Below are 84,614 nucleotides of genomic sequence, written 5' to 3'. Positions count from 1 at the left end.
AGATTTTGGCGCGAATATCTCAATGACGTCATTGAGATTGACAGATTGTTTAATCCAATCATCGTTGTATAAAGATTCCCGCTCTTTTGCCTTGCGTACACGCTCTTGTTCCATCGGTGACTGAGGTACGACATCTTCAAGGTAACGTTTTGATGCGGCGGAGTATTCGGATTTTGTATCCGACATGGTAAGACCTCCCTAGGGTTACATACGAAAATGAAAACTTCCGCATAGTGGAATCCAATGGAAATTCCTCCGAAGATACCGCATAATCAAATTGTCGTAGGAAGATGCCTGCATCTTCGAAAGAGGGTGTTACTGGTTCGTTTCGACGTTCTAGGAACGCCCTCTTGTTTATCTCATAATGACATCCTTTCCCGTATGAAGCGGCTCTGTAGCGTTCACAGCAGCTTCTAAACCCTGCGTCCCCTCGCGGTTTTCTAACAGCAGACCTCTCCTATATAAATCAAGGATCGCGTCATCAATCGGCTTATTCTCTGCGCGATGATGCAACCACCCCAGATACGCTTTGAATGCGTAGCCGCCGCATTCGGCGGAAAGCCCGAACCGTTCGGCGACCTCGTCTCCGGAACTCAAACCCAGACAATTGATGATAGCCGGCGGCGCAATGGAATACCTTCCCCAATAGTTGGCCTGCTTCTCCGCCAAAGGGCTGTCCCCTTTATGTCCAAGGAAGCAATGGGCAGCTTCGTGCGCATTGGTGAACCGGTTTCTGCCATCCGATTCATAATTGTTGTAGAACACCAATCTGATATCCCCATCAGCTTCCTGGAGCGTAAAGGATATTCCGCTGGGACAGCCGCTCAACATGAGAAGATCATCCAGATTCGAGACATCGAGTCCCACCGAATATGGCATAACCTGAATGCCTGCCGAAGCCATTAGCTCCACTGGATCAACGGGAATTCGAATGAATCCCAGTTGACCAAACGCTTTCACCACGCTCCATTTCAGCATGGTGTACATCGAATCATCAATCCCGACCATTGCGCTCCTTCCTCGCCTTGAGCAACGTCGTAATAAGTTCGGCCACTTCAGCCTCGCTTAGATCCCCTCCATGACGTGCGCAATATTCCTTAACGAAACCAAATGGCGTTTCAATTGTCGGCTCCGGTTTGCCCAGTAATGCCGCGGAAGTCGTATGCAGCGCCGTCGCAATATTCGCAAGAGCCTCGGCTCCCGGTTCCTGAACACCTGACAGATATTTCGATATGCTCGACTGAGATACGCCGGCATAATCAGCAAGTTGAGCCTGCGTTATGCCATATTGCCGCATCAGCCTTCTCACCTTTTCTCCAAGTTGTTCGGTCATATCTTTCCTTCCACGTATTTTCGTTTCCGAAAGACAGTATACTACATATATTCGTATCCGAATACCACAAGCAAAAATCCAAGAGTTCCGCAGCGGCGTCCGCGGTCAAAACAACATCAAGATTCTAGAGAGAAACGGAATCGAGTACCATATAGTCAAGACCTATCCCAATGGTGTCAGGGTCGGATACGTACCTGAGCATCGCGCTAAAGCGAAACGCTCCGGAATTTGACAGGCTCGGTTCCCGAAAAAATGGACGACCCGTGACATCGTGAAAGCGGGAGAGCACGTTAGCCGACTCAAGCATAACCGTGGAACCCATGACGGAGTTACGATGTGGGGAACATGGAAAGGCGTACGTGTCGGCGTAAAAGAAAACCAATGGTCATATTGCCACGATTTTCCCCGACATCAAACAATCAGAACAACCTCGACAGAGGAAAAGGAGCAGATGATGTTTGATATCAATAATGTTCGAGCGATTATTGCCGAGCGTAATGCTACCGACAACGAATGGGATGACCGCATTGAACAGTGCTGGAATCAGCTGGTCGAAGAATTAAGCCAAGACCCCCATCAGACAACCCAACTCATACTGCATTGTTCCGACGAGGAGCTGTCAACCATTGGCGAAGTTCTCGATGAACTCGTCTGGCGAACCCAAAGCTTCGATATTATCAAAGCATATCGGATTGCCATCAGGCTCCATCCAGAGGAGAGCAAAAAGTTTCATCTCGGCGAAACGCTTGACGATGCAATCAAGTCCATGCTGAAAGACCGATCTGAGGTCTACCGGCTCATCGTATGGCGTCCCTCACCTGCGGAACTTGAGCAAGTGCAGCGATGAGGACCCACGACAAGCAATTCCAAACGGTGAGGACAGCTATAGCATGGCCATCGGCATTGTCTGTTCCTTCGCTTGAGGATTTTATTGTGGGGGTTCTTTTGAGCCCCACATCAATCAAGCACGCAATCATTCGTACGAGCGCATCCCGCCCGGGCACTTTCCAGCGCCTTGCCATACCAATTAAGCCCGCCCGACAGCGCGACTTCGAAATGGGCGACCGCATGACGGTAATACCAGTGGGCGAGTTTCCTGTTCTCGTGATCTCCTTCGCCCCGCTCGCAGCATTCGGCAAGACGCAATTCGATGCTGGCCAGCACGGCGGCGCCCTGTGGATTGTCGGGATCGCATTCGTTGCCCGCGAAATACCCCGCCCTGCAATACAGTTCGACGGCCTTTTGGGGGTCGCGAGCGCATCCGCGTCCGGAACGATAGAGATCGCCGAGCTTGTAGCAGCTTTCCGGATTATCCATCTCAGCACCGAGAGTAAACCAGTGGAAAGCCTGTGCGTCATCCACTGAGCCGATACGGCCGTACAAATACACGTAACCGAGGTTCGTGGCCGCCTGCGCATTGCCTATGTTCGCGCTGCGCTCATACCATCGCGCCGCCTGTTGGAACAAACGGGCCCGCTCGCCGGGATCATTCTCGCGCATGGCGGCGTCATAGTTCGCCGCGCCGATGTCCAGCGAAATGTCACCACCGAATACGATATCTGCGGTCTCGTCGTAATTATCGCTCGTCATTGTATCGGTCATATATTCTCCTCGTTGAGCAGCCAATCCAATGCATACACTTGTTCGATGCCCTCGTGCGAGGTCGGGCGTTCGTCATCAAGCGTGATCAAGATCTTCGGATAATTGTCCCTGACCGCACGCAATGACGACAATTCACGTTCCAACGTGTTCGGATCGCGAACAGATTCACTCACTTGGTAATATCGGCGTCCGCTGGCACCATTGGTGATGAAGTCGATCTCACCGCCCGAGCCTTGTCCGACGTATACGTCGCCTTCTCGGCGCATAAGCTCCAAAAACACAACGTTCTCCAAGAGACGCCCCGTGTCGCGTACGTTGTTGGAGCATAGGATGCGGCGGATGCCGAGGTCCACGGTGTAGTACTTGCGCTCCTGACGTAGCGCACGCTTGCCTTTGATGTCGAATCGCTGCACCGGGTAGAAGATGAACGCAGCCGCAAGACCTTCCACATAATTGGATACTGTGGGCGGCGATATCTTCGTACCCATTGAGGTCATGGCATCCGCGATGGACTTGGGGTTGACGAGGTTACCGATGTTGTCGAACAGGTATCGGGTCACCGTCTCCAGCGTGGCGATGTTGGATACGCCAAGACGCGCCGCCACGTCCTTGAACAGAACCGTGCTGAGAATGCCGTCAAGGTAATCGTGCAACATGGTCTCATCGCCGGGAAATCCCACCGTTGCAGGAAGCGCGCCGTCGTGCAGATACTCCGACCATGCGCGCTGCAAGGTCAATCCCTCATTGGAACGAGCGCTCCAATACTCCGCGAAGGAGAGCGGCGTCATGGAGATCTCCACATACCGACCGGATATCAGGGTCGCCAGCGTGCCAGAAAGCAACATGGCATTCGAGCCGGTGATATACAGGTCAAGATCGCCCCTGGCCTGCAAACTATCGAGAGCCTTCTGAAAGTCTGGCACGTTCTGGATCTCATCGATCAGCACATAGCGGCGACCATCTGTTGCCGTGTGCGCGAGCGCGCATCGTCGAAGAATTTCCTCGTGAAGCTTGTGATATTCGAGGAATTGCTCGTTCTCCAGTAGCTCAAGGTTGATGTGGATGACGGCTTCGGGGGCAATGCCATACCGTGCGATCAGCCGCTGCTTCCAGAGCGTCATCAGCGTGGATTTGCCACATCGACGTACGCCGGTGATCACCTTGACCACGTCACGGTCTTTCCACGCGTCAAGTTTGCGCAGATACTGCGGCCTGTCGATCATCGGCGCGCCCTTTCAGAAGAATAAAATCGAGTTGCAATACCGCAAGTATATCACTGGATTTAAAATGCATTTTAAATCTGTACGAAAACCGGCTCAAAGTAAAATGCGTTTTCCTTCTTGGATGGCGGCGATGAGCTCACGGCGGTAGGCGTCGAGGAATTCGTCCACGTCGTCCTCCGTGCGCAGCATCGGCTTGGGATGGGGCGGCCTGACGCGAATCGTGCGAGCGGCAGGCTCAGCGGATGCCGGAACGGGCTTCGGCATGTGTTTGGGGGCCGGCGTGACGGGCGCATCGTCCGTATCGTCCGACTCCGTCCCATGAGAGCCGCCCGGCGTCGGCGTAATCGTCACGCTCGGTTCGGTCTCTTCCGGCCGAACCGGCTGCTCGGGTCGGGCCTTCGCGGCATCCAGCTGGTTGACCAGCGTCAGATACAGGCTGCCGCGCACGGTGTCGGCGGTCTGGCGGATGTCGGCGATGTACTTCGCTCCGCCGATTCTGGCCTCCGCATCCTGAAGCGAGTGCAGGGCGCTCCGCTGGGCATCCTCCCGGGCGTTGCGGTAGGAGTCGATGCCTGTGATGGATTCACGCACGTCGGAGACTACGCCACGGGCACGTTCGCGCTCCTCGCCCACCAGTTCGCCAAGATGCCGCTGCAACTCGGCCAGACGGGTCTTGAACAGATTGACCTTGTTGCCGCGGAACAGGAGCGGATCGTCCGCGATGGCGCGTACCCCGTCGCGTTCCCGCTGCAGGTCGGGGGCGGCAAGCGAGAAGTTGGAGTCGTTGGTCTTGATCCACTCCAGCCCGTCGGCGAGCACGTCGCGCTGCGCGCCGTTGAGCACCTTGCGAATCGGATCGATCACCTCCTCCTTGTCGTCGAGCAGCTGATCGGTGTTGTTGCCTTCATCCCCGCTCGGGAAGAATCCCAGAATCCACTCATCGCCCATCGCAGCCACGGCCTTCATCCGCTCCAACGGCTTGTCAAGCTGGCCGACGAACACGAACCGCCCGTTGGCGGCCTTGAGATTCTCGAGGCTTTGCGCCTGGGTCGCGAGCCCATCCCTGATGGCCCGGGCCATGTCCTCGGAGTCGCCGGGCAGCTTGTCGGCGGTCAGCCCCAGATACTCGTTGGCGAAATCGCGCAGCTCACGGAGCTTGGAGGCGTCGTAGCGCTTCGGAATCACCACGCGCACGTTTTCGGTCTTCTTCTGGTTGGTCAGATACTTGACCACATCGGTGTGCGATACCCGATTGCTGTCGATCATGAGCCGGATGCGCTCGGTGCCATACAGGTAGCACAGGCATGCCAGCGTATCAGGCAGCGGCCAACCGTACGGTACATCCTCGTAATGCTGGATCACGTCACGCACGGTCGGTATGAGACTGCGCCTGATCTGGCCGGCCACATAGTCGTAGATATCCTGCGCCGGCAGGTCCAGAAGCGTCCTCGTCGCATTGGTGCCGTCCAGCGAAGGCGTGGGATCAGATGCGTCAGCGAGAACCACGGGCAGGTCTTTCTCGGTGTACGTGAGCCCTTCCACCATGCTGAAGTTGGTGTACAGGCGGCCGATCAGCGTCTGTATCGCCTCCGTGATGATGACGACCGCATCCTGACTGGCCTTCGTTGCCAGCTGCGAGCCGTTATAGGCGATGACCGCGGAACACACCGATTTGGCGACCGCCGCGCGCAACTCGCGCTGCATGATGTCGAGGTCGCCGCGTTTGTCGTCGATGATGCGCTTGCGCGGCCCCGGCTCATTGGAATGGAGACGCAGATACTTCTCGGTGCGTTCGACCATGGCCAGATCGCGCAGCAGAGTCTTGCCATCGTCGCCGAGAATCACCCGCACCTGCTCGCGCTCGCCGGACGAACGCAGTATCTTGGCGTCCAAGGACGCGTCGTCCAGCGGGGTGACAACATGCAGTGTAATCGGATAGGAGTGCCCCTGCGCAATGCCATCAATCATCAGACCATAGCGGAAATAAGCTTTCTGCCTGCCTTGGCCATACTCCACACGCAATGGCTGGCCAAGGATCTCGCCGAGAATCCTGCCGAGCCGATCGCGAATGCGTCCATCCTCGATATCGAGGTTCTTGATCTCGCTTTCGACAGCCTGCTCGTCGTTGGTCAGATACTCGTACTCGTCACCTGTACGGTGCACGTAGTTCTGTCGTTCCAGAACATCAAGCGTCTCCTGGATACGGTGTTCCAGCTCGGGCAGATTCTCGCCGAACCCGGCGAGCACGAGAATGCGCAGATTGCGCACGTTGGCCTTGAACCCCTTGACGTGCTTGACCAGCAGCAGCGCCTTGAGCAAAGGCAGCGCCAGCTCGCGGATCTGCGGGTCGAGTTCGCGTTCGGCCTCGTTGATGCGATGGTTCACCGAACTCTGGATGGTACCGGCGATGCCGTCATACAGGGCGCTGAACGGCACCAGAGCGCCAAGAGCGTCGTTCTTGTGCTCCACCAGCGCGATGCTTATGGTGGACAACAGTGAACGTTCGCCAACCGATCGATGCTGGCCCTCGAAGAAACCGGCGTCGCTCATGCCGCGCATCGCATCCTGGAACAGGGCGAACTCATAGTTGATGAACGGATAGGTGGCGGCGAAATCCTCCTGAGTGCCGAACCGGAGATTCTTGAACTGGCGCGCGCCGCCTTCGCCTTGGAAGGTGAACAGGGCGTCGAGCTCGTCACGATGCATGCGCCACAGTTCGTCGACCGACGCCTCACCCCGTTCGTTCTTGGTGAGCAGTCGTTTCTGGATGACCTCGATGGCATCGGCGCTGGAGAGTTTCAGGTTTACTGCGAACCGGCCTTTGATCTTCGTGAAATCAAGCCCCTGCCTTACCGTGCGGTCGCCTATGACGGCGTCGATGTCCTCCTGGGAGGTGACGATCACCCACACGCGACCGTTGGTGCGGGAGAACAGCTCTTCGGTCACGGTCTGCAGGTTGAGCATGAGATTGGCGTCGTCGCCGATGAACTGGCCGACCTCGTCCACAAGGAAGATCAGACGCTGTTTGGCGGGCTGAAGCTGCAGCCAGGCGTTCACATCATCGGCGAAATCGGCGATGGTCGGGTTGTACTGTTTCTGGTAGTCCTTGAGGATGTCGCGCACCTCGTCGCCGGTCGCGGCGGAAAACGCCCTGTCGATCTTGGGGCCGGAGAACGCGGCCTGAGCGCGTCCCTTGGACCATGGCTTGCCGGCGATCAGTTCGAACTGGTGTATGAACTCGTCAAGGCAGCCGTTGGAGTCGAGGTCGCGTTCCATCTTCGCCACGTACTTGTTGGCGCCGTAGTAGCCGCGCGCCTCGTCGAACACACGGATGAAGGCGTCCATGAGCACGGTCTTGCTGCCCTTCTGCGCCTTGCTGTCGATGTTGAACAGCAGGGACGTGGCGGGGATGCGCAGATTGGCGTCCAACAGACCTTCGAGCTCGTGGTTCTCGGCATCCCGCGCCTTGGACTTCATGATGTCGATGACCTGCGCGCGGTCCAGCGGCTCGGTGACCCCAGCGCGCACGCCGGCCGGGATATCGCCCAGAATATGGGAGAGGATCTTCAAGAGGTGGGATTTACCGGAGCCGAAGAAGCCCGAGATCCAGACACCGTTCGTATAGTCGGCGGACGGGTCGTTGTATGTGTCGAGGAATAGTTCGAGATTGGTCTGGATCTCGTTGGTCAGCACGTATTCGCGCACCTCGTCGGCAAGGTTGCTGTCGTCGCTGGCCTTGATCACACCGTCGATCTTGTCGTCGATGTTCTTGACGAAGATGTCCCTGAGCTGCACTGCGCCCACGCGTGCGTGTGCCGTGCCGTCGCTTCCGTCGACTCCACCATCACCCATGATGACGTCCATGCTCTCGCTCATGTCCTCGCTCATGCGCCGGCTCCTTCCATAATCGCGGTGTTGAGGCTGAATGCCCGGTAGTAGTTGTCTGCGTCAAGCCGATCGAACAGGCGCATGACCGACACGGTCGTGGCCGTCTTCTCGTAGGTTCCCGGGAAGAACACCACCACGGGGGTATTGGAGGGAACAACGTCCTGGATGCAGTTGAGCAACGCATGGGTGCGGATGTACGGATATACCTGTCCCATGCCGGTGAGGAACACCATATCGGCCTCACTGCTCGCCGCGGCCTGCTGGTAGCACTTCCTCAATGCCTCTTTCAAGTCGTCGTTGTCAGGGCCGAGCATACCTGCGAGCGCCTGATAGAAGTCGTCCTCCTGCAGCGGTGGCCACTTGTCGATTGTTCCATCGGCACCATTAATGTCGGCATCGATGCCATCGGTGTCGTGGCCGTCACCGTCGCCGTGCATCTCGGGCTCCTGTTCGATGGCCGAGTCGAAAACGTCATTGTCCTTCATGATTCCTATGGCCATCTCGTACAGGTCGATGACCAGTACGGCGGGCGCGACATCATCGGAGTCCATGGGGTCCATGCCCTGCAGGCGATTGACCAGCATCGGAATGCGGCGCCTCACCTCCAGCTCCTTTTCCGGAGGATAAGCATAGATGAAGTTCGCCGGCTCACCGCCGGTGTCCTCGCCGTTGCGGAACCGCTTGGAGCTCATGTACCGGAACAGTCTGTCGAAATCCTGTTCGATGCTGCGGGGCTGGCGGACCGAACCTACCGCACTGTGCGAGCCAGATGTGCTGTGCAAGCCAGACGCGCCCTGCACATCATGCACAATCCGCGTACCATGCACATCATTGAAGTCCATCACGCCTCTGCCTCCTCTCACGACCTTTACGACCGTCCCGGCGCGCACGGCCCTCGTGGCAGTTGCGCTCCTCGCGGCCATATCCGCCCGATTCACCTGACGGTTTCAACCCTACTTGCCCTCAGCCCTCGCTCATGGGGAAGAACCGGAACGATTCCGGCCTGTCCTCAAGGATACCGGCCACCGACCCGCCAAGCAGTGAGGGCAGCAGCGTGTCACTTCGTCTTTCCACCAAACCGGCCTCCGACATCGCCTTGAACACGTTCGAGCGCAACTTGTTCGACGTGGCTGGGCTGAGCTCCTCAAGCTCCTCATGCCACATGGCCTTGCCTTGGATGAACCGGTCGTAGTCCTCACGGGTCACTGTCGGCAGGCCCATGAGGTAATGATCGCGGACCACTTCGGTGGCGAACTCCCCGATAAGTGCGTAGTAGCGGCACATCGCCACCCACATCAGCGCCTGGCAGTCATTGGCCGAGGTATCGACATCCGCCAGGAAACGTGTTTCCTCCTCGGTGAGCGTACTGAGACGTTTGAGCACCTCACTGACTACGCGGGCGTTCGCCGACTGCGTTCGGATGGACAGCACATTGTCATCAATGGCCTGTCGGCGGACCTGCAGTATACGCTCCCCCAGTTCACCTTCACCGACAACTTCGCCGGCCAAGGGTGACGAATCCGCTCCCGACACCGCGTCTTCCGCTGGACAGCCGTTCTTCACAAACAACGAGGCGATGATCCGGCCCTGCGGGGCCAGAAGCCCGCCGACCGTGAACGACAGACGGTAGCGTCCATTGTGCAGAGTTTCGGAACCATATGAACCCGCCATCGCATCTCCTTGTGGTCCTTGAGGACTATGGACTACGGTTGCAAGAATATTTCAGACTACCCCCGGGCAGCGATATACACGCGATATACACGCGTTCCAATCACGAGCTTGCACCGCGCAGGATTACAGCATCGACCAACTTCGCCCATCGACGTCAGTACACCGCGGCATACAGTCATTGATTGCATTCTGACTCCCCTTGTCAGAACGTTGCCGTGAAGCAAACAGCGGAGCTGTTGGTAGGTGCTGTGCGAGCCGACAGGCGAGCTGGCAAACCGCGCGCGAAGCGAGTCCCTGATTGCAGGACGAGCTGGCCCGCGAAGCGGGACTGAGGGGTAGTTAATCAATCAACGAACTTCTGACGTGGAAGACTAGACTGAAAACGCAATTGTGGCGCACAAAGCTGGTGAACCGGCACATCCGACTCGCCAGCTTTACCCCTACGACCGTAATACGTCCATGACACGAGGTGAGACAATGCGTCTTCGGTTCACTAGCAATCTCGCGGCTTCCCCGGCGGAGGACAACCGGCTGTTCGCGATGTTCCACGGATACGGGAACAACGAAAGTGAAATGGTCCGCATCATCGATGCGGTGTATGCACATGATGCACACGGTGCGCAAAGCGCACAAGGCGCGCGTTCCTGTGCGGAAGCGCATGGAACCGTATCCATGGCTCCACAGCCGCTCATAGCTGGATCAGCACCAGAATCGGTCTCTATGCCGCTTGGCACCGAGCCGAGTTATCTCTCGTTCCGGGGCACCTTCTCCAGACCCTATATGGGCGGGCATTACTGGTATCCGGATGGTTGCGGTGTCGAGGAGCGTCAGCGCGAATGCGCGTCAGTAGGCGAGACGGTGACAAAACTGCTCAGCGCTCCCCTGTTCCAGCACCGGCGCATCATTCTTGTGGGATTCTCGCAGGGCGGGTACCTCTCATACCGACTGGTCAAGGCGTATCCGCGACTGTTCAACACGGCCATTCTGCTCAGCCCGTCGTTCAAAGGCGAAGAGGGGTCGACACTTGAATCGTCAACGCGATTCTTCCTTGCATACGGGGCCAACGATCATACGATTCCCTCGGACGATCAGCGCAATGCGCGTGCCGTGCTGGAGAATGCCGGTCATCTGACCTCTCGGACATATCCCGGCATGGGGCATGCCATCTGCGATGAGGAAATCAGCGACATCCGCGGGTTTTTGAACGTCCTCTGACCGTATTGATGTTCTCTGAACGCCTATCTCGCTTGAGTGAGGTACATTTCCGGTTTTGCCGTAAGTACCTCATTCAAGCGAGATAGCCCCCAAGATAATCCATTTTCAGCACTTCGATCACGGCCGGCACTCAACTCTGGCTCGGTGGTTTTACTCACACGCCCGTCACCTCTTTCGGAGAGACGAAACCCTATAGCGAGAGGGTACAGTAAGCATGGAAAGAAATAAGAGCCCAATGGCCTCATGGCATAGGGCAGAACAGCAAAGGAGCGATGATGACGCTGATGGAACCGCCGGCAATCCCCACGCGCAAGGCGCATGACGGGCTGGAGCTGCCGTCCATAGGATTCGGCACATACAAGGTGAACGGCTTCGCGGGCGTCGAGGCCATCAAGTCGGCGCTGGAAGTGGGCTACAGGCTCATTGATTCCGCATTCAACTACGAGAACGAAGGCGTGGTCGGCAAGGCGATCCGCGAGTCGGAGGTGCCTCGCGAGGACATCATCGTGGCCTCGAAACTGCCGGGCCGCCATCACCAATACGATCAGGCACGCGCCACCATCGAAGAGTCGGTGGCCCGCATGGGTCTCGACTACATCGACCTGTATCTGATTCATTGGCCGAACCCCTCGCAAGGTCAGTTCGTGGAGGCGTGGCAGGCGCTGGTCGACGCGCAACAGCAGGGCATCGTGAAGCATATCGGCGTGAGCAACTTCCTGCCCGGCCACATCGACCTGCTCATCCGCGCCACCGGAGTGACGCCGGCCGTGAACCAAGTGGAGCTGCATCCGTTCTTCCAGCAGAACGAGCAACGTGCCTATGATGACGCGCACGGCATCATCACCGAGGCGTGGAGCCCGCTCGGACGCGCCAACCAGATGCTCAAGGACCCGACCATCGTGCGCATCGCCGAGAAGCACGGCGTCTCCCCCGTGGCCGCCATCCTGCGCTGGCATCTGCAACTGGGCGACGTGGCGATTCCGAAGTCCATGCACCGCGAGCGCCAGCGCGCCAACCTCGACCTGACCGGTTTCGCGCTCGATGAGCAAGATATGCGGGACATCGCCGCCATGGATAACCCGGAGGGCTACACCTTCGGCCAGGACCCTCACTGGCACGAGGAGGACTAAGGCAGCGGTTCGGTGTGGTCGGCTCGCAATGGAATCAGACGCCAGTATCCCGCGTCATTAATTCGCTGTTTATAATTCTGGCTCCCCTTGTCAGGGGAGCTGGCCCGCGAAGCGGGACTGAGGGGTAGTGAATTAATCAACGAACTTCTGGCGCAAGATACTGTCCCGTCACTGACTGCCCCGTCACTGACCGGCCGGCGTCCGACGAATATGGGTCACATCGTCGGAAGTACCAGTACCTAAGAAACATGCTATGTTCCATGCCGGAGCCGTCAAGCCCCCTGTCGGCTGATGCCGCCCTTGTGCCCCGTGGCCTTGAATGGCTGTGCGTGGCGCTTTGATGGTTGCGAAGCGCCACGCACAGTTGCTTTGCCCACTGTTGTCTGCTCGCCCAAAATATGGCTCTCCCCGCTATGCACGCCTTTGACCGAAATGTTCTTGGCCCGCAGAGCCTTCAGCCACCGCTCATCCATAGCGTGTCTTCTATTGTCATTCATGAGCATCCTCATCTCAGCTTCGGGTCGGCGAACCGCCGATTCTTCAGTACCGGCAATATCTCGCGTACTCGTTCAAGTCGATTCCGGTCCAAAACAGCGTTGATCAGGCCAGATTGTGTATCGTCCGCTTCAGCCATGGTCTCGCCCATGGGATCGATGATGCGACTGCATCCGATGTTGCGCTTGCTGACCTCACTGCACGCCAGCACATAACAGGTGTTTTCCACGGCTCGGGCCGCCGTCAGCAGTCGCCAGTGCCGTTCTTTGGAATCGCCCCGTACCCACGCCGCGCTCACCACTATCGCATCGGCACCACGCACTGCCAATGATCGAGCAACCTCCGGGAACCGCACATCGTAGCAGGTCATCACACCGATCTTCCACCCATCAATATCCACGATGGGAGGCAATTGTGTACCGGGACTAACCACGTCGGATTCCTTCGCGGCAAACGCATCATACAAGTGGAGTTTCCGGTAGTCCGCGATAATGTCGCCTTCGCGAACCACCAGAAAGGCGTTGGAAACGCGATTGTCCGGCTGACTATCCCGATGATCGTCGGGGCGATCCTCATCTCCTCGCATATTTCGCGCATCCGGCACGACGTGGACCGTCCCCATCAACGTGATGTGGCGATTGGCGCTGATCCGCCGCAACCCCGTGACGAACGGGCCGGCGATGGACTGCGCATGGGCGGCGGCGAACGCATCATCATCACCGTCACGCGCGATAAGGCCCTCGGGCAGCACCAGCAGTTTCGCGGCGTCCTGCGCCGCATCCCGCGCGAACGCATCGATCAATTTCAGATTGCGTTCCGGCTCCCGCGCAACAGTAAACTGTGCGACTGCCACCTTCAACCGGTCATCGTACGATGCGTAAATCATGCCCATACTCGCGTCCCGCCAGTCTCACGACGACTCCACTCCCGACAATCGTTCTCAAACCAATCCAAGCACCCGAAACGCGTTGGCGATGCCGTTGTCGTGGATGTCGGTGGTCTGGATGGTGCAGGATTTCTCGATGCCGTGGATGGCGTTGCCCATGGCCACGGACGTGCCGGCGGCCTTGAGCATGGCCGTGTCGTTGTCCGAGTCGCCAACGGCAATCGTGTCTGCGATCGCGTAGCCGAGCGCCTCCGCCACGTCGCGCAGAGCGGTACCTTTGTCGATGCCGTTGATCAGCAACTCGCCGTTGTTGGGCGAGATCTTGTCGTACGAGCCGTGCACGGTCTCGAACCATGGGGACAGGTCACGCTTGGTCTGTTCAAACGTCACGTCCGGATTCGGGCCGGTGAAGTAGGAGCCTTTGCTGACTTTGATGGTCTCGCCCAGCGTCGAGCCGAACGGCACCTCCACTTCGTCGATGAGATGCCAGAACCGGGCGAACTCGCCCCGGTTGAACGCCTTGCCTTTCGACTCCAAGTGACGGCGATAGCCTTCGGAGATGTACATGCCGTCCGCGCCCTGCCACTGGTAGCTTTCGATGTGATGCAGTCTGAAGTATTCCATGGCGGCGTCCACAGCGGCTGCCGGCACGAGATGCTGGAACAGCAGCCGGTCCCCCACGTTCGCCTGCGCGCCGGCCACGGAGACCACGCCGTCGAAACCGAGGTCGAGGATGCTGCGTTCGATTTTCGGCATGGACCGCCCGGTGCAGATGAACAGCTTATGCCCGTTTCGCTGGGCTTCGGCACACGCCTCACGCGCCGAGTCGGGCACCACATGGTTCTCATCCGCCAATGTGCCGTCGATATCGAGAAAAACCAGTTTGCCTGTCTTCATCAGTTACTTCCTTCACACTGCATACGCGGACCAGCGGCCGTGGCTGTGCTCGACCTCGATCGGCATGCCGAACAGGTCCGAAAGGCGCTCGTCGGTCAGGCCATCCTCGAGCACGCCGGAGTAGACGATGGTGCCGGCACCGGGGTTGCCCATCGCGTCGATGCCATCGGCGGTGGCGTCCTCGGCGGAGACCGGTTTGCGCCCCATGATGGCGATGTGGTCGAATCCGGCCGGAATCTCCTCGAGCCGATGGGTCACGAGCACCACCGCGCGGTCGGAACTCTCCTCGCCGATGCGGCTCAGGGTGCGCATCACCTGCTCACGGCCACCCAGATCGAGTCCGGTGGTCGGTTCGTCCATGATGAGCAGTTCCGGGTCGCCCATCAGCGCTCGGGCGATAAGCACGCGGGTGCGCTCGCCTTCCGAAAGGCGCCACATCTGCTTGCCTTCGAGATAGCTCACGCGGAAATCACGCAGCAGTTGACGCGCACGTTCGTATTCCGAATCCGTGTATGTGTCCTGCCAGCGTCCGGTCACTGCGGTGAGCCCGGTAACCACGGCGTCCAATGGATCCTCGAAATCAGGGAACTGACGCCCCAAGTCGGCGGATGCGAGGCCGATGCGCGTGCGCAACTTGAACACGTCGTATTTGCCGAGCTGGTGGCCAAGGATGAACACGCGGCCTTCGGATGGGAACGTGCGGGTGGCGAGCATGCCGACCGCCGTGGATTTGCCGATGCCATTCGGGCCGAACAGCACCCATCGCTCCCCCGCATGGATGGTGAGGTTCACGTCGGTGATGATGACACGGCGGTTGCGACGGAATTCGACATTCTCCAGTCTGAGGACTTCGGCTGAGCTCACGGTGATGCCTTTGCTGTTCGATGGTGGCTATTGATGATGGGCGATTATAGTAGCGCATGACTGGCTGCGCATGGCCTGGTTCGCATGCGAAAGGGAGAGACCATGAGAGGATTCGTCTTGTTGGTCTCTCCCTCCGTCACGCTTCGCGTGACACCTCCCTCATCAGAGGGAGGCTGGCGCGGGGTGCGGGAAACTACTTGCGTTCGTCGAGCACGGACTGGTAGACCTTGACGGTCTCGTCGGCGACGGACTCCCAGCTGAACACGTCACGGGCGCGCTCGTAGCCGGCCTTGCCCATCTTCTCGCGCAGTTCGGGGTCGGCCATGATTCTGTTGATAGCGTCGGCCATGTCGTGCACGAACTTGTCCGGGTCGGTGGGGGTGCCGGTGCCGTCGTGCAGCTGGTCGATCGGCACCAGGAAGCCGGTCTCGCCGTCCACGACGACCTCGGGGATGCCGCCGGTGGCGGAGGCGACCACAGGCAGGCCGCAGGCCATGGCCTCGAGGTTCACGATGCCGAGCGGCTCATAGATGGACGGGCAGATGAAGGCGTCGCAGCCGTGCTCCAGGGCGCTCAGCTCCTTCTTCGGCAGCATCTCCTCGATCCAGATGATGTTGCCGCGCTCCTTGTCGAGCTGGGCGAAGGAGTTCTTGACCTCCTCCATGATCTCCGGGGTGTCGGGCGCACCGGCGCACAGCACCACCTGTACATCCTTGTTGACGAAGTGCAGCGCCTTCAGCAGGTACGGCAGGCCCTTCTGGCGGGTGATGCGGCCCACGAACAGGAGCGTCGGCTTGCTGCGGTCGATGTGGTAGCGGTCGAACACGCCCCATGCCGGGTCATCCTCGGCCGGAGTGGCGAATTCGGACATCGTGATGCCGTTGTACACCACGACCACCTTGTCGGGGTCGAGGTTCGGGTAAGCGGCGAGGATGTCCTTGCGCATGCCGCCGGAGACGGCGATCACGCGGTCGGCATGCTCGTAGGCGTCCTTCTCGGCCCAGGAGCTCAGGTTGTAGCCGCCACCGAGCTGCTCGCGTTTCCACGGGCGGAACGGCTCAAGCGAATGCGCGGTGATGACCAGCGGCGTGCCGTGCAGCATCTTGGCAAGGTATCCGGCGAGGCATGCGTACCAGGTGTGGGCGTGGATGATGTCCGCGTCCACATCGTTGGCGATCTGCAGATCCACACCGAAGGTCTTCAGAGCGGGATTGGCTTCGGACAGTTGTTCAGGCACGTCGTATCCGACGACCTTAAGGCTGCCCTTGGCTGCGTCGGCGTTGGGGATCGCAGGAACATCAGCCTCAGTGCGCTTGCCATCGAACGCACGTACGGTCACATCGATGCGCTCGGCCAGCGCCTTCGAAAGCTCCTCAGCGTGTACGCCTGCGCCGCCATAGACGTGCGGCGGGTACTCACGGGTAAGAATGTCGACCTTCATTGGATGCCTCTCCTTCTTGTCATCAGAACACTGGAAGCAAGTTCTACTTTAAGGCACCTTGACGCTGAAAATGCGCAGGCCGCCACGCATGTTTACCAACGCGATACTGGACGTTGCACACTAACGCTGTCTAGACTGGAGTTGTGCATGGCAATGCTCAATGAGGAGGGGAGAATCGATGACCGGACAACAGCCTCAGGAACCGTACAACCAAACCAACCGCAATCCACAATCGAATCGGCCGCGCAGTATCCCATACGGTCAGGCGCCTCAGGCGCATATACCCACGCAAGGCAGCCAATATCTGCCGAATCAACCATATAAGCCTCAGCCTCAGCCTCAGCCTCAGCCGGGCCAGCCGACTCAGCCCAGCCAGCTCGACAATCAGGCATATCTTGGGAGCAACAATCCGCAACAACCCCGACCTGCAGTACCCGGGCAGGCTCCTTTTGCACCGCAGCAGCCCTATGCCCAACGGCCCAATCCATACGCCCAACCCGCCTCGCCGGCTCAGGCAAAGCCATACGCCTCCCCCGGTGCAGGTCAGCAAATCCCGTATTATTCCATGCAGCCGAAGGCGAAGAAGCGCGGTCTGAGCGGCGGAGGCGTCGCGGCCATTGTGATTGCGGTGATCCTGGTGCCGATCCTGCTATTCGCCTCCATTATGGCTGGTTTTGCAGCGATGGCGAACAAGGCCGTCAATGATGCGATGCAGCAGGCGCAAAGCGAGGTGGAAACGCCTGAAAAGGACGAATCCCAGTCCCAGACTCAGTCTCAGCCTGAAATCGAGTACATCACGATGAAGGACCGTCCCTCCTATAAGGGAACGTACGATTATGTGAACGGCAAATACGAGCAATACAGTCAGGAAGCGTTGGCCGACACTCAGGGGTTCATGGACAAATACCGCATCCCCGTCACCGATGACGGCAACAAATACGTCACCGATTTCATCGCGGTATTGGGCAAGTACGCAACCGATCTGAAGAAGATGGGAGACACCGTCGGCGTCAACGCCAGCGAGATGGACGATGTCATCGCATCCTATCGTACCAATACGGATACCGTGGAGGGGCACTTCCTCAAAGGCGAGCCTCTTGATGTACAGGTGACCTTGCAGGGAAGTAACGGGGAGACCTACACCGTGGACGGCCAGAATTCGGTGGATCTCAAGCCGCTGTGGGCCGATCTGGAGCCGAAGGTCGCTGCCGCCTCGAACGATATGGGATCGAATTACGCGGAAAGCGCCCAGAAAATCGTGGAGCTCGCCGGATTGCAGATCAACTGGAATCTTGAATCGGCCTACCAGTACTGCACCAAATCAGCGGAGAATAGCCCCGACATGAAGACGCTCAACGACAATGAGACATTTGGCTTCTATTGCCCGGTGACGCCGAACGTGATCTACGCGAATCAGCAGGTCAACGGCTGGGATTCCATATACGCCCCCTCCGCCGGAATACGTCACGAGATAGCCCACCATGCCATCCACATGTACTGCGGCACCATCCAGCCTCCGGTCGTCATACAGAACGGCGTGAACCGCTTCGAGGGCGTGACCAACAGCTACGCAGTCAAGTATCTGGGAGCGGATGCCAATCTGCTCAGCCAAAGCGCCCAGCAGGCGGCCGCCAACAATCACCGGCAGTACCTGATGGACGATTTCACGGATAAGGCCGCCGAGGCGATTCATCGGGGCGAATGCGAGGCGATTCAGTAAGGCGGACGGCAGAGAATCAGCTGAAACAGCACTGGAACCATCGTAAACACCAGCGAACGGGCTGTATGTTTGCGTACCAACCAAGGTACCGCGTACATACAGCCCGTTCTGGCGTCTGAATCGGCTGTATGTACGCGGCATGGTCGTTCACACGCGAACATACAGCCGTCACCGGCAACGAATCGGCACCAACCGACTGCGTCTGGCTGTACTTCGACCGGATCCGAACGACTTCAACCGAATCCGACCGTCAGCACACGGTTCAGACTGCGGTGCCGTTCTGATCGAGGTTCGGATTGTCCTTGGAATTCCCCGCAGTGAAGAACAGGCTCACCACGCCCACGATGAACACGCCGGATACGGTGGCGATCAACCAGAACGGATGGCTAGGCAGCCACATCACCACGAAGAAACCGATGATGGCAAGCGCAATCAGCGTCCAGCTGCCGACGCGGAACCATTGGCGTACCGAATGCGGCGCCTTGAACATCTTCGGATCGGAATAGTTCGGATTGGTGTTCAGCACGGTTTCAGGTTCTTCCACCTTGCCGCCGCTGGGCTTCCATTCCTTGCCGTCGGTACCGTCCTGCAGACGAATGGACTTCTGCTGCAGCTGGTATTCGTCGATCATCCCCGAACGGCCGCGACCGCGCGTGGAATCATATTGCTGCGGTATTCCCTTGCGATTGGCTTTGGCCTGGGCTCGACGTTCTGCACGGTTCGGCATATCAATACTCCTGTCTCAGCGATGACACTGTTGGCTATATTACTCGCTTGGCCGCGCCGCGCGTACACAATCCCGACGGACGGGTAGTCCGGACCCCAGCTTGTTCTGCTTCATTGCTTGTTCGACGAGCCTATAACAGTCCACTTCCCTTTCAGCAAACATACACGATAAAGAAACGTATTGGGATGCCGCTAGGCCCGCCAATGTCTAGGACGACTAATTGTTTGTTATGGCGACCGGGCGACGAAGTACCTAGTCTGCCTCGCCGTAAGTTCGTTGATTAATCACTACCCCTCAGTCCCGCTTCGCGGGCCAGCTCCCCTGACAAGGGGAGCCTCCAATATATTCAACGAATTAATGACGCGGGATACTGGTGAAAGGTCATTATAATATATGTAGCTATTAATAGCTACCGTCAAAGGAGACACCAATGAGCAAAAGCACCAATAATCATGTTGTACGCAAAGGAAAAATCTACCATATTCTCCCATGCATACTCACAATTGTTGCACTCTGCTCTACGTGTATCAACAGCAAGTCTGGAAACTTAATTTCTATACTAGCCAACATCGCCAATATTCACGAAAATATTATATGGCTAATAATCTTGTTAATATCTATGATATCAGCCTGTTTATGCATTTATTCCATTCACAAAAAAGATTGTAAGATATATATAAATATTTGCTTTATTATTAATATATATTATATACTAGTCAGTCTTTTGACCATAACATAAATGTGCAATCAAGAATAAAAGAGTATTGATAATAAAATAAAAATAGCCGGTTCTTGCATACCTACTTAACGTAGCTATGCAAGAACCGGCTATACGGGCAGAATGTCAGCGAGGCAGCATCATCGGGCGGTCACTGGCCTTGATCGGTGCTGGCAGCTCACTGGTCTTCTCACTGGAGAGGTACTCATCCACGGCGGCAGCGCAGGATCGTCCCTCCGCAATGGCCCAGACCACGAGGCTCTGGCCACGGCCGGCATCGCCGCACACGAACACGCCATCCTGGCTGGTGGCGAACTTGTCGTTGCGGGCGATGTTGCCGCGCTTATCCAACTCCACTGGCAGCTGGTCGAGTAGCGTGGTGGTGTCCGGGTGAAGGAAGCCCACGGAGATGAGCACCAAATCGGCGGGCAGCACGCGCTCAGTGCCGGGCTGGCGGGTGAACGGGCCGTTCTCCCCCGGTGCCACGGAGACCACTTTGAGGCCGGTCACATGGCCATGCTCGTCTGCCACGAAGCCTTCGGCGGTGGTGGAGTTCTCGATCTTCACCTTGGCCTGCTCCTCCTCGGAACCGATGAAGTTCACGGAGTCGGTGCTGTACAGGTAGGTGCCGCCCTCGGCCATGGACGTGGTCTTCTGGTAGGTGCGGGCGAAGGTCGGCCACGGCTGGTTGGCGGGACGACTTTCCGGTTCCTTCGGCATGATCTGCAGCACGGTCACGTCCTTGGCGCCCTGACGGATCGAGGTGCCGAGGCAGTCGGAACCGGTGTCGCCGCCGCCGATGACGATGACGTGCTTGTCCTTGGCGGTGATGTCGTTGACGGGCTTGACGCCGAAGACGCGGCGGGTGGCGTCCGGCAGGAAGTCGAGGGCGAAGTGGATGCCGTCGAGCTCGCGGCCGGGAATCTTCATGTCACGCGGCACGCGAGAGCCAATGGCCACAACAACGGCGTCATACCGGTCGCGCAACTCATCCCAGGAGATGTCCTTGCCGATCTCCACGTTGGTGCGGAATCGAGTGCCTTCGGCCTCCATCTGCTCCACACGACGGTCGAGCAGACCCTTCTCGAGCTTGAAGTTCGGGATGCCGTATCGCATGAGACCGCCGATGGCGTCGTCCTTCTCATAGACGACCACGGTGTGGCCGGCTCGGGTGAGCTGCTGGGCGGCTGCAAGTCCTGCGGGGCCGGAGCCGACGATGGCGACGGTCTGGTCGGTCAGGCGCTGCGGCGGCAGCGGCTTGACGTAATCCAGATCCCAAGCCTGGTCGATGATCGTGCACTCGTCGTTCTTGATCATCGTCGGTGGCTGGTGGATGCCGAGAACGCAGGCCTGCTCGCACAGGGCCGGGCAGATGCGGCCGGTGACCTCGGGGAAGTTGTTGGTCTGGGACAGGCGGTTGTAGGCGTCCTCCCACTTGGCCTGACGTACCAAGTCGTTGAACTCCGGGATGATGTTGCCCAGCGGGCAGCCGGTCATGCAGAACGGGGTGCCGCAGTCCATGCAGCGTGCGGCCTGCTCGCGTGTCCACGGCTGCAATCCGGATTCGGCGTGGACGTCGAACCAGTCCTTGATACGCTCCTCGATGGGGCGTTCGGCCAGTTCACGGCGTGTACGGACCTTCAGGAATCCTCTCGGGTCGCCCATGTCAGCGCACTCCTTCCATGACGTGCTCGTATACCTGATCCCAGGCACCGGGCGAATTGAAATCGACGTTGTTGGCCTTGGCCTCTTCCATGGCTCGGGTCATGGCCAGATACTGCTTGGGCACTACATGGGTGAACCGCTTGACGGTTTCGTCCCAGTCTTCCAAAAGTGCGGCGGCGAATTGGGAACCGGTCTCTTCAGCATGCTGCTTGACCAGGTCGTGCACCAGCTTGCCGGACTCCTCGTTCAGTGGCTCGAAAAGCAGAGCTCCGGACTTGATGGCGCCCGGGTTGACCTGCTTCATGTCGAGGTCGAGCACGTAAGTGTTGCCGCCGGAGAAGCCGGCACCGAAGTTGCGGCCGGTGGGGCCGAGCACCACCACGGTGCCGCCGGTCATGTACTCGCAGCCGTGGTCGCCCAAGCCTTCGACGACGAACGTGGCGCCAGAGTTGCGCACGGCGAATCGCTCGCCTGCGCGGCCGGCCACGAACATCTGGCCGGAGGTGGCGCCGAAGCCGGTCACGTTGCCGGCGATGACGTTCTCATGGCAATCGAAGGTGACGTTGGTCTCCGGACGCACGATCATACGGCCGCCGGACAAGCCCTTGCCGGCATAGTCGTTGACTTCGCCGTAGATGCGCAGGGTCTCGCCGCGTGGGATGAACGCGCCGATGGACTGGCCGCCGGAGCCGTGCAGGGTCATGTCGATGGTGTCGTCAGGCAGGCCCGGCTCGCCGTAGCGGCGGGTGATCTCGTAGCCGACCATCGTGCCAACCGTACGGTTGACGTTGCGGATCGGCATCTCGATACGCACCGGCTCCTTGCGCTCCAGCGCCGGCTCGGCGAGCTTGATGAGCTCGTTGTCGAGCGACTTCTCGAGCTCGTGGTTCTGCTCGATGGTCTGGTGCAGGATCGTACCCGGCACCGGGCCGGCCTGCTTGAGCACGTTCGACAGGTCGATGCCGTTGGACTTCCAGCGCTTGATGGCCTCGTTCTGATCCAGGCATTCGACGTGGCCGACGGCCTCCTCGAGCGTCCTGAAGCCAAGCTGGGCAAGAATCTCGCGGACTTCCTCGGCGATGAACATGAAGAAGTTGACCACGCTTTCAGGCTTGCCGCGGAAGCGGGCGCGAAGCTCCGGGTCCTGCGTGGCGATGCCCTGCGGGCAGGTGTTCTTCTGGCAGGCGCGCATCATGACGCAGCCCTCGACGATCAGCGCGGCGGTGGCGAAGCCGAATTCCTCGGCACCCAGCAGGGCGGCGATGACCACGTCGCGGCCGGTCTTGAGCTCGCCGTCGCACTGGACGACGATGCGGGAGCGCAGACCGTTCAGGATCAGCGTCTGCTGGGTCTCGGACAGGCCGATCTCCCATGGCGTGCCGGCGTGGCGGATGGCGTTGAGCGGGGCCGCGCCCGTGCCGCCGTCGTAGCCGGAGATTAGCACCACGTCGGCATGGCACTTGGCCACGCCGGCCGCAATGGTGCCCACACCGAACTCGGAGACGAGCTTGACGTGGATACGGGCCTTCGGGTTGGCGAGCTTCGCATCATAGATCAGCTGCTTCAGATCCTCGATGGAGTAGATGTCGTGGTGCGGCGGCGGGGAGATGAGCTCCACGCCCGGGGTGGCGTGACGCACCGTGGCGATCCACGGCGGAACCTTGGCGCCCGGCAGGTGGCCGCCCTCGCCGGGCTTGGCGCCCTGGGCGAGCTTGATCTGCAGGTCGGTGGCGTGCACGAGGTAGTCCGAGGTGACGCCGAAGCGCGCGGAGGCGATCTGCTTGATACGGCTGTAGCGCAGCGGATCCTCGATGCGGTCGTCGGATTCGCCGCCCTCACCGGAGTTGGAGCGCGCGCCGATCGAGTTCATCGCGATGGCGAGCGTCTCATGGGCCTCCTGGCTGATGGAGCCGTAGCTCATGGCGCCGGTGGAGAAGCGCTTGACGATCTCGCTGGCCGGCTCGACCTCGGAGATGTCGATGGGCTTGCGGGTCTCGTTGAACTTCATCAGGCCACGCAGGGTCATGATGCGGTTCGACGTGTCGTTGATGTGGTGCGAGTACTTCTTGAACATCTGATAGTCGCCGCGCTGGGTCGACTGCTGGAGCAGGAAGATGGCCTCCGGGTCGTTCAGGTGGTCCTCGCCGGTACGGCGCCACTTGTACAGGCCGCCGGTGCGCAGGTTGCGGTGCGGGGCCGCGGTCCACTGGTTCGGGTAGGCCACGCGGTGGCGGACGGCCACCTCCTCGGCGAGCTCGTCGAGGCCCACGCCGCCCACGCGGGAGGTGGTGCCGGTGAAGTACTCGTCCACGACCTCCTGGTTGAGACCCACGGCTTCGAACAGCTGGGCACCGCGGTAGCTCATGATGGTGGAGACACCCATCTTGGACATGATCTTGAGTACGCCAGTGGAGAGAGCCTTGGTGAGGTTCTTCACGGCGGTTTCCGCATCCACCTTGAGGTAGCCAGCGCGCGCCAGATTCTCCACGGATTCAAACGCCAGATACGGGTTCACGCAGGCGGCACCGTAGGCGATGAGCAGGGCCACATGGTGCACCTCGCGCACGTCTCCGGCCTCCACGGCCATGGAGATCTGCGTGCGTGTGTGGCGGCGCAGCAGGTGATGCTGCACGGCGGAGGTGAGCAGCAGCGACGGGATCGGACCCCACGTATGGTTGGATTCACGGTCGGAGAGCACAATGAAGTTCTTACCGTTCTCGATGGCCTCGTCGATTTCGGAGAAAATCTCTTCAAGACGCTCTTCAAGCGCCTTGCCGCCGCCGGCCACCTGATACAGGCCCTTGACCACGTACGGGCGGTAATAGCCGCCGAGCACGCGGGCCTTGTCGAGGCGCTTCAGCTGGGCCATCTCGTCGGAGTTGACCACGGGCAGCGGGATGAGGATCTTCTTGGCGTGCAGCTCGGAATCGGCCAGCAGGTTCGGCTCGGGGCCGATGGCGGATTCAAGGGAAGTGACGATCTCCTCGCGCTCCCAGTCGAGCGGCGGGTTGGTCACCTGCGCGAACTTCTGGTGGAAGTAGTCGAAGAGCATGCGGCTGCGGTTCGACAGGGCCGGCAGCGGGGTGTCGTTGCCCATGGAGCCCAGCGGCTCCTTGCCGGTGTTGGCCATCGGGGTGAGCAGGAGCTTCAGGTCCTCCTCGGTGTAGCCGAAGGCGCGCTGACGGCGCTGGACGGACTGGCCGGAGTGGTTCACATGCTCGCGCTTGGGCAGGTCGGAGAGCTCCACGGAGTTGCCCTCGACCCACTTGCGGTACGGGTGCTGGGAAGCGAGGTTCTTCTTGATCTCCTCGTCCGGGATGATGCGACCCTCGGCGGTGTCCACGAGGAACATCTTGCCGGGCTCGAGGCGTCCGTTGGCCACCACGTGCTTCGAATCGTTCTCCGGAATCACGCCGGCTTCGGAGGCGAGCACCAGATAGCCGTCATCGGTGAGTTGCCAGCGGCCTGGGCGGAAACCGTTACGGTCAAGTAGTGCACCGACCTGAGTGCCGTCGGTGAAGACGATGTCGGCCGGGCCGTCCCACGGCTCGATGAGCGTGTTGTTGTACTCGTAGAAGGCGCGCACGTCCGGGTCGAGATCCGGGTTCTTTTCCCATGCCGGCGGCAGCATCATGCAGATGGCGTGCGGCAGGGAGCGGCCGGCGAGGTGCAGCAGCTCGAGGCATTCGTCGAAGGTGCCGGAATCGGAGTAGCCGGGTGTGGTGATCGGCAGCAGCGGCTTGAACTCGCCGAGCAGTTCGGAGCTCAGACGGCCCTCGCGGGCGGACAGCCAGTTGCGGTTGCCCTGAATGGTGTTGATCTCGCCGTTGTGGGCCAGCAGGCGGAACGGCTGGGCCAGCGGCCAGCTCGGGAACGTGTTGGTGGAGAAACGGGAGTGGACGATGGCGACGACGGCCTTCATGCGCTCGTCGTTCAGGTCCGGGAAGAACTTGGTGAGCTGCATGGTGGTGAGCATGCCCTTGTACGTGATGGTACGGGCCGAGAGGGAGGCGAAGTACACGCCCACCTCGTGCTCCACACGCTTGCGAATGCGGAAGGTCTTGCGGTCAAGGTCGATGCCGGCGAGGGAACCATCCGGGGATGCGACCACAAGGGTCTTGAAGCCCGGCATTGCGGCGAGCGCCTGCAGGCCTAGGCCGTCCGGGTTGGTGGGCACCACGCGCCAGGCGAGCACTTCGAGGCCCTCCTCGCGCACGATCCTAGCGATGGCCTGCTCCTGCTGGCCGGAGGTCTCGATGTCGCGGTCAAGGAACGCGATGCCGGCCGCGTAATGGCCCTCCTCGGGCAGGTCGGCGGGGATGACGGCACGCATGAACTCATCCGGCATGCTCATCAGGATGCCGGCGCCGTCACCCGTGTTCTCCTCGGCACCCACGGCACCGCGGTGATCCAGATTGACCAGCACCTCGATGGCGTCGGTGACGATCTTGCGTTCCGGACGCTTGTTCAAGGTGGTGACCATACCCACACCACAGGCGTCATGCTCGCTGGAGGGGTCGTACATGCCGTCCGGAGCATGGACCGTGAGATCAAGCGGGGCTTTGAATGTCACCGAAATCACCTCAATTGCTTATGGGCGCGCTCACAAACGTGCCACTTCCTAAGTTGCTGTTGACAGAGTAGCGTTGCGGTATGTCGATTGCGTTTCGCTGTCCATATACCGAATTACGAGAAAAGTCAAGAGTTGATTTTAGCGACTTTTCCTGATAAGCCGCGCCGGTACTGGAAATCTTTATGCAAACATGATTATCCGCTATTGAATGATGGCGGCAACATTGAATGCGGGCATAGTGGATTTGGACGAGATGACCGGCGCCGCCGACAGATCATTCGTCGGCAACAACAGTCAGGACAGCGGACAGATAGGACTGACGGCATCCCTCACAGATATCATCAGCTATTTCCCGCCCAGCATGAGCAGTCGCGTGACCTGCTCCGCGGTACGTTCCACATTCGCCGGAGCATCCTCAAGAAGATCCTGCAAGGTGGCCGCACCGGGAGCGATGCCGAAGATGGCGTCGATGCCGACGGCATGCAGCTCGTCTATGCCCTCGCCCACATGCCCGGCGATAGCAACGACCGGCTTGCCATAGCGCTTGGCGGTCTCGGCCACCCCGGCGGGGGTCTTGCCGTATCGTGTCTGGGCGTCGATTGAACCCTCCCCGGTGAACACCACATCCGCCCACCGGACCGCATCGGGCAATCCCACGGTCTCGATGACGACGTCCACGCCATGACGGAACCCGGCATCGAGGATACCTTTCAACGCCGCACCGATGCCGCCAGCGGCACCGGCACCGGGAACACCGGCCACGTCCACGGACAGCCGCCGTTCGACGATCTCGGCGAAGTGGCCGAGCGCGCGGTCCAGCAGCGCGACATCGTCGGCGGTTGCGCCCTTCTGCGGACTGAACACGGCACTGGCACCCTGCGGGCCGACCAGAGGATTGGTGACGTCGCATGCGGCGATCACCTCGACGTCATGCAGCCGCGCATCGAGCCCCGAGACATCGATGTCGGCCAGTCGGGCGAGCGCCGCTCCCCCGGCCGGCAGCTCGCGGCCTTCATCATCGAGCAGCCGCACGCCGAGCGCCTGAAGCATGCCGGCGCCTGCGTCGTTGGTCGCGCTGCCGCCGAGTCCGACGATGATTCTGGTCGCGCCGTCATCCAATGCCGCGCGGATGAGCTCGCCGGTGCCATATGACGAGGTGACCAGCGGATTGCGTTCGGACGGCGCCAGCAATGCCAAACCGCTCGCCGCGGCGACCTCCACGACTGCGGTCGCACCGTCGCCGAGCAGGCCGTATTCCGCCGTGATGCCCCGACCCAACGGATCGTGAGCCGCTGTCGTCCGCATCGAACCGCCCGTGGCATCGACCAGCGCGCGGGTCGTGCCCTCGCCGCCATCGGCCATGGGCAGCAGGCGGATTTCGGCATCGGGGTCGGCCTTTCGGATGCCTGCCGCCATGGCCTGCGCCGCTTCAGATGCAGTGAGGCTTTCCTTGAACGAGTCGGGGGCGCATACGTATCGGGTGTTTCGGGTCATGGCACCAGCTTATCTATCACATCGCCATATCCCCACCCCGGCAATCCAAAGTTAGCTGATTCACCGCTGATTCACCGCTACCGAGGTCGCAAAAACAATGCAGCTCGCGTGCAAAGACCCGGCAAAGGCGGCGGGATGAGACGTCCAGCACCTTTCATCGAGCCGACATATCCTCTGGCGCGCAGGCTCGTTCGAGGTGATCACAGGCCCGGTCGCCTCGTTCGCGCCGAACCCTGGCAGGCGGTATATGCGGCAAGTAAGGCGCATACGCGCTTCCTCGCACGGGCGTTGCACGAGGAGGAACGCAAGCGCGGCGTGAACGTGCTGCTGATGAGCCCCGGAAACATGAACACCGAAATGAACATGCAGGGCACCTCGACCGGAAAGCTCGGGCGGCATCCCTATCTGAATCTCAAACGAGAGACCGCACGCACATTCATGATGGCCGAACGCGGGCATGCCACCTACACGCCGATGCTGTTCTACAAGCTCTACCGCATATTCACGAAACTCATGCCGAGCGCGCTCGCCGTCAAAGTCACCAGCTTCGAGGACTGATCCGGCCGGCGACTGCCTACAGCCTACAGCCTACAACCGCCGGCCGGTGAAGGCCATGGGCCTGCGATGGGGCGCGACGGCCGTGCCCGTGACCGAGCCGTCGGGTTCGGACACGTCAGCATTGAGGTGGACGGTGAGCGGGCCGAATGGCAGGCGCACGCGAATGTCGAACGAATGCCGCGTCCCGTCGCGCACGCCATCCCGGTAGGATGCCACGATTCCCATGACCTTCGCCTTGCCGTGGAACGAGGTTCGGGTCGCGTCGTCGTAGGAGACGATCACGGGAATCGCGATTACGCCCACCGGCGAGTTGAGCCGCGCGTCGTAACGGGCGGTGAGTGCCGGGTCGTCGCCGGGGTCGGGCGCAAGACGCGCGGCGGCGGCATCACGAACGGCTCCGGCTATCTTTGGGGCGGCCTCGTGCGGCGGAACAGGCACGCGCACGGCCACATGCCTGCGCGGGAAGAGATCGTGCAAGAGCCGCACATGCCACCGTCCGTCCCGCTTCACCGCGACATTCCCCGCGGGTTCGGAAGCCGCCCTGACCAAGGCCGGGATCCCCGCGAGCTTCGGGTTGATGGCGAGCGCGTTGCCGGTGAACGCCATGCGCTTCTGCTCCTCGGTGAGCTTGTCGGTTCCCTCCAGCGCCCGGGCCTGGCCGAGCACGGCCTCGATGGGCGTGTAGGGGGTGTCCGACCCGTACAGCAGGTGGGTGTCTGGCACATTGCGTAAAAGGTCGGCTAGCTGCTTGGGCTCACTGAATCCGGCGAGGTCGTAATACACGTGGGACATGGCGTCCATATAGTCGACACGGCGGTCCGGGTCAGCGAAGCGCAGCATGAACGCAAAGCTTTCGAACCGGTCGGCGAGAATGGAAACGAACGCGCCGGCGTGCGGTATCACCCAACGGATGCTCGGGAACTTGACGAACGTGTCCTCCAGCACCATGTTGGTGAAGGCCCGCGTGGTTTCCACGAAGTACTCGAAAGCAGGAAGGGACAGGCCCTCGCATGCGCCAGGCACGGACACGGGCGGCGCGGTGGGGTGGATGATCACCATAGCGCCACGATCGTCCAGTTCGCTCATCACCGGGTCGAGCCGGGGGTCGCCGAGGTACACGCCGTGATGGTTGGTCGTCAGTCCCACGCCGTCAGCCTTGAGCTCGTCGAGCGCGCGCCGGGCTTCCGCCGCGGATGCCTCGGCCCACGGCAGTGGTAACGTGGCAATCAGACCGAACCGGGTTGGGTCCTCGGCGGCGATCGCCGCTCCCTGGTCGTTGATCTTCCGGGCCAGCCGCAGACAGTCGTCCACCTGCGGCAGGAAGACGTTCGGCGAGGAAAGCTCCAAATGCGCGTAGGCAATACCGAGCAGGTCCATCTTGTCGCGCTGCCAGTCGGGAGTCCAGTAGTCGGGCGTGGGATAGCCGTCCGGGTTGCCGGGATAATGCGCACGCAGGAATTCCAGGTACGCAGGCGGCAGGTAGTGCGACTGGAAGTCGACCTTGCCGCAGAAGCGCAGCGGAGCGGCATCATTCGATTCGACCGGATGGTTCATAGGTTTTCCTTTCTTCCTCTATTTCCGGCTCATTCCACGCTCTTCAACGCACCGAGCATATCCACGTCCTTGAGGCGGCGCCAGACCACCCAGCCGAGCATGGCGAGCACCACGACCACCACGGCAAGCGGCACGGCGAACGCAGACCAGGCGAGGGCCGGGTCGAACATGACCTCGTCGGGCGGCACCTCGGTGATGATGTAACGGTGCAGGACGGCCCCGAACCCGTATCCCGCCAACACGCCGAGCACGGACAGGATGATCGTTTCACGATAGATATACATGGTCGTTTCCCCGGTATGGAAGCCGAGCACCTTGATGGTGGACAGTTCGCGAATGCGTTCGGACACGTTGAGGTTGGTGAGGTTGTAGAGAATCACCACCGCAAGCAGCGCGGCCACCAAGATGAGCACCTCCATGATCTGGTCTAGCGAGTCGACGATCGTGGCCACCTGGTTCCTCATGGTGATGTTCTGCACCACGCCCTTGACCCCGTCCACAGTCATAAGGTCAGCTCCCTGCCTGTTGGCGTTGTCCACGGACGAATCCTTGAGACGGACCATGTAGGCGTTGGACTGGTAGTCGGCGTGGAACGCGCGACCGTAGCCGCCGGAGGACATGAACATGAAGTGGCCGATGTACATTTCGGTCACGCCGTCCACGCGCACCTTGCGCTCCGTGCCGTCGGGATCCGTCACGGATATGGTGTCCCCGGCCTTGGCACCGAGCATGTCCGCCATGCGTTCAGAGATGATCGCGCCTCGGTCGGTCAGGACCTGCGGGTCGTGCGAGACACGGTCGCGCAGGGTGATGTAGTCTCCGAAGTTGTAGGCGTCGTCGGTGACGATGAGCGTGATCGTCTGCTTGTCGCCCTGTTTGCCGGCGGTGGTGGTGAGCTCCTCGTAGCGGATTGGCGCGGATTGGTCGATCGCCCTGTTGCCGTCATCCCCGTCCGCCGGGGCGACGGCCTTGGATACGGCGTCGCGCTGGTCCGCGTTGTTGTCTGATTTCTCCGCCACGATCAGGTCATAATGAATTATGCCGCCGAACTGGTGCTCGCCGATCTGGCCGATCGACGCCTGTACGCCCAGTCCCGCGGTGAGCAGCGACACTGCGCCGGCCACGCCGAAGATGGTCATGAAGCCGCGAGACTTGTAACGGAATAGGTTGCGGGCCGTGACCTTACGGGTGAAGTTCAGGCGGTCCCACACGGGCGTGATCCGCTCGAGGAAGATCTTCGAGCCCTTGGCGGGCGGTTTGGGCAGGAGCAGCGCGGCGGGCCTCTCCTTGAGCTCGCGGGACGCGGCGATCCACGCGGGTGCCACGGCGCTCGCCCATGCGAGTAGGAACGCGGCGGCGGTCACGCCCAGGTGGAAGTGCAGCTCGATGCGCGGCATGGTGAATCCGGAATCGTAGGCGTGGTAGACGATGAGCGGCAGGATGGTGTGCCCGGCCGCCACGCCCAGAATCGTGCCGGCCGTGGAGGCGGAGAAGCCGTAGAAGAGGAATTTCTTCATGATGTCCGCGTTCCCATATCCCAACGCCTTAAGGGTCCCGGAATTGGTGCGTTCCTCGTCCACCATGCGGCCCATGGTGGTGAAGGTGACCAGCGCGGCCACGAAGTACAGGAAGATCGGGAAGATGCGCGCGAGCTTCATGACGATGTCCGCGATGATCTCGTACACGCGGTATCCCTCGGAGGTGAGTCCCTCGCGCCGGCCGTCGATCGAGTATGCGGGCACTTCGAGGGTGTCAACCTTTTCGCTCGCCAGTTTGATCTGACGTTCCGCGTCAGCGATCTGCTTCTCGGCCTCGGGCTTGGCGTCATTGAATTCCTTGAGCTTCTGGTCGTATTCGTCCTCGGCTTTCTCGAGGTCGCGCTGGCCTTGAATCATCTGTGCGGCGCCGTCGGACGCCGATCCGGATGCGGCCGTGGAGACGGCGTGCCCGAGTTCGGTCTGCTTGGATGCAAGCAGTTTTTGGGCTTCCGCGATCGCGGCCGCGTTCTTTTGGTACTCCTCGGATCCCTGATCGAGCTTGGCGGCCCCTTCGTTGAACTGTTCAAGGCCGCTGTTGTATTGGTTCAGCATGGCGTTGTATGTGTCCGCAGCCGTGTTCCAGTCGGCGAGCGCCTGATCGTACCGCCCCTTGAGACTTTGGTATGCATTGCCGGTTATTCCGGTTTTCTCCCATGAAGCGAGGAGACGGCCAGTGGCGTCGAGCGCTGTCTTGGATGCGTCGAGCGCCACGCGGGCCACGGTGAGCTGCTTGCCGGCCTGATTGAGCTGCAGCCAGGCGAGTTCGAGACTGCCCTGGCCCTGATTGAGTTGCTGGGCGCCGGCGGCGAGCTGGGTTTGGGCGGCGGAGAGCGTGGAGTTGGCGGAAGCGATCTGCGCGGTGGCACCGGCGAGTTCGGCGGCCGCGGAGGATGCCTGGTCGACGGCGTCGAGCTGGCCCTGGGTAAGCTGGTCCTTGCCGGATTCAATCTGCGCCTTGGCGTCATCGAGCTGAGTTTGGGCGTCCGTGAGCTGCTGTTTGGCGTCGTCCACCTGCTCCTGCGCCTTGGCGATCTGCTCGCGGCGTTCGGAACGGATGGAGTCACGGCGGGCGGCGGGCTGGTTGGCGAGACGCCGGGAGAGCATGGTCTTGTGATCTTGCACGCGGTCGCGGTAGGCGTCATCCCAGTAGTTCAGTCCGGCTGTGTCCTCGAAGGTGACGCGGCCGATCATCGCCACGGATGAGTCGAACGTGCCCGCGGTGACCACGGCGTATCCGTCGAGTTCGCCGGATCCAGCGGTGGACTGCCCCATGTTGAGGTTGGAGACGATGTCGCTGGCCTCTACGAAGCCGACCACGGTGAAGTCGGTACGTCTGAGCACGGTATCGCCGGCGATGTCCGGCAGTTCGGTCACGCGGATGGAGCTGCCCACGGCGAACCGATCACGCTCCCCCGAGTCAAGCGCGATCTCCCCGGCCGCTTGCGGCAGCCGGCCCTCCACGACCGCATAGGTGGAGACGGTCTCGGGCAGCGAGTGGATACGAAGACTGTAATCGCTGTCCGCGATCGTCACATCCTTGAAGTAACCGAATTCGGCGTCCTTCACACCGGCTGTTCCACGAATGATCGCCTCGTCGTCGGCGGTTAGGCCGTAGTCGCTGATCACGGTCACATCCGCAAGATTGTGCTCGTCGTAGAACGCGCGGCCTGTGGCCCGCATGTCGGGCGCGGTGGCGAACAGACCCACGAGGGCGAACGATCCTAGGGCCATGAGGCTCACGATGGAGGCGAACCTCCCCTTGGATTTGGCGAGGGTGGCACGGATGTCGCGCCACAGCATGCGTTTGCGAGGTCTGCGAAGCCTGCGAGACGTCATAGCGCTCACCATTCCAAGTCCTCGATGTCCATGGGGTGCTCGTTGACCTCGATGGATTTAACTCGCGCGTCATGCATGTGGATCACGCGATCGGCGATGGGCGCGATGGCGGAGTTGTGGGTGACGATCACCACGGTGGCGCCCTTGACGCGGCTCTGGTCCTGCAGGATGCGCAGCACCTGCTTGCCGGTGTTGTAGTCGAGCGCACCGGTCGGCTCGTCGCACAGGAGAATCTTGGGGTTCTTGGCCACAGCGCGGGCGATGGCGACGCGCTGCTGCTCACCGCCGGAGAGCTGCGCCGGGAAGTTGTCGATGCGGTCCTTCAGCCCCACATCCACGAGCGCCTGAACCGGATCCTGCGCATCGCGCACGATTTCGGAAGCGAGTTCGACGTTCTCCTTCGCGGTGAGATTCGAGACGAGGTTGTAGAACTGGAATACGAACCCGATATCGGTGCGGCGGTAGTCTGTCAACTGCCGTGCAGTGTAGTTCGAGATGTCTTTGCCGTCGATGATCACCTGCCCCTCGCTGTTGGTGTCCATGCCGCCGAGAATGTTGAGCACAGTCGATTTGCCGGCGCCGGATGCACCGAGGATGATCGCCAGCTCGCCTTTCTCGATGCTGAAGTTCACGTCGTTGTTGGCGACGATAGTGGCGTCGCCCATATGGTAACGCTTGAAACTATGCATCATTTCAATGTAGGCCATCGATACCACCTTCCTTTGAATAAACAACATGTTGATTTACTGCCATGATGATAAGGACGGCACAAAAGCCATGTCAACGAACGATTTCTGCCATTCTGTTCAAATTGAACAGTCTTATAAAATCCGTTCATTATGGCATTAAATGAACAACATGTTGATAGAATCTGTTGTAGATTGCTATGATTCAGCAATAGCCGATCACACAACTCAACTCATACTTGAGGAGAAGCCCATGGCATCCGCAACAGGCAAACGCAATACGAAAACCGAGGCCAAAATCAAGTCCGCATTCACCACGCTGGTTAAGTCGAAAGGCTTCGAAGCGATGACCGTCAGCGATATCGCTCGAACCGCAGACATCAATCGCGGCACGTTCTATATGCATTATGTCGACAAGTTCAACCTGCGCCAACAACTCATCAACGACACCATTGACGATTTGACGCGCATTCTCGTCGAACGCGTCAATCCAACCGAACCAACTATCAGTCAAGCCGGCAAATCAGTCGTTGACGTATTTCAATCTCAATCCATCGCCAAAGCACTGCAATATGTGAAAAACGACTATACATTCTTCGACGCGATATCACAATCCGGCAACGACATGTCTCTCTACGAGCGTTTCAAGGACGTGCTCAAGCGACTCATCATCACGCAGGCGAAACACCGGGATGCCGAACCACAAACCATCTACAACGGCATTCCGGCCGACTATGCGATGGAAATTCTCGTCTCCGCCGTCGCCTCTATCGTCTGGCTGTGGATTCGACGGGGATGCAAAGAATCCCCTGAGGAAATATGTCTCATCATCGAACGCAACAAAACCACTGCGCCGGCGGACATTCTGTGGTGACTGCACTCGCGCCCAGGTCTGGCACATCGCGCTGTCATGGTGGTGCCATGTGGGACCCCCGCTCACCGTGACCCATGGCTCGTATTCTTCGACGGATTCAACGGCGTGCGCTCGGAGGCACGCAGGCACGGACGGCCCTGCACCACCTCGATCTGAGCGGGCGGCGGCTCCTGGCCGTTGCGCTGCGCCTCGATCTGCCCATACAGCATGCGGAAGGCCCGCTCCCCCATCTCATGGAAATTCTGGGTGTAGCTGGTGAGCGCCGGTTCCCACATGGCATCGAAACGCATATCATCGAACCCGACCACGCTCACATCATCGGGGACCTTCCGTCCCGCCTCGCGCAGTCCCTTCATCACTGCGATGGCGATTTCATCGGTTGCGGCGAAGACGGCAGTCACGCTTCCCCGGGAACCCAATGTCTTGCCGGCCGTAAAGGCGGCGTCAAGATCGGCGAATGGCACCAGTACCGGATCAGGCACCTCGACACCACGTTCGGCGAGCGCGTCGCGCCAGCCGTTCGAGCGTGAATTGTCACCGGCATCCTGATCCCAGGCCACATGGAATACGGTCTTATGCCCCAAGTCGAGCAAATGCATGGTCATCCATCGCCCACCATCACGCTCGGCGTTAATCACCTGATAGTCGCCATCGCCGAAGCCTCCGCCGACGACCACCGCGGGAATGTCCTTCGGCAGCCGCTTCAGCGCCTCAACACCGGCCCAGCCATACTCGTAGACGATGACGCCCGCCGGCCGCACTGACAAGCCCATACGCACTCGAGCCTCGACCGACCCCATGTCCGACTCGTCCAGGGACACGATGTTGAGCAGGAACCGTTGCATGCGGGCGGCAGACTCCACACCATGATTGGTGGCCGAAGTCGATACCTCGTCAGGCTTTGACGCGAACACCGTCACGATATCCATCTCGCGGTTCGACAAAGCTCTGGCGGCGACACTCGGCTCATAGCCAAGCTCTTCGATGGCTCGGGCGATGCGCCTGCGCTTCTCCTCCGTGATGCCCGCCGTGCCGTTGAGGAAACGAGACACCGTCGGGGCGGAGACCCCGGCAAGCTTGGCGACATCCTTGATCACCGGCCGTTTGCGCCCAGCACTTCTCGCCATCTCCTACTGCACCTCTCTCTAGCACTGTTGCATATGGCCAACTGGTTCAACAGTACAATGTCATCGACACAATGACAGCCCAGCTTTTGTTCGCATTCTTAGCAGCACAATTGAAATCAATATCGAACCGGTTAGATTGAGGCGGCAGTAGGAACAGCGGGATTCTGCGCGAAACGCCGTAGCGTCATGCATCACTTGCCTTGCGCCCGCTATTACGCTATTCTGAAACCGGTTTCAAAAGAAGCCAACAATCATCAAAGCCCTGTGGCTTTGACCGACGAAAGGAAACGATTATGTCTTTCAAGGATTCCGTGATGCGTGGTCTCGCTCTGTACGGCATCAGCTCCATGGCCCAGTCCGGCATGGCCAATGGCAAGATCATGGCCGACGTGCTCAAGGACGTCGAGAAGAACGCCCGCTGAACGTCAACCCCCATGCTGGCGAATAAGCTACAAACCTATTCTTCAGCTGGGCACAAGACAATACGAATAGAAGACTCGATAATTCAACATCCGGCTATGAACCGGAATAATTGAAATATCGGACAAAGGCGTCCGCTTTTTCTTTTTTGCATGCTGATCGATCACATACCCGCCAGATCGAAGAACCGCTCTATGAGCATATCGTTGAGCAATCGTCCTTTGCGTGTGGGTATCACCCTATGCCCCTCACAGACAATCAGCCCTTCGTCAATCAACGGATGCAACTGGTCCACGACTATGGATCGCAGTATCGACGACGTCTTCCCCACCGGTTTCGTGGCGTTGAATTCCTCGATTTCGTGGTTGATACGGCCGAGGTCGAGGCCGTCACGGATGCGCAGTCCCAACATGATGAGCTCTTCGAGGTTTTCCTCGGGAGTGATTGCCTCACTGCCGCCCCATGGTATGTGACCCTCGTTGAGCGCGGTGCCCCACAGTCGTGGATGGGCAATGTCCCAGGCCCGCAGGGCGTTCATGACCACGGTCTGTTCCCTCGGTTGGGCGGTCGGGAACTCCATCTCTCTCCCAGTCAGCTTCGCTGACAGCCCCCTTGTCAGAGGAGGCCGACCGGACACATCGGCGCGCGCATTGTAGTGCGAATGCGCGCCGGGCCCGAGGCCCGCCCAGTCGACGTTGCGCCAGTAACCAAGATTATGGCGGCTTTCGTAGCCGGGGCGTGCCCAGTTCGAGACCTCGTACCATCCGAGACCGGCTGCGGAGAACAGGTCGTCAGCGATCTCGTATTTGGCGGCCTCGTCGTCGTCATCCGGTTTCGACAGCGCGCCGGCGGCGATGCGACGCCCCATCTTGGTGGTGGGTTCTACAGTAAGCGCGTATGCGGAGATGTGGTTCACGCCAAGGTCGATGGCGGTGTTGACCGACGTGCGCCAATCGTCGAGGCTCTCCCCCGGCGCGCCGTAGATGAGGTCCACGCTGGAGCGCAGACCGAACCTGTTCGCGGCGCGCACGCCGGCCTCCACGCTGGCGGGCGTGTGCGTGCGGTCAAGAGTCTTGAGCACATGCGGCACCGCCGACTGCATGCCGAAGGAGATGCGGGTGAAGCCGCCCTCGGCGAGCTTGCCGATGTAGTACTCGTTGACGGTGTCCGGATTGGCTTCGGTGGTGATTTCGGCATCGGGCTCAAGACCCCAGATGCGCCGAATCGCCTCGAGCATGGCCACCAGATCATCTGCGGAGAGGATGGTGGGCGTGCCGCCTCCGAAGAACACGGTCGACGCCGACGGTTCGTCAATGCCGTGCTCGAGCTGCCATGCGCGCGTCAGCTCCATCTCGCGGATGACCATGTTGGCATAGTTGCCGCGCGAGGCACCTGCGCCGAGATCCACAGCCGTGTACGTGTTGAAATCGCAATACCCACAACGACGCAGACAGAACGGCACGTGGATGTATATTTCGTAGGTCATATACGTGTTACTCCCCTCAGTCAGCTCCGCTGACAGCTCCCCTCAGAGAGGAGAGCCAGGAAATAATGCTCGGCTACCACCTCACTCAGGCTTCGCCGGGAGTCCCCTCGTCAGAGGGGGCTCCTCACAATCAGCCTTCCGTCTTCTGGGCGGCGCGGATCTTGTCTTTGGTGTCGCGGTCGTTGGCGTCCTCATCGGTGGACAGCGCGGCGATGAACGCCTCCTGTGGCACCTCCACATGGCCGAGCATCTTCATACGCTTCTTGCCGGCCTTCTGCTTCTCGAGCAGCTTGCGCTTACGGGTGATGTCGCCGCCGTAGCACTTGGCGAGCACGTCCTTGCGCAGAGCGCGGATGTTCTCACGGGCGATGATGCGCGAACCGATGGCCGCCTGAATCGGAATCTCGAACTGCTGGCGGGGAATCAGGCCACGCAGCTTCTTGGTCATCATCACGCCATAGCTGTATGCCTTGTCGCGATGCACGATGGCGCTGAACGCGTCCACCTTCTCACCCTGGATAAGGATGTCCACCTTGACCAGATCGGCGGACTGCTCGCCGTCCTCGTGGTAGTCAAGCGAAGCGTATCCCTTGGTGCGGGACTTGAGCTGGTCGAAGAAATCGAACACGATCTCGGCCAACGGGATGCGGTAGTGCATCTCCACGCGGTCGGTGGAGAGGTATTCCATGGTGCCCATGATGCCGCGGTGGTCCTGACACAGGTCCATCACCGAGCCGATGAACTCCTTGGGCGTGATGATGTCGGCGGCCACCATCGGCTCGACGATCTTCTTGATCTTGCCGTCCGGGAACTCGCTCGGATTGGTCACATGGTGTTCGCTGCCGTCTTCGGCGGTCACATCATAGGTGACGTTGGGAGCGGTCTGAATCAGATCCAAACCGAACTCGCGCGACAGGCGTTCGTTGACGATCTCCATGTGCAGCAGTCCCAGGAATCCGCAGCGGAAGCCGAAGCCCAGCGCCACCGAGGTTTCCGGGGTGTACACCAAGGCGGCATCGTTGAGCTTGAGCTTGTCAAGCGCGTCGCGCAGCTCCGGGAACTGGGCATTATCTATAGGGAACAGACCGGCATACACCATCGGCTTGGGGTCGCGGTAGCCGGGCAGTGGTTCTGTCGCCGGGCGGACTGCGGAGGTCAGGGTATCGCCGACTTTGGATTGGCTCACATCCTTCGCTCCGGTGATGATGTAGCCGACCTCGCCCGCACCCAGCGCCTTGGTGCGCGTCATGTCGGGGCTGATCACACCGATTTCGATGGGATCGTGGGTCATGCCGATACCCATCATGTGCACCTTCTCGCGGTCGTGCAGTTCGCCATCCTCCATGCGGATGTAGGTGACGATGCCACGGTAGGAGTCGTACACGGAATCGAAGATCAGCGCACGGGCGGGCGCACCCGGGTCACCGTGCGGGGCGGGGATCTCCATGACGATATGGTCGAGCAGATCGGCCACGCCTTCACCGGTCTTGCCGGAGACGCGAAGCACATCGCTCGGCTCACAACCGATCAGACCGGCGATCTCCTCTGCGTGTTTGTCCGGTTCGGCGGACGGCAGATCGATCTTGTTCAGCACCGGAATGATGGCCAGGTCATGGTCGAGTGCCATATACAGGTTGGATAGGGTCTGTGCCTCGATGCCCTGGGTGGCATCCACGAGCAGCACGGCGCCTTCGCAGGCGGCCAGCGCTCGGGAAACCTCGTAGGTGAAGTCCACATGCCCTGGGGTGTCGATCATGCCGAGCGTGTATTCAGTACCGTCGAACGTCCAAGGGACACGCACAGCCTGGGACTTGATGGTGATGCCACGCTCCTGCTCGATGTCCATGCGGTCGAGGAATCGGTCGCGCATCTCACGTTCGGGCACGATGCCGCTCAACTGCAGGATACGATCGGCCACAGTGGATTTGCCGTGATCGATGTGCGCAATGATGCAGAAGTTACGAATTAAGGACTGATCGGTGGAACCCGGCTGATTGTGTTGGACGACCAACGCATTCCTCCTCTTGGCATATACTCAAACTTCACCTAGTGTAGCCGAAGGACTGTATTCGGCGTGGCATTGTGCAAGTTTTTCCGGGGCCTATGCTATCCTCATACTTTTGTATGTCCTTGTAAAACACATCGTTTGGAGTAAACGTGGCAAACATTAAGTCGCAGAAGAAGCGCGTGCTCACCAATGAGAAGCGTCACCTTCGCAACGTGGCTGTGAAGTCCGGCCTGAAGACCGCTATCCGCGCCACTCGCGAAGCCATCGCCGCCGGTGACAAGGCTGCCGCCGAGGCCGCCTACAAGGTCGCTGCCCAGAAGCTCGACAAGGCTGCTGGCGCTGGCGTGATCCACAAGAACCAGGCCGCCAACCGCAAGTCCGGCCTCGCCGTCGCGATTAACGCCCTGTGAGCATAAACCTGTATTAAGGTTCATCGACAGCCCTGTAGTCCATCGGATTGCAGGGCTGTTGCATATCCATTGCCCTGTCCTTGCCTGTCCCGCTTCGCCGAGCGAAAGGCACAACCAAGCCTGCTGATAAAACCTCATCATGCGTGCGCTGACTGGCTGTCAGCGCACGCATGATGAGATAAGGGGCCATCAACCCTCAGAAAACGTACGCCACAACCTGCGCCGGCACCTACACTGCACCGCACAAGGATAGTGATTACTTGACTGATTCGCCGTGCTCATCGTCGCCGCTGGCATGCGGGTGAATCACCGGGCGCTTCAGATACTTGTCCTCCCCCGGCAGATAGACGTGCTGCCGAGGCATCGCACCCGGCATAGTGACATTGAATGCCACGGAGAGCAGACGTATCGTGACCACGATGATGACGATGAGCACATCGAGAATCATCTCCGAACGCATGTCGAACCAGCCATACCGCACTCCCCTCCACACCAGCACGGTGAGGAGGCAGCCGATGAAGGACGGCACCGCATACAGATGCTTGTCACGGATGATCATGGGCACGTCGCCGATGAAAATGTCACGAATAAGGCCGCCGGCAAGCGCGGTGAACATGCCGAGAAACACGGCGGTCATGCCGGACATGCCGTATGCGAGGGCTTTCGCAGTGCCATTGACCGCGAAAAGCCCAAGTCCCAACGCGTCGATGACGGTCATGGTCCATTTGAATTTCTTGACTTCCGGATGGGCGAACACCACTATGACGCCGGAGAACAGCGTAGTCAGCACATAGCCTTTATCGGTGATGCCCACAGGCGGCAACGCGCCGAGCATCACATCACGGAACAGACCGCCGCCGAGCGCGGTAAGCCAGCCGCACAGCATGATGGAGAAGATGTCATAGCCCTTCTGGATAGCGGACAAGCCTCCGGATAGCCCCCAACACATGATGGCGAGGTACTCGATGCCGACGAACACCATGTTGGATTCCAATGCCACGTGCATGCCTCACTCCTTCTCATCCGCTTCGAGCCGGGCGAATAGCCCGAATACCCCACCGCTCGCATCGGCCTAGGGCCGTAACGAGCGTACACCCAGCAGTGCGCGAGGCCGCACAGGCAACACCCCGGAGGCAACACCGCGTCGCGAATGCCACAGTGTCAACGCCACGTCGCGAGCATCACGGTGGGCGCGCGCCGATGATTATTGGCCCGTCGCGCACCTGCCGGGCCATGGGCAATGATTCCGCCCCGTCAGCCTCGTCCGAGCAGGCGCAGGATGTCGCCGACCTTGGTCATGTCGACGTCACGTTCGCCGAATATCTGGCGCCGATAGGTCAGATCCATGTCGTGGTCATGCGCATAGTCGATTACGGCTCGCACCAGATCAGCGGTCTCACCGCTCTTGTTGATCGGCCGGCCCCGCAGCACGACGCGCTGCAGCAGCGGACGCAGCGACTTGACCAACCGGTAACGTTCGGACTTCACCTTGACCATCCAACCATCGGCGAAATACAGTACGACTCCCTCACGGTCGGTTCGTCGCGCATCATCGATCGCCTGCGCCACCTCCTGCGAAGTATTGCATACCGCCACCACTTCAGGCTTCGCAAAGCCGCCAGCAGAGGCGAACTCCGGTTCATGGCCGTAATCGATGGAGAACGTTTCCTGATTGCGAATCAGATGCAGCATCCGCAGTCCCGAACGCTCATATCCGACGATATGACGATCCGATTCCACATCGATCACCTCGAAAGCGGCGGTGACGTTCCACTCATGAAGCAGTTGCCACAGCCGTTCGCGCACAGTCGGATCGGACGGGAACAGGCGTTCGATCAGCGCCGAATAATCGGTCTGACCGGACTTCGACCAGAACCGGAACCGTCCCCGCTCCCCTGCGGCGCCCACCAGACCAAGGAAACCGTTCTCCTTACGCTCCACCCGAACCGGGAAAGCGCCGGGATGCTCGTCACCATAGGCGACCACCTTGTCGAACGCGGTCTGCTCGGTCTCGTCCACGGCGAAGAACTTCTCGAAACCGCGCTGCACCACGCGGCCCTCATCGTCGACGAACAGGCCGCGCGCATTGATCGTGCGCTCGTTCCACCGCCCCTTGCGGAAGGCTTCCGACGTGAAGTTGCAGGCGAACACGTCCCTCTCGCCACGCACATGCATGACCCGAACATACGGGTCGGCATGCATGCGCTCCAACAGGTTGCCATTCGGGTCACCAGGCGTAAGAGGACGGAACATAACCACATGGAATCGCTTCCATGACTCGCGAATATAATCCTCCGGCACGCGGTTCTCTTCGTCCCTTTCGGCATTGCGCCGTAACAGCTCCTCCAGCGGCACGTCGAAGTCCCGGGTCTCCCACAAAGCGCCGTGCAGCACCGCGAGGCGCGCCAGCTCGTTCGCGTATGCGGGATTCGCATGCTGGGCGTCAGCCACCACATCCCAGCCGGCATCCAATGCATCGGCGATCATGTGCCGGCCCATCGACACCACCAGATCCTCGAAACGCCTGCCATACTTGCTGCGCATGCGTTCACGGTTCTGGGCCGCCCCGGCGATCATCAGTCGAATCGCATCGAGCGAAACCACACAATGCGGCCACGTATTGGCCGGGTCTTCCGCCCATTGCCGCGCCCACGTCGACTTGCCGGAGGCCGGAAGCCCGCGCAGAATAATCAACTTCGTCATAAGCCCTCCCTATCTACCGATGCTGACGCTGATACTGTGTTCTGCGGCACAGTGTCCTCTGGCACTGTGTTCCGCAGCGGTTCGCGGAACCAGTCGACGACCTTCGTCTGCGAAACCGGAAACAGATCCCATGCGTCAAGCCCGACGTTCACAGATTCCGGGCGGGCTCCCGTAGGCGAAAGCTGATGCGTGTGCCCATACAACAGCTTCCGACCATCGAACGGCAGAGCCTGATCATGGAATCGCGCCTCATCGTCGGGCCAGCCGTATGCGAGGTCCTCCCTGTACGGGAAATGCGACAAGTTGACCGTCTCCATGTTGTCCGGATGCGACTCGTCGAATCCCTCCAGCTTCACCACACCGTTCGGATCAATGCTTTCGAACAGGTTGAGCGCGGGCTTGTCCCCCATCCACCAGTCGTCGTGATTACCGATGATTGCATGCAGGTGACGGCATCGCAGTTCGCGGAGGCATTCCTTGAGATGATTGAGGGATGTGCGGTAGCCGATGTCGCCGAGGATCCACAGTTCGTCATCCTCGCCGACAAGCGCGTTGATGTTGGCGATGACCGCAGCATCATGCGCATCCGTATCAGCGGCCTTGCGGAAATTGAGCCGCGAATCCTCCAGGACGATCTGCTTTGCCCAGCCCTCTGCGGCCTTGCGTCCCTGCTCACGAAGGATTCGCGCGTACTGTTCGCGCCCCGGATCGAACGTGGTGAATCCGCGCAATACGGTGACAAGCGGGTGTCCGAAATGCGTGTCCGTGGTGAAATACTTCATGTTGTGCTCCCTTGTGTTGTGCTCTGTCGTGTTGGCTCTCTGTTATGTTTCCTTGATGGCGTTGGTTCCTATGCCGGACGCACGTAACGCTGTGTGCCGATTCGCTGATCCTGATCGGTGTCGCTATGTGTATCGCGGGGTAGGCTGAGACATCGGGCTGCGGATTCTCATCGGCTGTTACGTGACTATAGTGCGACTGCAGTGTGTGACTATGCTGCGTCATCCTTTTGCGCATTCGATGATGCGCTGGATTCCCAGCCGCTGCCTGCAATCACCTACGCCGGAAGCCTATGATGCATAGCTCATGCCACGATTTGGCAGATTGGCTACGGTCAGCAGGCGAAAGCGCTTGAAGATCGCAATGCTGCAGTATGCAAGGCAGTCGATTGGCGCAGCCGCAGATTCTGCTGAACCGGATACAGCTGTTTTTCGATATGCCTGAGCGGCGTCGCCAGCACATTCTGTCGGCGCCACATGCGACCAAGCCCAGTCGCGAATGCAAACATATCAGTGTGATTCATAACGATGCCCACCATAGGGCACAAGCACCGCAGCAGTCAAATCCGCGACGACGACATCACATGACGGACCAGCGTAATGTGACAAGTAGCATGTGCACATGGCCATAACAGCCACGCCATGATGGACGTCGATCCAAACCGGCAATGTGAGCCCGATTCTACTAGTCGCAACGTGGGGCTTAATCCCAGTCCCTCCGCTTTCCTCGAGGGAGGGTCTGGCGGTTTTCTCGTATCCGATTCCGATGTCGGTTAGCAAGTTTGTTGCTAACAATTGCTAATATCGCTCGGACACAATGTTATTTGACGCCCCGACATGGCCGAACAGGAGGTGCGGAGGCGTCAGTTTGTTGCCCCTTGTTGACACTTCGCCGCAAAAACAGGTTCTGAACACTTGTCCGCATATGCGAGACCCCTTGGAACCATTGGGATTCCAAGGGGTCTTAGAACGGATGTTCTACGCTATGCTAGCATACCTTCCACATCCAATTGTGCGGGTCTTCGACCTCGCCGAGCTGGATGCCGAGCAGTTCGTTGCGCAGGGCGACAGTCAGCTCTCCGGAGCCGCCGTCGGCGACGGTCACGTCGAACTTCTCGGACTTGAAGCGGCCGATCGGGGTGATGATGGCGGCGGTGCCGCAGGCGAACACTTCGGTGACCTCGCCGGACTTGATGTCCTCAAGCAGCTGTTCGAGCGGGATCATGGTCTCGACCACGTCACGACCCTTGTCCTGCAGCAACTGAATCAGGGAACGACGGGTGACGCCCGGCAGGATATTGCCGGTCAGGGACGGCGTCTCGACGTGGCCATCCTTGTGGACGACCATCATGTTCATGCCGCCGAGCTCCTCAAGATAGGTCTTGGTAGCGGCATCGACGAAGCAGACCTGCTGGCAACCGTTGGCGATACCGGTGTATTCGCCGAGCAAGGAAGCTGCGTAGTTGCCGCCGCACTTGGCGAAACCAGTGCCGCCAGGGCCGGTGCGGAACCACTTGTCCTCGACCCAGATGCTCACCGGCTTGACGCCGCCCGGGAAGTACGGACCGGACGGGGAGGCGATCACGCAGTAATCGACCTCCTGCGGTGCGCGCACACCGAGGAACGGCTCGGAAGCGAACATGAACGGACGCATGTACAGCGTATACTCGCGGCGGGACGGCACCCAAGCGGCATCGCGCTTGACCAGTGCGGCCACGGAGCCAAGGAAGTCGTCGACCGGGAGCTCAGGCAGGTACAGACGCTTGGCGGAGTTCTGGAAACGCTCGGCATTGGCATCCGGGCGGAACAGCCACGTGGATCCGTCGGCGTGACGGTAGGCCTTCAGACCCTCGAAGCATTCCTGTGCGTAGTGCAGCACGGATGCGCCCGGGTCCATCTTGAGCGGGGCGTATGGCTCGACGCGGCGATCGGACCAGCCTTCTCCCTTGGTCCAGGTCATATGGGTCATATTGTCGGAAAAGACCTGACCGAAAGCCGGCTTGTCGATGAGGGATTGACGCTTCTCATCGGAGGCAGGATTATCGTTCGGCAGTACGGTGAACGGTTCGGTGAGCTTATCGAGCGCAGCCGGATCGTGGTGCGTGTTTTCAGTCATTACTCGTTACTTCTTCTTGATTGGCGGGCGACCCCGCCGGATGGGGTTAGTCTTGCGCTTGTGGCGCATGCTCTTGTGGATACTTTCGCACACCTGAGTACCGCGCGCGCAAGGGCGTTCACATGGTGAAAAACGAAGAGCCCACGCTCTGAGAAGCTCTCATGCATGGGCTCGTCGATTATGCACTATGCGCGGTATTCAGCGCTAGCGTAACGCGGTAACGTATCCCGCTCGAATCACTTGGCGGCAGCGGCGTCAGCAGCCGGAGCAGCGGCGGCGTCAGCAGCCGGAGCAGCGGCGGTCTCCGTAGTGGCGGTGGACTCGGTGGCGTCCTCAGGCACCTCAACGGTGACGACGGACTCTTCCGGATCGTCGATGTCGAGCTCGACGCCTTCGGGCAGCACGACGTCCTTGGCGAAGACCTTGGTGCCGTCGGTCAGGCCGTCCACGTTCACGACGATCTTCTCAGGCAGGTTGGCGACATCAGCGCGCACCTTGAGCTCCTGGATGTCGACGAACGCCACGGCAGCGCCCTTCGGGGTGCCTTCGACGAACACCGGCACCTCGACGTCGATCTTCTCGCCGGCCTTGACCTCGAGGAAATCGATGTGCTCGATGATGCGCTTGACAGGGTTGCGCTGGATGTCCTTGACGACGGCCATCTTGGACTCGTCACCGAAAGCGATGGTGAACAGGGCGTTGGTGTGGCGCATGGCCAGAGTGGTCTCGCGCATCGGCAGGGTCACGAAGACAGGCTCGGTGCCACCGGCGTAGATGGTGGCCGGAATCTTCTTGGCAACGCGCAGACGACGGGCAACGCCCTTGCCGAACTCGGTACGGGCTTCGCCTTCAAGCTTGATAGTGGTAGCCATAATGGATACTCCTTGTTTTCGGTGTTACTTATCGTATTGTCCTGTTTGACGCCACGACGCGTCGCAGAACGCACCCAAGGAGGTGAATCTTACGCCGAGTCGATTACGGAAGACGCGGACCCTTGCGGGACTTTATCTTCCCTCGCCAAAGCAACACGCTTTGGCTCGGTACAAGGTCACGCGGTAAACCGCGCTCCCCTCGCCTACAGACAATCCACCGGATTGTCCGTTTCACGGCTCGGCCTGCCAAAGCAACACGCTTTGGCTCGGTACAAGGTCACGCGGTAAACCGCGCTCCCCTCGCCTACAGACAATCCACCGGATTGTCTGCTTCACGGCTCGGCCTGCCAAAGCAACAGCAATCTAGTATACACGGGCCGCAGACATCGACGACTACGTATTAGGCATAACCACAATGGAAAACCCGCCCATACGATACGGATTGCGCAGAAAGAGGGGAAATACGCATTCCACATCGCATGGGCGGGCAAGAATCATGACTATATCCGGACCGAGTGGGCTCGGTTGATTCAGTCGCCTGACCGCTGGGAGGCAACCGCGATGGACATCGACGGGTCGCCCAGCGGGATCATCATCGACTGGGTGGCGTGGTACAGGTCAGACTTGCCCGGCCAAACAGTGCCGATTGGCTGGTTGGTGCGGTCGAGCTGGTGGAACCAGGAACCATTGACATGGTCGATGACGTACTCGTCGGCATACTTGAGGAAGGTCGAGTACAGGTCGGCGTATTCCGCCTTGCCGGTCACATGGGCCAGCACGGACGAGGTGTTGATCGCTTCGGCGAGCGTCCAGTGCATGCGGTCATGCACGACGGGCACGCCGTTCCAGTCGGTGGTGTAGACAATGCCGGGCGCGCCATCGGCGTTCCAACCATCGGACACAGCACGGTGGAACAGATTTTCGGCCACGTCGACCAGCTGCGCCTTACGGCTTTCGGCAAGGCCGGGGGCGCTCAGCGCGTACTGGGTGATGAGTCTGGCCCATTCGATGCCGTGGCCAGGGGTGGCGCCGTACGGCTTGAACTGGTCGTCCTTCTTGTCGGCGTTGCATTCGAGGTCCACCGACCAGTCCTCGTGGAAGTGCTCGGGGATGCGCCAGTTGTTGGCTTCCGCCCAGCCGACGACGTGGTCGATGATGCGACCGGCGCGTGTACGCCATGTTTCATCGCCGGTGACGTCGGCCACGGCGAGGAACGCCTCGACCGAGTGCATGTTGGCGTTGAGGCCGCGGTATGCGTCGAGCTCGGTGAAATCCTCGTTCCACGTATCGACGGACAGGCCGATCTCGTCATCCCAGAATCGCTTGAGGAAGACCTGCTGGGCATCGGCGAGCAGTTCGGCGGCGCCGGGGCGGCCGAGCAGCGTGGCGGAGGATGCGGCGAGCAACACAAAGGCGTGCGCATAGCACTGTTTTATACCGATGTGGTCGCCGTCCGGGGTGACGGCCGCATACCAGCCGCCGTTGGCGTCGTCATGGAGCTCACCGGTCAGGCCCTTCAGTCCGGCATCGACAAGCGCCTCGGCGCCGGCATGGCCGGTGAACGCGGCGAGCGAATAGACGTGGGTCATACGGCAGGTGATCCAAGTCTCGCGATTGCGGTCCTTCCACGGGGTGCCATCGTCGCCCAGCCAGTACGAGCCTCCGTCCGGCGAAGGGAAGGCATGGCCGAAGGCCATCAGGGAGTCACGCTGCTCATTGAGCCACGTCTTGTTTTCCGGAGTACCGAGCTCATATCGGGCTTCATTTTCCATTGTTGATACCTTTCTTGTATTTATATGGCACAGTATTTGGGGTATTTGGGCATAACCGCGAAGATACGCGCGGAAGGGCGAGCGATATCACTGGCATGGATGCGCACGACATGGGCGTCGAGACGTTCGACGGTCCATGGAGCCGCATCCGGCGCATGCTCCGGACGCTCCGGATTGGGGAAGATCTGCCGAACCACTCTCCCTTGCGGTAATGCGATGTCCACAAAGGGCTCGCCTCCGCGCCTCCATACCGTCAGATATGAAGCGATATCATCAGCCGCATCCCTGCGCTCATTCGGCGCAGCCAGCAATCCGGAAACCAGCCAGTCGCCGTCGAAGGCGGGCAGCCCCGCAGGCCACCATGGCACCAGTCGCTGCTGCTCGTCAAGCACGCGGCGATGCAACGCGACCGCATCACGCACCAAGCCGAGCCTCGACTCGTCCATGCGATTGATGAAACCGGACAGGTACAGTCTGCCCAGCACGCCGGCCGCCAGGGTGAGCACGGCGGTCTCATCGTCCATCTCCTGTTGCGCATAGCCCCAATTGCCCTGCTGTTCGGGCAGGATCGTCAGGCCCGCACCGGCGGCAATTGCGGCATAGATCAACGGATCACACTGGTCCGACGTGGATTGCAGATCCAATCGGGATAGCTGGGCGTAGTCGGCGCGCATCGCACCCGATCCGCAGTTTTCGATCATCACGTCCGGATGGCGGCGGCGCAGATCGTCAAGCCAATCAAGATAGGCACGGCAATGCGCAAGCAATCCACCACCTACCGATTCGGCGTCACGGTCGGTGCCGGTGCCGGGTACGGTGTTGTAGTCGAACTTGAAAAACACGGCACCGAACTCGTCAATCAGCCGGTCGACAGTGCGACTCACATGGTCGCGGGCGGCCGCGGAACGGAAATCGAGCAGGTATCTGCCGGAATCGCACACGCGCACACCGTGGCGGGTGAAGAACGCCTCATCCGGGAGCGTATGCGCGAGCGGCGACTTGACGCCAATCACCTCGGGTTCGAGCCATAGACCCAGCCCCATGCCATGATCGCGTATCGTCTGCGCGAGCCCCGCCAGTCCGAAGTCTCCGAAACGGTTCGTGGATGGCTCCCATTCGCCGACCATGTCCCACCAACCACCTTCGGTGCTGTCATACCAGCCGGCGTCGATGCAGAACACATCCGCACCGGTCTTGGCCGCCCCCTCGATCAGCGGCAGTTCCTTGTCCAACCGCGGATCACCGAACAAGGTGTTCATGTAGTCGTTGTACACCACCAGTCCCTGGGTATGCGTGAAGGCGGACTCGCGCCCAAGCTCGGCGGCCTTCGCACGACGCAACGCGCGGCGTTGGAGCGTCATTTCGGCAACGGCCTGCTGCCAATCCCCTGCGGCAAGCGCGAACGAGACCGGGACGCTGGTGAAATCGTTGCCCTCACCCAACGCTGTCTCCCAGTGGTGATCCTGGTATTCAGGGCCGAAGGCGGTGACGTGCAGACCGGGGTCGTTCTCGCCGACCTCCCATTCCCATGCGCCGTTGTGTTCGATCTGCCACATCACGGAGAAGGATGGCTCGGCATCCGCCTGAGACAACGCTTCGACGATGCCGGCGGGCTGGTGCACGCCAGTGGACCAGGTCGAGGCCGAACTCAACGCGAATCGGGAGCTCGACTCCCCCGGATTGATGGTCTGGTTGCGGTCGCGCACCGCGGTACTGCGCAACGGCGCGCAATGCCAGTCGTTTTCCACGGCCCATGCGCTGTCGCCCCAGTACAGGCGTGATGCGTCGACCGTGGCCTTGCCGGCGTCCATCGGCAATGTAAGGTTCAGCGACGACACCGCTTCGATGGTGAACGGCTGCGCGGAGTGCACCATCGTGTAAGTGCGCACGGCGGACAGCCCCGGATACGCCTCGAATACGGAAGTGACAACCAGCCCGCCATCGGTATCGCGGAGGACCGCTTCCCCATCCGTATGCCTGTCGCGCACAGCAGCATCGAAGTCAGTATCAGCATCGGAGCAATCAACCACTGGGGAATCAACGTCGCCCATCGGACGTCCTGCAGGCCGCAATCGATCATACGGCGCATATTGCGTGATATGCAGCCGGTACGGTTCGACGCTGCCATCAGCGGACCGACTCTCCCACGCTTCAACGAAGCGCAGTCTCGCACCGGCCACCGTGGCGATCAACGCGAGACGGTTATCGTTCGATCCGGTATTGGCGGCGTGCACTTCCACAATCGGCCGTGGGTCACGCTGCGCGGCCCCGACCGCGTCGATTTCGTCGGCAGCCCCGGATGCACCGGACTCACCGGATGCCGCCATGCCTCGTCCCGTCACACCGACGAGACGTACCGGCTCATCTGCGGCTGTGGCGAACACCATAGAAACCACGCCATTGCCCCAAGTGAATCGTCCATCTGTGGCAGGTGCCACGGCTGTCATGCCATCTCGTTGATAGACCATAATGTCTCCTTGTCGTACGTGGATATTGACGGTATGGGTACGCATCGCCACTGCGCACGGCGACGCCTCGGAAGTGTCAGCCGCATCAGCTGTCGAGATGCGCATTGACGATGTTCTTCACCTTGCGCGTCACGGGGATGGTCCCGGCGTTGGCGAGCTGGATCATGAACAGGAATGTGGTCCCGGTCGCGGGGTCATTGCAGAAATAGGTGCCGAGCCATCCGTCCCAGCCGTACTCGCCGGCGCGGCAGATCATGGTCGATTTGCCCGGTTCCTCCACGATGCGCATGAACGTGTTGTAGTTGCACCCCGGCTGCCACTCCTCGAAATCCGGATAGTGCCGGGCGTACATCGCACCCGAGGTCATCATGCGCACGGTCGCCGGCTGCATAATGCGCACACCGTCCAACTCGCCCTCGCCGATGAGCATCTGGCCGAACTTCACGAAATCGTCGACCGTGGACCGCAGTCCCGCGCCTCCGGCCTGATACGCCGGGTCTTCGGTCGCCGCGTACGGCACGCCGAGATGGTCGGTGACAATCTCCCGCAATGGTCCGCCCGCATTCGCCGGGTCTATAGGCAAACACGGATTGTCGTATACCGCGGCCAGCCGGTCGAGCTTGTCGGCGGGGACGTAGAACGCCGTATCGCGCATGCCGAGCGGCTCGAACAGTTCGTCATGCAGGAAGTCGCCGAAGCGTCTGCCTGTCACGACCTCGATGATCGCGCCGATCACGTCCGCGCTGGTGCCGTACATCCAACGCGAACCGGGTTGGAACCGCAGCGGACACTGCCCCAGCCGGTTCGCCAGCTCAACCGTGCCCATCGGATTCGGGCCATGCAGACGCGCGGCGAGGTCGTCGAACACCTTGCCGACGATGCGGCCGGCCTCGAAATTCGAATCCCCATACGGGATGCCGGAGGTCATCGTCAGCAGATCCTTGACGGTCACCTCACGCGAGGCCGGCACCGTGCGCTCGCCGTCATGCGCGACGCTGGCGATGGCACCGGCCATATCGGTGGGGATATCGTTGGCCAGCCGCTCGTTCGAAGAGGATGCGCCGCCGGCATCGGGTTCGAACTCCGTGGTGACACGCTGCCCCTTGAATCCGGGCAGGTATGTGCTGACGGGGGCGGCGAGGTCGAGCAGTCCCCGTTCGACGAGCATCATCGCCGCCGAGCCCGTGACCGGTTTGGTCTGTGAATACAGGCGGAAGATCGTGTCACGGGTCATGGCCTCGCCGCGTTCGATGTTGCGCATGCCGGCAGTCGCCTGCCAGAGTTCCCGGCCATGTCGTACGGCCAGCATGGTCGCACCCGCGATCTCACCATGGTCGACCGCGCGGTCCATCGCATCCTGAATGAGCTGCCGCACATCCCTCATCATCATGCTCCTTGTCCCATATGTCCTAGTCTTATATGCCTTATATGCCTTTGTTCCACATTGCTTTGCCGCGCATGCCGGGTCACGTCCGTTGCGCCGTACCGCACATCAGGCATACATGTCCGGCAGGGTGTCGGCCATCCGCATGAAATCGTCCCGCACGAACCGGCGGAAGTCCTCGGCGTATGGCGAGTCAACGGTCGGCGTGCCGTACGCACCGGTGTGCTCCGCGCCGTCGAAGTTGCACCACGGCAGATACCACAACGCGCGACGCGTGTATTCGTTGGCCTTTGCGGCACTCAGCATGAACGTCGTCCACGGCGCGTTCGGGTCATCGCCGAACGCCGCCGCGAACTCGCGCGGGGAGCCGACTTCAGTGACCGCGGCGAGTTTGCCTCGCTCCATACCGAGCCGTCCGATAAGCGTGAGGATGCGCACGAACTTGTCATGGCGTTCGGCCGGATCGGCGGCGTCCGGCCCGTCGAGCGGCTGGTCGATGTCCCAGTAGTCATCGAGTCCGAGCACATCGACATAGCCGTCCCCCGGATATCCGCGCAGGTAGCCGGATTCCAGTGTGGTGTCGTCGGTCATGTCGATGCGGCTACGGTCGGGCGAGTACGCATACAGCACTTGATGCATGTCTCGTTCGTCGCGTAGGTATTCGACGGTCATGCGCCAGAGCTCGGCGAACTGTTCCGGCGTGGTGTCGGTCGGTCGCGCGAACGAGCCCGGGCACCACCAGAACCAGTCGCCGGTGTGTTCGTGGAACGGGCGGAAGATCAGCGGAATCGGGGTGCCGTCGTCGTCACGCACCGACAGCAGGAAGTCGGCGAGCCGATCGAGCCAGGTGAGGTATTTGCCGTGCAGCTCGCCGCCAGGCAATACGGCGGCAACCGATCCGGGGGCGAGGTTGTCGCCGTACCCGCCTTCGGTGATCGGGTTGACCGAATGCCAGCTGAAGGTGACGATGGCACCCATGCGGGATGCGCGGCGGGCATCATTGCGGATGTCGACGAAGGGGACGTGATCGATGTTCTCGTCCCAGCCAAGTTCGATGCGTCCGAGGTCGGCGCCCCACACGGCCGGGTATGAGCCGGTCACGGCGAGCGTGTCGGAATCCGCGTCGGCGCTGTGGTGGGTTGAGGTGTCGCCTTGGTGACCGAACATGGCGAATTCGCCGGTATGGCGGTGCAATGCGTCAAACAACGCGCTGGCTCGTTTGGTGAGCTGCTGATCGACGGGGGTGGCAGAGGTCATGGTGGATGCTCCTTGGTATTCGATGGTTTCCGATTGATGAGTGATGCTCAGATTGCCGTGAATTCAAGCACGATCGCCTGCATGGGCCACAGGTTCGGCAGTTGCAGTCCGACTTCGGACAGAAACCGCCCAGGCGCGGTGAAGCCGCCGTTGCCGTCATCGTCCTGCGCTGCGGTGAGCCACTGCGGCGTCACCCAGCCCCAGTGCGATTCGCCGATTTCGCGGCGCATCCGCACACGGTAGGAACGGGTTGGGTCGAGTCCGGTCACCTGCAGCCGTTCGGCCAGCCAGTCACGGATGTTGTCCGTGGTGGCGATGACCCATACGGCATGTGTACGGTCCGCGTTCACGACACCGCGCGCCCGCAGCGCCTGGTCCTTGCAATCGGCATGCATGACGCGGCCGGTGTGGAGCAGTCCGCGCAGCTCTTTGTACAACGCGACGAATGATCGCAGCACGGCGATCTGCTCGTCTGTGCATTCAAGGATGTTCCATTCGAATCCGGAGCATCCGGTGAGGGAGATCGCCGCACGATAGCTCAAATCGGTGGCGCGGGCGGTGGAATGCGCGGGAGACGGGCCAACATGGGCACCGATCATCTCGGGAGGCACAATGAGTTCGGTCCAGCGTTGGATATCCACTCGGTCGCGCGGATCGTTGGAGTCGGATGCCCAGATGCGGTCGGCGTGCTGCAGGATGCCCGCGTCGGTGCGTGCGCCGCCCGACGAGCAGCTTTCGATTTCAAGGCCGGGGAAACGGGCCTTCAGCTCGTCGAACAGCCGGTAGCAGGCTTCGGTCTGCTCGTGCAGTCCGAAACGACCGTCATGCATCGGCTCGGTGACCTCGCGGTTGTGGTCCCATTTGATGTAGTTCACGCCAAGCTGCTCGACGAGTGCGGCCATCTGGTCGCGCACATGCGCGTATGCGTCCGGATTGGCGAGGTCAAGCACGTATTGCGTGCGGTATGACAGGTCCGCGCGTCCTGGCACCGCTTCCGGCGCGGCGAGTATCCAATCAGGATGTTCGCGAGCCAAGTCGGAATCGAGATTGACCATCTCCGGCTCGAACCACAGGCCGAATTCCATGCCCAGATCGTGCACATGCGTGGCCAGACCGTCCAATCCGTTGGACCAGACGGCCGGATCAACGACCCAATCGCCGAGCCCGCGGGTGTCGTCGCGTCGTTCGTGGAACCAGCCGTCATCGAGCACGAACCGTTCCACGCCGACTTGCGCCGCATGGTCGGCCAACCGTTTCAGTGTGGCCTCGTCATGATTGAAGTAGACGGCCTCCCATGTGTTGAGCGTGAACGGGCGCGGCTTTGCGGCGAAGTCCACATGTCCGGGCAGCGAGCGCAGCCAGCCGTGGAATCGGTCGGCGATGCCGTCAAGGCCACGGTCGGAATAGGAGAAGCACACTTCCGGAGTGGTGTAACTGTCGCCGGGATTCAACCGTATCTCGCCCGGGCCGAGTAGCTCGCCGGCACCGATGACCGGCTCGTGTGCGGGCAGATTGTCGATGCGGTATGTCTGGTTGCCGCTCCATGCGAGATGGCAGGCCCAGATGTCCCCGGTCTGGTTGCGCGGCGCACCGATGGATGCGATGAACATCCACGGGCTGTCATGTCCGGTTTTGCCACGTCGGCAGTCGCGCGTGATTGAACCGACCGGCAGCGGACCCGTGGCGGGCTGCTTTTCGAGCGGCCAACGTCCGGTGAATTGGGTGAGCGTATCGGCGCGTTTCGGCATGGGCAAGGTGGCGTCGAGCCAGCTGACGGTGAGCGGTTCGCCCGTGTTGGCGGCTAGCTGCGTGGAGGCCGGGCCGGCGGCTGAATCGCCTGTCGGACTTGCGGTGTTGGTAATCGTATGCCGCGCGACGACAAGGCCGGATGCGGTGATACGTAACGTCGCATCGAGCTTCAGTCCGTTGACTGCATCTTCGGCGGCGACGGCGAGCGACGATGGTCCAGCAGTGGTCTCTACGTGCGTCCAACGCGCGTACACCGGCCGACCGCCGCGCGCGCATTCCAGTCCGGCGCGGCCGGCCCAGCCTTCCGCGCCTTGCGGCAGCAACGATGGGCGCCATGCCGCATCCGGCTTGTTCGGCGGGGTGTCCTTGAGGGTCATCGCGTCAAGCGCAGCGAGAACGGACTCGTTCAGCGGGCATGCCGATGAGCCGGCTGTTGCGCATCCCGCGCAGGTATCATTGCCGATCGCGCAACCGCAGTCACCCGTCGGACCGACGATATCGCGCCCCCAGTACTCCACCTGCGGCATGTCGTCCGCCGGCGTTTTCAGTACCACGCACACGCCGCCACCACGCAACACCGTATGAGGCCCTTGGTCAAACATCATGAATCTCCTTTGTCGGCTCTCGCCATCGATCCGGATTCCACGCCGCCGCGCATTGACGCGAACAGCGGCTGCTCGCGTCCCTCCATCTCGCCGCACGGACACGAGACTAGATATGCTTGTCGGTCACTTAAGCGCAGATGAATGTTCCAACGCCCAACGCCGTGCGCCATCGGGGTCTCGAGCCCGCATATCAGCCCGCATCCAATGCAGAAAGCCACCGCAGCGCTACAGCAGCAATCTCAAATGCCAGCAATCACTATACCTTAATCGGTTAAGCGACACGCGGCTAGCGAATCCTCATGCACCGCATTTCATTGTGATGCAGCACGACTTATCATCCCGCGTCACTGATTCGTCAACAAATTCACCACACCGCAGATAGCAAAAAGCCGGCGCAAGACGCCGGCCGGACAATCATGACGATCAGGCAAGGGGTCCGCTGGATGCGCGCACGACGAGCTTCTCCTGCGGCTCCCAGACGGATTCCACTGGCTTGCCGTCGATGAGGTCGAGCAACAAGCCCGCCGCGGTGCGTCCACGTTCGATGATGTTGTGCCCCAGTGCGGTGATGCCCAGCGCATTCACCTCGCACAGGAAGGAATCGTCCCACGAGATCACGGACAGATCCTGCGGTACGTTGAGGCCGCGGACCGCGGCGACCTGCGCCCCGGTCAACGCCATGACATCGTTGTCGTAGATGATCGCAGTCGGCGCGTTCGGCAATGACAACAGACGCTCCGTGCACTTCCTGCCGCCCTCGGGCGTGTAATCGGCATGCAGACAGGTGTACTGCAGTCCCAGACGCGCGGCGACCTCCATGAACGCATTGTCCCGTATGAAGGTATGACCGAGATTCTCCGGGCCGGCCACGCGGGCAATCCGCCGATGCCCCTGATCGGCGCAATACTCCGCGATCACCCGCACACCATCTCGCTCGTTCGTGCTCAGTGAGATCAGGCCGCCGGCCAATGATTCATCTCCCATGACCACCGTCGGCATCTCGAGATGGTGGGACATCAGTTCGATGCGGGGATCGCCGAGCTCGACGTTCTGCAGGAATACACCGTCCACCGCCCCCGAGGCGATCCAATCATCAAGGATGTCGAGCTCCGCACGCATGTTGCGAGACGAACGAATAAGCAACGAATAGCCGGCCTCCTCAAGCCTCGCTGTTAAGCCGGTGATGAGCTCCATGCCGAACGCCTCGACAGACAGTACGGCGGGATCGTAGGTGAGCACCAGGCCGACGGAATTCGTGCGCGCGTCGGAAAGTGACTTGGCGGCCTTATTGGGGCGCCATCCCAACTGGTCTGCGACCTTCAGCACCTTCTCACGCGTTTCCTGCGAAACGCCGGGTTTGCCGTTCAACGCATAGGACACCGCACTGTTGGAGACACCCGACGCCTTGGCGACGTCGGTAATGGTCACTTTCGCCTTCGACACGACAATCCTCCTGCAATTCCGTCACGTTCTTACGACGTCATCACTGGCCTCTGACAGATCAAAGATCTCCCAGCTGCGAACAAAACGCTACTCACTACTTACTACTTATTTAGACAATAACAAGTTCTTTACCGGTTCACCATCCCCAATCACCGCATTGTGGACGATTGTCCGCTTCGGACGCCCAGTCGAGTCACGGACAATCATCGTATCGTCGGAGGCGGTGACGGATTTCACCTGCCGCCCCTCAACCATGTCGATGATCGCGCGGGCCGCCTTGCGCCCACGTCCGAACACATTACGATTCAGCGAGGTGACGCTCGGATCGGCCATCTCGCACATGAAGGTATCGTCCCACGAAATCACCGACAAGTCCTCCGGAACGCGCATACCGCGACGACGTCCCACATCAATGGCCGTAACCGCCGCCGCACCGCTGTCGCATACAATGACGGTCGGCGGATCCGGCAACGACAGCAGCTGCTCGATGCTCATGCGGCCCTGCGCCGGAGAATAATCGGTATGCAGACAGCGGTACCGTATCCCAGCGTTCATCGTCAGCGACACGAACGCCTTGTCCCTGACGAGCGTATGCCCCATCATTTCGGGACCGGCCACACGAGCCATGCTGCGATGCCCGAGAGCATGGCAATAGTCGACAACGAGACGCGCAGCCTCCTCCTCGTCGTCGGACAACGTGGTCAGCCCGCCCGCCATCGAGGCGTCGCACAGCAGCAACGCAGGGAATTCCGTATGCTTCCTGAGCTCGGCGATGCGAGGGTCACCGAGCTCAACGTTCATCACCAATAGTGCGTCCACGGTGGCATCGGCGATCCACTCTTGCATGATGGCAAGCTCATGGAGACGGCTTTTTGCCGACCTCAGCAGGAGCGAATACCCCTCCTGTTCGAAAACCGTCTCCAGACCGGCGATGAGCTCCAATGCATACGATTCCACAGACAGGACATCCGCGGAATAGGTCACAATCAGTCCGATGGCATGGGCGCGCGCCTTCGACAAGGCTCTCGCAGCGCTGTTCGGCTTCCAGCCGAGTTCCTGCGCGGCATGTAGCACCCTGCTCCTGGTGCGTTCCGAAATACCCGGCCGTCCGTTCAGCGCATATGATACCGCGCTATTGGATACGCCCACGGCCCGCGCCACGTCGCTGATGGTCACCCTGCTTTTCATGATTGTTCCCTATTCACGTCAGAATGGTCTGCGCTCTCAGACGAAAATCTTGAGATCGTTTGCGCATCGCAGCACATTCGAAGCGATGAACGCGGCCGGATCAAGTCCGGCGGCCGCCATGATATGCCACGTCACCGATTCGCCCGGCAGCAACGTCACCATGCCACCGTCGATACGCGCATCCTGATCGACCTTATCGACCATGCAGAACACGTCGCGCGCGTATGCCTTCGCGGTTACGGTCAAATCATAGCCATCATCCATAACGGCAACGGTCGCCTCGAATGGATTGCGGTCGAGCCGCTGATCGATCACATCGGCAGGGTTGCAGATCACGCGAGCGAACTGCGCACCGGCAACGCCATCGGCCGCAACCGGCGTCGCGACCAGAATCTCACCGTTCACGTCACCGAATCCAGCTACCGCTTCATCAAGTGCGAGCGCAACATGACCCGTGGCCTCTACGGTCACATCGGCAAACGTTTGCGAGGCAAGCACTTCGCCTGCAAAATCGCGACGTTCAACTGTCCACGTACCGGTCCAGGAGTCACGCGTATCGTTCGCGACCAGCAGCTCCAGATGGTCCGGCGCAACCGGCACACCTTCCCAGCTCTTGTCTTCGCGCGCCTTGTCGGAAACGCGCGGCTGGATCGTGGCAAAACGCGGCGCGAAGAAGTCACGCGAAGCGTACCACAACGGCTTGCGATGACCGTAATAATCCACGGCGGCCCACGACACGACCGGCCAGTCGTCGTTGAGCTGCCAGATCAAGGCACCTGCATTGACCGGTGCAAGCGAACGCATATGCTCAACGCCGAAGCGGATCGCCTGCGCCTGCTGCAGCTGGCATGCCCAATGCCAGTCTTCGATATTGCTCCAGTCGTCGGTCGGGATAAGCCAGTTTCGTGTACCGTCTGCGTTGTAGCTCACATCGTTGATGTTGCCCGGGGTCAGATGCGAGCGCATGCCGCGCGCCAGCTTGTAGTTGCCGCCCATTGCCTTCTGATGCACGAGCATCTGCTTGCCGAACGGTTCAAGCTTCTCGTCGTGCACCACGCGGGTGAGCGTGCTGAATGCCGGCGGTGCCTGATAGCCGAATTCGTCGGCGAAGCGCGGCGTGTAGTCGGCGTACTTGCGGTAGTCGACGCGGTTCCACACATCCCAGATGTGCATAGTCCCGTCCACGTCCTTGTTCGCGTCAACGAATGGCGTGAAACTCATCGGGGAGCTCGGCAGGTAGACGTGCGTCGGGTCGAGCTCGGCGAGCAACTTCGGGAACAGGTCGGCGTAATAGTAGTCGCCCCAGCCTTTTTCGCCATAGCCATACGCGTTCGCGGGCTTGTCGTCGTCACGCAGAGCCTGCTTGAAACCACCCCACTCGGAGTAGGCGACATAGTTTTCGTTAGAGCCGTTCCAGACGGTCAAGCTCGGGTGCGAGCTCAAGCGGTTGATGTGTTCGCGCGCTTCGGCTTCGATTTCGGCGCGAGTGCCGGCATCTTCCGGATAAGCGGCGCAGGCGAGCATGAAGTCTTGCCAGACCATGATGCCAAGTTCGTCGGCCAGATCGTAGAATTCGTCGGATTCGTAGATGCTACCGCCCCACGCACGCACCATATTCGAGTTGGATTCGACTAGGTCATTGAAACACTTCGCGTAGAAAGCGCGGTCGGCGCGAGACAGGAAGGCATCGACCGGCACCCAGTTGTAGCCACGTGCATGCACGGGCACGTTATTGACGTAGATCTGGAACGGTCGACCGATTTCGTCGGCGCGAGTATCAACGTGCACCGTACGGAAGCCGACACGACCGGTCCATTCGGCCGCATTCTCGCCAGCTGTTACAGTTACGTCGTACAGCGGCTGCTCGCCGTAGCCGATCGGCCACCACAGTTGCGCATTCGGCACAACGGCAGTCAGCGTCGTCGTATTGCGACCGTATTCAACCTCACCGTTTACAGTAACGTTCGCACCGAATCCAGCGATTGTCACACTCACCTGAACCGGCTTCTGCTGCGTGTGAGCATCGGCCGAAGTCATCACGCGACCTTCGCCTTCGCGCTCAATCTCAACCGTGGTTTTGAGTACACCAGTACCATCCGAAAGCACGTCAACCAGCGGACGCACCGCAGCAAAACGCACGCCAGACCACGAGTCGATGCCGATCTCACGCCACATGCCAGCGTTGGCAACGTCAATACCCCAGTCCCATCCGAACTGGTAGCTTGGCTTACGCAGCTGGTTGAACGCATGATGCTCGGTGTGCGGATAGTAGCCAAGTTCCTGCTCACGACGATCAGACTCACGCACGGACGATGCGAACGTTACCGTAAGCGTATTGATGCCGTCGCGCAGCTGACCGCGCGCATCCCAACGATACGAACGATGATAGTTCTGCGAGAAGCCGACCAACTGGCCGTTGATCATCACTGTGGCAACCGTGTCAAGACCGTACGCAACCAGATCGTGGCGGGTCTGCCCATTTGCGTGCCATTCAAATTCGGTTTCAAACTGCCAGTCAACATCGCCAATCCACTGCTGATGGTTTTCGTTGTCGCCGTCGAACGGTTCGTCGATCAGACCAGCTGCGAGCAGGTCGAGCGTAACCTCGCCAGGGACTGTGGCCGGAATGCCAGCGGTGATTGCAGCGCGCAGTTCTTCAGGAGCAACCTGCGGGTTAAGCGCGCGAACAGTCCAGCCTTCGGTGAGCGAGCGGAAGGTGTTAGGAGTATGGGTCATGGGAAACATCCTTGTGATATGAGTCGTTTGTCGTTCAGCTATGTAAGCCGATTCTTCATCATGAGCTATGCAAATCGTGAGACTTGCCGATGATATGCGTGAGGCTTCCGTCGGCGCACACCGACGGAAGCCAACGGAATCACTCCTTAACAGCACCGGCGGCAATGCCGTTGTAAATCTGCTTCTGGAAGATCAGGAACAGAACCAGCATCGGCAGCAACGTGATGACCACGCCGGCGCAGATCAGGTTGTACTGGCTGCCCATCGGGCCAGTGAACGAGTATAGCGCGATCGCGACGGTCTTCAGGCTTTCCTTCTGCAGGTACAAGTTCGAGGCATAGTACTCGTTGTACACACCTACGCCCTTCAAAATCATGCAGGTGACGATAGCCGGCTTGAGCAACGGCAGCAGGACACGCGAGTAAATCGTCCAGTAGGAGGCGCCATCCATAATGGCAGCCTCGTCAAGCGAGGTGGAGATGTTCTCGAAGTACTGGATGAACACGTAGATGGAGATCACATCAGTGCCGCACATCATGAGGATGTAGCCCCACATGGTGTTGACGGCGTGCATCTGAACCATCATCTTGTACATCGGGACCTGCATCGCGATGCCCGGAAGCAAAGCAGCCACAGTGAACAGGCCGCGAATCACCGCGTTACCGGGGAAAGTGAAGCGGGAGAGCACATAGGCGAGCATGGTGCCGATAAGCGTGGTGATAATCAGCACGACCACAAGCACAGTGAACGAGTTGCGGAAGGCGATTGCCATGTTCGAGGCCTTGAACGCCTGCACATAGTTGCCGAAATTGAACCAGTTCGACGGCATGGTCATCACGGACGTGGACTGGTATTCCTTGGTGGTTTTCGCCGCAGTCACAAAGCAGCTCACCAGCGGAACAACCATCCAGAAAGCCACGAAGATCAGCGAGAAGTACTTGAAGAACACCAACACGCCTTGCTTGGCCTTGTACCAGAAGGAGTTGCTGCGCGCCAGGCTGCGCGCCTTGGCCTGTGCGACAACGTCAGTCATCATGCCACCGCCTTTTCTTTGGAGTTACGGGAGCCGTTGCGGACAATCGGAGCGTTCTTCAGCGCCATCTTGCGACGCTGCCTTTCGATTTTCGCGGCTTTCTTCTTCGCCTTGGCGACGCCATCGTCGGCATCGCGGAATACGTATTTGAAGAACATCTGCTGGAGCAACGCGCAGATGAGGATGATCATCAGCAACACCACAGCCATGGCGGATGCAAGGCCGACCTTCTGGCTACCATGCGCGAGCTGATCCATAAGCACGAAGTACGTCGCGGTACCGTTTGCACCGGTGGTGATCACGTACGGGCCTTCGAAGGCGGAGAGCGAACCGGTGATCGACAGGATGATGTTGAGCACGAGGATCGTCTGGATGCCCGGCAGGATGATGTGCTTGAATTGCTGCCACTTGTTCGCACCGTCGATTTCAGCCGCCTCATACAGCGTCTTATCGACCGACATGATCGCGCCGATGAACAGGATGACGTTCTGGCCAAGGTATCGCCAGATGGATGCGCCCACCAGCGACCAGTTGTTGATGCTCTGATCTTTCAGCCAGTAAGGCAGAGCGTCGAGTTGGAAGCCGCACCATTGGAGCACGGTATCGAACACGTATCCGCGAGTGTAGAAGAACTTGAAGATGAAGCCGACCGCGATGCCGTTAATCAGATACGGGAAGAAGTAGACAGCCTTGAAGATACCGCCACCGCGCACCTTGAACGCCAGCATGGTGGACAGGTACAGGGCGATTGCGACCTGGATAAGCGCTCCGGCCATGTAGTACAGGCTGAGTTTGAGCGAAGACAGCGTATCCGGGCGGGTGAACACTTCAATGTAGTTCTGAAGTCCGATCCATTTCGGAGTGCCGATGTACTTCATCTTGTAGAAGCTGTAGCCCACCATGTTGAAGAACGGCAGGTAGGTGAAGAAGACGAGCAGAGCGAGCGGAATCGCGGAGAATGCAACGATGATTCCGGTTTTACGCCAATCTTTTGGCTGGATATTGTCGGGAATATCGACGGCTGCCGTCGTTCCCGCTGCTGACGAGGCCATAGGTACCTCTCTTCGATGTATTCCTCGCCTGACCTGTGCGATACGACTGGGCGGGGAGTTTGGCTGATATTGGGGAAAGTCTGGTATGGGATGGATTCGGGCAGCCTCGGCGTGGTTGCTGACGACTGCCCGAACAATGGATGAGGAGTATGTGTCAGGAAGTTACGTGGTTAGGATGCGCGCTTACTTGACGACCGTGGTGTACTTGACGTCCACGTTCTCAGTTTTCAGCGCACCGTTCCACTTTTCGTTCCACTCCTTGACCAGATCATCGTAAGACTTGGTCTTGTTGGCCGCGTTTTCGACGATGGACTGGATGCGAGCGTCGCCGGCAGCGTTGATGTTGAGCTCGGAATCGGAGTTGAGATCGTTGAACAGATCTTCCTCGCCTTCGACAGCCGGTTCATCTTCGACGAAGGTCACGTCTTTGAACTCGGAATAGACATCCGGCAGCGTGGAGTCGGACTTATCGACCGGCAGACCGCCTTCGTTGGTCGCGAAGTGGGACTTTTCAGTCATCCACTTGATGAAGATCATTGAGGCTTCCTGATTCTCCTTGGAAGCATCCTTGTTGATACCGTACGCATAGTCAGCAGCAGAGGAAGTGTACTGCTTGCCGTCAACAGTGATCGGGAACGGCATGTAGCCAATGTCATCAGCGTTTTCGCCGACCGACTTGATCTGAGAGACGGCCCAAGAGCCGAGCACCATGGTGCCGATCTTGCCGGAGTTCATCTGAGTCTTGGAGCCTTCCCAATCAGTGGTGGAGAAGTCGTCTTCAATCAGACCATCAGCCACGGCATCGTACAGAATCTTGTACACGTTGTACGCGTGAGTGCCGTCGCCCGGGTCAGAGAACGGGTCCTGCGTGTGCAGCAGCTCCTGATTCATGTACTTGGCGTCGCCAGTAGCGTTACCACCGATGTAGGCATCCCATGCGCCCATCGTCCAGCCGGCCGCGTAGTTGGTGTACAGCGGGATGGCGTCAGTCTTTTCCTTGATGAGCTTGAGGTCGTTGATGAACTCTTCTGGAGTCTTCGGATTCTCAGTGATGCCGGCGGCCTTGAATACAGCCTTGTTATAGACGATACCGACCGCGTTACCGGTCGAGGAGATGCCGTAGACGTTGCCGTCGTAATGCTGGGCATACACGTAGTGGATTTTATCTTTCAGATTATCGACAGTGCCGAAGGGCAGGAAGTAGTTCTGCAGCTCGGAGGCATCGACAGTTGGAATCATCATCATGTCGCCCCAGTCGCCTCCCTGCAGACGGGTCAGTGCGGAATCGGCGTAATTGGTGCCGCCTTCGACCTTAACCGTGATGTTTGGATACAACTTGTTGAATTCTTCAATGTACTGCTTCCACGTCGTACCGTTGTAGGTGTCCTGCAGCATATCGGTACGCTGGCTGTACAGGTTGACAGTGGTCTTGATGTCCTTGCCAGTGGTGCCGAGCTCGATCTTGTCGTAAGTCAGGTCGGTGCCATCTGCAGATCCACCACCGGCGCCGCAAGCCGCCATGCTTACCATGCACAAGCCGGCGGTAGCTGCAGCCACAATCTTCTTGAATGCTTTCATTACCTGTCTCCTTTGTCAGCTTCACAGCTGAAGCGGTGAAGAGATGATTAGTCCCTTTTCCTTGTTTACGCAAGCGTTCAGCAATGAAGCGCCGCGATGTACAGCACCAGGAACCTTACTGCCGCTTAGCATTAAAGCTCTTTTGCGCTGTTGGTGAATAGAATAACACCGCACCTATGCGTTTGTCAACCGGTTAAGTATTCGGGTTAACACAATTCCGCCACAACAGGACCAAGTCATCTGCAAGCACCTTACTGCGCATCTTGGAATCGTTGCAATTATTGACTTTTCAGTATCTACTCGTAGCTTCATGCCAGGCACATCACAGCTGAAATATTCAGTGAAAACCGTCATGAATCCGGCGTGTTGCACTGTTATTGGCTGGTGTATATGGATTTTTATGCAAGCTCGTACTTAAGCGTTTATGTATTGCTGGTCTATACTGCCATTCTCAGGCATAACTACACGTCCATGGAATCGCTCAGCGCCCATCCAGCAGCAACGTCATTAAGCCATTTTGCTTAATCGCACCATGTGAGGGCCACTACACGATGGGGGGGTGCTATCCACGGTGTTGGATAGCACCCCCCATTCTGCAATCGCCCTCAGCCGATGCTCGGCACGGAGAATGATCGAATAGTCAGGCGAGAACCATCAGGCATGGGATTCGATAAGTACCACACCGTAAGGTTCGAGCGTAATAACGGAACCTGAAGCAACCGTAGGAGCCGCATCGCATCCGGCTTTATTCACGCCTTCGGTGCCATCCTTCGCCTCGCCGCTCGTCCTGCCAGCACCAGCAGTCTCAACGCCTGCGAGCAGGTCAATGCCATCACACGGGGCAACAACCGTTTGTACATGCGCAGTAGTGTTCAGCATGAACGTGAACCGCGTACCATCGGCAGCAACTCGCGTAACAATCTCCGTACCATCCGGGCTAGGCGTCGCTTGAATACCTGTACCGGCCAGCACATCATCCACAATCATGCGCGTACCATCGGCATCAGGCATCGTACCAACGTACCAGCAACGACCGTCCCCAAAACCATGCGCAGTAATCGCCGGCGTACCCGCATAAAATGCGTCACCGCCATAGCGGGCCAGTACGCGCGTGCCATCATCCTGATGCAGAATGTCACACAGAAGTCCGCATGTGCCGATTTCCTGCGCATCGTCGGTCAGCTTGGCATCTGCGCAGTCTCCCACGACCAGTGGCACAGCCATATCCGGAGGCAGCGCGTCGGTTTCCTCAGCCCATACGCCGGCCACATCGCGTAGCGGCACCGGGCATTCGCCTTGGAACAGGTTGTCATGTTCGTCCACCAACGCCGACATCGTAGTCAGGAGCAGGCGCCCGCCGCCGTCCACATACTCGCGCAACGCGGCAATTGTGTCGTTTCGCATCATATACAGACACGGCGCCAGCACAACATCGTAATCGCTTAAGTCAGCGTTCAATGGCACCACATCAACCGCAATGTTGCGTCGTGCAAATTCGGCAAAATACCGTTCGCACTCATCCACATAATCAAGTCCACGGGTCGGTCCGACGCATGCTTCAAGACCCCACCAATTCTGGAAGTCGAACAGCACAGCAACTCGCGCCGTACTACGTGAACCAAGCAGCCGCGAACCAACCGCCTTCAGTTCCCCACCAAGCTGTGCAACCTCACGGAACACACGCGTGCGATTCGACCCATCGATATCAATCACCGCACCATGGAACTTTTCGCAACCGCCACGCGACCGGCGCAATTGGAAGAACTGAACCGAATCAGCACCGTGTGCAACCGCATGCCAACTCATTTCGCGCATTTGGCCCGGTGCTTTGAGATAGCAGTATTCTTGCCAGTTTTGGCGGCTTGGCGTCTGTTCCATCAGCAAGAACGTTTCGCCATGTCTGATGCCGCGGATCACCTCGTGCCAGAATGCCGTACTCGACGGCTTCGTATCACGCTGCGGATAGCAGTCCCACGAGGCGATGTCGAGATCGCCTCCCCACGCTTGATAGTCGTAGTTGTCGAAACGCCACATAAAGTTCGTGGTAGCCGGCGTGGTCGGATCAAACTCACGAATCGCCAACTTCTCAAGATGATATGCTTCGCGAATCGAATCGCTGAAAAACCGCCGATAATCAATCGTGTAGCCGGGAAGCACGGCACGGTTCCCGTCGATGCCGTCTCCGGCGAAATCAGGAAGGCCGATTTCATCAAACGAATGGAAGGTGCCGCTCCAGAATGCCGTGTTCCATGCTCCATTCAGCTCATCGATCGTCGCATAGTGTGCGCGCAGCCACTGCCTGAACGCTTCAGTACAACGTTCGCAGTAGCAGTACCCGCCATACTCGTTGCTCACATGCCAGCCGACCAGGTTCTCAAGATGGCCGTATCGTTCGGCGAGTTTGCCGGCGAGCGCCGCCGACAGCCTGCGATAGACGGGACTGTTCGGACACGCGTCGTGACGCTCCCCCTGCCGGTGTTTGCGCCCGTAGAAGTCGACGCGCTCGACTTCGGGGTACCTGAGCGACAGCCATGAGGGCAACGCTCCGGTGGAGGTCGCCATGATGATGCTCATGCCGGCCTCGGTGACCGTGTCCACGATGCGGTCGAGCCGGCTGAAATCGTAGGTTTCCTCGTCGGGTTGCAGGCTGGACCAGGAGAACACGTTAAGCGTGACCTCATTGATGCCGGCCTCATGGAACAGTTCCATGTCCTTGGCCCAGATCTCCTCGGGCCATTGTTCCGGGTTGTAGTCGCCGCCGTACAGCATACGCCCGTCGACTGCTGACACCATTGTCATATCGAAGTCCTTTCGTAGGGATGGCTCGATGTGCAGGACGTCATCGAACCGAAGAATGTGGCGTATGGATCATGCAGTGCACGGGCAGAAACGCCCGTGCACTGCATGAGTGGCGGAACTCGCTCGTTCAGCGTGTGCTGAGCGAGCGAGTTCCGCCACTCACATCAAAGGAACATAGAAAAAGATAGCCGCTTCAATACCATCACGGCATTGTCACAGCTTAGGCAGCTCACGGGTTGCGATGAGCTTCCTGTACCACTTGAAGCTGTCCTTCGGGACACGTTCCTGCGTCTCATAGTCCACATAGGTGATGCCAAAGCGCTTGGTGTAGCCGAACGCCCATTCGAAGTTGTCGAGCAGCGACCAGACGAAGTAGCCGCGCAGGTCGACGCCGACCTCCATCGCGCGGCGGGCCGCGTCGAAGTGCCGAGTCAGGTAGTCGATGCGCTTGTCGTCGTGCACGGCCTTGGTGCCGTCGGCTTCGGTGACCATCTCGTCTGCGCAGGCGATGCCGTTCTCGGTGATGAACAGCGGCATCTCCGGATAGTTGTCGTGTACACGCACGAGCATGTCGTACATGCCGTCCGGGTCGATGTTCCAGCCCATTTCGGTGTGTTCGCCGGGGGTCGGCAGCCAGTCGATGTCGCTGCAGCCGGGGAATGTGCTCGCCGCGGTGGACTGGGGGAACTGCGGACGGTCGCTCATGGCGACGAGTCCGGTCGAATAGTAGTTGATGCCGAGCATATCGATCGGCTGATGAATCTGCTCGAGATCGCCGTCCTTGATGAACGACCAGTCGCAAATGCCCTTGGTGACGGCGAACAGCTCGTCCGGATAGTAGCCACGCAGCATCGGATCGAGGAACACGCGGTTGCCGATCAGGTCGGTGCGATGCACGGCATCGGCATCGCCACGGTTGATCTGCAGGTTGAGGGTAACGGCGATCTGTGCCCGTTCACCGAGCTCGTCGCGAAGAGTCTCGGTCATCAGGCCGTGGGCGAGGTTGAGATGGTGCACGGCCTCGAACGCGACGGGGCCACCGCCCATTCCTGGCGCGTGCTCGGTGCCGCCGTAGCTCAGGTAAGAGGAGCACCAGGGCTCATTGAGCGTGATCCACGTGTCGACTCGGTCGCCGAGTCGTTCCGCCACGCGGCGGGTATAGTCGGCGACACGATAGGGGGTGTCACGGTTCAGCCATCCGCCCTTGTCCCCAAGGTACTGGGGCAGATCCCAGTGGTAGAGCGTGGCGACGGGCTTGATGCCGTTGTCGAGCAGCTCGTCGACCACGCGCTCGTAGAAATCGAGACCCTGTTCGTTGGTCGGTCCGCCTTCGGTCGGCACGATGCGGGGCATCGCGATGGAGAACCGGTAGGCGTCGACGCCGAGGTCCTTGAGCAGGGCGATGTCCTCCTTGTACCGGTGGTAGGAGTCCGTGGCCACGTCGCCGGTGTCACCGTTGACAGTGTGACCGGTGTGGGAGAACGTGTCCCAGATGGAGGGGCAGCGTCCTCCCTCATGCACCGCACCCTCGATTTGGTACGACGCCGTGGCGGTGCCGAACATGAAATTTGCTGAAAGCGTCATGTGGACGGTCCTTTCATGATGATGTGTTCGTGACGGAAGCGTTGCTACGCGTCCATTGCCTTCGTTGGCGACCGAATCAACCGATGATTCGTTTCGTCCGCAATGAGTGTATCATATTCACATGAAGCGGTTAAGGTGTTGCGAGTCTTGGATTATAAACTAAGTCGCAATATCGATCCGAACCACTGCATCGACGGACTGAACACCATCAATGAGGAGCATTCGATGACAATGTCGTGCGCGGACAAGAATTCCGCATTACCGGAGGCGAAGAAGCCCATCACCATCTTCCCCAACAACCCGGCCATCCGAACCATGGGACGCATCGATGACGACAATCCGGAGCGGCCGGTATGGGTATATCCCTACACTCAGGCGGCGTTCCGGTTCACCGGGACATCGCTGACCGTGACGCTCATCAACCATTGGTGTTATGGCGATAGCCATATCGGTGTCATCATCGACGGAGCGGAAACCAAGGTTCGTATTCCCTCCGGCGCCGATGGCGCACATGGGGCATCCTACGGGCCTGTCACACTCGCACTGGCCGAGCATCTCCCCGACATCGTGCATGAGGCCGTGGTGTTCAAGCGTCAGGACGGACAGCATTACCTCGAACTGCTGGGATTCGGCGTGGACGCCGGCGCGCAGGTCATGCCGCCGACTGCCACGGAACCGTCACGCCGTATCGAGGTATTCGGCGACTCCGTGTCCTGCGGCGAACGGAACGAGGCCATCCTGTACGCCGGCAAGGGCGATCCGGACGTCGATCTGAGCTCCTACAGCGATTCATGGCGTTCGTACGCGGCGATTACGGCGCGTGCACTGGGGGCTCAGGTCCATGTCACCGCTCAGGGCGGCGCGTCCCTGCTGGATGGCATAGGCTGGTTCAACGGGCCTGACTACATAGGCATGGAAGGCATTTGGGACCGCATCGAGTACAACCCCGTGCTTGGCGCGGCCAAACCGTGGGATTTCTCCCGGTACTCGCCGCACGTGGTCGTCGTAGCCGTCGGACAGAACGACTCTCATCCTCATGACTTCATGGCCGACGACTATGACGGCGTCGAGGCCCGGCATTGGCGAACCCGGTACGTCGATTTCCTGCGTGCCATCCACGGAGTGTATCCCCAAGCGACGCTGATATGCACCACCACCGTGCTATACCATGATCCGTCATGGGACCGCGCGATCGATGAGGCCGTACGCACGTTCAATGAGTCAATAGGCAATGACTCCGTCGTATCATTCGGCCACACGACCGTAAACAATGTCCCCCCGATGAAGGCAGGTGCCATCGCCCACCACTTCCTGTATTCGCGCAACGGGTCGGCGACTCCCGGGCATCCACGAGTGCCGGAGCATGAGGAGATGGCGAGGGAACTCGTCGAATTCATCGGCTCGCTCGGTGACGGTATCTGGGCCGATGAGACGAAAGGGGCGTGAGATCATGACAGGCAACGGACAGACGGCTACAGGACCGGCACCGGGGGCCAATGCCAGCGGGGTCGACGCCAGCGGCATCCAAGCCGCGGCGGACAAGCCCACCGGTGCCGCCGAACTGAGACCGGCGGCGATCTTCTCCCACGATATGGTCTTGCAACGGCGCCAACCGATTCCCCTGTTTGGCACGGGACAGCCGGGTAGGACCGTCGTGGTCACCCTTACCTCGGACGCTGAGCAGACGCCTATACACACATCATCCATGTCCGAGACGGACAGCGTCACCGGCATGGGAACCATAGATGCCGATGGCGACTGGCTCATCTTCCTGCCAGCGCTGGAAGCCGGCGGACCGTACACGCTCACCATCAGCGACCGCGCAGACATCAGCCTTACCTATCTCAACGTAATGGTGGGCGAGGTATGGATTGCCTCAGGACAGAGCAACATCGAATTCGAGCTGCGCAACGACCTGCACGCGCGCAGCACCATGGCAGAGTCGTCCGACTCGTTGCTGAGGTTCTTCAATGTCCCGAAGTCAGGGTTCGTGGACGACGACCTCATCACAGCGGAGGATTCCTCGTCGTGGCGCGCGTGCTGCCCTGATAGCTGCGGCACGATGTCCGCGATAGCGTATCACTTCGCGCATCGGCTACGCCGCGACCTCGCCTCCGACGTGCCTGTGGGAATCATCGACTGTTATGTCGGAGGCACGTCGGTCTCGGCGTGGATGAGCGAGCGTACGTTGGCGTCGCATGCGGCCGGACGCGGGTATCTCGAACGGTACCATGCACAGGTCGATGGTAAGACCGACGCTGAATTCCACGCAGAGACCGAGGATTGGCAACAACGGTTCGACAAGTGGAACGTAGAAATCAGTGCCGCACAAGCCGCTGAACCGGACATCACCTGGGACACGCTCAACGAGCGGTATGGTCAGTGCCCATGGCCTCCGCCGGTCACACCGTTCTCCCAATACCATGTCACCGGGGCGTTCAATGCCATGGTCTCGCGCCTGGCACCATTCGGAGCACGCGGCGTGCTGTGGTATCAGGGGGAAGAGGACGAGCAACATCATGAGAGCTATCGGGACCTGCTCAAGCTCATGATCGGCGAATGGCGAGGTCTATGGAAGGACCGGAATCTGTCGTTCCTTATCGTGCAGCTGCCGCGCTGGATCGATAAGAGCGTATATGAGTCCGGGATCGATCCGATGTTCTGGCCGCATATCCGTCAGGCGCAGGTCGACGTGGCACACGACACCGAAGGCTCCTACCCGGTGATCACATTCGATACCGGCGAATTCAACAACATCCATCCGACGGACAAACGTCCAGTCGGCGAGCGGGCGGCGATGGTGGCCGAGGAGCACGTCTATGGCATGGATGTTGCCGCTGACGGACCGACGGTTACTGAGGTCTCCCGCGACCTTGGCGGCCTTCCCGCACAGGAGCAGCCACAGAAGCTGCGCGTGCAGTTCGCCCATGCACGAGCACTGCGATTCGACCGGTGGAACGGCTGGGATGACGACGTTCATCGCATGGCCGTCACCTCAAACATCACAGGCGTGATGCCTCAAATGCCGGCCTCGTTGCCGTACGACCGGATGCCGGCTGGTTTGTCCGGGTTTGAGGTGGCGGGGATGGATGGTGTCTATCATCCCGCTGACGCACGGATTGACGGCGATTCGGTAATCGTTGAATCCGATGCCGTCGCCGAACCCGTGGCGGTGCGTTACGGCTGGTACAGCTGGGGGCCGGCACCGTTGTTCAATGGGGATGGCCTGCCGTCCGCGCCATTCCAGTCGCGGGTCTGAACAGCCAGGATGGCGCCGTAGCGCCAACTTGAACCCGGCACGGCGCATCGCCTATAATCCGCCGACACGATCGCTACGATTGCCAAAAACGAAAGGGGCTTCCCATCGCACTGCATGCGTGCTTTGGGGAGCCCCTGTTCTATGGATTATGGATTGCGGCAATCAGGCCAGCAATTCCTTGACGGCGGCGATGACGGCCTGCAGGCTCTTCTTCGCGTCACCGAACAGCATCTGCGTGTTGTCCTCGAAGTAGAGCTCGTTCTGGATGCCTGCGTAGCCCATGCCGCGGCCGCGCTTCATGACGACCACGTTCTGCGCCTTGTCCACGTCGAGAATCGGCATGCCGGAGACTGGGGTGCCGGGGCGGCGTGCGGCCGGGTTGGTCACGTCGTTCGCGCCGACGACCAGGGCCACGTTGGCCTGCGGGAACTGCGGATTGATCTCATCGAGATCCACGAGCTCCTCATAGGGCACGTTGGCCTCGGCGAGCAGCACGTTCATGTGGCCCGGCATACGGCCGGCGACCGGGTGGATAGCGTAGGACACTTCGACGCCATGGTTCTTCAGCAGCTCGCCGAGGTCGGCGAGCTCGCGCTGGGCCTGAGCCTGAGCCAGACCGAAGCCGGGCACGAAGATGACCTTCTGCGCGTAGACGAGCTGGACTGCCAGATCGTCGGGCGTGGTCTCCTTCATCGTGCCCTCCGGGCCCTCGCCTGCAGCGGCTGCACCGGAACCACCGCCGAAGCCGCCGGCGAGGACGGACAGCAGCGGACGGTTCATGGCTTGGGCCATGAGGATGGACAGGGTCACGCCGGCCGAGCCGACGAGCGCGCCGGCCACGATCAACGCCACGTTGTCGATGGCCAGACCGGACATGGCCACGGCCGTACCGGTGCATGCGTTGAGTACGGAGATGACGACGGGCATGTCGGCGCCGCCGATCGGAATGACGAACACCAAGCCGTAGCACAGGGCGAACACGGTGGTCAGAATCGACCAGAGCAGACGCTGCTCGGGCTGGACGCACAGCATGACCAATGCGGCGATGGACAGCACGGCGAACAGCACATTCCACACGCCCTTGCCGGGCAGCGAGAGTTTCTTGACCCATTTGATGCCCTGCAGCTTGCCGGCGGCGATCAGCGAACCGGTGAAGGTCACAGAACCGATGAGGATGCCGAGGCCAGCGGTGATGAGCACGACGATGTCCGGCGTGCCTTCCTTGGTGAGGATGTCGTTCAACGCCACCAACGCGGCCGCGCCGCCGCCCACCGTGTTGAACACGGAGACCAGCTGCGGCATGTCGGTCATCTTGACCTTCTTGGCGGAGACCACACCTGCCACCGCGCCCAGAAGAATGCCGACGACGAGCACCACCACGGCCACGGTGTTCACGAATCCCTTGGCGAAGAGCACGATGAACGCCATGAGCACGGCAACAACCATGCCGAACGCGGAGATCTGGTTGCCTTTGCGCGCGGTCTTCGGGGAGTTCATGAAGTGCAGGCCGATCACGAACATGACGGCCGAGAACAGATATACGAACCAGGCGACGATGTCGATGGTTCCCACGGTTGCGGAGGCCATTACTTCGACTCTCCCTTCTTCTCGTTCTTATTGGATTTGAACATCTCCAGCATGCGGTCGGTGACCACATAGCCGCCGACCACGTTCATCGTGCCGAGCACGGCGGCCAGGAAGATGAACACATAGGCCAATGGCGAATTGGCTTCGGCGGCCACAATCACCACGCCGACGATGACGATGCCGTGGATGGAGTTCGCGCCGGACATCAACGGCGTGTGCAGGGTCGCCGGCACCTTGCCGATGACCTCGATGCCGATGAGCAGCGCGAGCACAAATAAGGTGATGGATACGACGAGTGTAGGCATGATCAATCCTTCTTCCTTGACTCACTCGGATTTCGTGGCAAGCTCTTCGGCCGGAACGACCTCGGCGCGGCCGGCGACCACCAAAGCGTCGTCCAGCTCTTCGCTCAGATCCTGACTGAGCTTGCCGTCGCGAATGAAGTGCACGAGAATGTCGGCCACGTTGCGGGCCAGCAGGTTGGATGCAGTGGTGGCCACGCCGGAGGCGAGGTACGGGGCGCCGATCAGCTTGACGCCGCCCTCGGTCACCTGCTCCCCCACTGCCGAACCCTCGACATTGCCGCCGAGCTCGGAGGCCGCGCAGTCGACGACCACGGCACCCCGGTGCAGTCCCTTGACGCCGGCGGCGGTGAGCAGTACCGGAGGCTTGCGGCCGGGAACCTTGGCTGTGGTGATGATGATGTCGAATTCGGCGGCCTTCTTGTCCACTGCAGCCTGCTGTTGCGCCTGCTCTTCGGCACTCAGCGCACGGGCGTAGCCGCCCTCACCCTGACCTGCGGAGAAATCGAGCCCCAAATCGAGGAACTTGGCGCCAAGGGACTCGACCTCCCCCTTGGACGCAGGACGAACATCGTAGGCAGTGACCACTGCACCGAGTCGACGCAGCGTGCCGATGGCCTGCAGTCCGGCGATGCCGGCTCCGAGCACCAGCGCCTTGGCCGGGCGGATGGTGCCGGCTGCGGTGGTCATCATCGGCAGGAACGACCCATAGGCGTCAGCTGCCGTGATGGCAGCCTTGTATCCCATGACCGAGTTCTGTGAGGTCATCTCGTCCATAGACTGGGCGCTGGAGAGCTTGCGCGGCAGCTTCTCGATGCCGATGCCGACCAATCCGGCTTGCTCCAACGCGTCGATGTACTCGGCATCCGTGAAGGAACCGAGCATGCCGATAACCCACTGGCCGGCTGTGAGCTTGCTGACTGTTCCTGCGGATGGCCTGTCGACGAAGCCGAGTGCATCGGCCTTGCCCAGCACGGTTGCACGGTCGGAGACCACGGCTCCGGCTTTCTCATAATCCTCATCGGTGTATTCTGCGGCAGTCCCGGCACCGGATTCGATGATGCAGGAGACTGCGTTCCTGCGCAGCCGGGTGACGATATCCGGCGTCAGCGCGACGCGGGACTCCGTTTCGGACGTTTCGTTCACAACGCCGAACACCACGGTGGGTTCTTGGGTTTCAGCCATGAGACCCCTTTCTGTTCAACTTTGAATGGAAATGATTATCCAGATGCAAGTGTAACCGCAACATGTCCGATGCATCGGTTGATTTCTTACCGTTGCGCGAGGTTTTCCTACGGTTGCGTAAGGTGACGAGTTCGGTTCGCGCGATTACAATTTGTCTGTTGAGAAGCGTTCGGGCGCCACTGGCCTATGCCCGGACGGCATTGACACGTATAGCAGGAGCAAGAATTGTCGGTTATCAATTCCTTCACGCAACACACCATCGACCTCACCCGTAGGGCGCTGAGGCTGGGGTCCGACTTCGTCCACCCAGTGCACGACGACACTCCGGACGAGCCCGATTACCTGTCCAACGCCGACGTGCCGGTCGAAGCCGACATCGCACTGCCGCATAGCGATGACTGGGATGACGGACATCTGACCGTCACCGACATCGATCCGGTTTCGGGTCTGCTCACCACCTCCACCGAAGGCAACCCGCCGCTGGATGAGGGCACGTCCATCTACGACCTGTATGCGGACCGCGCCAAGCGCATGGGCAACGAACCTCTGTATACGTACAAGTCAGGCAACGAGTGGGTCACCGTGACCGCCAACGAGTTCCTGGCCGACGTGCGTGCGGTGGCCAAGGGCCTACTGCATTACGGTCTGAAAAAGGGCGATGCCGTGGCGTTCATGTGCCGCACGTCATATGACTGGGATCTGACGGACGCGGCGATCATGGCCTGTGGCGGCGTGCTGGCGACCATCTACGACACCGATTCCGCCGAGCAGATCCGCAACATCGTCAACAATTCCGATGCACGTCTGCTGATCGTGCAGGATGCCGACATGCGCGAGAAGGCGGATGGCGCTGTGGAGGAATGCCCGTCTCTCGAGCACATCCTCACCATCGAAACCGGTGCGCTTGACGAAATCAAGGCGTACGGCGCCGGCGTGTCGGACGAGGAACTGGACGAGCGCATCGATTCGGTGAAGAAGACCGATCTGTGCTCCATCGTCTACACGTCCGGTTCCACCGCTGCGCCCAAGGGCGTGGAGATGACCCATGAGCACTACTGCCAGACCGCGCTGAATCTGCCGGACTACATGCCCGAGCTGTTGCACGACAAGAGGAACACCATCCTGCTGTTCCTGCCGCAGGCGCATTCCTTCGCCCGCGCCATCAACTACATCGTCGTTGCCTCGGACATTCACATCTACATCGCCACCGGCATCAAGACGCTGATCGGCGACTTGCAGGTGGCCAAGCCTTCCATCATGATCGTGGTGCCGCGCGTGTTGGAGAAGGTGTACAACGCCGCATCGCAGAAGGCCGGGCACGGCCCCAAAGGCGTGGTGTTCGCTTCCGCCGTGGTAGCCGCTCAGGATTACATGAAGGAAATCTCGGCAAACGGGAAGGCCGGAGCCCTGACCAGAGCCCGTCGTGCAGCATTCGATCCTATTGTCTATTCGTCCTTGCGCGAGGTACTTGGCGGACGAGCCAAGTGGTTTGTGGCCGGTGGCGCTCCGCTCGATCCCGAACTGCTGGCCTTCTTCCGTGGCGCGAACGTGCCGGTGTATGAAGGTTATGGTCTGACCGAAACGACCGCTCCGTGCGCCTTTAACCCGCTGGGGACCCCGTTCCACGCCGGATCCGTCGGCATCGCGTTCCCCGGTTTCTCCCTGCGCATTGCCGAAGATGGCGAAATCCAGGTCAAGGGTCGTGCCGTGTTCCCGCGTTATCACAAGAACGACGAGGCGACTGAATTGTCGTTCACCGAGGACGGATGGTACGCCACCGGCGATTTGGGCCGCATCGACAACGACGGCTTCCTGTACATCACCGGCCGCAAGAAGGACCTCATCATCACCGCAGGCGGCAAGAACGTCTCCCCCGGCCCGATCGAAGAAGTGATTCAACGTTGCGAGATCGTCTCCCAAGCTCTGGTGCTGGGCGACAAGCGCCCGTTCATCTCCGCGCTCATCACGCTGGATGAGGAATCGTTGCGCCCGTGGCTGGCCGCAAAAGGTCTGGACGAGCACATGTCGATGGAGGACGCCGCGCAGAACGCCGCGGTGCGCGCCGAAGTGCAGAAGTGGGTCGATCAGGCCAACGAAGGCGTCTCCAGGGCCGAGTCCGTGCGCAAGTTCATCATCCTGCCTGAGGAATTCACCCAGGAGAACGGTCTGATGACCGCATCGATGAAGGTGATTCGCCCCAAGGTCATCAAGCGCTACTCCACCTTGCTGAACACCCAGATGTACACCAGGAAGAAGTAAACGAAAACAGCATGCGGATATGAGGAGGGGCTTCCCGATTGGGAAGCCCCTCCTTCGTTGATGAATGCACTACCCCTCAGCCCCGCTTCGCGGGACAGCTCCCCTGACAAGGGGAGCCGATATACCGTCAGAAGCCAAGGCGCTCTAGCTGCTTAGGATCGGACTGCCAGCCTTTGGCCACCTTGACATGGAGGTCGAGTTTCGCCTTCTGCCCGACAATGCGGTTGACCGGCGTGCGCAGCTTCTTCTTCACGTAGGTAAGGTTCGACGCGCCTTTGCCGATGATGATCGGCTTCTGCGAGTCGCGTTCCACATAGATCGACACATGCACTTCGGCCTTGCCGTCATAGCCGGCACCGGTTTCGTTGTCCTGCGGATAATCGATGGAGTCCACCACAACCGCCAGCGAATGAGGCAACTCATCATCCAACGCTTCGAGGAACGTTCCACGGACGAGTTCGGCGATGGTCTCTTCCGGACGCTCCTCACTGATCATGTCGGTGGGATACATCTTTGGGCCTTCGGGCATATGCTCGATGAGCACCTTCTTGACCTCGTCGAGATTGTCGTATTCCAACGCGCTCACCGGTACGATGTCGGTGAAATCGGCGAAACCATTGATTTCAATGAGCTTGTTGATCAGAGCCTGTCTGTTCAGCTCATCGATCTTGGTGACGATGGCGATCAGCGGAATCTTCCAGGAAAACGTGCCGTCTTCGCGCTTGACGGCGAAATCGGTACGCAAACGGGACAGGATGCGCTTGTCACCGGGACCGATCTCCTGATCGGCGGGAAGCAGGAACGCCACCTCGTCCACATCGGACAGCGATTCCTCCACCACATCGTTCAATCGTTGCCCCAGCAATGTGCGCGGCCTGTGAATGCCGGGTGTGTCCACCAGCACCAGCTGCGCATGCTCGGTGGTCAGAATGCCTCGGATGGCCTTACGCGTGGTCTCCGGTCGAGATGATGCGATGGCGATCTGCTTGCCGATAAGCGCGTTGATCAGCGTGGACTTGCCCACATTCGGACGCCCCACCACGGCAACGAATCCGGAGCGGTATGGCACCTCTGACGCTTCATGGGTGCGGTCCGCATCCTGTACGGACACGGCAACCGCCATGTTCACGGCTTCATTCTGATCATCGCTTTGGGTCATATCACTCCTTGTCGGCGTTGCCGGCGTTCTGCCCATCCCCGTCGGATGCGCCACCGTCATTCTCACTGATTGTGCCATCTTCCTCGTCACCCTCGACGTGTGCCGGTTCTACGACGATGGTGGAGACCTTCTTACGGCGTCCTGCGGAATCGACCGCAGTCAGACGCAGTCCACGAGTGACTGCGGAGGCCCCGACGATCGGAACCCGTCCGATCAGCTTGGTCAGCAGACCATAAACGGTATCCACATCGTCCTCGTCGATGTCGATCTCGAAGATCTCCTCGAGCTCGGCGATCGGCGTACGCGCGGGCATCTTCCACTTGTTCTCGCCTATCTTTTCCGGCTCACTGTGCTGGATGCGGTCATGTTCGTCCTCGAGTTCGCCGACGATCTGTTCAAGCGTGTCCTCGATGGTCACCATACCGGCGATACCGCCATATTCGTCCACGACCACAGCCACATGCTGACGGGAACGCTGCATCTCATGGAACAGGTCATCCACCGGCTTGGACTCAGGCACCAGCAGAGGCTGACGGACGATCGACTCCACCTCGCGGCTTAGAGCGGACGGGTTGAAGGCGGTGGCACGCACGGCATCCTTGAGATACGCCACGCCGATCAGATCATCGACATCCTCGCCAATGACCGGCACACGGGAGAATCCGGAACGGGAGAACAGTTTCAATGCCGAAGACAACGTGGTGCCGCGCTCCATGCAAATCATGTCGGTGCGAGGAACCATGATCTCGCGGGTCAGCGTATCGGACAACGTCAGCACGTTGCGCAGCATTTCGGAGACTTCGGGATCGAAATCATTGGATTCGACCAAGCGATCGATGGCGGCCTTGCCTTGCTCGAGCTGTATTTTCTCCAGCTCCTCATCGTCCGACAGGTCGGAATCCTTGGACTTGCGCCCCGCCCCCTTGCCGTTCTTTTCGGAACCGATGCGGGCGAACGGCGTGATCTTGCATCCCAATGCGACGATGGTCGAACTGGACAGCATGATCTCCACAGGCTTGGCCATACCGGTTGTGCGCGGACGCACCAACACGGAGACCACGGCCACCACGATGGCGAACAGGAACCCCGCCAGCAGGCTAATCCATAGCTCAAGCCCCCATAATGACGTGATGGCGCATACGAGGACGCCATCAAGCACATTGCAGGTGATGCGGAAGAAAGCGCAACTGCCTGCCGTGGCATACCGATTCGCAATCAGACGCTGCACCCGGTGAATCTTGTCGATTTTCTTCATCTTGAGGAACTGACTCATTTCAGAGTCGGTCTGCACTTCAAGAATCATGTTGTTCAGGCTGGCGCGGGTCACGCGGGCGACTGCGCCTTCGGCCGCCGCCATCGTCAGGGACAGCCAGACGAAAAAGGCAGCGGTCAGTACAAGAATGACAGTGACTGAGATGAGGGTGGTACTGGAATACTCCATGGTGATGATGTGCCGTCCTTGAATCTATTGTTTGGCGTTGAGATCTCGTCCGGTGCCATGCGAGGCATCGTATATGGCCAATGCGTCGGGCGTGCCTTCCGGCAGCGTGGCCTGCACGTTGGCGTCCTGACGCAAAGCGAAGAACGTGAGCAGCAATTGGCGCTGCAGACCGAACATCTGCCGCTCCTGTTCGGGAGTCGTGTGATCGTATCCGAGCAGATGCAGAATGCCGTGGATGGTGAGCAGCAGCATCTCGCTCATTGTGCTGTGTCCGGCTGCGGCGGCCTGCTGTGCGGCGACCCAGGGACAGATGACGATATCGCCGAGTACACCCTCCATGACGGTTTTGCCGTCTCCAGGACGCAGCTCATCCATCGGAAAACTCATGACGTCAGTAGGCCCCTCGAGATTCATCCATCTCATGTGGAGTTCCGCGATGGGGTCGGGGTCCACGAACATGATGGTCAGATCAGACTGGGTGCTGACCCGCATCTGATCGAGCACCCATATGCCCAGATCGGAGAACACCTTGGGGTCGATGTTCCACTGGGTTTCATTGGTCACGTCAACGCTCATTGGACTCCTCGCTCGGGTTCGTCGTTTCCACGGGCTTTGCGGCATGCCGTCGGCCTCTCATACCGCGATGATCTCCTGCAATCGCCGCATGGCGGTCGTACGCCGCCACGATCCTGCCGACCAGCTGGTGACGCACCACATCCTCGGTATTCAGATGCACGAAGGCGATGTCGTCGATGCCGTCCAGAATCCCCTCGATGGTGGCGAGGCCGGAACGGGGAACGGCCAGATCGACCTGGGTGATATCGCCGGTGATCACCATCCGCGTATTGAAGCCGAGACGGGTGAGGAACATCTTCATCTGCTGTTCAGTGGTGTTCTGAGCCTCGTCGAGAATCACGAAGGCGTCATTGAGCGTACGCCCGCGCATGTATGCGAGAGGCGCCACCTCGATGGTGTTGTCGTCCATGAGCTTCTTGAGCTGATCGGCGCCCAGCATGTCGCCGAGCGCGTCATACAGCGGGCGCAGATAGGGGTCGACCTTGTCGTTCAGCGTGCCGGGCAGGAAGCCCAGGTTTTCGCCGGCCTCCACCGCAGGACGGGTGAGGATGATTCGACGGATTTCCTTGTCCTGGAACGCCCGCACGGCTTTGGCTACCGCAAGATAGGTCTTGCCGGTGCCGGCAGGCCCGATGCCAAAGGTGATGGTATGTGACGCAATGGCGTTCACATATGCCATCTGGCCGGGCGTCTTGGCCCGTACGGGCACACCTGCGGCAAAGGTGATGACGCCGGGGACAATGGGTTTGCGATACACAGGGTCGTGCGCTCCTGCCGTACGCGCACGGGAACGCTCGGCGACCGTCGACCGCACGAGTCTGTCATGCGCCGGCCCGTGGCCGGGATGCTCGAGCCGTACGTGGTTCTTCAATACGTTCTGGTCAAGCATGCGACGCACGGTATCCGCATCCATCGGAGCGGTATACGCGGCCTGGATGATGGTATTGATGAACTCTTCGGCCTGTGCCGCCTGCGACTCGGTCTGCTTGGATCGGGAGACTATGGCCACACGATTGCCCCGCACGATGATGGTCAGGTCGGAGAAGGCCCTCTCCACCTCACGAATGACCTCGTCGACCGGACCGAACACAGCTACCGGGTCAAGCTGGGAAGGAATGGTGATGGTGCGTGTTGTTGTTGCCACGGGAAGAATGGATTCCTATTCGTCGAGCTTTTCACCGGTCAGCACATGCGCATGCACGTGGAATACCGTCTGTCCGGCGTCAAGGCCGGTATTGAACACCAGCCGGTACGCCCCGTGGAAGGATTCATCGGCGATATGCTGGGCGATGGATACGATGTGCGCCAGTTCGGCAGGATCGGCTGCGGCAAGTTCGGCGGCATTGGCGTAGTGCTTCTTGGGCACTACCAGAACATGAATCTTCGCTTTGGGATTGATGTCCTTGAACGCGTACGTGGTGTCGTCTTCATAGACCTTGCTGCTGGGAATCTGACCTGCGATGATCTTGCAGAACAGGCATTCATCGGATTCGCTCATCATGCTCCTCGTTCTTCTGTGGTTGCATTCCTGTTTCAGCTTAGCGCGAGGCCGTTACTCGATGTGACGGAAAACCGCTGTTCAACACCGATTCACTCGTATCGCCCCAAGACGCGCGACAGCAGCGACAATGCCACAGGCCCCGCCGTGGCTGCGCGCATGATGGTATGGCCCAATACGCAGGTCAGAGCGCCCGCTTTGGTGAATTCCGAGATCTCCGCCTCGCTGATGCCGCCTTCCGGTCCTACGACCACGCTGATGGTTCTTGGCCGGCCGTCTTCCAGGGTGCGTTCCATCAACTGTGAGACCTTGCACTCAACGCCTGACCAGGTATCCGTGGCGTCCTGGTGCAGTACGATGACCAGATCGCCATGCACGCAGGCCCTGCGGCAAATCGCCGTGACCTCCTTGCTCGATACGCATGGTTCAAGCCGTGGCCTGAACACTCTGCGCGATTGCTCCGTGGCTGCGTCAAGCACGGAACCCCATTTCCTGTCAGTGCGACCGGCCTTCCATTTGGCGATGGATCGGTCGGCCTGCCACGGCACCACCTGGTCGACGCCGATCTGCGTGGCCATATCGATGGCCTGTTCATCGTGTCCGGTCTTCGCCAATGCCTGGATGAGCGACAACCTCGTCAGCGGTTCCGGTTCCCGACCGACTTCGACGACTTCCGCCAGTCCTTCTTCCGGATCCGACATCACCGCCTGGATCCTGAGCCCATGTCCATCGGACAGTTGCAGGCTGTCACCCGCCTTCAATCGCATGGCCTGCACGGCATGACGCCTGACATGGGCGGGCAGTGTCAGCTTCCATCCCGCATGGAGCTCATCGCTATTCACCGGCACGTTATCGACCTGTGGGTCGAAGAGGAATACAGCATCAGTCATGCCTTCAAGGCTACACGCGACACGCCGAACACACGCGCGAATTGCATCTTCGTAATTTGCTGCTAAAGTATCTACTCGTTGTCCAAACGACACCTGCCCGGGTGGCGGAATGGTAGACGCGCTAGCTTGAGGTGCTAGTGCCTATTTTATACAGGCGTACGGGTTCAAGTCCCGTCTCGGGCACAGATAAACCCCTTGCAATGCAAGGGGTTTTTCGTTATTCGAAAGGCTCACCATGCGATTCATCACATTGCAGTCCGTCGACGATCCGCGCGTCGAGGCATATGTGAGCCTTACGGAAATGCAGCTGCGCAACCGTCTGGAACCGGAAAAAGGCGTCTTCATCGCCGAATCGCCCAAGGTCATCGACCGCGCCCTGGCAGCTGGCAGGGAACCGCTTTCGCTGCTGGTGGAGGAGCCTTGGCTCGAAGGCATGCGACAGACCTTCGACTTCATCGATGCGAGGTGGGGCGATTCGATTCCCGTATATGTGGCCTCCCCCGAACAGCTCAAGCGTCTGACCGGATACCGGCTGCACCGCGGCGCATTGTGCGCCATGCGCCGCTGGCAGTTGCCGTCCGTGGCAGAGGTGTGCCGGACCGCCACACGTGTGGCGGTGATGGAGAACATCGTCGACCACACCAATGTAGGGGCTTTGATGCGTTCGGCGGCGGCGTTGGATGTGGACGCGGTCCTGGTCACGCCATCCTGCGGGGATCCCCTGTATCGTCGCGCCGCCCGTGTCTCGATGGGCACGGTGTTCCAAGTGCCATGGACCCGAATCACCGGTTTTAACGAAGATGGCACGGAAGACAAGCATTATTGGCCATTCCGAGGCATCGACAAGTTGAAATCGTTGGGATTCACCACGGTGGCCATGGCTCTTGAGAATCGTTCCATCTCATTGGAAGAGCTCACCCGCCGGTTGCATGCGCCGGCTGACGATCCGACGCGTATCGGCAAGCTCGCGCTTATTTTCGGCACCGAAGGCGACGGGCTGTCGCATCACACCATCGCACGCGCCGACCTGACCGTCAAAATTCCCATGAGCCATGGCGTCGATAGCCTCAATGTGGCTGCTTCCAGCGCGGTTGCCTTCTACGCCACCAGACACTGAACTTCGTTTTCTCGCAATCCTCTCGTCAGACAGACGTCAGGCTGTCATCGAGTCGCGCATCACTGCACCTTGCAGCTTGATATGCCACACCTCGCAATGCGATGTGAGGCACGTCACACTCCTTGTATGCGCTAGACAGCCTTCACACACAGCCGAAGGTCCTGCATCGCGTACGAATACGCGG

60 protein-coding genes, 1 tRNA gene and 1 pseudogene are annotated in these 84,614 nt (G+C 60.0%); 13 read left to right on the top strand and 49 right to left on the bottom strand.

Going from position 1 to position 84,614, the window contains the following annotated elements; genetic code table 11:
* The 3 genes and pseudogenes from BW09_RS08280 to BW09_RS08270 form a co-directional block, all read right to left on the bottom strand.
* A pseudogene (locus BW09_RS08280) lies at window positions 1–186 on the bottom strand (hypothetical protein); the annotation flags it as partial.
* A gap of 168 nt (window positions 187–354) precedes the next feature.
* The gene (locus BW09_RS08275; protein WP_140463083.1) at window positions 355–1,008 is read right to left on the bottom strand and encodes an ImmA/IrrE family metallo-endopeptidase; all 654 of its coding nucleotides are present in this window, start codon (window positions 1,006–1,008) and stop codon (window positions 355–357) included.
* Window positions 995–1,333 carry a helix-turn-helix domain-containing protein gene (locus BW09_RS08270; RefSeq protein WP_140463085.1) on the bottom strand — a complete coding sequence of 113 codons (339 nt, stop codon included), beginning with the start codon at window positions 1,331–1,333 and terminating at the stop codon, window positions 995–997. The genes BW09_RS08275 and BW09_RS08270 overlap by 14 nt, the downstream gene beginning before the upstream one ends.
* Window positions 1,334–1,784: 451 nt before the next feature.
* Here BW09_RS08270 and BW09_RS08260 point away from each other — a divergent pair, with 451 nt between their 5' ends.
* Window positions 1,785–2,180 carry a hypothetical protein gene (locus BW09_RS08260; protein ID WP_140463087.1) on the top strand — a complete coding sequence of 132 codons (396 nt, stop codon included), beginning with the start codon at window positions 1,785–1,787 and terminating at the stop codon, window positions 2,178–2,180.
* Window positions 2,181–2,290: 110 nt separating this feature from the next.
* Here BW09_RS08260 and BW09_RS08255 read toward each other — a convergent pair whose 3' ends face one another.
* The 5 genes from BW09_RS08255 to BW09_RS08235 all read right to left on the bottom strand — a co-directional run bounded on the left by BW09_RS08255 (window position 2,291) and on the right by BW09_RS08235 (window position 9,717).
* Window positions 2,291–2,935, bottom strand: a complete 645-nt coding sequence (locus BW09_RS08255) for a tetratricopeptide repeat protein (protein WP_140463089.1) — start codon at window positions 2,933–2,935, stop codon at window positions 2,291–2,293.
* Entirely contained in the window at window positions 2,932–4,158 is a 1,227-nt protein-coding gene (locus BW09_RS08250; protein WP_140463092.1) for an ATP-binding protein, read from the bottom strand. Before BW09_RS08250 ends, BW09_RS08255 begins: the two co-directional genes overlap by 4 nt.
* Window positions 4,159–4,251: 93 nt before the next feature.
* A complete protein-coding gene (gene brxC / locus BW09_RS08245) occupies window positions 4,252–8,046 on the bottom strand; it encodes a BREX system P-loop protein BrxC (RefSeq protein ID WP_140463094.1) in 3,795 nt (1,264 codons plus the stop codon).
* Window positions 8,043–8,888 carry a DUF1788 domain-containing protein gene (locus tag BW09_RS08240; protein ID WP_258185035.1) on the bottom strand — a complete coding sequence of 282 codons (846 nt, stop codon included), beginning with the start codon at window positions 8,886–8,888 and terminating at the stop codon, window positions 8,043–8,045. The genes brxC and BW09_RS08240 overlap by 4 nt, the downstream gene beginning before the upstream one ends.
* A 121-nt stretch (window positions 8,889–9,009) precedes the next feature.
* Window positions 9,010–9,717: a DUF1819 family protein gene (locus BW09_RS08235; protein ID WP_140463099.1), complete on the bottom strand. Its 708-nt coding sequence runs from the start codon at window positions 9,715–9,717 to the stop codon at window positions 9,010–9,012.
* A 477-nt stretch (window positions 9,718–10,194) separates the two neighbouring features.
* On the opposite strand from BW09_RS08235, the gene BW09_RS08230 reads away from it, so the two are divergent.
* Window positions 10,195–10,932 carry an alpha/beta hydrolase gene (locus tag BW09_RS08230; protein WP_140463101.1) on the top strand — a complete coding sequence of 246 codons (738 nt, stop codon included), beginning with the start codon at window positions 10,195–10,197 and terminating at the stop codon, window positions 10,930–10,932.
* A gap of 281 nt (window positions 10,933–11,213) precedes the next feature.
* The gene (locus tag BW09_RS08225) at window positions 11,214–12,062 is read left to right on the top strand and encodes an aldo/keto reductase (RefSeq protein ID WP_140463130.1); all 849 of its coding nucleotides are present in this window, start codon (window positions 11,214–11,216) and stop codon (window positions 12,060–12,062) included.
* Window positions 12,063–12,567: 505 nt separating this feature from the next.
* Here BW09_RS08225 and BW09_RS08215 read toward each other — a convergent pair.
* The 4 genes from BW09_RS08215 to glgA all read right to left on the bottom strand — a co-directional run bounded on the left by BW09_RS08215 (window position 12,568) and on the right by glgA (window position 16,645).
* A complete protein-coding gene (locus BW09_RS08215; RefSeq protein ID WP_044088462.1) occupies window positions 12,568–13,443 on the bottom strand; it encodes a nitrilase-related carbon-nitrogen hydrolase in 876 nt (291 codons plus the stop codon).
* Window positions 13,444–13,497: 54 nt separating this feature from the next.
* Entirely contained in the window at window positions 13,498–14,340 is an 843-nt protein-coding gene (locus BW09_RS08210) for an HAD family hydrolase (protein WP_140463103.1), read from the bottom strand.
* A 12-nt stretch (window positions 14,341–14,352) separates the two neighbouring features.
* Window positions 14,353–15,204 carry an ABC transporter ATP-binding protein gene (locus tag BW09_RS08205; protein ID WP_044088303.1) on the bottom strand — a complete coding sequence of 284 codons (852 nt, stop codon included), beginning with the start codon at window positions 15,202–15,204 and terminating at the stop codon, window positions 14,353–14,355.
* Window positions 15,205–15,397: 193 nt separating this feature from the next.
* Entirely contained in the window at window positions 15,398–16,645 is a 1,248-nt protein-coding gene (gene glgA, locus BW09_RS08200) for a glycogen synthase (RefSeq protein ID WP_044088304.1), read from the bottom strand.
* Window positions 16,646–16,823: 178 nt separating this feature from the next.
* Here glgA and BW09_RS08195 point away from each other — a divergent pair, with 178 nt between their 5' ends.
* Window positions 16,824–18,365, top strand: a complete 1,542-nt coding sequence (locus tag BW09_RS08195; RefSeq protein WP_140463106.1) for a hypothetical protein — start codon at window positions 16,824–16,826, stop codon at window positions 18,363–18,365.
* Between the two features lie 262 nt (window positions 18,366–18,627).
* Here BW09_RS08195 and BW09_RS08190 read toward each other — a convergent pair whose 3' ends face one another.
* The 4 genes from BW09_RS08190 to BW09_RS08175 form a co-directional block, all read right to left on the bottom strand.
* Window positions 18,628–19,092 carry a membrane protein gene (locus BW09_RS08190; protein ID WP_044088308.1) on the bottom strand — a complete coding sequence of 155 codons (465 nt, stop codon included), beginning with the start codon at window positions 19,090–19,092 and terminating at the stop codon, window positions 18,628–18,630.
* A gap of 844 nt (window positions 19,093–19,936) precedes the next feature.
* Window positions 19,937–21,475, bottom strand: a complete 1,539-nt coding sequence (locus tag BW09_RS08185; RefSeq protein ID WP_044088310.1) for a glutamate synthase subunit beta — start codon at window positions 21,473–21,475, stop codon at window positions 19,937–19,939.
* A 1-nt stretch (window position 21,476) separates the two neighbouring features.
* The gene (gene gltB, locus BW09_RS08180) at window positions 21,477–26,048 is read right to left on the bottom strand and encodes a glutamate synthase large subunit (protein ID WP_140463108.1); all 4,572 of its coding nucleotides are present in this window, start codon (window positions 26,046–26,048) and stop codon (window positions 21,477–21,479) included.
* Between the two features lie 345 nt (window positions 26,049–26,393).
* Window positions 26,394–27,542 (bottom strand): glycerate kinase, encoded by a 1,149-nt coding sequence (locus BW09_RS08175; RefSeq protein ID WP_140463111.1) that lies wholly within the window; start codon window positions 27,540–27,542, stop codon window positions 26,394–26,396.
* 135 nt (window positions 27,543–27,677) lie between these two features.
* Between BW09_RS08175 and BW09_RS08170 the strand changes: the two genes are divergently transcribed.
* Window positions 27,678–28,100, top strand: coding sequence for an SDR family NAD(P)-dependent oxidoreductase (locus BW09_RS08170; RefSeq protein WP_219846523.1), 423 nt, complete (start codon window positions 27,678–27,680; stop codon window positions 28,098–28,100).
* Window positions 28,101–28,130: 30 nt separating this feature from the next.
* Here BW09_RS08170 and BW09_RS08165 read toward each other — a convergent pair whose 3' ends face one another.
* Genes BW09_RS08165 through BW09_RS08155 form a run of 3 tightly spaced genes read right to left on the bottom strand, consistent with a single transcriptional unit; the run spans window position 28,131 to window position 33,735 of the window.
* Entirely contained in the window at window positions 28,131–29,654 is a 1,524-nt protein-coding gene (locus BW09_RS08165) for an amidohydrolase family protein (protein WP_140463113.1), read from the bottom strand.
* Between the two features lie 29 nt (window positions 29,655–29,683).
* Window positions 29,684–33,028: an FtsX-like permease family protein gene (locus tag BW09_RS08160; protein ID WP_140463115.1), complete on the bottom strand. Its 3,345-nt coding sequence runs from the start codon at window positions 33,026–33,028 to the stop codon at window positions 29,684–29,686.
* A gap of 5 nt (window positions 33,029–33,033) precedes the next feature.
* A complete protein-coding gene (locus BW09_RS08155; RefSeq protein WP_044088313.1) occupies window positions 33,034–33,735 on the bottom strand; it encodes an ABC transporter ATP-binding protein in 702 nt (233 codons plus the stop codon).
* 142 nt (window positions 33,736–33,877) lie between these two features.
* Between BW09_RS08155 and BW09_RS08150 the strand changes: the two genes are divergently transcribed.
* On the top strand, window positions 33,878–34,588 hold the full coding sequence (locus tag BW09_RS08150; protein ID WP_238566988.1) for a TetR/AcrR family transcriptional regulator: 711 nt from the start codon (window positions 33,878–33,880) through the stop codon (window positions 34,586–34,588).
* Between the two features lie 62 nt (window positions 34,589–34,650).
* Here BW09_RS08150 and BW09_RS08145 read toward each other — a convergent pair whose 3' ends face one another.
* Window positions 34,651–35,715 (bottom strand): LacI family DNA-binding transcriptional regulator, encoded by a 1,065-nt coding sequence (locus tag BW09_RS08145; protein ID WP_044088315.1) that lies wholly within the window; start codon window positions 35,713–35,715, stop codon window positions 34,651–34,653.
* 293 nt (window positions 35,716–36,008) lie between these two features.
* Between BW09_RS08145 and BW09_RS11190 the strand changes: the two genes are divergently transcribed.
* Complete coding sequence (locus BW09_RS11190) at window positions 36,009–36,137, top strand: hypothetical protein (protein ID WP_258185033.1); 129 nt, start codon at window positions 36,009–36,011, stop codon at window positions 36,135–36,137.
* A gap of 161 nt (window positions 36,138–36,298) precedes the next feature.
* Here the strand turns inward: BW09_RS11190 and hemW are convergent, their stop codons facing one another.
* Entirely contained in the window at window positions 36,299–37,621 is a 1,323-nt protein-coding gene (gene hemW / locus BW09_RS08140) for a radical SAM family heme chaperone HemW (protein ID WP_044088317.1), read from the bottom strand.
* A gap of 130 nt (window positions 37,622–37,751) precedes the next feature.
* Complete coding sequence (lepA, locus tag BW09_RS08135; RefSeq protein WP_044088318.1) at window positions 37,752–39,632, bottom strand: translation elongation factor 4; 1,881 nt, start codon at window positions 39,630–39,632, stop codon at window positions 37,752–37,754.
* 146 nt (window positions 39,633–39,778) lie between these two features.
* Here lepA and rpsT point away from each other — a divergent pair, with 146 nt between their 5' ends.
* Window positions 39,779–40,039, top strand: a complete 261-nt coding sequence (rpsT, locus tag BW09_RS08130; RefSeq protein WP_033890964.1) for a 30S ribosomal protein S20 — start codon at window positions 39,779–39,781, stop codon at window positions 40,037–40,039.
* Between the two features lie 256 nt (window positions 40,040–40,295).
* On the opposite strand, the gene BW09_RS08125 is transcribed toward rpsT, so the two are convergent.
* From BW09_RS08125 to BW09_RS08040, 18 genes are all read right to left on the bottom strand, one after another.
* Window positions 40,296–41,045 (bottom strand): trimeric intracellular cation channel family protein, encoded by a 750-nt coding sequence (locus tag BW09_RS08125; protein WP_044088320.1) that lies wholly within the window; start codon window positions 41,043–41,045, stop codon window positions 40,296–40,298.
* A 248-nt stretch (window positions 41,046–41,293) separates the two neighbouring features.
* Window positions 41,294–42,742 (bottom strand): RNA ligase, encoded by a 1,449-nt coding sequence (locus BW09_RS08120; RefSeq protein ID WP_044088322.1) that lies wholly within the window; start codon window positions 42,740–42,742, stop codon window positions 41,294–41,296.
* Entirely contained in the window at window positions 42,739–43,524 is a 786-nt protein-coding gene (locus BW09_RS08115; RefSeq protein WP_140463118.1) for a phosphoesterase, read from the bottom strand. The genes BW09_RS08120 and BW09_RS08115 overlap by 4 nt, the downstream gene beginning before the upstream one ends.
* Before the next feature lie 985 nt (window positions 43,525–44,509).
* Complete coding sequence (locus BW09_RS08110; protein ID WP_044088323.1) at window positions 44,510–45,637, bottom strand: branched-chain amino acid aminotransferase; 1,128 nt, start codon at window positions 45,635–45,637, stop codon at window positions 44,510–44,512.
* A gap of 236 nt (window positions 45,638–45,873) precedes the next feature.
* Window positions 45,874–46,509: a 50S ribosomal protein L25/general stress protein Ctc gene (locus tag BW09_RS08105; protein ID WP_044088324.1), complete on the bottom strand. Its 636-nt coding sequence runs from the start codon at window positions 46,507–46,509 to the stop codon at window positions 45,874–45,876.
* 530 nt (window positions 46,510–47,039) lie between these two features.
* The gene (locus tag BW09_RS08100) at window positions 47,040–48,281 is read right to left on the bottom strand and encodes an AGE family epimerase/isomerase (protein ID WP_044088325.1); all 1,242 of its coding nucleotides are present in this window, start codon (window positions 48,279–48,281) and stop codon (window positions 47,040–47,042) included.
* Window positions 48,282–48,301: 20 nt separating this feature from the next.
* On the bottom strand, window positions 48,302–50,749 hold the full coding sequence (locus tag BW09_RS08095; protein ID WP_140463120.1) for a glycoside hydrolase family 36 protein: 2,448 nt from the start codon (window positions 50,747–50,749) through the stop codon (window positions 48,302–48,304).
* An 85-nt stretch (window positions 50,750–50,834) separates the two neighbouring features.
* Window positions 50,835–52,139, bottom strand: coding sequence for a serine hydrolase (locus BW09_RS08090; RefSeq protein WP_081886523.1), 1,305 nt, complete (start codon window positions 52,137–52,139; stop codon window positions 50,835–50,837).
* A gap of 102 nt (window positions 52,140–52,241) precedes the next feature.
* Complete coding sequence (locus BW09_RS08085) at window positions 52,242–53,390, bottom strand: glycoside hydrolase family 26 protein (protein ID WP_140463122.1); 1,149 nt, start codon at window positions 53,388–53,390, stop codon at window positions 52,242–52,244.
* 47 nt (window positions 53,391–53,437) lie between these two features.
* On the bottom strand, window positions 53,438–55,744 hold the full coding sequence (locus tag BW09_RS08080; protein WP_238566990.1) for an alpha-galactosidase: 2,307 nt from the start codon (window positions 55,742–55,744) through the stop codon (window positions 53,438–53,440).
* Between the two features lie 423 nt (window positions 55,745–56,167).
* Entirely contained in the window at window positions 56,168–57,193 is a 1,026-nt protein-coding gene (locus BW09_RS08075; protein ID WP_044088329.1) for a LacI family DNA-binding transcriptional regulator, read from the bottom strand.
* Between the two features lie 99 nt (window positions 57,194–57,292).
* Window positions 57,293–58,375, bottom strand: coding sequence for a LacI family DNA-binding transcriptional regulator (locus BW09_RS08070; protein WP_044088332.1), 1,083 nt, complete (start codon window positions 58,373–58,375; stop codon window positions 57,293–57,295).
* Window positions 58,376–58,411: 36 nt separating this feature from the next.
* On the bottom strand, window positions 58,412–61,111 hold the full coding sequence (locus tag BW09_RS08065; RefSeq protein WP_140464857.1) for a glycoside hydrolase family 2 protein: 2,700 nt from the start codon (window positions 61,109–61,111) through the stop codon (window positions 58,412–58,414).
* 139 nt (window positions 61,112–61,250) lie between these two features.
* Window positions 61,251–62,147, bottom strand: coding sequence for a carbohydrate ABC transporter permease (locus tag BW09_RS08060; protein ID WP_081886525.1), 897 nt, complete (start codon window positions 62,145–62,147; stop codon window positions 61,251–61,253).
* The gene (locus BW09_RS08055) at window positions 62,144–63,196 is read right to left on the bottom strand and encodes a carbohydrate ABC transporter permease (RefSeq protein WP_140463124.1); all 1,053 of its coding nucleotides are present in this window, start codon (window positions 63,194–63,196) and stop codon (window positions 62,144–62,146) included. Before BW09_RS08055 ends, BW09_RS08060 begins: the two co-directional genes overlap by 4 nt.
* Before the next feature lie 183 nt (window positions 63,197–63,379).
* Window positions 63,380–64,774 carry an ABC transporter substrate-binding protein gene (locus BW09_RS08050; protein ID WP_044088336.1) on the bottom strand — a complete coding sequence of 465 codons (1,395 nt, stop codon included), beginning with the start codon at window positions 64,772–64,774 and terminating at the stop codon, window positions 63,380–63,382.
* Window positions 64,775–65,428: 654 nt separating this feature from the next.
* A complete protein-coding gene (locus tag BW09_RS08045; protein ID WP_223848066.1) occupies window positions 65,429–67,543 on the bottom strand; it encodes a beta-galactosidase in 2,115 nt (704 codons plus the stop codon).
* A 243-nt stretch (window positions 67,544–67,786) separates the two neighbouring features.
* A complete protein-coding gene (locus tag BW09_RS08040) occupies window positions 67,787–69,157 on the bottom strand; it encodes a GH1 family beta-glucosidase (protein WP_044088338.1) in 1,371 nt (456 codons plus the stop codon).
* Window positions 69,158–69,472: 315 nt separating this feature from the next.
* On the opposite strand from BW09_RS08040, the gene BW09_RS08035 reads away from it, so the two are divergent.
* Together BW09_RS08035 and BW09_RS08030 are read left to right on the top strand one after the other, a co-directional pair.
* A complete protein-coding gene (locus BW09_RS08035; protein ID WP_308810341.1) occupies window positions 69,473–70,603 on the top strand; it encodes a GDSL-type esterase/lipase family protein in 1,131 nt (376 codons plus the stop codon).
* 4 nt (window positions 70,604–70,607) lie between these two features.
* Window positions 70,608–72,416: a sialate O-acetylesterase gene (locus tag BW09_RS08030; protein WP_140463126.1), complete on the top strand. Its 1,809-nt coding sequence runs from the start codon at window positions 70,608–70,610 to the stop codon at window positions 72,414–72,416.
* Window positions 72,417–72,578: 162 nt separating this feature from the next.
* Here the strand turns inward: BW09_RS08030 and BW09_RS08025 are convergent, their stop codons facing one another.
* The 3 genes from BW09_RS08025 to BW09_RS08015 are packed head-to-tail and all read right to left on the bottom strand — an operon-like array spanning window position 72,579 to window position 75,490.
* Window positions 72,579–74,003: an NAD(P)(+) transhydrogenase (Re/Si-specific) subunit beta gene (locus tag BW09_RS08025; protein ID WP_044088340.1), complete on the bottom strand. Its 1,425-nt coding sequence runs from the start codon at window positions 74,001–74,003 to the stop codon at window positions 72,579–72,581.
* A complete protein-coding gene (locus tag BW09_RS08020; RefSeq protein ID WP_033890970.1) occupies window positions 74,003–74,308 on the bottom strand; it encodes an NAD(P) transhydrogenase subunit alpha in 306 nt (101 codons plus the stop codon). The genes BW09_RS08025 and BW09_RS08020 overlap by 1 nt, the downstream gene beginning before the upstream one ends.
* Window positions 74,309–74,329: 21 nt before the next feature.
* On the bottom strand, window positions 74,330–75,490 hold the full coding sequence (locus BW09_RS08015; RefSeq protein WP_044088342.1) for an NAD(P) transhydrogenase subunit alpha: 1,161 nt from the start codon (window positions 75,488–75,490) through the stop codon (window positions 74,330–74,332).
* Window positions 75,491–75,715: 225 nt separating this feature from the next.
* Here BW09_RS08015 and BW09_RS08010 point away from each other — a divergent pair, with 225 nt between their 5' ends.
* Window positions 75,716–77,749 (top strand): long-chain fatty acid--CoA ligase, encoded by a 2,034-nt coding sequence (locus tag BW09_RS08010; RefSeq protein ID WP_044088343.1) that lies wholly within the window; start codon window positions 75,716–75,718, stop codon window positions 77,747–77,749.
* Window positions 77,750–77,876: 127 nt separating this feature from the next.
* Here BW09_RS08010 and era read toward each other — a convergent pair whose 3' ends face one another.
* The 6 genes from era to BW09_RS07980 form a co-directional block, all read right to left on the bottom strand.
* Window positions 77,877–78,872, bottom strand: coding sequence for a GTPase Era (gene era, locus BW09_RS08005; protein WP_140463136.1), 996 nt, complete (start codon window positions 78,870–78,872; stop codon window positions 77,877–77,879).
* A 37-nt stretch (window positions 78,873–78,909) separates the two neighbouring features.
* Window positions 78,910–80,349, bottom strand: coding sequence for a hemolysin family protein (locus BW09_RS08000; RefSeq protein WP_044088345.1), 1,440 nt, complete (start codon window positions 80,347–80,349; stop codon window positions 78,910–78,912).
* Between the two features lie 24 nt (window positions 80,350–80,373).
* Complete coding sequence (gene ybeY / locus BW09_RS07995; protein WP_044088346.1) at window positions 80,374–80,925, bottom strand: rRNA maturation RNase YbeY; 552 nt, start codon at window positions 80,923–80,925, stop codon at window positions 80,374–80,376.
* Window positions 80,915–82,069 (bottom strand): PhoH family protein, encoded by a 1,155-nt coding sequence (locus BW09_RS07990; RefSeq protein WP_044088348.1) that lies wholly within the window; start codon window positions 82,067–82,069, stop codon window positions 80,915–80,917. The genes ybeY and BW09_RS07990 overlap by 11 nt, the downstream gene beginning before the upstream one ends.
* A gap of 15 nt (window positions 82,070–82,084) precedes the next feature.
* Complete coding sequence (locus BW09_RS07985; protein ID WP_044088349.1) at window positions 82,085–82,423, bottom strand: histidine triad nucleotide-binding protein; 339 nt, start codon at window positions 82,421–82,423, stop codon at window positions 82,085–82,087.
* 92 nt (window positions 82,424–82,515) lie between these two features.
* Complete coding sequence (locus tag BW09_RS07980; protein WP_044088350.1) at window positions 82,516–83,313, bottom strand: 16S rRNA (uracil(1498)-N(3))-methyltransferase; 798 nt, start codon at window positions 83,311–83,313, stop codon at window positions 82,516–82,518.
* A 95-nt stretch (window positions 83,314–83,408) separates the two neighbouring features.
* Here BW09_RS07980 and BW09_RS07975 point away from each other — a divergent pair.
* Together BW09_RS07975 and BW09_RS07970 are read left to right on the top strand one after the other, a co-directional pair.
* Window positions 83,409–83,496: transfer RNA gene (locus tag BW09_RS07975), tRNA-Leu, on the top strand.
* 52 nt (window positions 83,497–83,548) lie between these two features.
* Entirely contained in the window at window positions 83,549–84,430 is an 882-nt protein-coding gene (locus tag BW09_RS07970) for an RNA methyltransferase (protein WP_140463128.1), read from the top strand.
* Window positions 84,431–84,614 lie beyond the last annotated feature (184 nt).

The sequence above is a fragment of the Bifidobacterium sp. UTCIF-1 genome (genome assembly GCF_006408915.1).
GTDB classification, from domain to species: Bacteria; Actinomycetota; Actinomycetes; order Actinomycetales; family Bifidobacteriaceae; genus Bifidobacterium; species Bifidobacterium reuteri.
This window is presented reverse-complemented; position numbering and strand designations above follow the sequence as displayed.

Excerpts from the sequence above, each read along its gene's own strand:
- BW09_RS08035 (WP_308810341.1), top strand. The coding sequence starts at position 69,473 with ATGGGACGCATCGATGACGACAATCCGGAGCGGCCGGTATGGGTATAT.
- glgA (WP_044088304.1), bottom strand. The coding sequence starts at position 16,645 with ATGAAGGTCGACATTCTTACCCGTGAGTACCCGCCGCACGTCTATGGC.
- BW09_RS08125 (WP_044088320.1), bottom strand. The coding sequence starts at position 41,045 with ATGCACGTGGCATTGGAATCCAACATGGTGTTCGTCGGCATCGAGTAC.
- BW09_RS08255 (WP_140463089.1), bottom strand. The coding sequence starts at position 2,935 with ATGACCGATACAATGACGAGCGATAATTACGACGAGACCGCAGATATC.
- BW09_RS08090 (WP_081886523.1), bottom strand. The coding sequence starts at position 52,139 with ATGATGATGAGGGATGTGCGGCAGCTCATTCAGGATGCGATGGACCGC.
- BW09_RS08045 (WP_223848066.1), bottom strand. The coding sequence starts at position 67,543 with ATGCTGTACGGCGGCGACTACAACCCGGAACAATGGCCCGAGGAGATC.
- BW09_RS08150 (WP_238566988.1), top strand. The coding sequence starts at position 33,878 with ATGAACAACATGTTGATAGAATCTGTTGTAGATTGCTATGATTCAGCA.
- BW09_RS08000 (WP_044088345.1), bottom strand. The coding sequence starts at position 80,349 with ATGGAGTATTCCAGTACCACCCTCATCTCAGTCACTGTCATTCTTGTA.
- BW09_RS11190 (WP_258185033.1), top strand. The coding sequence starts at position 36,009 with ATGTCTTTCAAGGATTCCGTGATGCGTGGTCTCGCTCTGTACGGCATC.
- BW09_RS08160 (WP_140463115.1), bottom strand. The coding sequence starts at position 33,028 with ATGACGTCTCGCAGGCTTCGCAGACCTCGCAAACGCATGCTGTGGCGC.
- BW09_RS08145 (WP_044088315.1), bottom strand. The coding sequence starts at position 35,715 with ATGGCGAGAAGTGCTGGGCGCAAACGGCCGGTGATCAAGGATGTCGCC.
- BW09_RS08215 (WP_044088462.1), bottom strand. The coding sequence starts at position 13,443 with ATGATTTACGCATCGTACGATGACCGGTTGAAGGTGGCAGTCGCACAG.
- BW09_RS08060 (WP_081886525.1), bottom strand. The coding sequence starts at position 62,147 with ATGATGACTGACGTTGTCGCACAGGCCAAGGCGCGCAGCCTGGCGCGC.
- BW09_RS08240 (WP_258185035.1), bottom strand. The coding sequence starts at position 8,888 with ATGGACTTCAATGATGTGCATGGTACGCGGATTGTGCATGATGTGCAG.
- BW09_RS08020 (WP_033890970.1), bottom strand. The coding sequence starts at position 74,308 with ATGCCTACACTCGTCGTATCCATCACCTTATTTGTGCTCGCGCTGCTC.
- BW09_RS08190 (WP_044088308.1), bottom strand. The coding sequence starts at position 19,092 with ATGCCGAACCGTGCAGAACGTCGAGCCCAGGCCAAAGCCAATCGCAAG.
- BW09_RS08110 (WP_044088323.1), bottom strand. The coding sequence starts at position 45,637 with ATGACTGAAAACACGCACCACGATCCGGCTGCGCTCGATAAGCTCACC.
- BW09_RS08165 (WP_140463113.1), bottom strand. The coding sequence starts at position 29,654 with ATGAACCATCCGGTCGAATCGAATGATGCCGCTCCGCTGCGCTTCTGC.
- BW09_RS08120 (WP_044088322.1), bottom strand. The coding sequence starts at position 42,742 with ATGACGAAGTTGATTATTCTGCGCGGGCTTCCGGCCTCCGGCAAGTCG.
- BW09_RS08115 (WP_140463118.1), bottom strand. The coding sequence starts at position 43,524 with ATGAAGTATTTCACCACGGACACGCATTTCGGACACCCGCTTGTCACC.
- BW09_RS08015 (WP_044088342.1), bottom strand. The coding sequence starts at position 75,490 with ATGGCTGAAACCCAAGAACCCACCGTGGTGTTCGGCGTTGTGAACGAA.
- brxC (WP_140463094.1), bottom strand. The coding sequence starts at position 8,046 with ATGAGCGAGGACATGAGCGAGAGCATGGACGTCATCATGGGTGATGGT.
- BW09_RS08100 (WP_044088325.1), bottom strand. The coding sequence starts at position 48,281 with ATGGAAAATGAAGCCCGATATGAGCTCGGTACTCCGGAAAACAAGACG.
- BW09_RS08195 (WP_140463106.1), top strand. The coding sequence starts at position 16,824 with ATGACCGGACAACAGCCTCAGGAACCGTACAACCAAACCAACCGCAAT.
- BW09_RS08210 (WP_140463103.1), bottom strand. The coding sequence starts at position 14,340 with ATGAAGACAGGCAAACTGGTTTTTCTCGATATCGACGGCACATTGGCG.
- hemW (WP_044088317.1), bottom strand. The coding sequence starts at position 37,621 with ATGACCTACGAAATATACATCCACGTGCCGTTCTGTCTGCGTCGTTGT.
- BW09_RS08250 (WP_140463092.1), bottom strand. The coding sequence starts at position 4,158 with ATGATCGACAGGCCGCAGTATCTGCGCAAACTTGACGCGTGGAAAGAC.
- BW09_RS08025 (WP_044088340.1), bottom strand. The coding sequence starts at position 74,003 with ATGGCCTCCGCAACCGTGGGAACCATCGACATCGTCGCCTGGTTCGTA.
- ybeY (WP_044088346.1), bottom strand. The coding sequence starts at position 80,925 with ATGAGCGTTGACGTGACCAATGAAACCCAGTGGAACATCGACCCCAAG.
- BW09_RS08080 (WP_238566990.1), bottom strand. The coding sequence starts at position 55,744 with ATGATGTTTGACCAAGGGCCTCATACGGTGTTGCGTGGTGGCGGCGTG.
- BW09_RS07980 (WP_044088350.1), bottom strand. The coding sequence starts at position 83,313 with ATGACTGATGCTGTATTCCTCTTCGACCCACAGGTCGATAACGTGCCG.
- BW09_RS08270 (WP_140463085.1), bottom strand. The coding sequence starts at position 1,333 with ATGACCGAACAACTTGGAGAAAAGGTGAGAAGGCTGATGCGGCAATAT.
- BW09_RS08155 (WP_044088313.1), bottom strand. The coding sequence starts at position 33,735 with ATGGCCTACATTGAAATGATGCATAGTTTCAAGCGTTACCATATGGGC.
- BW09_RS08185 (WP_044088310.1), bottom strand. The coding sequence starts at position 21,475 with ATGGGCGACCCGAGAGGATTCCTGAAGGTCCGTACACGCCGTGAACTG.
- era (WP_140463136.1), bottom strand. The coding sequence starts at position 78,872 with ATGGCGGTTGCCGTGTCCGTACAGGATGCGGACCGCACCCATGAAGCG.
- BW09_RS07985 (WP_044088349.1), bottom strand. The coding sequence starts at position 82,423 with ATGAGCGAATCCGATGAATGCCTGTTCTGCAAGATCATCGCAGGTCAG.
- BW09_RS08085 (WP_140463122.1), bottom strand. The coding sequence starts at position 53,390 with ATGACCTCTGCCACCCCCGTCGATCAGCAGCTCACCAAACGAGCCAGC.
- BW09_RS08275 (WP_140463083.1), bottom strand. The coding sequence starts at position 1,008 with ATGGTCGGGATTGATGATTCGATGTACACCATGCTGAAATGGAGCGTG.
- BW09_RS08105 (WP_044088324.1), bottom strand. The coding sequence starts at position 46,509 with ATGGCTACCACTATCAAGCTTGAAGGCGAAGCCCGTACCGAGTTCGGC.
- BW09_RS08055 (WP_140463124.1), bottom strand. The coding sequence starts at position 63,196 with ATGGCCTCGTCAGCAGCGGGAACGACGGCAGCCGTCGATATTCCCGAC.
- BW09_RS07970 (WP_140463128.1), top strand. The coding sequence starts at position 83,549 with ATGCGATTCATCACATTGCAGTCCGTCGACGATCCGCGCGTCGAGGCA.
- BW09_RS08065 (WP_140464857.1), bottom strand. The coding sequence starts at position 61,111 with ATGACCCATACTCCTAACACCTTCCGCTCGCTCACCGAAGGCTGGACT.
- BW09_RS08070 (WP_044088332.1), bottom strand. The coding sequence starts at position 58,375 with ATGAAAAGCAGGGTGACCATCAGCGACGTGGCGCGGGCCGTGGGCGTA.
- BW09_RS08030 (WP_140463126.1), top strand. The coding sequence starts at position 70,608 with ATGACAGGCAACGGACAGACGGCTACAGGACCGGCACCGGGGGCCAAT.
- BW09_RS08230 (WP_140463101.1), top strand. The coding sequence starts at position 10,195 with ATGCGTCTTCGGTTCACTAGCAATCTCGCGGCTTCCCCGGCGGAGGAC.
- BW09_RS08040 (WP_044088338.1), bottom strand. The coding sequence starts at position 69,157 with ATGACGCTTTCAGCAAATTTCATGTTCGGCACCGCCACGGCGTCGTAC.
- BW09_RS08260 (WP_140463087.1), top strand. The coding sequence starts at position 1,785 with ATGATGTTTGATATCAATAATGTTCGAGCGATTATTGCCGAGCGTAAT.
- BW09_RS08175 (WP_140463111.1), bottom strand. The coding sequence starts at position 27,542 with ATGACCCGAAACACCCGATACGTATGCGCCCCCGACTCGTTCAAGGAA.
- BW09_RS08095 (WP_140463120.1), bottom strand. The coding sequence starts at position 50,749 with ATGGTCTATCAACGAGATGGCATGACAGCCGTGGCACCTGCCACAGAT.
- BW09_RS08235 (WP_140463099.1), bottom strand. The coding sequence starts at position 9,717 with ATGGCGGGTTCATATGGTTCCGAAACTCTGCACAATGGACGCTACCGT.
- BW09_RS08170 (WP_219846523.1), top strand. The coding sequence starts at position 27,678 with ATGAGACGTCCAGCACCTTTCATCGAGCCGACATATCCTCTGGCGCGC.
- BW09_RS08050 (WP_044088336.1), bottom strand. The coding sequence starts at position 64,774 with ATGAAAGCATTCAAGAAGATTGTGGCTGCAGCTACCGCCGGCTTGTGC.